The organism is Nocardia sp. NPDC020380 (genome assembly GCF_044386975.1).
Classification (GTDB): Bacteria; Actinomycetota; Actinomycetes; order Mycobacteriales; family Mycobacteriaceae; genus Nocardia.
The window spans coordinates 57,672-173,014 of the sequence record NZ_JBIRVQ010000001.1 but is presented as its reverse complement, the minus strand read 5'-3'; the positions used below and the strand labels follow the sequence as shown (position 1 = coordinate 173,014).

At 68.3% G+C, this 115,343-nt stretch carries 97 protein-coding genes and 1 riboswitch (2 of these 98 cut by a window edge); of the genes, 52 read left to right on the top strand and 45 right to left on the bottom strand.

Annotated features, from left to right (window positions below; translation table 11 throughout):
* From ACH438_RS00745 to ACH438_RS00730, 4 genes are all read left to right on the top strand, one after another.
* Positions 1-142, top strand: the final stretch of a protein-coding gene (locus ACH438_RS00745; protein WP_396999656.1) for an MFS transporter. Its footprint begins 1,271 nt before the window's first position; 142 of the gene's 1,413 nt are visible here — the last part of the coding sequence; its start codon lies beyond the left edge, outside the window; its stop codon occupies positions 140-142.
* Between the two features lie 26 nt (positions 143-168).
* Positions 169-630, top strand: a complete 462-nt coding sequence (locus tag ACH438_RS00740) for a VOC family protein (protein WP_396999654.1) — start codon at positions 169-171, stop codon at positions 628-630.
* A 54-nt stretch (positions 631-684) separates the two neighbouring features.
* Entirely contained in the window at positions 685-2,208 is a 1,524-nt protein-coding gene (locus ACH438_RS00735; RefSeq protein ID WP_396999652.1) for a molybdopterin-dependent oxidoreductase, read from the top strand.
* Positions 2,209-2,329: 121 nt separating this feature from the next.
* Complete coding sequence (locus ACH438_RS00730; protein ID WP_396999650.1) at positions 2,330-2,956, top strand: Uma2 family endonuclease; 627 nt, start codon at positions 2,330-2,332, stop codon at positions 2,954-2,956.
* Between the two features lie 134 nt (positions 2,957-3,090).
* Here ACH438_RS00730 and ACH438_RS00725 read toward each other — a convergent pair whose 3' ends face one another.
* Genes ACH438_RS00725 through ACH438_RS00715 form a run of 3 tightly spaced genes read right to left on the bottom strand, consistent with a single transcriptional unit; the run spans position 3,091 to position 6,733 of the window.
* Entirely contained in the window at positions 3,091-4,584 is a 1,494-nt protein-coding gene (locus tag ACH438_RS00725; protein WP_396999648.1) for a DHA2 family efflux MFS transporter permease subunit, read from the bottom strand.
* An 11-nt stretch (positions 4,585-4,595) separates the two neighbouring features.
* Positions 4,596-5,288 (bottom strand): PadR family transcriptional regulator, encoded by a 693-nt coding sequence (locus tag ACH438_RS00720; protein ID WP_396999646.1) that lies wholly within the window; start codon positions 5,286-5,288, stop codon positions 4,596-4,598.
* The gene (locus ACH438_RS00715; protein WP_396999644.1) at positions 5,285-6,733 is read right to left on the bottom strand and encodes an FUSC family protein; all 1,449 of its coding nucleotides are present in this window, start codon (positions 6,731-6,733) and stop codon (positions 5,285-5,287) included. Before ACH438_RS00715 ends, ACH438_RS00720 begins: the two co-directional genes overlap by 4 nt.
* Positions 6,734-6,838: 105 nt before the next feature.
* On the opposite strand from ACH438_RS00715, the gene ACH438_RS00710 reads away from it, so the two are divergent.
* Both ACH438_RS00710 and ACH438_RS00705 read left to right on the top strand, forming a co-directional pair.
* Complete coding sequence (locus tag ACH438_RS00710) at positions 6,839-7,714, top strand: GNAT family N-acetyltransferase (RefSeq protein WP_396999642.1); 876 nt, start codon at positions 6,839-6,841, stop codon at positions 7,712-7,714.
* Between the two features lie 40 nt (positions 7,715-7,754).
* The gene (locus ACH438_RS00705) at positions 7,755-8,381 is read left to right on the top strand and encodes a Uma2 family endonuclease (RefSeq protein WP_396999640.1); all 627 of its coding nucleotides are present in this window, start codon (positions 7,755-7,757) and stop codon (positions 8,379-8,381) included.
* A gap of 240 nt (positions 8,382-8,621) precedes the next feature.
* Here the strand turns inward: ACH438_RS00705 and ACH438_RS00700 are convergent, their stop codons facing one another.
* Positions 8,622-12,416: a multifunctional oxoglutarate decarboxylase/oxoglutarate dehydrogenase thiamine pyrophosphate-binding subunit/dihydrolipoyllysine-residue succinyltransferase subunit gene (locus tag ACH438_RS00700; RefSeq protein ID WP_396999638.1), complete on the bottom strand. Its 3,795-nt coding sequence runs from the start codon at positions 12,414-12,416 to the stop codon at positions 8,622-8,624.
* Positions 12,417-12,528: 112 nt separating this feature from the next.
* Entirely contained in the window at positions 12,529-16,329 is a 3,801-nt protein-coding gene (locus ACH438_RS00695) for an ABC transporter ATP-binding protein (protein ID WP_397000701.1), read from the bottom strand.
* Between the two features lie 226 nt (positions 16,330-16,555).
* Here ACH438_RS00695 and ACH438_RS00690 point away from each other — a divergent pair, with 226 nt between their 5' ends.
* Positions 16,556-17,092, top strand: coding sequence for a VOC family protein (locus ACH438_RS00690; protein WP_396999636.1), 537 nt, complete (start codon positions 16,556-16,558; stop codon positions 17,090-17,092).
* Positions 17,093-17,104: 12 nt separating this feature from the next.
* Here ACH438_RS00690 and ACH438_RS00685 read toward each other — a convergent pair whose 3' ends face one another.
* The 3 genes from ACH438_RS00685 to ACH438_RS00675 form a co-directional block, all read right to left on the bottom strand.
* Positions 17,105-17,887 carry an ABC transporter permease gene (locus tag ACH438_RS00685; RefSeq protein WP_396999634.1) on the bottom strand — a complete coding sequence of 261 codons (783 nt, stop codon included), beginning with the start codon at positions 17,885-17,887 and terminating at the stop codon, positions 17,105-17,107.
* A 172-nt stretch (positions 17,888-18,059) separates the two neighbouring features.
* Positions 18,060-19,256 (bottom strand): ATP-binding cassette domain-containing protein, encoded by a 1,197-nt coding sequence (locus ACH438_RS00680; RefSeq protein ID WP_396999632.1) that lies wholly within the window; start codon positions 19,254-19,256, stop codon positions 18,060-18,062.
* Positions 19,253-19,969: a hypothetical protein gene (locus ACH438_RS00675; protein WP_396999630.1), complete on the bottom strand. Its 717-nt coding sequence runs from the start codon at positions 19,967-19,969 to the stop codon at positions 19,253-19,255. The genes ACH438_RS00680 and ACH438_RS00675 overlap by 4 nt, the downstream gene beginning before the upstream one ends.
* 129 nt (positions 19,970-20,098) lie before the next feature.
* On the opposite strand from ACH438_RS00675, the gene ACH438_RS00670 reads away from it, so the two are divergent.
* Together ACH438_RS00670 and ACH438_RS00665 are read left to right on the top strand one after the other, a co-directional pair.
* Complete coding sequence (locus ACH438_RS00670) at positions 20,099-20,929, top strand: helix-turn-helix domain-containing protein (protein WP_396999628.1); 831 nt, start codon at positions 20,099-20,101, stop codon at positions 20,927-20,929.
* A 13-nt stretch (positions 20,930-20,942) separates the two neighbouring features.
* Positions 20,943-21,395, top strand: a complete 453-nt coding sequence (locus ACH438_RS00665; RefSeq protein ID WP_396999626.1) for a VOC family protein — start codon at positions 20,943-20,945, stop codon at positions 21,393-21,395.
* A gap of 2 nt (positions 21,396-21,397) precedes the next feature.
* Here ACH438_RS00665 and ACH438_RS00660 read toward each other — a convergent pair whose 3' ends face one another.
* A complete protein-coding gene (locus ACH438_RS00660; RefSeq protein WP_396999624.1) occupies positions 21,398-22,444 on the bottom strand; it encodes a glutathione S-transferase family protein in 1,047 nt (348 codons plus the stop codon).
* Between the two features lie 184 nt (positions 22,445-22,628).
* Between ACH438_RS00660 and ACH438_RS00655 the strand changes: the two genes are divergently transcribed.
* Positions 22,629-23,423 carry an enoyl-CoA hydratase/isomerase family protein gene (locus tag ACH438_RS00655; protein ID WP_396999622.1) on the top strand — a complete coding sequence of 265 codons (795 nt, stop codon included), beginning with the start codon at positions 22,629-22,631 and terminating at the stop codon, positions 23,421-23,423.
* A 371-nt stretch (positions 23,424-23,794) separates the two neighbouring features.
* Positions 23,795-25,030: a class I adenylate-forming enzyme family protein gene (locus ACH438_RS00650; protein ID WP_396999620.1), complete on the top strand. Its 1,236-nt coding sequence runs from the start codon at positions 23,795-23,797 to the stop codon at positions 25,028-25,030.
* An 18-nt stretch (positions 25,031-25,048) separates the two neighbouring features.
* Here ACH438_RS00650 and ACH438_RS00645 read toward each other — a convergent pair whose 3' ends face one another.
* Positions 25,049-25,783 carry a tyrosine-protein phosphatase gene (locus ACH438_RS00645; RefSeq protein WP_396999618.1) on the bottom strand — a complete coding sequence of 245 codons (735 nt, stop codon included), beginning with the start codon at positions 25,781-25,783 and terminating at the stop codon, positions 25,049-25,051.
* A 419-nt stretch (positions 25,784-26,202) separates the two neighbouring features.
* Here ACH438_RS00645 and ACH438_RS00640 point away from each other — a divergent pair, with 419 nt between their 5' ends.
* Both ACH438_RS00640 and ACH438_RS00635 read left to right on the top strand, forming a co-directional pair.
* Entirely contained in the window at positions 26,203-26,682 is a 480-nt protein-coding gene (locus tag ACH438_RS00640; protein ID WP_396999616.1) for a TetR family transcriptional regulator, read from the top strand.
* Between the two features lie 58 nt (positions 26,683-26,740).
* Positions 26,741-27,919: an amino acid deaminase/aldolase gene (locus ACH438_RS00635; RefSeq protein ID WP_396999614.1), complete on the top strand. Its 1,179-nt coding sequence runs from the start codon at positions 26,741-26,743 to the stop codon at positions 27,917-27,919.
* Between the two features lie 55 nt (positions 27,920-27,974).
* Here ACH438_RS00635 and ACH438_RS00630 read toward each other — a convergent pair whose 3' ends face one another.
* Positions 27,975-31,928 carry an AAA domain-containing protein gene (locus ACH438_RS00630; RefSeq protein ID WP_396999612.1) on the bottom strand — a complete coding sequence of 1,318 codons (3,954 nt, stop codon included), beginning with the start codon at positions 31,926-31,928 and terminating at the stop codon, positions 27,975-27,977.
* 307 nt (positions 31,929-32,235) lie between these two features.
* Here ACH438_RS00630 and ACH438_RS00625 point away from each other — a divergent pair, with 307 nt between their 5' ends.
* The 3 genes from ACH438_RS00625 to ACH438_RS00615 all read left to right on the top strand — a co-directional run bounded on the left by ACH438_RS00625 (position 32,236) and on the right by ACH438_RS00615 (position 34,589).
* Positions 32,236-33,096 (top strand): class I SAM-dependent methyltransferase, encoded by an 861-nt coding sequence (locus ACH438_RS00625; protein ID WP_396999610.1) that lies wholly within the window; start codon positions 32,236-32,238, stop codon positions 33,094-33,096.
* A gap of 157 nt (positions 33,097-33,253) precedes the next feature.
* The gene (locus ACH438_RS00620; RefSeq protein ID WP_396999608.1) at positions 33,254-34,000 is read left to right on the top strand and encodes an alpha/beta hydrolase; all 747 of its coding nucleotides are present in this window, start codon (positions 33,254-33,256) and stop codon (positions 33,998-34,000) included.
* Positions 34,001-34,061: 61 nt separating this feature from the next.
* A complete protein-coding gene (locus ACH438_RS00615) occupies positions 34,062-34,589 on the top strand; it encodes a gamma carbonic anhydrase family protein (protein ID WP_396999606.1) in 528 nt (175 codons plus the stop codon).
* On the opposite strand, the gene ACH438_RS00610 is transcribed toward ACH438_RS00615, so the two are convergent.
* A complete protein-coding gene (locus ACH438_RS00610; protein ID WP_396999604.1) occupies positions 34,573-35,217 on the bottom strand; it encodes a phosphoribosyltransferase in 645 nt (214 codons plus the stop codon). The two genes, ACH438_RS00615 and ACH438_RS00610, sit on opposite strands and share 17 nt — an antisense overlap.
* Positions 35,218-35,428: 211 nt before the next feature.
* Between ACH438_RS00610 and ACH438_RS00605 the strand changes: the two genes are divergently transcribed.
* Positions 35,429-35,626, top strand: coding sequence for a hypothetical protein (locus ACH438_RS00605; RefSeq protein WP_396999602.1), 198 nt, complete (start codon positions 35,429-35,431; stop codon positions 35,624-35,626).
* A gap of 3 nt (positions 35,627-35,629) precedes the next feature.
* Here the strand turns inward: ACH438_RS00605 and ACH438_RS00600 are convergent, their stop codons facing one another.
* Entirely contained in the window at positions 35,630-36,451 is an 822-nt protein-coding gene (locus ACH438_RS00600; protein ID WP_397000698.1) for a carbon-nitrogen hydrolase family protein, read from the bottom strand.
* Between the two features lie 256 nt (positions 36,452-36,707).
* Here ACH438_RS00600 and ACH438_RS00595 point away from each other — a divergent pair, with 256 nt between their 5' ends.
* Positions 36,708-38,504, top strand: a complete 1,797-nt coding sequence (locus ACH438_RS00595; RefSeq protein ID WP_396999600.1) for a DEAD/DEAH box helicase — start codon at positions 36,708-36,710, stop codon at positions 38,502-38,504.
* A 152-nt stretch (positions 38,505-38,656) separates the two neighbouring features.
* On the opposite strand, the gene ACH438_RS00590 is transcribed toward ACH438_RS00595, so the two are convergent.
* Positions 38,657-39,427 carry a hypothetical protein gene (locus tag ACH438_RS00590; RefSeq protein ID WP_396999598.1) on the bottom strand — a complete coding sequence of 257 codons (771 nt, stop codon included), beginning with the start codon at positions 39,425-39,427 and terminating at the stop codon, positions 38,657-38,659.
* Positions 39,428-39,597: 170 nt separating this feature from the next.
* Here ACH438_RS00590 and ACH438_RS00585 point away from each other — a divergent pair, with 170 nt between their 5' ends.
* Together ACH438_RS00585 and ACH438_RS00580 are read left to right on the top strand one after the other, a co-directional pair.
* Entirely contained in the window at positions 39,598-40,767 is a 1,170-nt protein-coding gene (locus ACH438_RS00585; RefSeq protein WP_396999596.1) for an acyl-CoA dehydrogenase family protein, read from the top strand.
* A 9-nt stretch (positions 40,768-40,776) separates the two neighbouring features.
* Entirely contained in the window at positions 40,777-41,901 is a 1,125-nt protein-coding gene (locus ACH438_RS00580) for an acyl-CoA dehydrogenase family protein (protein ID WP_396999594.1), read from the top strand.
* Positions 41,902-41,908: 7 nt separating this feature from the next.
* Here ACH438_RS00580 and ACH438_RS00575 read toward each other — a convergent pair whose 3' ends face one another.
* Together ACH438_RS00575 and ACH438_RS00570 are read right to left on the bottom strand one after the other, a co-directional pair.
* Entirely contained in the window at positions 41,909-42,301 is a 393-nt protein-coding gene (locus tag ACH438_RS00575; protein ID WP_396999592.1) for a nuclear transport factor 2 family protein, read from the bottom strand.
* Between the two features lie 116 nt (positions 42,302-42,417).
* Positions 42,418-42,942, bottom strand: coding sequence for a hypothetical protein (locus ACH438_RS00570; RefSeq protein WP_396999590.1), 525 nt, complete (start codon positions 42,940-42,942; stop codon positions 42,418-42,420).
* Positions 42,943-43,264: 322 nt separating this feature from the next.
* Between ACH438_RS00570 and ACH438_RS00565 the strand changes: the two genes are divergently transcribed.
* Positions 43,265-43,519, top strand: coding sequence for a hypothetical protein (locus ACH438_RS00565; protein WP_396999588.1), 255 nt, complete (start codon positions 43,265-43,267; stop codon positions 43,517-43,519).
* A 53-nt stretch (positions 43,520-43,572) separates the two neighbouring features.
* Here ACH438_RS00565 and ACH438_RS00560 read toward each other — a convergent pair whose 3' ends face one another.
* The 4 genes from ACH438_RS00560 to ACH438_RS00545 all read right to left on the bottom strand — a co-directional run bounded on the left by ACH438_RS00560 (position 43,573) and on the right by ACH438_RS00545 (position 47,893).
* Entirely contained in the window at positions 43,573-44,484 is a 912-nt protein-coding gene (locus tag ACH438_RS00560) for a hydroxymethylglutaryl-CoA lyase (protein ID WP_396999586.1), read from the bottom strand.
* Between the two features lie 92 nt (positions 44,485-44,576).
* Positions 44,577-45,794: a CaiB/BaiF CoA transferase family protein gene (locus ACH438_RS00555; RefSeq protein WP_396999584.1), complete on the bottom strand. Its 1,218-nt coding sequence runs from the start codon at positions 45,792-45,794 to the stop codon at positions 44,577-44,579.
* Between the two features lie 255 nt (positions 45,795-46,049).
* Positions 46,050-47,006 carry a TauD/TfdA dioxygenase family protein gene (locus ACH438_RS00550; protein ID WP_396999582.1) on the bottom strand — a complete coding sequence of 319 codons (957 nt, stop codon included), beginning with the start codon at positions 47,004-47,006 and terminating at the stop codon, positions 46,050-46,052.
* Positions 47,007-47,122: 116 nt separating this feature from the next.
* Positions 47,123-47,893, bottom strand: a complete 771-nt coding sequence (locus ACH438_RS00545; protein WP_396999580.1) for a deoxyribonuclease IV — start codon at positions 47,891-47,893, stop codon at positions 47,123-47,125.
* A 182-nt stretch (positions 47,894-48,075) separates the two neighbouring features.
* Between ACH438_RS00545 and ACH438_RS00540 the strand changes: the two genes are divergently transcribed.
* From ACH438_RS00540 to ACH438_RS00525, 4 genes are all read left to right on the top strand, one after another.
* The gene (locus ACH438_RS00540; protein ID WP_396999578.1) at positions 48,076-50,394 is read left to right on the top strand and encodes a protein kinase; all 2,319 of its coding nucleotides are present in this window, start codon (positions 48,076-48,078) and stop codon (positions 50,392-50,394) included.
* A gap of 197 nt (positions 50,395-50,591) precedes the next feature.
* Positions 50,592-52,277, top strand: coding sequence for a serine/threonine-protein kinase (locus ACH438_RS00535; RefSeq protein WP_396999576.1), 1,686 nt, complete (start codon positions 50,592-50,594; stop codon positions 52,275-52,277).
* A gap of 61 nt (positions 52,278-52,338) precedes the next feature.
* A complete protein-coding gene (locus ACH438_RS00530; protein ID WP_396999575.1) occupies positions 52,339-53,112 on the top strand; it encodes an ABC transporter ATP-binding protein in 774 nt (257 codons plus the stop codon).
* Positions 53,112-55,637: an ABC transporter permease gene (locus ACH438_RS00525; protein WP_396999573.1), complete on the top strand. Its 2,526-nt coding sequence runs from the start codon at positions 53,112-53,114 to the stop codon at positions 55,635-55,637. The genes ACH438_RS00530 and ACH438_RS00525 overlap by 1 nt, the downstream gene beginning before the upstream one ends.
* Before the next feature lie 60 nt (positions 55,638-55,697).
* On the opposite strand, the gene ACH438_RS00520 is transcribed toward ACH438_RS00525, so the two are convergent.
* From ACH438_RS00520 to ACH438_RS00500, 5 genes are all read right to left on the bottom strand, one after another.
* A complete protein-coding gene (locus tag ACH438_RS00520) occupies positions 55,698-57,041 on the bottom strand; it encodes a protein kinase (RefSeq protein WP_396999571.1) in 1,344 nt (447 codons plus the stop codon).
* A 186-nt stretch (positions 57,042-57,227) separates the two neighbouring features.
* Positions 57,228-58,412: a VWA domain-containing protein gene (locus ACH438_RS00515; RefSeq protein WP_396999569.1), complete on the bottom strand. Its 1,185-nt coding sequence runs from the start codon at positions 58,410-58,412 to the stop codon at positions 57,228-57,230.
* The gene (locus tag ACH438_RS00510; RefSeq protein WP_396999567.1) at positions 58,409-60,709 is read right to left on the bottom strand and encodes a DUF5682 family protein; all 2,301 of its coding nucleotides are present in this window, start codon (positions 60,707-60,709) and stop codon (positions 58,409-58,411) included. The genes ACH438_RS00515 and ACH438_RS00510 overlap by 4 nt, the downstream gene beginning before the upstream one ends.
* Positions 60,706-61,806 (bottom strand): AAA family ATPase, encoded by a 1,101-nt coding sequence (locus ACH438_RS00505; RefSeq protein WP_396999565.1) that lies wholly within the window; start codon positions 61,804-61,806, stop codon positions 60,706-60,708. The genes ACH438_RS00510 and ACH438_RS00505 overlap by 4 nt, the downstream gene beginning before the upstream one ends.
* Entirely contained in the window at positions 61,803-65,165 is a 3,363-nt protein-coding gene (locus tag ACH438_RS00500; protein ID WP_396999563.1) for a DUF5691 domain-containing protein, read from the bottom strand. Before ACH438_RS00500 ends, ACH438_RS00505 begins: the two co-directional genes overlap by 4 nt.
* Positions 65,166-65,527: 362 nt before the next feature.
* On the opposite strand from ACH438_RS00500, the gene ACH438_RS00495 reads away from it, so the two are divergent.
* From ACH438_RS00495 to ACH438_RS00480, 4 genes are all read left to right on the top strand, one after another.
* Entirely contained in the window at positions 65,528-65,833 is a 306-nt protein-coding gene (locus ACH438_RS00495; protein ID WP_396999561.1) for a SelT/SelW/SelH family protein, read from the top strand.
* A gap of 98 nt (positions 65,834-65,931) precedes the next feature.
* Positions 65,932-67,470, top strand: coding sequence for a carboxylesterase/lipase family protein (locus ACH438_RS00490; protein WP_397000696.1), 1,539 nt, complete (start codon positions 65,932-65,934; stop codon positions 67,468-67,470).
* Positions 67,471-67,795: 325 nt separating this feature from the next.
* Positions 67,796-68,293 carry a hypothetical protein gene (locus ACH438_RS00485; RefSeq protein ID WP_396999559.1) on the top strand — a complete coding sequence of 166 codons (498 nt, stop codon included), beginning with the start codon at positions 67,796-67,798 and terminating at the stop codon, positions 68,291-68,293.
* Between the two features lie 91 nt (positions 68,294-68,384).
* Positions 68,385-68,693 carry a DUF3467 domain-containing protein gene (locus tag ACH438_RS00480; RefSeq protein ID WP_396999557.1) on the top strand — a complete coding sequence of 103 codons (309 nt, stop codon included), beginning with the start codon at positions 68,385-68,387 and terminating at the stop codon, positions 68,691-68,693.
* A 126-nt stretch (positions 68,694-68,819) separates the two neighbouring features.
* Here the strand turns inward: ACH438_RS00480 and ACH438_RS00475 are convergent, their stop codons facing one another.
* The 3 genes from ACH438_RS00475 to ACH438_RS00465 form a co-directional block, all read right to left on the bottom strand.
* The gene (locus ACH438_RS00475) at positions 68,820-70,142 is read right to left on the bottom strand and encodes a cytochrome P450 (protein WP_396999555.1); all 1,323 of its coding nucleotides are present in this window, start codon (positions 70,140-70,142) and stop codon (positions 68,820-68,822) included.
* Positions 70,143-70,284: 142 nt separating this feature from the next.
* Positions 70,285-71,004, bottom strand: coding sequence for a TIGR03089 family protein (locus tag ACH438_RS00470; RefSeq protein ID WP_396999553.1), 720 nt, complete (start codon positions 71,002-71,004; stop codon positions 70,285-70,287).
* Positions 70,992-72,386 carry an LCP family protein gene (locus ACH438_RS00465; RefSeq protein WP_397000694.1) on the bottom strand — a complete coding sequence of 465 codons (1,395 nt, stop codon included), beginning with the start codon at positions 72,384-72,386 and terminating at the stop codon, positions 70,992-70,994. The genes ACH438_RS00470 and ACH438_RS00465 overlap by 13 nt, the downstream gene beginning before the upstream one ends.
* Positions 72,387-72,696: 310 nt before the next feature.
* Here ACH438_RS00465 and rfbD point away from each other — a divergent pair, with 310 nt between their 5' ends.
* The 3 genes from rfbD (at position 72,697) to ACH438_RS00450 (ending at position 75,635) form a co-directional block, all read left to right on the top strand.
* The gene (rfbD, locus tag ACH438_RS00460) at positions 72,697-73,572 is read left to right on the top strand and encodes a dTDP-4-dehydrorhamnose reductase (protein WP_396999551.1); all 876 of its coding nucleotides are present in this window, start codon (positions 72,697-72,699) and stop codon (positions 73,570-73,572) included.
* A gap of 11 nt (positions 73,573-73,583) precedes the next feature.
* The gene (locus tag ACH438_RS00455; RefSeq protein WP_396999549.1) at positions 73,584-74,480 is read left to right on the top strand and encodes a glycosyltransferase family 2 protein; all 897 of its coding nucleotides are present in this window, start codon (positions 73,584-73,586) and stop codon (positions 74,478-74,480) included.
* 63 nt (positions 74,481-74,543) lie between these two features.
* Positions 74,544-75,635 (top strand): sugar phosphate nucleotidyltransferase, encoded by a 1,092-nt coding sequence (locus tag ACH438_RS00450; RefSeq protein WP_396999547.1) that lies wholly within the window; start codon positions 74,544-74,546, stop codon positions 75,633-75,635.
* A gap of 226 nt (positions 75,636-75,861) precedes the next feature.
* Here the strand turns inward: ACH438_RS00450 and ACH438_RS00445 are convergent, their stop codons facing one another.
* Positions 75,862-76,290, bottom strand: coding sequence for a DUF4267 domain-containing protein (locus ACH438_RS00445; RefSeq protein WP_396999545.1), 429 nt, complete (start codon positions 76,288-76,290; stop codon positions 75,862-75,864).
* 89 nt (positions 76,291-76,379) lie between these two features.
* Here ACH438_RS00445 and ACH438_RS00440 point away from each other — a divergent pair, with 89 nt between their 5' ends.
* Positions 76,380-76,964: a TetR/AcrR family transcriptional regulator gene (locus tag ACH438_RS00440; protein ID WP_396999543.1), complete on the top strand. Its 585-nt coding sequence runs from the start codon at positions 76,380-76,382 to the stop codon at positions 76,962-76,964.
* A 61-nt stretch (positions 76,965-77,025) separates the two neighbouring features.
* Here the strand turns inward: ACH438_RS00440 and ACH438_RS00435 are convergent, their stop codons facing one another.
* Positions 77,026-77,844 (bottom strand): SDR family oxidoreductase, encoded by an 819-nt coding sequence (locus ACH438_RS00435; protein ID WP_396999541.1) that lies wholly within the window; start codon positions 77,842-77,844, stop codon positions 77,026-77,028.
* Between the two features lie 154 nt (positions 77,845-77,998).
* Here ACH438_RS00435 and ACH438_RS00430 point away from each other — a divergent pair, with 154 nt between their 5' ends.
* Positions 77,999-79,480 carry a phytoene desaturase family protein gene (locus tag ACH438_RS00430; RefSeq protein WP_396999539.1) on the top strand — a complete coding sequence of 494 codons (1,482 nt, stop codon included), beginning with the start codon at positions 77,999-78,001 and terminating at the stop codon, positions 79,478-79,480.
* 453 nt (positions 79,481-79,933) lie between these two features.
* On the opposite strand, the gene ACH438_RS00425 is transcribed toward ACH438_RS00430, so the two are convergent.
* From ACH438_RS00425 to ACH438_RS00405, 5 genes are all read right to left on the bottom strand, one after another.
* Positions 79,934-80,863, bottom strand: a complete 930-nt coding sequence (locus ACH438_RS00425; protein ID WP_396999537.1) for a cation diffusion facilitator family transporter — start codon at positions 80,861-80,863, stop codon at positions 79,934-79,936.
* A 67-nt stretch (positions 80,864-80,930) separates the two neighbouring features.
* Positions 80,931-82,178 carry a mannose-6-phosphate isomerase, class I gene (gene manA, locus ACH438_RS00420; protein ID WP_396999535.1) on the bottom strand — a complete coding sequence of 416 codons (1,248 nt, stop codon included), beginning with the start codon at positions 82,176-82,178 and terminating at the stop codon, positions 80,931-80,933.
* The gene (locus ACH438_RS00415) at positions 82,178-83,377 is read right to left on the bottom strand and encodes a tobH protein (protein ID WP_396999533.1); all 1,200 of its coding nucleotides are present in this window, start codon (positions 83,375-83,377) and stop codon (positions 82,178-82,180) included. Before ACH438_RS00415 ends, manA begins: the two co-directional genes overlap by 1 nt.
* Before the next feature lie 73 nt (positions 83,378-83,450).
* The gene (locus ACH438_RS00410; RefSeq protein ID WP_396999531.1) at positions 83,451-84,827 is read right to left on the bottom strand and encodes a phosphomannomutase/phosphoglucomutase; all 1,377 of its coding nucleotides are present in this window, start codon (positions 84,825-84,827) and stop codon (positions 83,451-83,453) included.
* 130 nt (positions 84,828-84,957) lie between these two features.
* Positions 84,958-85,347, bottom strand: coding sequence for a DUF3499 domain-containing protein (locus tag ACH438_RS00405; RefSeq protein WP_397000692.1), 390 nt, complete (start codon positions 85,345-85,347; stop codon positions 84,958-84,960).
* A gap of 240 nt (positions 85,348-85,587) precedes the next feature.
* Between ACH438_RS00405 and ACH438_RS00400 the strand changes: the two genes are divergently transcribed.
* Positions 85,588-86,070, top strand: a complete 483-nt coding sequence (locus ACH438_RS00400) for a metallopeptidase family protein (protein WP_396999528.1) — start codon at positions 85,588-85,590, stop codon at positions 86,068-86,070.
* A gap of 49 nt (positions 86,071-86,119) precedes the next feature.
* Here the strand turns inward: ACH438_RS00400 and ACH438_RS00395 are convergent, their stop codons facing one another.
* A complete protein-coding gene (locus tag ACH438_RS00395) occupies positions 86,120-86,377 on the bottom strand; it encodes a WhiB family transcriptional regulator (RefSeq protein WP_397000690.1) in 258 nt (85 codons plus the stop codon).
* Between the two features lie 556 nt (positions 86,378-86,933).
* On the opposite strand from ACH438_RS00395, the gene cofD reads away from it, so the two are divergent.
* The 4 genes from cofD to ACH438_RS00375 all read left to right on the top strand — a co-directional run bounded on the left by cofD (position 86,934) and on the right by ACH438_RS00375 (position 90,619).
* On the top strand, positions 86,934-87,932 hold the full coding sequence (cofD, locus tag ACH438_RS00390; protein ID WP_396999526.1) for a 2-phospho-L-lactate transferase: 999 nt from the start codon (positions 86,934-86,936) through the stop codon (positions 87,930-87,932).
* Positions 87,929-89,287 carry a coenzyme F420-0:L-glutamate ligase gene (locus tag ACH438_RS00385; RefSeq protein WP_396999524.1) on the top strand — a complete coding sequence of 453 codons (1,359 nt, stop codon included), beginning with the start codon at positions 87,929-87,931 and terminating at the stop codon, positions 89,285-89,287. Before cofD ends, ACH438_RS00385 begins: the two co-directional genes overlap by 4 nt.
* 52 nt (positions 89,288-89,339) lie before the next feature.
* On the top strand, positions 89,340-89,858 hold the full coding sequence (locus tag ACH438_RS00380; RefSeq protein WP_396999522.1) for an NUDIX hydrolase: 519 nt from the start codon (positions 89,340-89,342) through the stop codon (positions 89,856-89,858).
* Positions 89,859-89,908: 50 nt separating this feature from the next.
* A riboswitch (FMN riboswitch) is annotated at positions 89,909-90,096 on the top strand.
* A gap of 76 nt (positions 90,097-90,172) precedes the next feature.
* On the top strand, positions 90,173-90,619 hold the full coding sequence (locus ACH438_RS00375; RefSeq protein WP_396999520.1) for a 6,7-dimethyl-8-ribityllumazine synthase: 447 nt from the start codon (positions 90,173-90,175) through the stop codon (positions 90,617-90,619).
* A gap of 132 nt (positions 90,620-90,751) precedes the next feature.
* Here the strand turns inward: ACH438_RS00375 and ACH438_RS00370 are convergent, their stop codons facing one another.
* Complete coding sequence (locus tag ACH438_RS00370; RefSeq protein ID WP_396999518.1) at positions 90,752-92,125, bottom strand: cation:dicarboxylate symporter family transporter; 1,374 nt, start codon at positions 92,123-92,125, stop codon at positions 90,752-90,754.
* A 97-nt stretch (positions 92,126-92,222) separates the two neighbouring features.
* On the opposite strand from ACH438_RS00370, the gene ACH438_RS00365 reads away from it, so the two are divergent.
* From ACH438_RS00365 to ahcY, 4 genes are all read left to right on the top strand, one after another.
* On the top strand, positions 92,223-93,794 hold the full coding sequence (locus ACH438_RS00365) for an ATP-binding protein (RefSeq protein WP_396999516.1): 1,572 nt from the start codon (positions 92,223-92,225) through the stop codon (positions 93,792-93,794).
* Positions 93,791-94,483: a response regulator gene (locus ACH438_RS00360; protein ID WP_396999514.1), complete on the top strand. Its 693-nt coding sequence runs from the start codon at positions 93,791-93,793 to the stop codon at positions 94,481-94,483. The genes ACH438_RS00365 and ACH438_RS00360 overlap by 4 nt, the downstream gene beginning before the upstream one ends.
* Before the next feature lie 240 nt (positions 94,484-94,723).
* Positions 94,724-95,836 (top strand): alkane 1-monooxygenase, encoded by a 1,113-nt coding sequence (locus ACH438_RS00355; RefSeq protein WP_396999512.1) that lies wholly within the window; start codon positions 94,724-94,726, stop codon positions 95,834-95,836.
* A 130-nt stretch (positions 95,837-95,966) separates the two neighbouring features.
* The gene (gene ahcY / locus ACH438_RS00350; RefSeq protein WP_396999510.1) at positions 95,967-97,442 is read left to right on the top strand and encodes an adenosylhomocysteinase; all 1,476 of its coding nucleotides are present in this window, start codon (positions 95,967-95,969) and stop codon (positions 97,440-97,442) included.
* A 72-nt stretch (positions 97,443-97,514) separates the two neighbouring features.
* Here ahcY and ACH438_RS00345 read toward each other — a convergent pair whose 3' ends face one another.
* Together ACH438_RS00345 and ACH438_RS00340 are read right to left on the bottom strand one after the other, a co-directional pair.
* Complete coding sequence (locus ACH438_RS00345) at positions 97,515-97,772, bottom strand: hypothetical protein (RefSeq protein WP_396999508.1); 258 nt, start codon at positions 97,770-97,772, stop codon at positions 97,515-97,517.
* A gap of 88 nt (positions 97,773-97,860) precedes the next feature.
* The gene (locus ACH438_RS00340; protein WP_396999506.1) at positions 97,861-98,961 is read right to left on the bottom strand and encodes a glycerophosphodiester phosphodiesterase; all 1,101 of its coding nucleotides are present in this window, start codon (positions 98,959-98,961) and stop codon (positions 97,861-97,863) included.
* 101 nt (positions 98,962-99,062) lie between these two features.
* Between ACH438_RS00340 and ACH438_RS00335 the strand changes: the two genes are divergently transcribed.
* From ACH438_RS00335 to ACH438_RS00300, 8 genes are all read left to right on the top strand, one after another.
* Positions 99,063-99,752, top strand: a complete 690-nt coding sequence (locus tag ACH438_RS00335; protein ID WP_396999504.1) for a dTMP kinase — start codon at positions 99,063-99,065, stop codon at positions 99,750-99,752.
* Between the two features lie 78 nt (positions 99,753-99,830).
* Positions 99,831-100,508 (top strand): MtrAB system response regulator MtrA, encoded by a 678-nt coding sequence (gene mtrA / locus ACH438_RS00330; protein WP_033090495.1) that lies wholly within the window; start codon positions 99,831-99,833, stop codon positions 100,506-100,508.
* Entirely contained in the window at positions 100,505-102,529 is a 2,025-nt protein-coding gene (mtrB, locus tag ACH438_RS00325) for an MtrAB system histidine kinase MtrB (RefSeq protein WP_396999501.1), read from the top strand. Before mtrA ends, mtrB begins: the two co-directional genes overlap by 4 nt.
* Positions 102,526-104,322 (top strand): MtrAB system accessory lipoprotein LpqB, encoded by a 1,797-nt coding sequence (gene lpqB, locus ACH438_RS00320; RefSeq protein ID WP_396999499.1) that lies wholly within the window; start codon positions 102,526-102,528, stop codon positions 104,320-104,322. The genes mtrB and lpqB overlap by 4 nt, the downstream gene beginning before the upstream one ends.
* Before the next feature lie 120 nt (positions 104,323-104,442).
* Positions 104,443-105,132 carry a ComF family protein gene (locus tag ACH438_RS00315; protein WP_396999497.1) on the top strand — a complete coding sequence of 230 codons (690 nt, stop codon included), beginning with the start codon at positions 104,443-104,445 and terminating at the stop codon, positions 105,130-105,132.
* 232 nt (positions 105,133-105,364) lie between these two features.
* On the top strand, positions 105,365-106,036 hold the full coding sequence (gene hpf, locus ACH438_RS00310) for a ribosome hibernation-promoting factor, HPF/YfiA family (RefSeq protein ID WP_397000688.1): 672 nt from the start codon (positions 105,365-105,367) through the stop codon (positions 106,034-106,036).
* Positions 106,037-106,227: 191 nt separating this feature from the next.
* Positions 106,228-107,508, top strand: coding sequence for an acetyl-CoA C-acyltransferase (locus ACH438_RS00305; RefSeq protein WP_396999495.1), 1,281 nt, complete (start codon positions 106,228-106,230; stop codon positions 107,506-107,508).
* Between the two features lie 117 nt (positions 107,509-107,625).
* Positions 107,626-107,853, top strand: coding sequence for a hypothetical protein (locus tag ACH438_RS00300; RefSeq protein WP_396999493.1), 228 nt, complete (start codon positions 107,626-107,628; stop codon positions 107,851-107,853).
* Between the two features lie 24 nt (positions 107,854-107,877).
* On the opposite strand, the gene bluB is transcribed toward ACH438_RS00300, so the two are convergent.
* From bluB to ACH438_RS00270, 6 genes are all read right to left on the bottom strand, one after another.
* Entirely contained in the window at positions 107,878-108,561 is a 684-nt protein-coding gene (bluB, locus tag ACH438_RS00295) for a 5,6-dimethylbenzimidazole synthase (protein ID WP_396999491.1), read from the bottom strand.
* A gap of 80 nt (positions 108,562-108,641) precedes the next feature.
* Positions 108,642-109,895, bottom strand: a complete 1,254-nt coding sequence (locus ACH438_RS00290; protein WP_396999489.1) for a fatty acid desaturase family protein — start codon at positions 109,893-109,895, stop codon at positions 108,642-108,644.
* A 95-nt stretch (positions 109,896-109,990) separates the two neighbouring features.
* Positions 109,991-111,436 carry a fatty acid desaturase family protein gene (locus tag ACH438_RS00285; protein WP_396999487.1) on the bottom strand — a complete coding sequence of 482 codons (1,446 nt, stop codon included), beginning with the start codon at positions 111,434-111,436 and terminating at the stop codon, positions 109,991-109,993.
* Positions 111,437-111,595: 159 nt separating this feature from the next.
* Entirely contained in the window at positions 111,596-112,756 is a 1,161-nt protein-coding gene (locus tag ACH438_RS00280; protein ID WP_396999485.1) for a ferredoxin reductase, read from the bottom strand.
* A 130-nt stretch (positions 112,757-112,886) separates the two neighbouring features.
* The gene (locus ACH438_RS00275) at positions 112,887-113,390 is read right to left on the bottom strand and encodes a DUF6912 family protein (RefSeq protein WP_397000686.1); all 504 of its coding nucleotides are present in this window, start codon (positions 113,388-113,390) and stop codon (positions 112,887-112,889) included.
* Positions 113,391-113,412: 22 nt separating this feature from the next.
* Complete coding sequence (locus ACH438_RS00270; protein ID WP_396999483.1) at positions 113,413-114,834, bottom strand: wax ester/triacylglycerol synthase family O-acyltransferase; 1,422 nt, start codon at positions 114,832-114,834, stop codon at positions 113,413-113,415.
* Positions 114,835-115,306: 472 nt separating this feature from the next.
* Here ACH438_RS00270 and secA point away from each other — a divergent pair, with 472 nt between their 5' ends.
* A protein-coding gene (secA, locus tag ACH438_RS00265) for a preprotein translocase subunit SecA (protein ID WP_396999481.1) crosses the window boundary here: on the top strand, positions 115,307-115,343 show its beginning. 2,801 nt of this gene lie beyond the right edge of the window; the window shows 37 of its 2,838 coding nt (coding positions 1-37); its start codon is at positions 115,307-115,309; the stop codon falls past the right edge of the window.

The following is a 115,343-nucleotide window of genomic DNA, read 5'->3' as shown; positions in this document are numbered from 1 at the left end:
GCTCGCCTATTCGGGTCCGGCGCTGGGTATCGGCGGCCTGCACCATGCGTTCCTGGTGGCCGGGTGCAGTCTGCTGGTGATGGCGGTCGTGGCGCTGGTGGCCCTGCGCGGCGATCATTCTCCGGCGCGGGCCTCGTCCTAGTCTGTGGGTGGCGCGCTTGTTCACCCATGACTTCGATCGAGGAGGAACCCATGCCGGTCGTCAACCCGTACCTGCTCTTCAACGGCAACTGCGAGGAGGCGTTCGTCTTCTACCAGTCCGTACTGGGTGGTGAGCTGGTGCTCATCCGCTTCGGCGATATGCCCGGCGACCCGGGCGATATGCCCGCCGATGTCGCGAAACGCATCGCGCACGCGGCCATGCCCTTCAGCGAGACCAACCTCCTCATGGCGTCGGACTGCCCGCCGGACCGCGAGGTCAATACCGTGAACCAGGGCTTCCACGTGCAGCTCGAACTGGACTCGGCCGCCGAGGCCGACCGCGTCTTCCACGCGCTGACCTCGGGCGGCGAGATCGATATGGCCTTCGGGCCGGTCCCGTGGGCCGAGGCGTACGGGCTCGGCACCGACAAGTTCGGCGTCTCCTGGATGGTCAACTACACCGGAAATGTGACCATGCGGTCGTCATAATTCCGTCACTCTTCGATCGGGTCCACGGGACGATTCCGGCAGTAGGGTCGGTTCGTGGCCGATCGTGGAGTGCGGGTTGCGAGTGGCATCGCCGCGGGTGTCGTCGTCATCGGCGTCGCCGAGATAGTGTCCGTGCTGATCAGCCCGGACAGCACCCCATTGCAGGCGGTCGGCGGGTGGATCATCGATCACACGCCCACCGGTTTCCGGGAATGGGTCATCGGGCTGGTCGGCACCGACGACAAGCTGCTGTTGTTCGTCTGCATGGGCGTGGGCGCGTTCCTGCTGTCCGCGCTCGCGGGTGTGCTGGAGCAGGTGCGCCGGCCCATCGGATCGGCCTTGTTCGTGGTGTTCGGCGTGCTGTCGACGATTGCCGCGCTGGGCCGCCCGGAAGCCACCTGGACGTGGGCGATCCCCTCGATCCTGGGTGTGATCGCGGGAATCCTGCTGCTGCGCAGCCTGATCGAACGGGCGGAACGCTCGGCGGACGTCACCGAGTTCGCCATCGAACGCCGGCAACTCATGCGCGGCATAGCCATTGCGATCGTCGCCGGCGGCGCGGTGGGCCTGGTCGGCCGGGTGATCGGCCTGCGCTCCCGGTCGGTGGCCAATGAGCGCGCCGAGGTCACCCTGCCGCCGCCCGCCACCCCGGCCCCGCCGGTGCCCGCGGGCGCCGATATGCAGATCCCCGGTATCTCTTCGTATCTCACGCCGAACTCCGATTTCTACCGGATCGATACCGAGCTGACCGTCCCGCAGGTCAGCAAGGACGATTGGTCACTGCGCATCTACGGCATGGTGGATCGCGAAATCCATTTGAAGTACGGCGATCTCGCCGCCCGCCCGGCGCTCGAACGGCTGGTCACGCTGACCTGCGTATCGAATCCGGTCGGCGGCGATCTGATCGGCAATGCCAGCTGGCTCGGTTATCGGCTGGACGATCTGCTGAAAGAGGCGGGCCCGCACCCGGATGCGGACATGGTGCTGTCACGCAGCGTGGACGGTTTCACCGCGGGCAGTCCGCTGGCGGTACTGCTGGACGGCCGCGACGCCATGCTGGCGGTCGGGATGAACGGCCAGCCCCTGCCCACCGAGCACGGCTATCCCGCCCGCCTGGTGGTGCCCGGACTCTACGGCTACGTGTCCGCCACCAAGTGGGTGACCGAACTGGAGGTCACCAGATTCGATCGCGCCCAGTCGTATTGGACCGAGCGCGGCTGGTCCCCGCAGGGCCCGATCAAGACCGAATGCCGCATCGACACGCCCCGCGCGCACGGCACCTACCCGGCCGGCACCAAGCTCACCATCGCCGGTGTGGCGTGGGCGCAGCATCGCGGCATCAATGCCGTCGAGGTGCGGATCGATCAGGGGGAGTGGCAGCCCGCGCGGCTGGCCGCCGAACCGTCGATCGACACCTGGCGGCAGTGGGCATTCGACTGGGAGGCCGCCGGATCCGGTGTGCACACGGTCTGGGTGCGGGCCACCGACGGCACCGGCGCGGTGCAGACGGCGGATGTCGCGGACCCGGTTCCGGATGGCGCGTCGGGCTATCCGTCACTGACCGTTCGTGTCAGTTGAGCCGGATCGGCTGACACGCCGGGCGGGCAGCGGTAGAAGCAGTAAAAGTGCCGAACGGCCGTTTTGCCGACGGTCCCGGTCTACTATCGGCGCGGCAGTCGCCCACTCAGAGGGAGCGCGCATGTCCGGAGTACTCGAATGGGCGCGGGCGGAAAACCTGCAGCCCGAACCGATCACGCTCGACGTCTGGAAGAAGCTGCCCCGCGACTTCTGCCGTCTCGTCGAGGTGGTGAACGGTGACGTGGTGCGCGCCGAAGCGCCCGCGCAACAGCATCGCACCGCGGCCCAGCGCATTGCCTCCATGCTCGAGGCGGGCGCCGGGGCGCATATGGAGCGGTACAACGACGGCTGGCTGTATGTCGGCCTGGATCAGGACATTCTGTTGTGGGACGGACCGCGGGTCACCGTGCGGCGTCCCGATATCGCGCTGTTCTCCTGCGCGCCCGCGGATGTCGGCCCCATCCCCGCCGCGCGGGTGAAGATCGCCATCGAAGTGGTGTCGCCCGTGACCGAACGCGTGGACACCACCGACAAACAGGCCGAATACGCCAAGGCCGGAATCCCTTGGTACTGGCTGATCTACCTCGATCGGGACCGCGTCAGCGCGATCCAAACCCACGTCCTCGTGCTCGATCGCTACCGCCCCCACCGCAAACTCACCCCGGTAGGCGCCGAAACCGTCATGGACATGCCCATCGAACTCCGCATCGACTGGACCCGCCTCTGGGGCCTCGGCGTCGCCCACTGACACGGGCGACCGCCGCCGCGACACCGGTGCCTGTGCGGGCAGGCCACCCACTACCCGATCGCGAAACGCCCGCCCGGGTGTAAACCCGGGCGGGCGCCTTCTTCACAGCGGGATCGGTTGCCGCGCAACCGGACTCAGTGCAGGGCGTTGGCCTTCGCCAGGGCGGCGTCCTGTTTGGCGGCCGACTTGGCGTGACCCACGAACATGGCCGAGGCCGCCACGCCGATGATCAGGATCAGGGCGGGCAGGTACATGGACTGGCTCAGCGCGGTGCTGATCTTCTCCAGGATGCCCGCCTTCACCTCCGGCGGCAGATGGCTCAGCCCACCGGAACCGGTGCCCTCGCCGATCGGCCCGCTCGGCAGGCCTTGTGCCGCAATGCGAGACGACATCAGCGCGCTGATCGCCGCCGAACCCAGCACCGAACCCACCTGCCGCGTCGTGTTGTACACGCCCGCGCCCGCACCGGCCTGCTGCACCGGCAGGTTGTGGGTGGCCGTGGTGGCCAGCGGCGCCCAGATGCACGCGTTCGCGATACCCGCGATACCGCCGATGATCAGGAACAGCGCGATCGACCCGTCCGGCTTCATCAGCTGCGCGAAACCGAACAGCGTCGCCGAGAACACCGCGAAACCGATGGTCGGCAGCACCCGCGGCGGCATCCGATCCGAGATCTTGCCGATGAACGGCGCGAACACACCGGTCAGGATGGCCATCGGCGCGAACACCAGCGCCGACCGCGTCGGCGACAGGTCCCGCACCTGCTGCAGGTAGAAGTAGGCGGGCACGAACACGCCGGTCACCGCCGCGCCCATGGCCGCGATGGCCAGGTTGGAGGCCGCGAAGTTACGGTCCTTGAACAGGCTCAGCGGCACCAGCGGCTCACCCTTGTTGCGCGCCTGATTGACCACGAACAGGCCCAGCACCACCACGCCGGCCGCGATCATGCCCCAGATCCAGGCATCCCAGTGATGGGTATTGCCCTCCTGGATGCCGAACACCAGCAGGAACATGCCGATACCCGAGAGCGCCACGCCCACGAAGTCGAACTTGTGCTGATGCGTCGGCAGCGACGGCACCAGCCAGGCCGCCAGACCGAACGCGATGATGCCGATCGGCACGTTCACGTAGAAGATCCACTGCCAGCCCTTCCAGTCCACCAGCACGCCGCCCAGGATCGGGCCGACGAGGGTGGCCAGACCGGCCACGCCGCCCCACAGGCCCATGGCCGCGCCGCGCTTGTCCGGCGGGAAGGTGCGGGTGATGACGGCCATGGTCTGCGGCGTCATCAGCGCCGCGCCCAGGCCCTGCACGGCGCGGGCCGCGATCAGCATGTTGATGCTGGTCGATTCCGCACACCACAGCGAGGCCAGGGTGAAGACGATCAGGCCGCCCAGGTAGATGTTCTTGGGGCCGAAACGGTCGCCGAGGCGGCCGGTGACCAGCAGCGGGACCGCGTAGGCCAGCAGGTAGGCGGAGGTCACCCAGATGACCTGGGAGACGTCCGCGTGCAGATCCTTCATGATCGCCGGGTTGGCCACCGCGACGATGGTCATGTCCAGCAGGATCATGAAGAATCCGACGACCAGCGCGTACAGCGCCAGCCATGGATTGCGTTGTGTGGACATGGAATGTGTTCCTATCTCGGGTGGTCGGTGCGGACCCGGGCGAGGTCCTCGTCGGTGAGCGCCGCGCCCCAGTCGTGGCCCATGCCTTCTTCGGGGCTGCAGACGCGGTCACCGGTGTGTGGATCGATGTCTTCCCACTCCAGCTCGCCGGACTCCAGTTCGGCGATGAAGCCGCGCAGCCAGGCGGCTTCGGCATCGGTGGTGTGGTGAATGAAGTCGATGGTCGTCCAGTACCTGCGCGGTACCTGTCGGCTCGCCGCCCACTCGTGCAGTGCCGAGAGTTCGGTGAGCCGGCCCTCCAGCCAGGTGATGCGCTCGGTCAGCAGCGCGATCACTTCGTCTCTGGGCAGATTGTGCGCTTCGGCCAAAGCGACCGGGAAGATCGGGTACTCGTTTACCGGCTCTCGCAGGATCTCTGCCACCCTGGCGCGCAATGCCCGGCTACCAGCGGTTTCGATCCGGTATGTGGTGCGTTCCGGCCGGTTGCCGGCCCGATCGGTGCCCTCGGCCACGACCAGTTCCTGCTCTGCCAGCCGGGTGACGGTGTGGTAGAGCGAGCCGGGTCTGATCTTGATGATCTCGTCTTCGTGGCGGCTCGAGAGCAGTTGATACATCTCGTACGGATGCATGGGGCGTTCCTCCAGCAGAGCGAGTACCGCGATCGCCAGAGACGTCAACGCCGGTACCGCCTGCTTACGGGTCACTGTGAACCTCCATCATCCGCACCAAATATTCCACGTGGAATATACGACGTGGAACTCTCGGAGGGCAAGGGTTGCCCGTCGCGCTCCGGAGCGATCGCCGTCACACCCATGGGCACCGCCTCCGCGGCCGTGAGCAGGGTGTGGCCGTCGTGCAGTAGCTGCGCGTGCGCCGCCCAGCGCGAGCGCACCCAGCGGGCATCGTCGTGGGCGCAATCGATGCCCGCGTTCTCGCAACCCTTCAGATCGAAACGCAGCTTGTCGCAGAGGAGCCGGCCCCGCGCGTCCATCGGCTCGTGCAGGGCCGCCAGCAACTCCCCGGCGGTCGCCCGCATCCGCCCCTGCTCCGAATACAGGGTGCGCCGATGTGCGCGCGGCACAACGACACTCAGCACGACGACGGCCACGAGCACGCCGATCATGGTCTCCAGGAAGCGATCCCGGATCATCGGGCCGGCGGCCTTACCGGCGCCCGCCCCACCCGCGAAAAGCGCTGTCGGCGTGATGAAGAAGACCGCGATCGCGTAGTTCGAGCCGACGAACAACTCGATCGCGAACATGAGCGCGGCCACCAGCGCGACCAGCCAATACCCGGACGGCGACAGCTGATACAGGCCCGCGAAGAACACCAGTCCGGCCGCCGTGCCCGCGAAGCGGTGAATCGCCCGCGCCCGCCCGCCGGTTCGATGCGGGCCCTGCGCCAGCACCACCAGCGCGGTCAGCATCGCCCAATACGGATGCAGCCAGTGCAGGGACACCGCGATCCCGCCCGCTACCGCGCAGGCGATGCCCACCCGCAGCATGGTCGTCACCGCATGCGATCGCGCCGACCACGACCGCCGCAATCGCCGCCACACCGCCGGCACCCGCGGCCCTGCCGTCCGATCACCCCGCGAGTAGTCGATGCCCGCGCTGATCAGCGTCACCACGGCCGCCCCCGTCACGCCGAGGGCCGCGCACCCCACGATCGTCGCGGGCGCGACCCCGGCCTTCGCCGCGGCCATCCCGCCGCCGCAGGTCATCATGAAGAACAGCGCCCCCGGAGGTCCCGGCCGCGTCGCATTGATCCCGTACACCGCGGCCATCGCCACCAGCGTCAGCACGACGACCGTGACCACCCCGTCCCCGGGCCGCCCGCCAATCACCTTCCCGAGCAGCGCACCCGTCCCGGTGCAGGCGAGCAATCCGATCCCGGCCGCCACCACCGACCCCGTGCGGGTCCGCACCGGCCGCCCGTCCCCGTACATCACCGCGAACGCTCCGAAGGCCGCGAACATGGCGTACCGCGAATGCCCCGCCGCCACCAGCGTTCCCGCCGGAATCGCGAACGCCGCCGCCGACCGCACCCCGGACCGCCACCGATGCCGCACCGGCCCCAGCGTGAACAGGAGTGAACGCAGACGGGTAGGCGGCGGAGCCTGGCGCGGCGCTAGTGGAACGGAAGTCATCCCACCATTTCAGCACTCACCCGGCAACCACCTCCCGCGGGGCAAGCCTGAGCAAGCCACTGCGGCGCATGCTCGAAACAGAGCAGGCCACGCCATGATGGACGAATGTCGTGGACTGTCACCTCCGAGCTGCCGCACTATGACCGTGCCGCAGGCGAATTCGTGCACTCGGATCCCGTGCGCAACACCGTGATGCTGACGGTGGCCGCACGCGTACGCCATCAGGGAGCGACCGCATTCGACGACAGCCCACCGCAATTCGGCTGGTGGACCGGCCCCGACGGCCGAGTCGCCGCCGTCTTCCTCCGCACCCCGCCCTACGGCATCCTGCTCACCGCCCTACCCGGAACCGCCGCGGCGGACCTGGCCCGCACCTACGCCGCCATCGATCCCGCCCTGCCCTACGCCTCGGGCCCCGAATCCGCTGTCCACGCCTTCGCCGCCGCCTGGCAGCACGAAACCGGCGCGCCCACCATCCCCGTCCGAGCCGAATCCCTCTACCGCTTGGGCGATCTGGCGGACCCCGAACCCACCACCCCCGGCGCCGCCCGCCTCGCCATCCGCCCGGACCGCCCCCTGCTGATCGAATGGCTGGAAGAATTCTCCCGCCAGATAAACGGCCCCCAACCCTCCCACTCCGACCGCCAAACCGATGACCGCCTCACCCACGGCGGCCTCTCCCTCTGGCACATAGACGGCCACCCGGTCTCCCTCGCAGGCACCACCCGCCGAATCTCCGGCACCGTCCGCATAGGCCCCGTCTACACCCCGAAACCCTTCCGCGGCAAAGGCTTCGCCGCCGCCATAACCACCTACGTCTGCCAATCCGAACTAGCCGCCGGCACCAAGGAAATCCTCCTCTTCGCCGACCGGTCCAACCCCACCGCCAACGCCCTCTACCAGCGCATAGGCTTCCACCCCATAGACACTCAAACCACCGTCCGCTTCGACACCCCGGCTATGCCCCACCTCGGCATATAGGATCAGGGCCGACCGCGGCGGCGATACAGAGGAGCGCATCATGTCCGAAGTGCTCGACTGGGCGCGAGAAGAGAATCTGCAGCCCGAGCCGATCACCGTGGAGATCTGGAAGAAGCTGCCCGAAGATTTCTGCAAGCTGGTCGAAGTCGTGAACGGTGAAGCTGTCCGCGCAGAAGCTCCGATACGACCGCATCAAAAAGCGGGCCGCCGGATCGCCGACATGGTCGAGGCGGCGGCAGATCTGCACATGAACCGCTTCAACGACGGCTGTCTCGATGTCGACACCGATTTCGACGTGTTGCTGTGGGAGCTGCCTCGCGTGACCATCCGGCGTCCCGATGTCGCATTGATCGAATGCGCGCCCCCGGAACTGCGACCATTTCCGGCGTCGAAGGTCAAGTTGATCATCGAGATCGTCTCACCGGGCACGGAACGTGTCGACACCGCTGACAAGCTGGCCGAATACGCGCTCGCGGGGATCCCTTGGTACTGGATCGTCCACATCGCGGACAATGCCGTCGCTGCGATCCAAACGTACGTACTCGACCACGTACTGAATCAGTATCGGCCGCATGAGAAGTTCGAGTGGACCGAAGGAATCACCGCGATCGATGTGCCGATCGCCATCAAGCTGGATTGGACTCGGCTGACCCATCTCGCACGCTGAGAGCACTTGTGTCGCAAAGTTCCGCGGCGGTGAGCATCGGATTGTGGTCCAGGGCCGCCCAATGGCGCAGGGCTGCGAACTGGTGCTCGATGTGGGCGTGATCTGCGATGGTCGGCTCGGGCATCTGCCTACGGTAAGTCCCGGGAAACGCAGTGCGGGAGTGTTTTCAGCGGGCGCGGCCGGAAACGGCGCGAGGCCGGAACTCGGGAGAGTTCCGGCCTCGCGGGGTCTCGGGGGAGCCTAGGCGGTGGGGGCGAAGGCTTCCTCGATGATCTCGGCCTGCTCGACGGCGTGCACCTTGGAGGAACCCGAGGACGGGGCCGACATGGCGCGACGCGAGATGCGGCGCAGCTTGCCGAACCGGGCCGGGAGGATCTCCGGGAGGTTCAGGCCGAAGAACGGCCAGGCGCCCTGGTTGGCGGGCTCTTCCTGGACCCAGACGAGGTCGGTGGCGTTGGCGTAGCCCTCCAGCGCCTCGTTCAGGCGGAACTTCGGAATCGGGTACAGCTGCTCGACGCGGACGATGGCCACGTCGTCGCGGTTGTTCTTGTTCTTCTCGGCGACCAGCTCGTAGTAGATCTTGCCGGACGTGAGGAGCACCCGCTTGACCTTGGACCGGTCACCGTTGCCCGACTCGTAGGTCGGCTCTTCCAGGACCGTACGGAACTTGTTGTCCGTGAAGTCCTCCACCTCCGACACCACGGCCTTGTTGCGCAGCATGGACTTCGGCGTGAAGACCACCAGCGGGCGGCGGATGCCGTCCAGCGCGTGCCGGCGCAGCAGGTGGAAGTAGTTCGACGGGGTGGACGGAACCGCCACCGTCATCGAACCCTCGGCACACAGCTGCAGGAACCGCTCGATACGACCCGAGGTGTGGTCCGGGCCCTGACCCTCGTGACCGTGCGGCAGCAGCAGCACGACCTCGGAGAGCTGACCCCACTTGGCCTCACCGGAGGAGATGAACTCGTCGATGATGGACTGCGCGCCGTTGACGAAGTCACCGAACTGCGCCTCCCACAACACGAGTGCGTCCGGGTTGCCCAGCGAGTAGCCGTATTCGAAACCGACAGCGGCGTATTCGGACAGCGCCGAATCGTGCACCGCGAACCAGCCGGGGCTCTTGGACCCGATGTTGTGCAGCGGCGTGTACTCGTCACCGGTCTTGCGGTCGATGATGACCGAGTGCCGCTGCGAGAAGGTGCCGCGGCGCGAGTCCTGACCTGTCAGGCGGACGGCCTTGCCCTCGTCGATGAGCGTGCCGAAGGCCAGCAACTCGGCCATGGCCCAGTCGACCTTGCCCTCGTACGCCATCTCGCGGCGCCGCTCCATGACCGGCTTGACGCGCGGGTGCACGGTGAAGTGCTCGGGCACGTTCACGAACGCGTCACCGATGCGCTGCAGCACCGTCTTGTCCACGGAGGTAACGAGATTGGCGGGCAGCTGCTGCTCGTCCTCGACCGACTCCGACGGCTCCGGCGGGAACTTCTCCAGCTCGCGCACCTCGTTGAAGATCCGCTCCAGCTGACCCTGGTAGTCGCGCAGGGCGTCTTCGGCTTCCTTCAGCGAGATATCGCCACGGCCGATCAGGCTCTCGGTGTACGCCTTGCGGACCGAGCGCTTGGTGTCGATGACGTCGTACATGTACGGCTGGGTCATCGACGGGTCGTCGCCCTCGTTGTGGCCGCGGCGGCGGTAGCAGATCATGTCGATCACCACGTCGCGGTGGAACCGCTGGCGGTAGTCGACGGCGATCTTCGCCACCCACACACAGGCTTCCGGGTCGTCGCCGTTCACGTGGAAGATCGGCGCGCCGATGAACTTCGCGATATCCGTGGAGTATTCGGTGGAACGCGAGTACTCCGGCGCGGTGGTGAAGCCGATCTGGTTGTTCACCACGATGTGCACGGTGCCGCCGGTGCGGTAGCCGCGCAGACCCGACAGGTTCAGCGTCTCCGCGACGACACCCTGACCGGCGAACGCCGCGTCACCGTGCATCATCAGCGGCACGACCGAGAAGTTGCGCGCCTCTTCACCCTTGGTGACGATGTCTTCCTTGGTGAGCAGGTCCTGCTTGGCGCGAACCAGACCCTCCAGCACCGGGTCGACGGCTTCCAGGTGCGAGGGGTTGGCGGTCAGCGAGACCTCGATCTCGTTGTCGCCGAACATCTGCAGGTAGGTGCCGCGCGCACCGAGGTGGTACTTCACGTCGCCGGAGCCATGGGTGGCCGCCGGGTTCATGTTGCCCTCGAACTCGGTGAAGATCTTCGAGTACGGCTTGCCGACGATGTTCGCCAGCACGTTCAGGCGACCGCGGTGCGGCATGCCGATGACGACCTCGTCCAGCGCGTACTCGGCGCACTGGTCGATGACGCCGTCCATCATCGGGATGACGGCTTCCGCGCCTTCGAGCGAGAACCGCTTCTGGCCGACGTACTTGGTGGCCAGGAAGGTCTCGAACGCCTCGGCCGCATTGAGCCGGGACATGATGTACTTCTGCTCGGCGACAGTGGGTTTCGCGTGCTTCTGCTCCACGCGATCCTGAATCCACTTGAGCTGCTCGGTATCCAGGATGTGGGTGTACTCCACACCGACGTGCCGGCAGTACGCGTCGCGCAGCACGGACAGCACGTCGCGCAGCTTCATGCGCTCCTGGCCGTGGAAGCCCGCGACATTGAATTCGCGGTCCAGGTCCCACAGGGTCAGGCCGTGCTGGGTGACATCCAGGTCCGGGTGCGAGCGGAACTTGTCCTTCACCAGCCGCAGCGGGTCGGTGTCGGCCATCAGGTGACCGCGGTTGCGGTACGCCGCGATGAGTTCCTGGACGCGGACGCTCTTGTCGACGCCGCGCTCCTTGATGTCCTTGCGCCAGCGGACCGGCTCGTAGGGGACACCCATGCCGTGGAAGATCTCGTCGAAGAACTCGTCGGAGATCAGCAGGTTGTGGATGGTGCGCAGGAAGTCACCGGACTCCGCACCCTGAATGATGCGGTGGTCGTAGGTGGAGGTGAGCGTCATCAGCTTGCCGATGCCGATATTGGCCAGCTGCTCGTCGCTCATGCCCTGGAACTCGGCCGGGTACTCCATCGCGCCCGCGCCGATGATGGCGCCCTGTCCCGGCATGAGGCGCGGCACCGAGTGATTGGTGCCGATGGTGCCGGGGTTGGTCAGCGAGATGGTGACGCCCGCGAAATCGTCATTGGTGAGCTTGCCGTTGCGGGCGCGGCGCACGACGTCCTCGTACGCAGTGTGGAACTGCGCGAAGGTCATGTCCTCGGTGTTCTTGATGGCCGCGACCGCGAGCGCACGGCTGCCGTCCTTGCCCGGAAGGTCGATGGCCAGACCGAGATTGGTGTGCGCCGGGGTCACCGAGTTCGGCTTGCCGTCGATCTCGGCGAAGTGCCGGTTCATGTTCGGGAACGACTTGATCGCCTGCACGATGGCGTAGCCGAGCAGGTGGGTGAAGGAGATCTTGCCACCGCGGGTACGGGCCAGATGGTTGTTGATGACCAGCCGGTTGTCGATCATCAGCTTGGCCGGGATGGCGCGCACCGAGGTGGCGGTGGGGACGGCCAGCGACGCCGACATGTTCTTCACGACGGCGGCGGCGGGCCCGCGGAGCACCTTGGTCTCGTCCTCGGCGGCCGGCTTCGGGCCACCCGAGGTGGGGGCGGCGTTCGAGGCGGGAGCCGGGGTCGTCTGCGGGGCACGCACCTGCGCGGGGGCCGGAGCCGGTGCCGGGGCGGGCGCGGCGGCGACGGGTGCGGGCTGGACGACCGGGGCGGGAGCGGGGGCGGGGGTGGGGGCTTGGTTCGTTGTGGAGACAGAAGACCCGGCGGCAGCAGCGGGAGCAGCGGCGGACTGGCTGTTGTTGCCAGTCGCGTCGGAGTTCTCCGGCGTGTAGTCGGCGAGGAACTCGTGCCAGCTCTCATCGACAGACGAGGGGTCTTGCTTGTACTTCTGGTACATCTCGTCAACGAGCCACTGGTTCTGTCCGAACTGGGATGTTGAGCTGCTCACAGCAGGTGTTCGCCTCATTTCGTTCTTCGCGCTGCGACGTTTGTGACGTGCCCGGCACGGGTAATCGGCGGATGCGCGCCGATGCGCCCCCTCTGAGGATATGCCCACCCCTGTTCACCTATGGGCATGGCTACCACCGAGCGGACACATTCTCTCGTGACGACTCGTCCTCGGCCGAGAATATTCCTTCCGTTGCCCGCGCCGCAGCCCACAGCCGGTCATAGGCGCCGCGCGCCGATAGCAGTTCTTCATGAGTGCCGATTTCGGTGATCCTGCCGTGTTCCACCACGGCGATCCGGTCGGCCTGCGCGGCCGTGGCCAGGCGATGCGCGACGATCACCGAGGTCCGGCCGCGTGTCACCGATTCGCTCGCGACCAGGACCGATGCCTCGGCGGCCGGATCCAGCACGGCCGTGGCCTCGTCGAGCAGCAGCAGATCCGGGTGCACGAGTTCGGCGCGGGCCAGTGCAATGAGCTGCCGCTGCCCGGCGGACAGTCCGCGGCCGCGTTCACCCACGGGTTGCCGCATTCCCAGTGGTAGCGCCTGGATTGTCGGCAGCGCGCCGACCGCGGCGGCGGCCGCTTCGATCTCCGCCGGGGTGGCAAATGGTTTGCCGAATGCAATGTTGCTCGCGATGTCGCCTGTGAACAGGTGAGCTTCCTGAGGTACGACGCCCAGCCGGGAACGGAACTCGGTCAGCCGGTAGTCGCGAATATCGACGCCGTCGACGGTGATTGTCCCGGTATATGCCGGGGTGTGGGCGGATTCATGTGATTCCGCTATTGGGAGCAGTTCGACATTGTCCGGTTTTTCGTGATTCCCGTCACGTGCAACAGGTTCCTGTCGCGGCATGTCGTACAAGCGGGCCAGCAGCTTCACGATGGTCGACTTGCCGGCGCCGGTCGCACCGACCAGCGCCAGGCTCGACCCGGCCGGAATGCGCAGGCTCACGCCGTCCAGGGCGGGTTCGATCGCGCCTTGGTATCGGAAGCGCACATTGTCGAAGGCCACGTCACCCTGCAGCCGCCCGTCGATGACGGCGGGCTGTTCCGGGTCGGGGGAGATGGACGACGGCGTGCGCAGCAGTTCCCCGATGCGCCGCAGGCCGACGCGCGCCTGCTGATATCCGTCGAACAACTGCGACAACTGCTGGATGGGCCCGAACAGCAGTTGCAGGTACAGCACGAAGGCGACCAGGGTGCCCGGAGTGGTGCTGTGGTGCGCGACCGCCCACGCTCCGACGAACACGACCGCCGCCAGCGACAGATCGGCCCAGACGCCCACCGAGGCGAAGAACAGCGCGATGGCCCGCTGCGCCCGCATGCGGCTGACCCGGTATCGATCGGAGAACTCCGCGAACCGCCGCGCGGCGCGCCCCTCGTGCCGATTGGCCTGCACCACACGCAGTCCCGCCACGTTCTCGGCGAAGTCGGCGTTCACGGTGGCCGCGCGCTCGCGTGCCTGGCTGTAGGCGGAATCCGACACTTTGCTGAACCACCAGGTGCCCACCGTGAGCAGCGGCAGCGAAACCAGCACCACCAGCGCCAGTTTGGCGTCGATCACCAGCAGCGCGACCGCGATGCCGGACACGGTGATGAGGCTGACCAGGGCGTCGGGCACACCGGTCTGCAGGAAGGTGGAGAGCGCGTCGATGTCCGTGGTCATCCGCGTCATGATCTTGCCGGACAGTTCGCGCTCGTAGAAGTCGAGCCCGAGCCGCTGCAGATGCGAATAGCTGCGCACCCGCAGCCCGTACAGGATGCGCTCGCCGGCCCGGTTGCTCCACAGCACCGAGACCGCCGACACCAGCCAGCCCAGCACCACCACGACCGCGCCGATCACGGTCGCCTCGGCGAGCGCCCAGCCGTCGTGCCGGGTCACACCGGCGTCGATGGCGTATCGCACGATGGTCGGGAACACCACGCCCGCAACGGCGCTCAGCGCCAGCAGCAACATGGTGCCCGCCACCAGCCACTTCACCATGCCGAGCGCCCGCCGCAGGCGGAATCCCGGATCCGGTTGCCGCAGTTCGGCGTAGTCCAGCCCGGGCCGTTCGGCGGCCGGTGGCAGATCACCCAGGACCCGCCGGACCTCTTCCGGCGTATCCCGATCCGGCTCCTCGATCTCGTCCCGTGCCGCCGCGGGCAGCGATCGTGCCGCGTCCGCCGCCAGGGCGGCATCTTCGGTGGCGAGTGCGCTGTCTCCCAGCGTGACCGCTCGCTCACCGGGCCCGGCAGCCGGTGCGGGGAGCCGGATCACGCGGTCGGCGTGGGCGAGGGTGGATTCGCGGTGGGCGAGGATGAGGGTGGTGCGGCCGGTGTCGGCGGGGAGGGCGCGGAAGATGGCGGCCTCGGTGACGGCGTCCACGGCGGAGGTGGCGTCGTCGAGGATGAGGATGCGGGGGTCGGCCAGCAGTGCCCGGGCCAGGGCGATGCGCTGGCGCTGACCACCCGAAAGGGTCAGTCCGCGTTCGCCGACCACGGTGTCGTAGCCGTCGGGCAGGGCCTTGATGAAGTCGTCGGCGGCGGCCTGTTCGGCGGCGGCGCGGATCTCGGCCTCGGTGGATTCCGGGCGGGCCAGCGCGATATTGGCGGAGATGGTGTCCGACAACAGGAATGCCTCGTCGAAGACCACGCTGATGGCCGCGCGCAGATCCGCGGCGCGCAGGTCGGCGATATCGGTGTGGGAACCGTTGCCGTACAGCGCGATCCGGCCCGCATCGGGGGTGTAGAAGCGGGGGAGCAGCAGCGACAGCGTCGACTTGCCGGACCCGGCGGGGCCGATGATGGCGACCGTCTCGCCCGGGGCGATGTTCAGGTCGAAGTCGTGCAATACCGGGCGGTCGGGCTCGAATCCGAAGGTGAGCGAATCGATATCGATGCCGAGCGGCCCGGCGGGCAGTTCCACCGGCTGCTCGGGATCGGTGCGTTCGGGCGCGCTGTCGATGACCTGGTGCACGCGTTCCGCGGCGGCGCGGGTCAGCTGCGCCATGACCACCACGTAGGAGACGATGCGGGTGGAGTTGGTCATGGTGCTGACGTAGGCGGTGAAGGCCAGGAAGGTGCCCAGCCCGATGGCGCCGTGCAGGGCCAGCAGGCCGCCCGCCGCGATGACGGCGACCAGTCCGGCCTGCGGCACGGTGGCCAGGGTGGGGCTGAAGCGGGCGTCGATGCGGGCCGCGCGCATGCGCTCGGCGAAGAGCTTGCGGCCGTGCCGTTCCAGCACGTCGACCATGCGGGCTTCCTGCCCGAAGCCCTTCACCACGCGCACGCCGGTGACGGTCTCCTCGACGTGCTGGGCCAGATCGGCGGCCCGCTGCTGGGCGGACCAGGTGGCCGCGTACAGCCGCGGCCGCACCCGGTAGACGACGATCGCCAGCACCGGCACCACGAGCAACGCGGCCAGCGCCAAAGGCGGTGAGAGCCACAGCATCACGCCGGCGGCCAGCACGAATTGCAGTGCGGCGACCAGGGACCAGGGGCCCATGGACAGCAGTCCCTGCACGAGGGTCAGATCGCTGATGGAGCGCGAGATCACCTGCCCGGTGCGCAGGGCGTCCTGGCCGGGTCCGTCGAGGCGTTGCAGCGCGCCGAGCAGATCGATGCGGAGTTCGTGCTGCACGTCCAGGGCGAGCCGCCCGGCGATCATGCGGCGGGCGAAGGAGGCGAGGAAGCGGCCGGCCGCGAGCAGGATCAGCAGCACGGCCATGGCGGCGATGATTCCGGTGTCGCCGGCGGTGGCGCCGTCGAGAGCGCGCTTGGCCAGCAGCGGGCCGGTCACCTCGACGAGGGCGCCCAGCACCACGGCGCCGGCGATGCCCGCCAGCATCCACGGGTGTTCCCTGCAGCGCTCCCACAATCGGCGAAGCCAGCCGGACCCCTCTTTTTCCGGCACCCGGACCCTCATCTCCCCACCCACCTCAATCGACATCATCCAAGCTGGTTACAACCGTTCCGACCCCAGTTTGTTCCCTGGGTACGACAACCGGGAAGGCGTGCGGCCGGTCACGCAACCCTTCGGCGCGGTGTGAACACAACTCTTGCAGGCCTGGTGGGGGTGCGAAGTATGCGCGCTGAGCGGGTGCCGCCTTGTGCCCCGGGTGGCTGTCGTGGTCCGCTGAAGTGGGATCACCATCGTCTGGAAGGGAGTCGCGCACATGCCGATTCAGCGCCTCAATCACGCCGTCCTGTTCGTTTCGGATGTGGAGCGCTCGGCCGCCTTCTACGGCGAGGTGCTCGGGTTCCGGCGGCTGCCGGGCGGTTTTCCCGGGGCGGTCTTCCTACAGGCCGCGGGTTCGGCCAACGATCATGATCTGGGCCTGTTCGAGTCGCCCGATCCGTCGGCCGGGCATCGGACGGGCCGGATCGGGCTCTACCACCTGGCCTGGGAAGTGGACACGCTCGCCGAACTGCAGCGCATCCGGGAGGCGTTGACCGCGGCCGATGCGCTCGGCGGAGCCTCCGATCACGGCTCGACGAAGGCGCTGTACGCGGCCGACCCGGACGGGATCGAGTTCGAGGTGTGCTGGCTGGTGCCGGATTCCGCCGTCGAGGACGAACTGCGCAATCTCACCGCGCCCTCGCTGCCGCTGGACCTACCCGCGCTCATCGCGAAGTACGGCGCGGACACCCCGGGCGGCCCGCGCACCGATCACGAGGTGTGGCGTCGCCTGTTCGCCGGGCGCACCGAGTGATTCGCGGGGCTGTCAGATGTCCCGGCGGGTGAAATACCACCAGGCGCCGCCACCGGCGGCCGCGGTCCACACCACCAGCAGCACCATGGCGGCCGGGGTCGGTGCGATGAACTCGTTGCCGGCGAACTTGCCGCCACTGATGGCGCCGATCGTGGCCGACACCGGCAGGATGGTCGCGAAGCCACCGAATCCGATGGCGCGGGCCGTGATCCACACCAGTGGTTCCACAATGGTCCAGCCGAGCACGGCGGCCACCGCGAGTATCGGTGAGCGCAACAGGAATCCGGCCGACGCGCCGATCACCGCCCAGCACAAGACCGCCAGCGCCACCCCGAGCAGCACCAGGAAGAACCCGCCGTCGACGGGTTGCTTACTGCGCCCGGCCAGCAGCATGGCCGCCCCGCCGAAGATTTCCATCACGACGATGGTGGCCAGTGAAATCCCGCCCGTGACAGCCAGTTTCGCGCCCAGCAGCAGATTCCGGTCCGGTGTGAACAGCGCACTCAGCGCCAGCGACCCGTCCCGGTACTCCTGTCCGGAGGCCACCGCCCCGAACACCCCGGCCCCCACCACGGCCAGTACCAGCAGCACCGACACCAGCCACGACGACCATCCGATCGCATGCGCGAACCCGGGCTTCCCGCCCGGCTCGTAACCCAGCCCGAACGCCCCGAACACCACCACCGCCACCAGCACGGCCGCGAGCCCCACCACCCGATTCACCCGCACCGAAGTAACCTTCCGCACTTCGGAATTCCCGGCCCGAGCCACCACCGGCGGCACCGTGACGATCATCGAGCATCCTTTCGTCGAACACCGAGTCCTGCCGATCGGCCGCGGCCGGTCGGCCAGGTGCGCGCCGCGGCACCGGGTGCGGCCGCGATCTGCCGCGGCCTGCTCACCTCGGCGGCGATCGAGACGAGTCCGGCAGCCGGGCCGGCACCGTCGTGATGGTCGAGGATCGTCCTCAACGTGGCGCCCCGTAGATCGCGGGGGTGCGGACGGCGGAGCCGGTGGGGCGGGTGAGGGCGGCCAGGACCTGGTCGGGGTGGATGTGTTCGGAGGTGACCTCGGTGAGCTGGACGCGGACCGCGGCGGCGGCCGATTCCAGTTCGGCGAGGGAGGTTTCGGCGATGGCGAGGCGGCCGTCGGGGCGCATGACGGCATCGGTGAAACCGCGGGCGGCGAGCATGGTGGCCAGGGCGATGGGGCTGGAGGCCTTGACCAGCAGGCGGTCCGGGTGGCTGCGGCGCAGGCGGGCCGGGCTGCCCTGGTAGACGATGCGGCCGGTGTCGAGGACGATGAGCTCGTCGGCGACGGGGATGACGCTGCTCAGGGTGCGGGAAGTGAGCAGGACCGTGCCGCCGCGGCGGGCGTGCGCGTTCAGATACTCGTAGAGCCAGGCGGTTTCGGCGGCGTCGAGGCCCGCGGTGGGGTCGTCGAGAAGCAGCAGCTGCGGGTCACCGAGCAGGGCGATGGCCAGCGCCAGCCGGGTGCGCACGCCTTCCGTCACGCGGTCGATGCGCTGTTCCGCGACCTCGTCCAGCCGGGTCTGCGTGAGCAGTCCGTCCACCCGGGCGTCGGAAACGCCTGCGGCAGCGGCATATACGCGCAGCTGGTCGCGCACCTTCCGGCGCGAATGCAGTCCGCGCGGAGTCAGCACCGCCCCCACCGCATCGGCTCCCGGCGTATCGCTCACCCCGAGCCCACCGCTCGCCGCGACATTCGAGGTGTTCGAGATGCTGCGCGCATAGATCGGATTGACGCCGATCCCGCCGCCATGGCCACCGGTCCCGGTGCCATTGTTGCCCGAGGCGCCGTTGCTGCCGCCGAGGGTGGCAGGGCCGTTGCCGGGCGCGCCTCCGCCTCGGCTGTCTCCGTCGTTGCCCCCGGCCGTCCAGCCGGATGCGTTGTCGCCGACCGTGGTTTCGGCACTCGCGGGAGCGGTGTTGGCGAATGTGCCCATGGTCGCGCTGCCCGCGGTGGGGGTCAGTTGGCCGAGGAGGAGGCGGAGCACGGTGGTCTTGCCCGCGCCGGGCGGGCCGACCAGGGCGGCCACCGTGCGGGTGGGGACGACGAAGCTGATGTCGTCGACCGCGGTGCGGGTTTCGAAGGTCTTGCTCAGCCCGGTGGCGGCGAAGGCGAGCGGCCGGGGGCCCGTCACGGGCGGCTCGTCCGGGGCGCGGGTTCCACGGCGGGCAGCGGATCGGCGTCGATGATCAGCGGCCGCGGCCAGCCGGGCGGTGGTGGGCCGAAGGCGCGGCGGGCATTGTCGACCACCTGGTGGCCGAGGGCCCGGTTGCCGAATCCGCCGATGGCCGCGCCGATTCCGGCCGGAATCACGCTGCCGATCATGACGGCGCTGCGCTTGGCGAGGAACTGCACCAGGAACCGTTTGAGCAGCGTGTCGTTCATGCTGCTGATGCCGGGGATCTTGCTGCTGAGCAGCGTTCCCCAGTTCTTGGCGGAGTGGCCGACGCTCTTCTCCACGATGTCCATGCCGCTCTCGCCGAGCACCACGGCGAGTACGAGGGCGCGCCGGCGTTCCTTGTCCTCGGGGGTGACGCCGTGCACGGCCGCGACGGCGAGCGTGAACACGGCCGAGGCCTCCAGCACGAACGCGGTTTCCGCGCTCATGGCGGCCAGCGAGGTGATGGTGCCGACGCCGGGTACGGCCGCGGTGGCGCCGACGGCGGTGCCGCTGCCGGTGACGGCATTGAGGTAGAGCTTCTCGATGCGCGTGAGGATCTGCGCGGGTGTCTCGTCCGGATGCGCGTCCCGCAGCTTGCCCACGTACCTGGTGACCGCGGGCCCTTGGACCTGGGCACCGTTGTCGAGCAGCGAGACGACCGTCTTCTCGAGCCCGGCCTTGAACATCGCGACACCCCTTACTCAGTGCGGTCCTCCGACCGGAACTCTATGGCACTCGGTCAACGATCCGCGACAGACCGCGGTTCCGGACCACCAGGTTCCCTCCGGATGCCCGATCGGCCTACGGTGAAACCCGTGGCTGGTGTGTCCGAGGGCGCGTCGGGTCTCCCGCATCCGCGCTTGCGGCCTTTCGTACAGGGGTACGAGGGCTATCGCTTGCACGGTTTCGAACCGGGCACGCATATCGGCATGCCCGCGTCGACGCTGACCGTGATCATCACCATCGACGAGCCCATCCACGTGCCGGTGTCCTCACAGCCCGGTCAGCCCGGCGGACATTGGGACATGCTGGCGAGCGGTCTGACCGTGCACCCCGCGACGATCGCGCACAACGGTTTCCAGCACGGCATCCAGTTGAGCCTGACGCCGGCGGGCTGCCGGGCCCTGTTCGGCATGCCGTCCGCCGCGCTCGGTTCGTGGATCGTGGAGTTGCCGGACGTGCTGGGCGCCCGGGCCCGCGAACTGCGGGAGCGGCTCTCGGTGACGCCGCAGTGGCGCCGTCGCTTCACGATTCTCGACGAGATCCTGTTGCGTGAGCTGCATCCGGTGCCCTGGGACGATGAGCTGACCCAGGCCTGGGAGCTGTTGTCGGGCCCGGATCCGGCGGTGCGGGTGGCCGCCGTCGCGGACGAGATCGGCTGGAGCCGAAGGCATCTCGGCAATCGTTTCGCCGCCGAGTTCGGTGTCACTCCCAAGGACGCGGCGCGTATCGCCCGTTTCGAGCGTTCGCATCGCATGCTGCGCACGCCGGTGCTGCCGCCGCTGTCCGAGATCGCGGTGCGGTCCGGCTATTACGACCAGGCGCATATGGCCCGCGAGTGGCGGGAGCTGGCCGGTATGCCGCCGTCGGTGTGGCGGGAGCGCGAGGAGTTCCCATTCGTCCAAGCCCTGGAGCCCGCCGAATAGCGAGGGTGGAGGCATGACCGAAACAACCTCAGTACAGACCGGCCCTTCGGTACCGTCGGGCCGCTTCACGCAACAGGGCGCCGTGATCTGGCCGACTCTGGTCTATCGCGATGCGCGCGCCATCATCGCCTTCCTCGAGCAGGCGTTCGGTTTCACCACCGCCGCCTGCTACGCCGAGGGTGACACCGTGGTGCATGCCGAACTGTCCTGGCCGGGCGGCGGCGGCATCATGCTCGGCGAATACCGGGAGGATATGGCCCTGTCGTGCCAGCCGCCCGGCGCCGGTTCCATCTATATCGTGGTCGCCGATCCGGATGCGGCGTATGCCCGCGCGCAGGCCGCGGGCGCGAACATCACCAGGGAGCTGCGTGACGAAACCGATTACGAATCAAGGGGTTTCGTCTGCCGCGACCCCGAAGGCGTCTATTGGAGCTTCGGCACCTACGGGGGCGCGCGGGCGGAGTGATCTCAGTCGGCGTGCTCGGGTGCGCTGAGCGCCGAGTGCGAGGCGGGGACGATCTCGGCGGGCACCGGCGGCGGGGGCGGGGTCCCGTCGCCGAAGGGCCTGCCGCCCAAGGCTTCCCGGCCGTGCGGGGTGAGCCAGTTCGACAGTTCGGGCCCCTTGGGCACGATCCGCGTCGGGTTTATATCGGTGTGCACGATGTAGTAGTGCTGTTTGATCTGGGTGAAGTCGATGGTGTCGCCGAAGCCCGGGGTCTGGTAGAGATCGCGGGCGTAGGCCCACAGCACCGGGAACTCGATGAGCTTCTGCCGGTTGCACTTGAAGTGCCCGTGATAGACGGGATCGAAGCGGGCCAGCGTGGTGAACAGCCGGACATCGGCCTCGGTGAGGGTGTCGCCGACCAGGTAGCGCTGGGTGCGGAGTCGTTCCTCCAGCCAGTCCAGGGCGGTGAAGAGCCGGTCGTAGGCGGCGTCGTAGGCCTGCTGGTCGCCGGCGAAGCCGCAGCGGTAGACACCGTTGTTGACCTCGGTGTAGACGCGGCGGTTCACCGAATCGATCTCGGGCCGAAGGTCTTCCGGGTAGAGCCTGGGTGCGCCGGGCCGGTGGTACGCCACCCATTCGGTGGAGAAGTCGAGGGTCATCTGGGCGTAATCATTGGTGACGACCTGACCGGTCGGCACGTCCACGATGGCGGGCACGGTGATGCCGCGCGGATAGTCGGGGTACCGCTTGAAGTAGGCGTCCTGCAGGAAGTGGATTCCCAGTACCGGATCCACCTCGCCGGGATCCAGATCGAAGGTCCAGCTGCGCTTGTCGTGCGTGGGCCCGCACAGTCCGAGCGACAGTACCGATTCCAGCCCGAGCAGCCGCCGCACGATGAGCGTCCGATTCGCCCAGGGGCAGGCCCGCGCCGCGACCAGCCGATATCGCCCGGCCTCGACGGGATACCCGTCGTGCCCGTCCGCGGTGATCCGCGTGGTGATGTAGTTCGTGTCCCGCTTGAATTCCCCTGGCTCCACGTAGCTGCCAGGTTGCGATTGCGCAGTGGTCACCCGCCCAGTCTGTCAGACCTGGCAAGGTTCGCGGCCGTCTCGGTCTGGACTGCGGCTTGATAGACCTCCGCCTTGGAGCGGGGGAGCGAAGCGGAGGAGCGGAGGGAGGGAAGACCGAGACTTCGGGGCCGCGAACCCACCCGGCGCGAAGCGGCGGGAGAGGGCAGAGCCTAGATTCGGGCTTATGACTGACTCGAAGCCCACGCGGCTGGAACGCGCCGTCACCGCTGGTGGCGCGGATACGGCGATCCTCACCATTGCGCATCCGCCCTTGAATCTCTTCGACAAGGCCCTGCTGGAGGCGCTCGCGGTAGATATCGAGGAGCTGTCGGCGCGCCCGCCGCGCGCGTTGCTGATCCGCGCGGACGGCAAGGTCGTGTCGGGCGGCGTGGACGTGCACGTGTTCGACGGGTTGTCCATCGACGAGGGCGCCGAGCTGTGGCGGACCCTGTTCGCCCGCATCATTCATCCGCTGGAGGCGCTGCCCTGCCCGGTGCTCTTCGCGGCGCACGGCCTGACCCTGACCGCGGCCTTCGAGATCTCGCTGGCCTGCGACATCATCCTGGCGGCGCCCAAGGCCAAGTTCGGTCTGGTGGAGACGGTGGTCGGCCTGACCCCGTCCATGGGCGGCCCGCAGCGGCTGGCCGAGCGCGCCGGATCCGGTCGCGCCCGGGAATTCGTCATGACCGGCGACCTGTACGACGCCGCCACCCTGGCCGAGTGGGGTGTGGTGAACGCCGTGCACGAGGATGTCGAGACCGCCGCCCGGGACCTGCTGGCGCGGCTGGCCGATGGCCCGACGCGAGCGCACGCCGCCACCAAGCAGATCATCGGCGCGTGGCGTTCGGGTGGTGTGGCGCATGCGGATTCGGTGACTCCGGAGGTCTCCGGCCAACTCTTCGCTACCGAAGATCTGAAAGGCGCGGTCCGCAGTTTCCTCGAAGTAGGCCCCGGAAAAGCCACTTACACGGGAAAGTAAGCGACAGTACGACTGTGACGCTCGAGGCGCGCTAATTCCCCTGCGGCACCGCAATTTCGCTCTTATTGCCGCAGCGGAATTGGTGCGCCGACGTGTTTTCGGGAGTGTCGGGCTTCGTGTCGGCTAACGCGTTATCGACCCCCTACGGCGTGTCGCGGATAGGGGCGGGGGTTAGGGGAGAGAAGCGACGGTGAACCACTTCTACGTGCGGCTTTACCGGAATTCGGTCCGACCGTAGGGGTATGCACCGGGCCGTGTTGTGTTTCGAAGGGGTGAACCCGGGCATCGGTTTGCCGACAATCCGCCCATGGCTGTGATCTGCATCATATAGTCACTGGTGCCTGGAGGCAGCGAGGCACTCGGAGGGACGAATGTCGCAGTTACTGGTGGAGTATCCGCACTCGCGAAATGCCTGGTGCGGCAACCCGCTTGCGCGCGGTGCCGACGGCATCCTGCGCTATGGCAACCTGACGCCCGCGCTGACCGAGCTATTGGACATTCAGGTGCACACCTTCGCCGGCCGGGAGGCCGTGGTCGAGATCGGCGGCCCGCGCCTGACCTACCGCGAACTCTGGTATTCCGCGTCCCGCATCGCCGGCGGCCTGCAGGAGCACGGCATCGGCTACGGCGACCGGGTGGCGGTCCGCATGCCGGTGGGCGCGCGCTGGGTGCAGGCCTTCCTGGGCGCCCTGCTGTCCGGCGCGGTGCCGGTGCTGGTGCACGACGGGCTGCCGGATGCGCTGGCGGCACAGGTGATTCGCGATGCCTGCGCCGACTACGTGCTGGACGGCGGCGGCAGCGCGGCCGGCTACCGCGAGGCGCTGCCGGACGCCGCGGCGTTCATCGACGACGGCGCGTCGCTGGGCGAGCTGGCACTGCTCTGCTACACGAGTCCCGGCGCCGATCCCGGCCCGCGCGGCGTGGAGCTCACCAACGAGAACCTGTTGTCGGCCATCAGTTCCGTGGTCGGCGCGCTGGAACTGCCGACCGAGGGCCTGCGCAATCTGGTGCTGCTGCCGCTCGCGCACGCGAGCGGGTGTGTGGATCAGCTGCTGCCGACCTTCGCGGTCGGCGGGACCGTGGTGCTCACCCCGGATCCGGCGGCGGTGCCGGAAACCCTGGTGGCGGAACGAATAGACATGGTGTCGGCGACACCTCGCATCTTCGCCGGACTGCTGCCCGGGCTCGCCGGGTTGCGGGTCGAGCAGGTCCGGCAGGTCTGCAGCGCCGGGCACCGCGCCGAACTCGCCGTCACCGATCCGGCCACCTCCGAATCGGTCGCCGACACGCTCCGGGAGGTGTTCCCCGCGGCCCGGCAGTGGTCGGTGTGGGGCGCCACCGAGACCAGCGGCATCGGCCTGGCCCGGGAGGACGGCGCCGCCCGGGACGCGCTCGGATTTGCCTTCGGTGGTACCGAATTGGCCCTGTGGGGCCCGGAAGCCGCGGCAGGGCAGGGTGAACTGCTCTGCCGCGGCCCGAATGTGACCCGCCGGTACTGGAACGATCCGCTGACCACCGAATCCCGTTTCACGGGAGCCTGGTTCCACACCGGTAATCAGGTGAGCATCGATCCGGACGGCCTGGTCCGCCGCGCCCTGGCGGAGTGATCCGCCCGCCCGCGGGATTCAGTCGACGAGGCGGGTGCGGAGGCGCTCGCGGGTTTCCGGGGTGATGCCGACCTCGGCGAGGTAGCCGTCCAGGCCGCCGTACATGGCCTGCATGGATTCGGTTGCGGCGGCCAGGTATTCGGGCTTCACGCCGAGCAGGTCCTCGGAGAGTTCCTCGTTGGTCTCGTCGCTCATGAAGGAGCGCAGGACGGGGACGGCGTCATTGCTGAGCAGGTAGTCGGCGTAGATGTCCTCTTCGGTGACGTCGACGGCGCGCAGCAGGGTGGCGACGGCCCAGCCGGTGCGGTCTTTGCCGGCGGCGCAGTGCACCAGGGCGGTGCCGGCGAGTACGGATTCGGCGAGGGCGCGGATGGCGTCGTGGGCTTCGGGGAGGGCGGGGAAGGTCCGGTAGACCTCGAGCATGTGCCCGAGGGCGGTGGCGGCATTGCGGGCCTCGTGCGGCGGGGCTTCGCCCATGCTGAGGTCGAAGGGCGTCACGTGCAGCCGGGCGGATTCGGGGAGCTGGTCGGCGCCGATGAAGTCGATCTCGGCGTGGCCGCGCAGGTCGTGCACGTCGGTGACGCCGAGCCGGACGAGGGTGGCGAGGCCATCGTCGTCGAGTCGGCTGAGCTGTGCCGATCGCAGCAGGACGCCGTGGCGGATGGTGGCTCCGGTGCTGGTGCGGGCGCCGCCCACATCACGGAAATTGAAGGTGCCGGAGATCAGGAATTGGTCCGGTCGCGCTGCAGTCACCCGCTCAGGCTATCGGTGGGACGGTATCGCGTGGGTGACGGAGGACCGATGACCGGGCGAATTGTGGTGGGGTGACAGATGCGTAATGGGGCCTTGCCCTGTGCGCTCGGGCACAGTCGCTATGTTTGCGCGATCTCGCTTCGTAAAATACCGAACGGTCCTAATGCGGTGTTTACCAGGCAAACGATCTATTCTGACGATTCCCATTCGATCGCGGGCCTGTTCCGATTAGGTAACAAAACAATCCTTAGGTACGGAAACGGCTATCAAAGCTGGTTACCAACCCAGAAAAGGTCGTATCGTGGATACCCGTTGAACGGGTACGCCGGGTCCTGCTCGGGGATCAGTGCCGATCTGCAACCCGTTGAGCGAGCCGCGCAAGCGAGGTGCGCGAGTTCTTTCGCCAAAGGGAGTCGTCGTTGAGCGCAAGTGGAGAAATCATCCAGGTCGGAGTGCGTCCGGCCATGACCGAGGCCATCGAGAAGACGGCGTCGGCGCTGGACTTCACCGGCAATCGTGCGTTGCGAATCCTGCTGCACGCGGGAGTGAGCACGCTGTGGCCGATCTTGAAGTCCACTCCGGACCGGCAGATCCGGGCTTATGAGCAGACGCTGAGCATGCTGCGCCGGCGTTGGGAGAACGAGGCTGTGTGTGTGCCGGACCCGGCGGCTGCCGCCGGATTCCGGGGCCTGGACGCGGAGGTGACCGCGTTCCTGGAGTTGTGTGCCCAGCGGTCGGCCACGCAGTGGCTGGAGCCGGTGGATGCCATCGCGGCGTATCTGGTCGCGGTCATTCAGGGCATGGTGTTGCGGTGGCTGGCCGATTGCGATGACGAGATCTCACTCGTCGTCATGGACGACCTGGTGTCGTATCTGTCCACGAAAGCGGTTGATCTTTAGGGCGGGGATCTGCGCGGAAATACTGGACGACTGACCAAGTTCGTGGTCGAATGAACTGGTGACCGACTCGTCGTCAATCGCGGTGCTGAATACGGCCACCGCCGATCTCGACCCGCCCCTGGCCGCGGTCGACCTGACCGCCCTGCGCGCGAACGCCGCCGATCTGGTGCGGCGGGCCCGTAACGTGCCGATCCGGGTGGCCAGCAAGTCGGTGCGCTGCCGCGCCGTCCTGGAAGAAGTACTGGGGGACAAGCTCACCGCCTCCGGCGGCTTCGCCGGCATCATGGGATATTCGCTCGCGGAAGCCATCTGGCTGGTGCGCGAGGGCGCCCGCGACATCCTGCTCGGCTACCCGACCGCCGACCGCGCGGCCCTCGCGGAACTCGCGAGCGATCAGGTCCTGCTCGACTCCATCACCCTCATGATCGACGACGTCGATCAGCTCGACTTCATCCGCGCCGCCGTCGGCAGCGAAAACATCGCTCCCCGTGTATGTCTCGACGTGGACGCCTCCCTGCGCATCGGACCGCTGCACCTCGGCGTGCGCCGCTCGCCCATCCGCACCCCCGAACAGGCGGCGCAGCTCGCGGCCGAAACACAAAGGCGCGGGTTCAAGGTCGTCGGCGTCATGACCTACGAGGCGCAGATCGCCGGGCTGCCCGATACGAATCCGGCTGTGCGCCTGGTGAAGAAGGCGTCCGCCATGGAAATCCTGAAGCGCCGCCGCCGGGTGGTGGATGCCGTGCGCAGCACGATCGGCGAACTGGAGATCGTGAACAGCGGCGGCACCGGCTCCATCGAGGTCAGCATCGCCGATCCGGACGTCACCGAGGTGACCGCCGGATCCGGGCTCTACCTGCCGACACTATTCGACGGCTACCGCAATCTGGCGCATCGGCCGGCCATGTACTTCGCACTGCCGGTACTGCGCCGGCCCGCGACGGGCATCGCCACGGTGTTCTCCGGCGGCTACATCGCCTCCGGGCCCACCGGCGCCGCCCGCGTACCGAAACCGGTGTGGCCCTTGGGTTTGAAGCTCATCGGCACCGAGGGCGCGGGCGAGGTGCAGACCCCGCTCACCGGCGCGGACGGACTGCGCATCGGCGACCGCGTCTGGTTCCGGCACGCCAAGGCGGGCGAACTCTGCGAACGGTTCACGCGGGTGCACCTGGTCGACGGCGACGGCAGCCGCACCACCGTTCCCACCTACCGTGGCGAAGGGCAGTGCTTCGGCTAGCAGCCGATCGGCCGGGGTCCGGCCGGCGATGGCCGCCCGCGCCATCCGGTTGCCGCTAGACGCGGTCCAGTTGTAAGACGGCGGCCAAGTCCGAGAGCTCGGCGGTCGTGGCCGGGAGATATTCGGTCAGCAATGGCGAGCGGACGATGACCGCCGACCACATGGCCCGGGAAATGGCGCTGGTCAGCCAGTGCCGCGACAGTAGCGGCGCGATGCCGTGCGGCGCGTCCTTGGGCGCGGAGGTGGTCATGGAGACCAGCACCACCGCGGCCTCCCGGCCCTGGAAATGATCGGGCGTGCCGACCAGCACATCCTCGATCCGGGCCCGCGACAACAGGGTTCGGATGCGCGCCACCTGCGCGTGATACGGCGCGACCACCAGAATGTCGTGCGGATGCAGCCGGCGGGTCACCGCGCCCGTGTGCCACGGCAGGCCCAGCAGGGTCCGCACCTGGCGGACGATCTCCCGGGCCTCCTCGGCGGATTCGGTGCTGTTGCCGTGGTGTTCGACGGTCACCGTCCGCACGCCCGGCGGAATACCGTCGAGTTCCCGTGCCAGGGTGACGGTTTCATTGGAGCGCAGCCGATTGTCGTATCGCAGCCGGGAGACCGGGCCGCTCATGCGCGGATGCATGCGCCAGGTGCGATCCAGGAAATAGCCGTAGCCGGCGGGCAGGGTGCGATGCGCGCCCACCACCCGGCCCAGCACCGATTCGTCGACCGCCTCCGGATGCACGCCGTACCCGTCCAGCGGGGCGGGATCGCCGACCAGCAGCAGGTTCCGGGCGCACACCGCCACCGCGGCCGCGTCGGCCAGCGGGAACTTCCCGGCATCCACGACCACGAGCAGGTCCAGGCTGTCGCGGGGCACGCGGTCGGAATCGGTGAAATCGCGTGGCAGGCCGCCGACCACGCAGCCGTTCACCGCATTGTCGAGGAACCGCGCGTACCGGGCCGGTTCGATGGGCAGCCATTCCGGCGCGACCGCACGCGCGTCCGCCTTGGCCACGAGTTCGGGCAGCACGCCCACCTCGACCACCGCGTCCAGCACGTGCTCGACCACGGCGTGTGCGCGGGCCACCACGCCCACCCGCCACTTGTAGCGGGTGACCAGGCGTTCCACCACGCGGGCCGTGGTGTCGGTCTTGCCGGTGCCGGGCGGGCCCTGCACCGCCACATAGGAATCGGCGAGATCCAGCACGGCCGCGGTGACGGCGGCGGCGTGATCGCCGAACACCTCGGGCAGCGCCTCACCGGCCAGCAGCCGGGGCGGGCGGCGGCAGAGGATGTCGAAGACCGCCGTCTCCGGCACCTGCGGCAGGGTCACCAGCAGGTGATGCGCCGTATCCTCCAGCGCCTCTTCGAGATACACGTCCGTGCCCGGCGGGCAGGGGGCGATGGCGGTCGGCAATTCGTCATAGGGTTGGCAGCCGTCGGGCAGGAACTCCACCAGTCGCACGGCGTCGGCGAAGCTGCCGTCCAGGGTGCAGCCGAGCACGGTGGCGTAGGCGGTGGCGCGATGACCGGGGGCGGCGGACATGCCGGGTGCGGGACGGTCGTAGAGGGTGAGCACGGGAGTGCCCGGCGCCGGGGCGTTTCCGGTGCCGAGGCGGCCCGTCAGGGTGAGATAGCGGCGCATGCCGCGGCTGGTGCTGTGCCAGCCGGTGTCGACGGTGCTCCAGTCGGCCACGAGTACGCCCGGCGTATCCGCCCATTCGTCCACCGGATGATCCAGGCGGTCGTCGTGCGCCCAGCGCAGTGGCCGCCGCTCCCGCCGGTGGTAGCCGAGCGCCGCGGCCGTGAAGGCCGCCGCCACCTGCGCCTCGCAGGGTTCCGGCTCGCTCTCCGCGAATTCGCGTAGCGCCGCCTCGATTTCCTCGGGCCCGGTCTCGGCGTAGTCGTATGCCCATCGCCGCACCGGCTGCACGCCGTGCTCGGCGCCCTGGCTGAGCAGCCAATCCCGCAGCCGCAGTACGGCTTCCGCGCCCTGTTCGGATTCCCCTTGATTGGGTGGCAGCTGATGCAGGTCGTAGGACCGCTCACCCACGATCAGCGCGGCCCGCACGATCGGATACAGGTCGACCAGCGCGGGCAGCAGCTCCGCCACCAGATCCTCACCGTCGGAACGCCGTTCGCCCAGCAGGCTCAACAGCCACCGCACCGCCCCGCGATAATGATGAATCCGCAGCTCCGGCCGCTCCCGCTGCCGCTGCACCAGAAACTCCAGCAGCGCGTCCCCGTCATCCCCGGCCCCCGGACCCACCCCGCCGCCGTCCGCCTCCGCCCGCCCCTCGGTCCGGATCACGAACCGCCGCACCGTCACCGCCCACTCCGCCGCGGGCGCGGGCTCGAAACCCAATGTCCGAGTCTGCAACTCGGATCCGAACACCGGTAGCTCGGCGGTCGTGACCGCCGCCGATCCCCAATCGGCCGCCTCCGCTCGCTGCCCCGTCGCACCCTCGGGCGGGATGGCGGTCGATCCGGATGGCTGTGCGGCCGGGTCGACTGCACCGATCGGCTCGGCCGGGATTCCCGCTGCGCCCGGACCGGAATATGCCCTCGCAGTGGATGGTCCGGCGCCTTCCGCCGCTTCGCCCGGGAGCTGATCCGGTGTGCCCATGTGTGCTTGCCTGCCGGATCCGTGGTAGATGCCGGCGGGCGAATCGGCGTTTCGCGCAGCGGTTTCCAGGTGGCGGACCGAGGCTTTGGCGGATCGGATGGTGATGATCAGATCGCCCGGGAGCTCACCGAGGTCCGTGGTCGGCGGGCCGGTCAGCGGGCGGACGCTCAGGAAGAGGTCGGCCGTCGTGGGGCGTGGTAGCGCGGCCAGGGCGGTGGCGTCGGCGAGGGTGTGCGTGGGGTGGCCGGTGCGTTCGCGCTGGAGCTGTAGCTCGGCCTGGCGGCGCAGCGTGGCGAAGGCGGGCGCCGGAACGCCCGCGACCGTGAGTTCGGCGGCGGCCAGGCGGTCGACGGTGGTGATGCCCGCATCGCGCAGCTGGGCGCGGGTGGCGGGCCGCATTCCGGCGACCAGCAGCAGGTCGCGGCGGGTCAGCAGTTCGGCATTGCAAACGGGACAATTACCGCAGGCGAGGAAGCGGCGATCGCCCCACTGCACGGGCAGCAGCTCACCGAGTTTGGTGTCGACGATCAGGTCCAAGCGTGCCCGCCGCGCCTGATGCACGACCGCGATATCGGACAGCAGATAGGTCCGCGGCCTGCCGTCCACCCACAACCGGGCATGCGGCGCGGGCCGGAAATCGCTGTGCCGCAGCGCCTCCGCCATGGCGGCGAGGCCGAGCAGCGCGGTGATCTTCGTGGCTCGCGTAGCCACGGCCGCGGGCAGGTAGTCGTGCGTCTCGGGCGTGTGATCACGCAGCAGGAAATCGCAGCGCGCGGCGAAGCCGCCGTCCAGCACCACGGCGCCCGCCACCGCGTCGGCGCCCGCCCCGAGCGCCGCGAGCGTCTGCTCGTGCGCCACCCGCAGCGCCGCGATGGCCGTCGCCGCATCCGGAGTGCCCGGTGCCGCGCCCGCGGTGACGACCGGTCCCGCGCCGACAGCGGCAGCTGTGGCGCCGGCCGTCACCGCCACATCGATCGCTTGCGCTGCCGCGGCATCCGCGATGAGAGTTGCCGCCGGATCCCTTGTGCTGGCCGCTGCGGCACCTGTGGTGCGAGCGGTTGCCGTGTTCGTGATGTGGTGGGCTGCGCTCGCGTGCGTGGCGCGGGCTGCTGCCGCGTCGGTGGCGCGGGCCGCTGCCGTCTCGGCTGCGGTATCCCGCACGCGGATTCGGACAGTGCCGGTGCCGTACCGGTCGCGTAGGTCCGCGAGTCGTCGCTCGGCCGCGGTGTCCGATTCGGGCGCGGGTTCCGGGTGGGGGGTGGCCTCGAATTCGACCGGCGGCACCAGTCCCAATTCGGCGTCGAGGGCGCGCAGCAGCGCGAACTCGCAGCGCGCTGCCGCGACCAGGTCACCGGTGCTGCACACGACACGATCACCGAACAGAATCAACCGCGGCCCTCCTGTGTCTCTCCGCGTGACACCCGCCCCCGGCCGGAGCATCGTTGCGTGGCCGAGTCGCGCAACAGCGTAATGACTGCGGGCCGCGGGATGTGGCGCCGGGGAGGATCCGCGCGGGCGCCGGTGCGGGTCGGTGCAGCCGCACGTCAGGGCGGGTTTTGCGGGCGATGTTGGGGCACAAGGCGACTCGTGGGCGCGGCGCGGCGGCGGCGGGCCCGCGCGGCCGGTCGCGGGCGGGAAACGACATCGACCATTTCGGCGTGTCGCCGTAGTGTGGTGGCGACGAGAGGGATTGATCATGCAGAACGGTGGACCCAGCCGCACCGCCTTGGGCGCTGCCCGCTATCGCGCCGAGCATCAGGTACTGGACGCCGCGAGCGTCTTCCGGGATCCGCTCGCCGTCGCGGTGGCGGAGCCGGGCAGCGGGCATGCGGGATTCGCGCCGGGGCATGTCGACCAGGACGCGGCGGTGGCGGCGCGCATGCGAATGTTCATCGTCTCCCGCTCCCGCTTCGCGGAGGACGCACTCGCCGACGCATACCGCGCGGGCGTCCGGCAGGTGGTTTTCCTGGGTGCGGGCCTGGACACCTTCGCCTACCGCAATCCGCATCCCGAGCTGCGGGTCTTCGAGGTGGATCACCCGGACACCCAGGCGTGGAAGCAGCAGCGGCTGGCCGAGGCGCAGATCCCGATCCCGGAATCGGTGACCTATGTGGGGGTCGACTTCGAACGGCAGCGGCTCGAAGACGTGCTGCCCGCAACGGGTTTCGATCCGGCGGCGCCCGCGTTCTTCATCTGGCTCGGCGTCACCGTGTATCTCACCCGCCCGGCCATCGCCACCACGCTGCGCACCATCGCCGGGTTCGCGCCCGGCACCGGACTCGTCTTCGACTACGGCCTGCCGTGGACACCGGGGACTCCGGAAGAGCGCGCCCGGGCCGAGGCGCGCATGCGGCGCCTGGCGGCGATCGGCGAGGAATGGGTCAGCTTCTTCACGCCCGAGGATATTGCGGCGGAACTACGCGAGGCGGGCCTGGAACTGGTCGAGGATCTCGCCCCCGACGTCGTGCTCGCGCGTTATCTGGAGGACCTCGAGCCCGCCGCACAGCGTCCCGGCCCGCATCTCGTGCGGGCCGTGGTCGCGACGCCTGCGGGCTGATCCGGCCGGCCGGAATCCGGATCCGGCCGTTCCACATTCCGGCCCCGGCCGCGTCACGAATCTGACGGGGCCGAGGGCACCTGCGGATTCGCGTACTACTCACCGGTCGCCCGACGAAGGGTCCCAATCTGACGCGGCGATTTGCCACAATCTCCGGATGCCTTATCTCGATGGCGCCCGCGGACGGCTCCACCACCGCAGGTGGCCGGTCGAACATCCGGTGGCCGCACTGGCCCTCCTGCCTGGGATCGGCCAGCACAGCGCCCACTACCACCGCTTCGCCCGCGCCCTGAATGCCGAACGCATCGAACTGTGGACCCTGGACACGTCCGGCCACGGTCTCAGCGAGGGCGACCCGGATCGTCCGGGCACGCTCGCCGAACTCACCGCCGACGCGCACACCTTCCTCGATCCCATCCGGCCCGGGGTGCCGCTGATCCTCATGGGTCATTCGCTGGGCGCGGCCACCGCGCTGGCGGTGATCGCGTCGCATCCGGAGCCGCGCTATGCGGGACTGATCCTGTCCGGTACGCCGAAGGCGGCGCTGGAGGGCCGCGAACCGAAGTCGGCCCGCGGCGCGAATCCCGTTCGCGCGGGGCGGCTTTCGCCCGCGGGCGCGCTGGCTCCGGCCGGTGTCGGCGCGGCGCGCATCCGGGCGCTGGGCGCGGAGGTCGGTGAATCCGGTTGGACGGGACCGATTCTGCCCGAACGCTTCCCGCTGCTGATCCTGCACGGCTGCGACGACCGGCGCGCCCCGCTGGACCCGGTGCGCGACTGGTCCCGCGAGGTGTCGGCGGAATTCCACGATTACCCCGATACCGGGCACGACATCCTGCACGAGCCGGCGCACGCCCGGGCCACCGCGGATGTCACGGCGTGGGTGCGCGACCTGGTGATCGGCTGAATCGCGTGTGACACGGATTCGGCACGGTGCGGGCCGTGCCGGATGTGGCACGGTGGAGGGCGTGCCACTCTACGAATTCGAAGGCAAGCGGCCCACCGTCGATCCGACCGCGTTCATCGCGCCCACGGCCGTCCTCATCGGGGATGTGCGGGTCGAGGCGCGGGCCTCGGTCTGGTACGGCGCGGTGCTGCGCGCCGACCTGGCGCCCATCATCATTCGCGCGGGCGCCAATGTGCAGGACAACTCGGTGATCCACGGGCCGGAGGACGTGCCCGTGGAGATCGGCCCCGGCGCCACCATCGCGCATTCGGTGGTGTTCCACGGCGCCACGCTGGGGGCGGAATCCATTGTGGGCAACGGCTCCACGGTGCTGGATGGCGCGAAGATCGGCAGCGGCACCATGATCGCCGCGCATTCCCTGGTCGCGCCGGGCGCCGACATCCCGGACGGCGTGCTGGCGGCGGGCTCGCCGGCGGTCGTGAAGAAGTCCCTGGCCGGTACGCAGGCGGAGGTGTGGGTGCGGACCAATCCCACCTACTACGCCGAGCTGGCGCAGCGGCATCTGAAGGGCCTCAACGAGATTCGCTGATCCCGCCGGGCCGCAGGTAGGCGACGACCTCTTCGTCGGTGAGCTGATGGAAGTCCTGGTACACGGCGCCGACGCCGCCCATGGACCGCGGCACCAGCGGGCAGACCACCTGGTCGGCCAGGGCCCGGATGCGATGCAGCGCCTCGATCGAGGACACCGGCACCGCGACCACCACGCGCCGCGGTTCGTGCAGCCTCGCGATCTCGACCCCTGCCGCCATGGTGGCGCCGGTCGCCATGCCGTCATCGGCGATCACGACCGTGCGGTCCTTCAGCGGGATCGGCGCGCCCTCCCGCAGCACGCCGCGCCGCCGTTCGAGTTCGGTGCGTTCGAGCGCCTCGACCTCGGCGAGCTGTTCGACGGTAACCCCGGTGTGCCGCATGACATCCACGTTCAGCACCCGCACGCCGTCCTCGCCGATGGCGCCCATGGCGAGTTCGGGCTGCCACGGCACGCCGAGCTTGCGCACCAGCAGCACATCGAGATCGCCGCCTATGACATTTCGTATCGCCGCGGCCACCGGAACCCCGCCGCGGGGCAGTCCCAGCAGCAGCGGATCCGCCGCGCGCAGGTGCCCCAGAACCCCACCCAGCGCGCGCCCGGCGACCCCCCGGTCCGGATAGATCACTGCAGTTCAGTCTAGTTGCCGCGGGCGTCCGGCGGGGTGTCGCGGCGGGTTCGGGGCGGGCGGGTCCGGGAGCGGCCGGATCGGCGCGGCGAGCGTGGGGCGCGCCGGGTCGCTATGTTGGTGGAACCAGTTCGTGCCTGCTTGTCCGGAGTTCTTACCTGATCACCGGGCATCGTCGTAAGGTGTGGTTGCGGAGCGGGAGGAGACACGTGTGGCGAGCGGTGAATCCCGTTCGTGGGAAACGTGGTTGAAGGAGCTGACCGCGCAGGCCGAGGCGGCCGGTCTGGTGCTCCGCCGCAAGCACGAGGCGCCCTACGGCTGGGAACTGGTCCGGGACGGCGAAACGGTCGAGTGGGGATCCCTCGTGGACGTCGAACGGTATCTGCAGTCCGACAACCCGCAGGACTGACCCTTATTCGCCGCGGATCGTGTAGCGCCGCAGGGCCAGGCTCGGATTCGTGGCCCGCACCTCGTCCAGATGCTCGAGATCCAGATGCGCGGTGGCGATACCCGGCGCATCGCCCAGCTCCGCCAGCACCGCACCGGTCGGCGCCACGATCATCGACGCACCGCAGCCGCGCGGCTCGGCATGATCCGCGGCCGCCACGTACATGGTGTTCTCGATGGCCCGCGCGCGCAGCAGCGTCGTCCACTGATCGACCTTGCCGGGCCCCGGAATCCACTGCGCGGGCAGCAGCAGCACATGCGCGCCCGCCGCGGCCAGCCGCCGAATTCCTTCCGGGAAGCGCAGATCGAAGCAGGTCTGCATGCCGAACACCACACCGTCCACGCTGAACACCGGTGTCTGGTCGAGCGGACCGGGGACCACGAAATCGGATTCCTTGAAGCCGAAGGCGTCGTAGCAGTGCACCTTCCGGTACACGGCCGCGAACTCCGCGGCCGGCGACGCGGCCACCAGGGTGTTGAAGATGCGTCCCGGCGGTTCGTCGCCGCCCGGCTGCTCCACCACACCGGCCACCACATGCACCCCGAATTCGGCTGCGATACCGCGCAATCCGGTGACGAACGGCCCGGTCAGCGGCTCGGCGGCGGCCACCACCCGCTCGTCCAGCCGTTTGGTCGCGAACATGGAGTACTCGGGTGCGACCGCCACTTTCGCCCCCAGTTCGCTGGCGGCCTTGACCTCCGCCCGCAGTGCGGTGAGATTGGCCACGGTATCGGTGTAGGGATCGAACTGCACCACCGCCACGTCCACCGCCCCGGCGGGCGCGATCCCGGCGGCCACCACTTCCTGTGGCGCGGATTCGTGGATCGCCGTCGTGACCGCGCCCGAGCTGCCGGGTTCGGCGGTGCTGACGGTGCCGGTGACGTAATTGCGGACGGGAACTGGTTCGGTACGGCCCAGGCCGGAAGCCGAACCGACGGGCGTCGCGGAAGGGGACGCGGGCGGGTTGTCCGGTTGCACGACCTCCAGGGTATTGGCCCGATGGTCGGTGCGACACCTAGCAGGCAGTAAACTCCTGGTCAATATGAGTACCTCACCGGCCGACAGCGTTCCCAGCGACGACGAGAGGGACGTTTCCGGCCCGTCCTTCGCAGATCTCGGCATCGATGACCGCATCCTGCGGGCCATCGCCGATGTCGGCTACGAGTCGCCGTCGCCGATTCAGGCGGCCACGATTCCGCCGTTGCTCGCGGGCAACGACGTGGTGGGTCTCGCACAGACCGGTACCGGTAAGACGGCCGCGTTCGCCATCCCGGTGCTGCAGGGCATGCACGACACCGGCAAGGCGCCGAAGGCCCTGGTGCTGGCGCCGACCCGCGAACTCGCCATCCAGGTGGCCGAGGCGTTCGGCCGCTACGCCACGCACATGCCCGGCGTGCACGTGCTGCCCATCTACGGCGGGCAGAACTACGCGGTGCAGCTGTCGGGTCTGCGGCGTGGCGCCCAGGTGGTGGTCGGCACCCCGGGCCGCGTCATCGATCACCTGGAACGCGGCACGCTGGATCTGACGCAGCTGCAGTACCTCGTGCTGGACGAGGCCGACGAGATGCTCAAGATGGGCTTCCAGGAGGACGTGGAACGCATCCTGCGCGACACGCCCGCCGAGAAGCAGGTCGCGCTGTTCTCGGCCACCATGCCGACGGCGATCCGCAAGATCTCCAAGCAGTACCTGAAGGACCCGGTCGAGATCACCGTCAAGACCAAGACGTCGACCAACACCAACATCACCCAGCGCTGGGTGCAGGTGTCGCATCAGCGCAAGCTGGACGCGCTGACCCGCATCCTCGAGGTGGAGCCCTTCGAGGCCATCATCATGTTCGTGCGCACCAAGCAGGCCACCGAGGAACTGGCCGAAAAGCTGCGCGCGCGTGGGTATTCCGCGGCCGCCATCAACGGCGATATCGCGCAGGCGCAGCGTGAGCGCACCATCGGGCAGCTGAAGTCGGGTGTGCTGGACATCCTGGTCGCCACCGATGTCGCGGCGCGCGGCCTGGACGTGGAACGCATCTCGCACGTCGTGAACTACGACATCCCGCACGACACCGAGTCCTACGTGCACCGCATCGGCCGTACCGGCCGCGCGGGCCGCTCGGGTGACGCGCTGCTGTTCGTGGCGCCGCGCGAGCGCCGGCTGCTGGACGCCATCGAGCGGGCCACCCGCCAGTCGGTCACCCAGATGCAGCTGCCCAGCGTGGAGGACGTGAACGCGCAGCGCGTGCAGAAGTTCGGCGATGCCATCACCGAGAACCTGCAGTCGTCGAACCTGGCGTTGTTCCGCAAGCTCATCGAGGACTACGAGCAGGAACACGACATCCCGCTGGTGGACATCGCGGCCGCGCTGGCCGTCGGGTCCTACGACGGCGACAACTTCTTCATGGAGCCGGATCCGGAACCCGTTCGCCGCGAACGCGGTTCGCGCGAGTACGACGATCGCGATCGTGATCGTGCGCCGCGCGAGCGCCGCGAGGGACCCTCGCAGCACCGGCAGACCGGTGCGGAGATGGCCACCTATCGGATCGCGGTCGGCAAGCGGCACAAGGTCGCGCCCGGCGCGATCGTCGGCGCCATCGCCAACGAGGGCGGCCTGCGCCGCAGCGACTTCGGGCATATCAGCATCCGCCCGGACCACAGCCTGGTGGAGCTGCCCGCCGACCTGTCGCAGGAAACGCTGAACGCGTTGAGCCGCACCCGGATCAGCGGTCAGCTGATTCAGCTGCAGCTGGATTCCGGCCCGCCCGGACAGCGCCCGCTGACCCGCACGCCGCGCCGGGAGTTCCGGGGCGAGAACAAGCGATTCGATCGCCGCAAGCCGCGTTCCTGAGCCGATAGCGCTCGGCTCCCAGCCAATGGCAAAGGCCCGCACCGACTTCCACTGGAAGGGTGCGGGCCTTGCTCGTTCCGTGGTCCGCGACCGGAAGCGGTCCAGGGCCGACGGTGGCCGGTAACCGGAGGTGGCTCGCGACGGCCGGTCGGCTAGCTGCCGGGGACGATCAGCGGGGGCTGGTCCGTGGTGGTCGGGGCCGCCGGCACATTCGGGCCGCCCGGATCGACCGGCGGGGTGGTCTGGATCGGGCCGCCGGGGTTCACCGGATTGCCCTGGTCCGGTCCGCCCGGGTTCACGGGGGCGGCCGGGGCGTCGGGCACGGTGAACAGGCCGACGGTCGGGAGCACGACGCAGCGGGCGGCCGGGTAGTCGATGGTGCCCCAGAGCGAGGCGACGACGGTGCCGGGCCCGGTGTCGATGGTCTTCGACAGCGAGGGCAGGTTGTAGTCGGTGCGGTCGTCCAGGGCGTTGATGCCGCTGCGGCCGTTGTTCACGTTCAGCCAGGCGACACTGAGGCCCGAGGCGAGCGGAAAACCGTTCTGCTGCACGGTGGCCTGGACGATCATGGTTCCGGGCGGGCCCGCGATCGCGCCGTCCGGGCCGCCGGCGGTGATGGCATTGGCGGCGGCCAGGCTGAACGGCATGCTGTAGCCGCAGCCGAGGGTGGGCGCCATATAGGAGAAGGGCGTGAACCCGATGTCCTGCAGCTTGGCCGCGGCGATCAGCTGGGCGCTCTTGGCGGTGGCCTGCACGGCCGCCTGCGCGTCCGGATTGTCGCCCGCCGCCTGGGTGAGCTGTTCGAGGCCGGTTTCGGTGGGCGTCTTGGGCGCGTCGGCGCCGGCGGTGGCGACACCGACGAGGGCGGCGGCGGTGATGGCGGCGATCGATGCGGCGCGCCGGGTAAGGGTCCTGCCGTTCACTAGTACAGCTCCTGCGAACTCGGATACCGGGGTTGGGCTTCCCGGCAACGTACCAGCTCTGCTCGAGAGCCGGGAGGGCGAGCCGTCCGGTCGGTGTGATCCGGCCGACAACCCGGGCATTACCGGGGGGTAAGTTTGTAGGCGACACCACAGCAACGCTGGGAGATGCAATGAAGCTTGCCCTGTCACCCGATGAGGTGAAATTCCGCGACGAGCTGCGCGATTTCTACCGCACCAAGATCCCGGCGGAGATCCGCGACCGCGTGAAATACGGCCTCGAACTCTCGCGCGGCGACATCGTCACCACCCACCGCATCCTCAACGAGAACGGTTACGCCGTCCCGAAATGGCCCGTGCAGTGGGGCGGCCGCGACTGGACCCCCATGCAGCGCCACCTCTGGGAAGACCAAATGCAGCTGGCCTCCGTACCGGAGCCGCTCACCTTCAACGCCCAGATGATCGGCCCCGTGATCGCCCAGTTCGGCTCCGAGGAACTCAAGCAGCGCTTCCTGCCGCCCACCGCCAATCTCGACATCTGGTGGTGCCAGGGCTTTTCCGAGCCCGACGCCGGCTCCGACCTGGCCTCGCTGCGCACCACCGCGGTGCGTGACGGCGACTCCTACATCGTCAACGGCCAGAAGATCTGGACCACGCTGGCGCAGTACGCCGACTGGATCTTCTGCCTGGTGCGCACCGACCCCACCGTCAAGAAGCAGGCGGGCATCTCGCTGCTGCTCTTCGATGTGAAGACGCCCGGCGTCACCATCCGCCCGATCAAGCTCATCGACGGGCACCACGAGGTCAACGAGGTGTTCTTCGAGAACGTGCGGGTCCCCGCCGACCAGCTGGTGGGCGAGGAGAACATGGGCTGGACCTACGCCAAGTTCCTGCTCGGCAACGAGCGCACCGGCATCACCGGCGTCGGCCGCACCAAGGTGAAGCTGGGCGTCGCCAAAGAGTATGCGGCGCAGATCAAGTCGGGTTCCGGCACGCTGCTGGCGGATCCGGTGTTCGCGTCCCGCATCGCCGAACTGGAGAACGAGCTGCTCGCGCTGGAACTCACGCTCATGCGCGTGGTGTCGAATTCCAGTGACGGCAAGCCGAATCCGGCCTCCTCGGTGCTGAAGCTGCGCGGCTCCGAACTGCAGCAGGCCGCCACCGAACTGCTCCTCGACATCGCGGGACCGGACGCACTGCCGGTGAACACGGAGGGCATCGCCTCGCCCGGCTGGGCGCAGCGCAGCGGACCCTCGTACCTCAACTACCGCAAGACAACCATCTACGGAGGTTCCAGCGAGGTGCAGCGCACCATCATCGCCTCCACCATCCTCGGATTGTGAGCTGCCGCCATGGATTTCGAACTCACCGATGAACAGGTCATGCTGCGCGATACGGTCCGGGACCTGCTGGGCCGGGCGTACGCCCCCGAGAGCCTGCTGAAGACCGTCGACACCGACCTCGGCTGGAAGCGTGACGTCTGGCGTCAGCTCGCCGAACTCGGCGTGCTCGGACTCGCCTTCAGTGAGGAGGACGGCGGCGTCGGCGCCGGGCCCGTGGAGACCATGGTCGTGCTCGAGGAGGTCGGCCGGCGGCTCGCGCCGGAACCGATCCTGGACGCGGTGCTGGTGCCCGGACTGCTCGTGGCCGGAGCCGGGACCGCCGAGCAGCGGCAGCGGGTACTGCCCGAGGTGATCGGCGGCGAGAAACTGCTGGCCTTCGCCGATGAGGAGCCCGGAACCCGCGGGCCCGCAATCGAACTCGCCACCACGGCGACTGCGAAGGGTGACGGCTACACGCTCACCGGCGTGAAGAACCCCGTGCCGCACGGCGATTGCGCCGACCGGTTCGTGGTGAGCGCCGCCCTGCCCGACGGCGGTCTCGGCCTCTTCCTGGTCGACGCCGATGCCGCGGGCGTCACCCGCACCCCCTTCCGCACCTTCGACGAGCGCCGCGGCGCCCAGCTCGAATTCGCCGGCGCCCCGGCCGAACTCCTCTCCGGCGGAGACGCGCGGGCGGCGCTCGCCACGGCGACCGCGCAGGCGCAGGCGAGCCTGTGCGCCGAATCGCTCGGCGCCATGGAGGAGGCCCTCCGCCTCACCACCGAATACCTGAAGACGCGCAAGCAGTTCGGCGTCACCCTGTCCAAGTTCCAGACCCTCACCCAGCGGGCCGCGAACATGTACGTGTCCCTCGAACTGGCCCGCAGCATGAGCCTCTACGCCTCCGCCGCACTGGCCGACGACGTCACCGACCCGGTGGTCGCCGCCCGCGCCCGCCTCCAGGTCGGCCGCTCCGCCCGCCACATCGGCCAGGAGGCGATCCAGATGCACGGCGGCATCGGCATCACCGCCGAATACCCGGTGAGCCACTACGTCGCCCGCCTCACGGCCATCGGCCGCACCCTCGGCGGCGACCTCGAACACCTGCGCGTACTCAGCTCTCGCGTAGGCGATTACACACTGGTCGAGTTCTAGCGGATCGTCAGTCCTGGGCGGCGGCTGTCAGGTGGGTGACCACACACCGCCAGACACCGTCGTCCAGGACGAAGACATCGGTGGTCCACTCGTCCTGTTCGATCGTCCGATCCCGGTAGTGCACGGTGTTGACGACCCGGGAGTTCAACACGGCGGTATCGCCGTAGCGGCGGACGCGCGGTTCGCCTACCGCGGTCATGACGGAGTGTGTGAGCGCGCCGGTGCGCACCAGGTCCAGGAAGCCGGATCCCGGGGTGATCCCGCGCGAGCTGATGAAAACCCAGTCGGCAGTGACGAATTCGGCTATGGCGTCGGCATCGTTGCCGGCGACCGCGGCCAGGAAATCGGTGTGGACCCGCTCGATCGTCGCGTCCCGGCCGGTGGTGGCTGCTGTGGTCATGAGCCGACGGTAGGCCCGGAAACGGGGCCGGGGCTTGGACGAATGGGAACCCGCGGGTCCGCGCAGCGGGGGCGGGGCGGGTTGCCGCGCTGTCTCGTTCCAGTCGGCGCTCGGCGTCAGCCGCCGTGGGCGTCGTCGCCGGCGGGCTGGTCGGTGGTGCTGGTCGGGGGCGCGGAGGTGGTGCCGGCGCCGTCGTCCGACGGGGTGAACGGGTATGTGGGGTAGGTGCTTTCGGGGCGCGAGGTGGTGCGCGGGGCCGTGGGGCGCGTCCAGGTGGTGCGCGGGGCCGTCGTCAGCAGGGGGTCGTCGGCGCCGGGGTCGCCGGGGAGTGCGGTGGTGCTGCTGAAGGGGGTGTAGCTGTGGCGGGGCGGCTGATCGACGGCCACGCGCCAGGTGGGGGAGGGCGGGATGACGACGCCGGGGGTGCTGCTCGGCTTCGAAGTCTCCGGCGCCGCTTGCAGATCCGCGTTCATGGGTGGCGGTGCCACGTAGGTGTCCTGATGGCCCAGCCCGCACGCGCCGATGAGCACGAGGCCGAGCGACACCGCGCCGATCGCACCCATGACACCGACCACGGGCTTGGGTAGGCGGCGCAGCGGGGTGGCGCCGCGCTCATCCGCGGCGGCGTTGCTGCCGTCCATTGGGGGCACTCCTGTTTCGTGTCGAGTGGGCTCACCCTAACGGAGGCTGCGGTGTGGGGCCAGACGGATGCTCGGTTCGATAATCACGTCCGCACAAGGGGTTCTCGCAAGCCTCGAAAATATCTCAAACAGCGCTGATTCAGATATCGAATCAGTAAAGTCGGCGCGTTTTGCCCACGTGTTGTATGGACTTTTCGTTGCCGAGCCGTAATGTGTGTCCAAAGTTACACGGGAGACGCTCGAAAATAGCCGAGGGACGCGCCGCGATTCGCGGCCACGCTGCCGATTTGGTGCTTCGCAGAGCGTCATCGAGGAGTGGATGATGGGTGCATTCTCGACATCTCCGTTGCGCGCAGCGACGCGCAGGGGAGACACCGCGGCCGCACAGCCGTCGCGGGTGTCGGCAATCCTGGCCCGCATTGTCGCCTGGGTGATCTTCCTCGGAGGACTCACCGGCGCCGTCCTCGGCATCGCCGGCCTACGTGTCGAAATCACGGTGGCGGGGTTGATTCTCGCGTGCACGGCCGGCCTGGTGCTGTTGAAGTTGCGAGCCGACGCCGCTGCCTCCGGCCAATAACGTTCCGGTTGCCCGAATTGCTTCAGGCAACCGGTTGGCAAATAACGGATGAATTACGTGCCTGCCGGGATAACCCACTCGAAAGCTGCCGCTTTCGACCGGCTTCCCTCCGCGGCACGTGACCGATTGGGCTCCCCGAGTTCCGGCAGCAATCGCTCCGACATGCGCACCAGAGCCGCCAGCTTCGCGGGCGTGAACCACTCCGGACGCGTGGCGAACAGCAGATCCTCACTCGACGTGTTCCCGGACGCACCCGGCGCGAACGGGCAGCCGCCCAGCCCGCCCAGCGACCCGTCCACCACACCCGCGCCCGCCGCAATGGCCGCAAGGGAATTCGCCACACCCATACCCCAGGTGTCGTGGCCGTGGAACACGATCCGATGCTCCGGCGTACCCCAATGCCCTTCCGCCACCACGGCGGACAGCAACGCCCCCACCTGACCCGGGTACGCCTGGCCGAGCGTATCCGCGAGCACGATGTCCGCCGCACTCGCCGCCCGCGGATCGTGCGCGATGGCCAGCACCCGCTCCGGATCCACCGGACCGTCGAACGGGCAGGTGAAAGCCGTTGCCAGGCAGAGCTGAATGCGGCCGCCGACCTCCTGCGAGAAACGCACGGCCTCCGGTATGGCGGCCAGGCTGTCCTCGGTGGTGCGGCCGATATTCGCCTTGTTGTGGGCGTCCGACACCGAGAAGCAGTACTGGAAGTTGCGCACACCGGCCGCGGCGGCCTTCTCCACATGCCGTGGCGTGGCCACCCACAGCCAGCAGCGCTCCAGTTCTTCGGGAGTCAGCTCCGCGACCAGCTCGAGCGTATTGGCCATGGGCGGAACGAGATCGGGCCGCGCCATCGACCCGATCTCCAGTTCGGGCACACCCAGCGCGAGCAGCTCGCGCACGATCTCCACCTTGCGCGCGGTCGGCAGCACCTTCCCGGTGAGCTGCAACCCGTCCCGCAGCGTCACATCCCGCAGAATTGCCGAACTCTCCGGACTCGCGGCTCCACCTCTCTGCGCCGGGGCTTCGCCCCCGAACCCCCTTGGATGTGCGTCGGCCATCACTTCACCTCCAGCGCAGCGATATCGGACTCGGACATGCCGAGCAGGCCCGACAGCACCTCGTGGGTGTGCTCGCCCAGGTCCGGGCCGACATTGCGGATGTTCAGGGACTGGCCGCCGATGACCGGGACGATGCCGGGGAAGCCGACCTCCTTGGGTTCCGGCTCGCCCACGTCCACGCGGAAGGTCTGAATCATATTGCGTGCCTTGTACTGTTCGTCCGCGACGATATCGGCGGCGGTGTAGATGGGGCCGCAGGGGATGGCGGCCGCTTCCAGGATTTGCAGGGCCTCGTCGCGGGTGTGCGCGCGGGTCCATTCGGCGATGGCGGCATCGAGGCGTTCGCGGCGCAGCCAGCGGCCCGCATTGTCCTGGAGTTCCGGATCGGCCGCGAGGTCCGGGCGCTCGATGACCTGCATGTACCGCTGGAAGATGGCATCGCCGTTGCCGCCGATGATGATCGAGTAGCCGTCGCTGGTCGGGTACGCATTGCTCGGGGCGATGCCCTCCATACGCCCGCCGACCCGTTCCCGATTGATGCCGTAGGCCAGGTAGTCGGGTACCAGCGACTCCATCACGGAGAGAATGGATTCGTTCAGCGCCACGTCGATGATGCGCTGGTCCAATGGGACTCGGCCGTCGCGGCGCTCGCGCTGGAACAAGGCCATGACGGTGCCGAAGGCGGCGTAGATGCCGGCGATCGAATCGCCGATGGACACGCCTACCCGCACCGGCGGCCGATCCGGGTCGCCCACGAGTTCCCGCAGCCCGCCGACCGCCTCGGCCACCGCCGCGAATCCGGGCCGCTGCGAGAGCGGTCCGGTCTGCCCGTAGGCCGAGATGCGGGTGATCACCAGATCGGGATTGATCCCGTTCAGCACCTCGGGCCCGAGCCCCCACTTCTCCAGCATGCCGGGCCGGAAGTTCTCCAGCAGCACATCGCAGTGCCGCAGCAGATCCAGCACGATCTGCCGCCCGGCCTCGGTGCGCAGGTCCAGGGTGATCGACTTCTTGTTCCGGTTCACGGTCCGGTACAGCATCGAGGTATCACCGCCGTACAACCGCCAATTCCGCAGCTCGTCACCGGTTTTCGGACGCTCGACCTTGATCACCTCGGCGCCGAAATCCCCGAGTATCCGCCCCGCGGTCGGCGCCGCGACGTAATTACCCAGTTCCAGTACCCGCACACCGTCGAGCGGCCGAATCGCTGTGTTCAATCTGCCCTCCGCTTCGCTACGGGCGGGTTCGCGGCGCTGGAAGTCTCGATCTTCCCTCTCTCCGCTCCTCCGCTGCGCTCCCCCGCTCCGTTCAGTCCAGATCGAGACGCGCCGCGAACCACCATAGTGCGGTGGCGAAGGGCAATTGCACGAGTAGAGCCGGTGCGACGAGCGAGAGTGGCGGCGGGCCGTCGCACCGGCCGGGCCGCCGGGGCGTGACGCACGCAAGGACGTCGCGCCGCGGCGGGGTTCGGATCAGGCCGCCTGCGGGGTGACCTGCTCGATGATCGAGTAGTGCTCGGCATTGCCCTGGATGATGGTGCTGGCGTCACCGTGCACGCCGACCGGGACATCGCCGGCCAGGGTGATGCGGGTGAGGCGGCGCGGCTGGCCGTCGTAGTCGTCGACGGCGTAGTGCTGGGTGGCGCGGTTGTCCCAGATCGCGACATCGCCGAGTTGCCAGTTCCAGCGGGTGGTGTGCTCCAGGCGGGTGACTCGCGCCTGCAGCAGCTGGAACAGCGACTGCGACTCGGCGGGGGTGAGCCCGGTGAAACCCTTCACGAAATGGCCGAGCAGCAGGGCGCGTTCGCCGGTGACGGGGTGCACGCGCACCACCGGGTGCTCGGTCTCGTAGTAGGTGGACTGGAACTCCTCGCGATACGCCTTGATATTGGCGTTCAGCGCGGCATCGCGGGTGCGCTCGGTCTCGGTGCGGTCGGCCGCGTAGTCGTAGGAGTTGGTGTGGCGCGCACGCAGGTTCTCCACCAGCACCTTCAGCGGGGCGGGCAGTGCCTCGTAGGCGGCCACGGTGGAGGCCCAGGTGGTGGAGCCGCCGTAGGACGGCAGGTGCACCGCGCGCAGGATGGACGCCTTCGGAATGCGGTCCACGAAGGTCACATCCGTGTGCCAGCTGTTGGCGCGGCCGTACTCCGAATCGATGGGCAGCGTCTTGACGCCCTTCGAGGTGACGGTCGGGTGCGGGGTGGTCGGGGTGCCCAGCAGCTGCGCGAACTCGTACTGGGCATCCTCGGTCAGATGCTCCTGGCCACGGAAGAAGATGACCTTGTGCTCGTGCAGCGCATCCTGAATGGCCTGCACGGTGACCGAATCCAGGTCGCCGCCGAGACGGACGCCGTCGATTCGAGCGCCGATCTTGCTGCCGAGCTTGACGGCCGTGACGGTGGAGTTGGCGGATGCGTATTCGACGGACATACAAAACCTTTCGCTCGCCCCGTGCGGGTGCCGCTGCGCGCCCCTTCGGGTCCTATCGAGCACACCACTGCAGGCAGGCTGCAAAACAGGTTCAGGATCAGTCCGATCGAAAAGTGCTATCCCACATGCTCCCGTAGGTACTTGAGATCATCGGCTACACCCTCGGCGGGCGTCTCCAGGATGACCGGCGCATCAGCGGTCCGGCACACCTCGGCCAGCAGCTCCGGATCGATGGTGCCGTCGGCGAAATTGGCGTGCCGGTCGGCCCCGGAATCGAAGGCGTCCCGCGAGGAGTTCAGATGCACCAGATCGATGCGGCCGGTGATGGCCTTGATCCGCTCCACGATGCCGACCAGTTCCTCACCGCCCGCCCAGGCGTGGCAGGTGTCCAGGCAGAACCCGGCCCCGAACTCGCCGACCGCGTCCCAGAGCCGCCCGATATCGTCGAAATACCGTGCCATGGCGTGACTTCCGCCCGCGGTGTTCTCGATCAGGATCGGCACCGGGAAACCGCCCTTCTCCGCCTGCCGCTCGAACAGCTTGCGCCAGTTGACGAATCCCTCCACCATCTCGGCATCCGAGCGCACATGCCCGCCGTGCACCACCAGGCCGAACGCGCCCAGCTCCGCCGCGGCCTTCGCCTGCTGGGCCACCGCATTGCGGGACGGCATGCGCAGGCGGTTGTTCACCGACGCCACATTGATCTGATACGACGAATGCACCACCACATCGATGGGGCTGGCCTTGATCTCCGCCGCGCGCGGATGCGGTGCGGGCTTGTCCCACCCCTGCGGATCCACCACGAACAGCTGAATGACATCGGCGCCGAGCCGCTCGCCGAAGCCGATCGGGTCGCTGTCCAAACGGACATGGGCACCTACTTTCATGGCCACAGCCTATCGCCGACCCCCGACAGGTAAGCCCCGTAAGCAAACGTTCAGTGTTGCGCAAGCGCGGCCTGCGTAGATAGATCCATAGCGGGATACGTAGGAGAATTCGAGCTCGGACCCGGATCGTGGCCTGCTGCTATGGTTTCGGTGTTTTTCGAGGTGGGAAGTGGGAGCTGGTCATGCTGTCCGAGGGTGACGTCTTCGCCGGCTATGTCATCGAGCGGCAGCTCGGCCGCGGTGGCATGGGCTCGGTGTACCTGGCCAAACATCCACGCTTGCCGCGGTTGACGGCGCTCAAGCTGCTGAACCGGGAAATGGTCTTCGACAAGGAGGTCCGCGCCCGCTTCGAACGCGAGGCCGACCTGGTCGCGCAGCTGGATCACCACAACATCGTCACCGTCTACGACCGCGGGCTCGAGGACGGGCAGCTGTGGATCTCGATGCAGTACATCGACGGTATCGACGCCGCCAGCGTGAGCCCGCAGGCGCTGCCGCCGGAACGCGCCGTGCAGATCGTGGCCGAGACCGGCGAGGCGCTGGACTACGCGCACCGCAACGAGGTGCTGCACCGCGACGTCAAGCCCGCCAACATCCTGCTGGCCCGCTCCACCGGCGGTAAGGGCGAACGCGTCTATCTCACCGACTTCGGCATCGCCCGGCTGCGCGACGACAGCGGTCACCTCACCCAGACCGGCACCTTCACCGCCACCCTGGCCTACGCCTCGCCGGAACAGCTGACCGGTGCCGCCCTGGACGGCCGTTCCGACCAGTACTCGCTGGCCTGCACCCTGTTCTGGCTGTTCACCGGCGCGGGCCCGTTCCAGGCCACCAACCCCGCCGCCGTCATCCAGGGCCACCTGCAGCAGCCCCCGCCGCCGCTGAGCAGCGCGCGCCCCGGCCTGCCCCCGGCCATCGACATGGTGCTCGCCAAGGCCATGGCCAAGCGCCCCGAGGAGCGCTTCGCCACCTGCAGCGATTTCGCGGCCGCCGCCAAACAGGCCCTCACCGCCCCGAGCGCCCCCGCCCTGCCCTTGGTCGGCCGCCCGCCCACGACCCCGCCTACGCCGACCTACGGCCAGCCCTACACCGCCGGCCCCAACCCGACCGCCGGACCGTACACCGCCGGCCCGAATCCGACTGCCGGGCAGTACGTTGCGGGCCAGAACCCTGCGGCCGGGCAGTACTCGGCAGGCCAGAACGTGGCCGGAGGCCAGTACGCCGCGGGTCGGAACCCTGCTGCGGCGCAATACCCCGGCGGGCCGAATCCGACTGGGGGACAGTATGTCGCGGGCCAGAATCCCGCGGCCGGGCAGTACTCGGCGGGCCCGAATGCGGCAGGCGGGCAATACGCAGCCGGTCAGAACCCGGCTGCCGGACAGGTTTCCGGGGCGGGACAGTATCCGGCAGGAGCGAATCCGACTGCGGGACAATATGTTGCCGGTCAGAACCCTGCGGCGGGACAGAGTGCGGCGGGAGGGCGGCACGCCGCCGCGGATCCGACCCCGGCCGCGGGCCAGTACCCGCCGGGGGTGAATCCGGCTGCGGGGCAGTACACCCCCGGCCAGGCCCCCGTGGCCGGGCAGTATTCGTCGGGTCAGAATGTCGTCGGCGGGCAATATACCGCCGGTCAGCATCCAGCTGCCGGACAGGTTTCCGCCGGTGGGCAGTACGCTGCCGGATCCAATCCTGCTGCCGGGCAGTATGTTCCGGGGCAGAGTGGCGTGCAACCGTACAGTGCCGCCGCCAATCCGCAGGCGCGGCCGTACAGCGCGCCGGCGAGTCAGGCCGCGCCGTCGAATCAGTACGCGCAGCCCGCCTACAACTACGGCGGGGCGGGTGGGCGGCCGCCGGTGCCGCCGAAGAAGTCCAGGACCGGGCTGATCATCGGGATCATCGTCGCCGTGGTGGTGCTGGTGGTCGTGGCCGCCGTGGTGGTGGTCGCGGTGGGCGGGAGCAGCAGTAACTCGTCCAGCGGTACCTCCAGCACGACCAAGCCGGCGTCGACCACGGTTCCGGCGTCCGCGCCGCAGACCCCGACCACGGCGGTCGACTGGTCCTCGGTCAGCAAGTCCTTCCCGAATCTGGTCCCGCAGACCAAGGACGGCGACAAGGGCTACAACAGTGCCAGCTGCTGGCTGGTCGACCCGACCTCGCCGCCCGCCAAGACCGACGGTGAACCCGATTTCGGTGGCTGGACGGTGCAGTGGCGCTGCTTCGGCGGCAACAGCAACAGCGATCCCTTCTACCGCCTCTACGCCTATCCCTCGACGGCGAAACTGCAGTCGGTGGTGAGCGCCCTGCAGCCCACCACGAAGTCGCAGGACACCAATGGCGGCAAGACGTACACCAACTACCAGCTGACCGATCAGAACCGCCCCCGCATGGTGACCGTCTTCACCGGCGACGCCAGCCGCTCGCAATACCTGATGTACACCGACGGCGTGGTCGGCAGCATCGACGACGTCCTCAAATGGTGGCGTGCGGCCCCTCTGAACTGAGGAACTGGTCGATTCGCTCGTACTGGCATACATTTGCGGCGGCCCAACTCCCGAGGTTCGCGGCCCGTCTCGTTCTGGACTGAGCGGAGCGGGGGAGCGAAGCGGAGGAGCGGAGGGAAGGAAGAACGAGACCTCCTGGGCCGCGAACCCGCCCGGAGCGAAGCGGAGGGCAAATTGAACACAGAAGGGTTGGCTGCTTGCTGCGCGCCGGAGAGGTTTTCGCTGGTTATGAGATAGAGCGCGAACTCGGGCGCGGCGGGATGGGTTCCGTTTATCTCGCCCGCCATCCGCGGTTGCCGCGGCTCATCGCGCTCAAGCTGTTGAATCGGGATCTGTTCGGGGACATCGAGGTTCGCCGGCGGTTCGAGCGGGAGGCCGATGTGGTGGCCCGGCTCGAGCACCCGAACATCGTGCCCGTGTACGACCGGGGCATCGACGAGGACCAGCTGTGGATCGCCATGCGCTACATCGACGGCGTGGACGCGTCCGTGCTGGAGCCGTCGAATCTGCCGCCGCAGCACGCCATCCGGATCATCGGCGAGACCGCGCGGGCGCTGGATTTCGCGCATCGGCGCGGCGTGCTGCACCGGGATGTGAAGCCCGCGAACATCCTGCTGGAGCGGATGGACGGCGAGGAACGGGTGTTCCTGGCCGACTTCGGCATTGCGCGACTACGCGATGATCAGACCAAGCTCACCCAGACCGGGTCGTTCACCGCGACGCTGACCTATGCGTCGCCGGAGCAGCTCTCGGGCCAGCCACTGGATCCCAAGACTGACCAGTATTCGCTGGCCTGCACCCTGTTCCGCCTGCTCACCGGCACCGTGCCGTTCGCCGCCGAACATCCGGTGGGCATCATCCACGGCCACCTCAGCACGCCGCCACCCGCGGTCAGCGCGCTGCGCCCCGGCCTGCCGCCGGCCCTGGACCCGGTACTGGCGCGCGCCCTCGCCAAGCATCCCGACGACCGCTTCGCCAACTGCCTGGACTTCGCCACCGCCGCGCAACAGGCCTTGACGAATCCGGCGGCCGCCACCGCCGTCATGAGCCCCCGCCCGATCTCCGACCCGCGCCTGCAGCAGATGGCGCCAGGGGTATCCCGTTCCACGCCAACCCAGTTCGCGCAGCCGACCGCGCCCTTCCCGCCCGCGGGCCCGCCCACCCGCACCCGCCGCCGGCCTGTCCCGCCGCCGCGCCGCAAGCCCTCGAAACTGCGCGGCTGCCTGATGAGCCTGGCGATCATCCTGGCCGTCATGGTGATCGGCATCGGCGCGCTGATCGTGTACCTGGAACGCAACCAGAACTCGAATTCCGCGGCGCCCACCCCGCCGGTCGCCCCGGCCACCACGACGGAGGAAGCGGACACCACCACCGCCCCGCCCACGACCACCACCGCCGTGCCCGATCACCTCGGCGGCTACGCCCAGCGCCTCAGCCAGCGCTTCCCGGCCATGCTGCCGCTGGCCGATCCGGACAAGGACGTGAACACCGGAACCGGTTACCAGGGCGCGAACTGCACCACCTACGGCAAGAGCACGCCCCCGCCGACCACCGGCGCCGACGATCCCGACCTCGGCGACTGGACGCTGCTGTGGCAGTGCGCCGGCGGCGGCAATCGCGCCGCCTACCGTTTCGTGCTCTACGACTCGCCGGCCGACGTGCAGGCCGCCATCGCCGCGCTGCCCGCGAACACCAAGTCCTCGGTCACCGAGAACGGGCACGACTACACCAACTACGTGCTGCAGGGCAGTCAGCTGTTCCGGCCGCGCATGGTGACCGAGTTCGACGACGGCACGAATGTGCGCTATCTCATGTACAGCGCCGGCTTCATCGCCACCGACGACGATCTCGTCAACTGGTGGAAGGGCGCCCCAGTGAATTGAGGGCACCGGTCCGGGTATATCCGGATGGCGCGGCCTGCATGTTCTCGACACACTGGACACCATGACTTCGAACGTCTCGGAATCCGTCGTCCAGGAACAGGACGCCGGCGGCGTCGCCGCCCGCGCCACCGATCTGGTGAAGACCTACGGATCCGGCGATACGCAGGTCCGCGCACTGGCCGGGGTGACGGCCCAGTTCGCGAAGGGGGAGTTCACCGCGATCATGGGCCCGTCCGGCTCCGGCAAGTCCACCCTCATGCACTGCCTCGCCGGCCTCGACTCCGCCTCCGGCGGCAGCGTCCACATAGGTGATACCGATCTCACCCGGCTCTCCGACAAGGAGATGACCCAGCTGCGACGCGACCGCATCGGCTTCGTCTTCCAGGCGTTCAACCTGGTGCCGACGCTCACCGCGCTGGAGAACATCACGCTGCCGCTGGACATCGCGGGCCGCAAGCACGACGAGGAGTGGCTGTCCACGGTGGTGAAGCGGCTCGGCCTGGGGGACCGGCTGACCCACCGCCCCAGCGAACTCTCCGGCGGCCAGCAGCAGCGCGTGGCCTGCGCCCGTGCGCTGGCGGGCAAGCCGGACATCATCTTCGGCGACGAGCCGACCGGCAACCTGGATTCGCACTCCTCCGGTGAGGTGCTGTCCATCCTGCGCGCGGCCGTCAGCGAATTCGGGCAGACGGTGGTGATCGTGACGCACGATCCGCGCGCCGCCTCCTACGCCGACCGCGTGGTGTTCCTCGCCGACGGGTCCGTGGTCGACGAATTGCGCAACCCTACGGCCGATTCCGTGCTCGACAAGATGAAATCGCTGGAGACCATCTGATGGCCGCAAGCCCCATGCGCAAGGTCGCCTTGCGTAATCTTGCCGCGCACAAAGTGCGGTTGTTCCTGACAGTGCTGTCGGTGGTGCTCGGGACCGCCTTCATCTCCGGCTCGTTCATCTTCACCGACACCCTGCAGAACACCTTCAACGGCATCTTCGCCGATCAGGCCAAGGGCGTCGACGTCCGCGTCTCACCCAAAGAGATCCAGTCCCTGGGCATTCCGCAGGACGTGGTGAACAAGATCGTCGCCACGCCCGGCGTGCGGACCGCCGCACCGGCCGTCAACGGGCCCGTGGTGCTGCTGAAGGATGGGCACGCGGTCCAGACCGGCGGCGCGCCCACCATCGGCCAGTCCTATCTGCCGCCGGACAAGGCGGTCGCCCAGCCCGACAAGTTCCTGCTGGGCGGGCCACCCACCCAACCGGGTGAGATCGCCATCAACAAGGGCGGCGCGGACCGCGCCGGACTGCACGTCGGCGACAAGACCACCGTGCTGGTGCCGTCCAAGGGCAATATCGACGTCACCGTCAGCGGCATCTACGACATCTCCTCCAACACCGGCGGATTCATCGCACTCGAATTCGACGACACGCAGGCCCGCCAGCTGTTCACCGACGGCCAGCATGTCGCCTACGTCGACATCGCCGCGAAACCCGGTGTGCAGGCCGATGATCTGCGCGACACCCTGAAGAAGGCCCTACCCGACTACAAGGTGCAGGACGGCGATCAGGTCCGCGCGGACATGAAGGCGCAGCTCGGCAATGCACTGAAGTTCATCAACTACTTCCTGCTCGCGTTCGGATCCATTGCGCTGCTGGTGGGTACGTTCATCATCTACAACACCTTCTCCATGCTGGTGGCGCAGCGGCTGCGGGAACTCGCGCTGCTGCGTGCCATCGGCGCCAGCCGCGGGCAGATATCCCGCTCCGTGGTGGGCGAATCGCTGATCGTCGGATTGATCGGCAGCGCACTGGGTCTCGCGGCCGGCGTGGGCCTGGCCTTCGGATTGTCCGGGGTGCTCAATGCGTTCAAGCTGGGCCTGCCGACCGGCACCATGCAGCTGGAACCGCGCACCGTACTGGTGGCGCTGGGCGTCGGCGTGGTGGTGACGGTGGCGAGCGCCTACGCGCCGGCCCGGCGGGCGTCCCGGGTGCCGCCCGTGGAGGCCATGCGCGAGGAATTCGCCTCGGCCGGAGAGTCCTTGCGGTTGCGCACGATGATCGGCGCGGCGCTCGCGGTGGCGGGTGTGGCGCTGGTGGTGGTCGGTGCACGCGGCACCGGCGGCGGGGCCGCGACCGTGGTCGGAATCGGCGCTGCGGCACTGATCTTCGCGGTACTGCTCGCCTCGCCGGCGCTGTCCCGGCCGGTGCTGACCGGGCTCGGATTCCTGGTGCGGCCGTTCGGGCCGATCGGGCGGATGGCCAAGAACAATGCGATCCGCAATCCGCGGCGCACCGCCGCCACCGCCTTCGCGCTCACCCTCGGCCTCATGCTGGTGACCGCCATCGGCATGCTGGGGTCCTCGGCCAAGGCCAGCATCAGCGATCTGGTGGACAAGGGCGTCACCGCCGATTACATCCTGGCCGGGCCGCCCGGCCAGCTCATCGGTGTCCCGCTGGCCGCGACACCGGCGGTACAGCAGGTGCCCGGCGTGCAGGATGTAGTGGCGTTCCACGGCATCGCGTTGAAGGTCGGCGACAAGCAGGTGACCGGCACCGTGCCCGAGGGGCCGATGAAGGACGTGCTCAACTACGACGTCCGGCACGGCACCGATCAGCTCGGCGACAACGACATCATGGTGTCGGAAACCTATGCCGCCGACCATAATTGGAAGGTCGGGCAGCAGGTCGACGTGACCAGCCTGGACTTCAAGAAGTATCAGGTCACCGTCGCGGGCGTGTACAAGGACACCCAGCTGCTCGGTTCGCTGGTCGCGCCGATGGCCTTGTACGAGAAGACCGTTCCGCCCAGCTACCAGAGCAGTTTCCTGGTGCTGCTGAAGGCGAAGCCGGGCGCGAACCTGACCACCATGCGCAGTGACCTGGTCAAGGCCACCGAGAAGTACGTCATCGTGCAGGTGGAGGATCGCAACGACTTCAAGGGCGCGCAGGGCAAGCAGATCGACACCCTGCTGGCCATCCTCTACGGGCTGCTGGCGCTGGCGGTGGTGATCGCCATCCTCGGCATCGTCAACACCCTGGCGCTGTCGGTGGTGGAGCGGCGGCGCGAGATCGGCATGCTGCGCGCGGTCGGTATGCAACGACCACAGGTGCGGCGCAGTATCTATCTGGAATCCATGCTCATCGCGGTATTCGGCGCGTTGGTGGGTGTGCTGCTCGGTATCGGGCTGGGCGAGGGATTCCTGCGCACGCTCAAGGATCTCGGGATCGCCACCATCGCCGTGCCGTGGGGGCAGATCGTGATCATGGTGCTGGCGTCCGGCGTCGTGGGCGTGCTCGCGGCATTGTGGCCGGCGGTGCGGGCGGCGCGTACACCGCCGCTGGCGGCCATCGCTGATCTGTAGGAGCCCCGAGAAGGGGCCCCGCCGGAAAGGCGGGGCCCCTTCTGTTTTCGGAGCGTGTTGTCAGAGCGTGATGCGGAAGGGCTTGTCGCCCAATACGTTGTCGTGGTTCAGGTAGCTGTCGAACGACAGCGTCACCACGCTGGGCGCGGGCTGTCCGTCGGCCTTGGACTTGCCGGCCTTGACGATCACGGCCACCACGATGATCAGCACGATCAGCACCGCGACGATGCCGAAGACGATCCAGCCGACCGGCGCCCCCGACTTGCGCTGCGGCACCGGGTAACCCGGCGGCGTGGCGCGGGGCGGATAGTTCGGCGCCTGATACGACGGCATCTGATTCGCCGACGACATCTGATTGGTGGACGGCATCTGATTCGTATAGGCGGGCCCGTAACCCGGCCGCTGGGTGGGCGCCACCTGCGGCCGCGGCGTCACCGGGGTGGGCTGGCGCATCGGCTGCTGCTGGATCACCGGCTGCGGATGCACCGGAGTGGGCGGGCGCGGCGCCACCACCGGCTGCTGCGCCACGATCGGTTGCGGGCGTACCGGAGTCGGCGGGCGCGGCGGGACCTGCGGAGCCGACAGCGCGCGTTCCACCGCCGCGGCGAATTCGACGCAGGAGCGGTAGCGATCCGCCGGCCGCTTGGCCAGCGCACGGGCCAGCACACCGTCCAAGGCGCGCGGCAGGCCCTGCCGCAGCGGGCTGACCGGGGGCGGCGGCTGCTGCAGATGACCGCGGATCACCGCGGCCGGGCTGGTGCCCTCGAATGGGACCGCGCCCGTCAGCAATTGGAACAGCGTGCAGGCCAGCGAGTACTGGTCGGAGCGGCCGTCCAGGGTGGCGCCGGTGAGCTGTTCGGGGGAGGCGTAGGCGAGGGTCGCGGTGACCGTGCCGGTCTGGGTGAGGTGACCGGTGTCGTCGCGCAGCCGGGCGATGCCGAAGTCGGTGAGATAGACGCGCTCGCCGCCGGTCTTGCTGGACCGGGCCAGCAGGATATTGGCGGGCTTCACATCGCGGTGCAGGACATTGCGGCCGTGCGCGTAATCGAGGGCCTTGGCGGTCTCACCGATGATCTGCGCGGCCCGCTGCGGCGGCAGCGCGGTGGCGGGCACCGCCGAGGCGTTCACGCCGTCGATGTACTGCATGGAGATCCACAGCTGCTCGTCCTCGGTGCCGCGGTCGTACACCGTGACGATGTTCGGATGATCCAGCTGCGCGACCAGATCCGCCTCCCGGATGAACCGGGCGCGAATCTCGTCGTCGGAGAACATCTCCTGATTCAGCAGCTTCAGTGCCGTCATTCGAGGCAGCCTTGGGTGCTTGGCCAGGTAGACCGAGCCCATACCGCCACGACCTAGCTCACGTTCGATGACGTAACCAGCAAAAACATCACCAGAGCGCAAAACCGAGCCCCCGTTCTGTGTTAAATCTGCCCTCCGCTTCGCTTCGGGCCGGGTTCGCGGCGCTGGAGGTCTCGTTCTTCCCTCCCTCCGCTCCTCCGCTGCGCTCCCCCGCTCCACTCAGTCCAGAACGAGACGCGCCGCGAACCAGCAGAGTGGTAGCACCAGGGCCACATTCTGCCAGCTTTGTCAGGTGCGGCCAGCGTTCGCGTGAGCCCAGGCTTGGACGTCTCCCTTGTCGAGCGCGACGGCGAGCAGGTCTGGGAAGCGGTCGGGGGTGCAGGCGAAGGCGGGGACGCCGAGCGCCGTGAGCGCGGCGGCATTGTCGCGATCGTAGGCCGGGGCGCCGTCGTCGGAGAGTGCGAGCAGCACCACCACTTGGACGCCCGCCTCTTTCATCGCGCGCACGCGGCGCAGCATTTCGGCGCGCACGCCGCCTTCGTAGAGGTCCGAGATGAGGACGAAGAGGGTGTCGGCCGGGCGGGTGATGAGCGACTGCGAATAGGCGATGGCGCGATTGATATCGGTGCCGCCGCCCAACTGGGTGCCGAACAGCACGTCCACCGGATCGGACAGCTGCTCGGTGAGATCGACCACGGCGGTGTCGAATACGACCAGGGAGGTCTTCAGCGAGCGCATGGTGGCCAGCACCGCGCCGAAGACCGAGGCGTAAACCACGCTGGACGCCATGGATCCGGACTGGTCGATGGTGAGCACGACATCGCGGCGCACGGCCTGCGCCTTGCGGCCATAACCGACCAGTCGCTCCGGCACTACGGTGCGATGCTCGGGCAGATAGTTCGCCAGATTCTTGCGAATGGTCCGGTCCCAGTCGATGTCTCGCAGTTTCGGCCGCGAGACCCGCGCCGCCCGATTCAGCGCCCCGCCCACCGCCGCCACGGTCTGCGCCGCGATCCGCCGCTCGATCTCCCGCACCACCTTCTCCACCACCGTGCGCGCGGTGGCCTTGGTGGTCTCCGGCATCACCCGGTTCAGGCTCAGCAGCGTCCCCACCAGATGCACATCGGGTTCGACGGCCTCCAGCAGTTCCGGCTCCAGCAGCAGTTCGGTGAGATTCAGCCGCTCCACCGCATCCCGCTGCATCACCTCGACCACCGTGGACGGGAAGTAGTTCCGGATATCCCCGAGCCACCGCGCCACCGACGGCGCGGACCCGCCCAGCCCACCCGACCGCCGGCCGCTGTTGCCGCCCCGCCCCTCCGAGTCGTACAACGCCCCCAGCGCCCGATCCATCGCGATATCGTCCGCCGCCCCCAGCCCGCCGCCGTGCGCTCCCTCGGCCGGCGCCCCCAGCACCAACCGCCAACGCCGCGACCGACTCTCGTCGCTCTCGCTCGTGCCGTCGTCGTTCATGCTGTCACTCCCAGTATTTCGAGCGCGGCGGACAATGCGAGCTCGCCACGCGCGGTGTCGTATCCGGTGGTCGCCGCACCGGTGGCCGCGGGCGTGGCGCCGTGGCGGACGGATTGCGCGATGGCCTGGCGTTCGCCGGTGTCGAAGGCGCCGAAGGTGCGGCGCAACAGCGGCAGGATGGCGACGAACTGGTCTTCCGCCAGGCCGGAGAGCCAGGAATCGATGAGGCCCAGCAGGTTTCGGTCGTGGACCAGTAGCAGGCCGCGGCCGCCCAGGAAACCGTCGATCCAGCCCGCCTTGTCGGAGGCGGTGCGGCCGACCGACAAGGCGGCCGACAGTCGGCGCGCCGACTCCTCCGCATCGATGAGCTCGGCGTCGCACAGCAGGCGGACCGCCCGGCCGACCAGACCGCCGTGCACATCGTCACGGTCGGCGAGCGTGTGCAGGGCGGCCAGCCAGGTGGTGGTCGCCCACTCGTTGTCGCGGGCCGAAAGGGCCAGGTGCACAGCGTCCATCAGGGCGCGCAACTGGTTGGCGGAGTCGGCGTCCAGGCCGGTGACCGCGCTCGGGAGGCCCGCGCAGCTGCGCACCAGGAGACCGTCGGACACCCGGGTGAGGGCGGCGGTGTCGGTGCCGCGCACATCGCCGTAGCGCAGGGTGCGCAACAGGCCGGGTAGCGCCGACAGCAGGTGGGTGACGTCGTGGTCCAGGGCCGCAACGGATTCCAGGCGCGCGATGAGGCCGTCGGTCGCGCCGCCCAGATCGGCGAGCAGCGCCGACTCCAGGGCCGCGGACACGATGCTCACGGTGGCATCCGGATTCGCCACGGTGTCCAGGACTTTCGCCTCCGCCGCGGTCTGCAGGGTGGTGCCCCAGCGGGACGCCTCCACCACGGCGATGGCCAGTTCCGGGCGCCATTGCAGCGACCAGGTCTCGCGGAAGGTGCCGGTATTGCGCACCTGACTGTCGGTGAGCCGGCCCCAGCCGATACCGAGCAGCCGGAGCCGGTGCAGCAGGCGGGATCTCGCCATGCCGCCGTCGGTGCGCAGGTCCAGGTCCACGGTGCGTTCGAGGGCCTGCTGCTTCAGGCGCAGCGTCTTGATCTGCGCGCGCAGGTCCGCCTCCAGCGGGACCGTCGGCGTGCCGTCCGGCACCGTGCCCATGGCCTCCCCGACCACGAGCTCGGTGCTGACCAGCCGCAACATGGTCTCGTCACCGTCGCAGAGCACGGCCCGGGTGGCCTCGGTGACCTCCGACAGCCCGGCCAGCGGCCGGCCGCGCAGCACCGCGAGCGTGTCGGCCAGCCGTACGGCTTCGATGATGTGCGCGCTGGATACGGGCAGATCGTGGGTGCGCAGGGTGCCCGCCACCTTGGTGAGCCAGCGCGCGATCGGCTGCTCGGTTTCGGTGAACAGGTGGTGGTACCAGCCGGGCGAGGTGATGCCCGCGCCGTAGCCGGACGAGCTGGCCAGCCGGGAATGCGTCCACGGCACCCACGTGAGTGTGGCCTTCCCCTTCGGCAGGCCCTTCAGGATGCGGGCATCCGCGACGGCCGGGCCGAGCTTGCCCTCCAGCGCGGGCGCATGCCAGGCGCCGCACACCACGGCGAGCCGTTGTGCGCCTTCCTTCAACACCTTTCGCATGACCTGCCGCATATGCGCCTCGCGCCGCAGTGTGTGCGAGTCGACCACGATCCGCAGCCGCGCCAACTCCGGCTCCGAATCCTCCTGCGGCTCTGTCCCGGATTCCGATGCCGGCTCGGACTGGTGTTCGGCCTCCTCGCGGAGCGCGGTCATGGCCTCGTTCACCGCGGTGAAAATATCGGCGTCCGAAGTGGATTCGACAATGGCGTCCCACCAGCGCTCGGCATCGTCGTAACCGCCCGCGGCGGCCAGGATGCCCAGCGGATCGGTGCCGTCGCCCGGCTCGTTCTCCATGGCCAGGGTGGTGGCGGCGGGCAGATCGCAGAAGCCCACGCGCACATCGTTTTCCACCGCGTAGGAGAGTGCCTGCCACTCCGGCGAGAACACCGCGAACGGCCACATGGCCGCGTGCGAGGGCCGATCCGGCTGATAACCCAGCACCGCCACCGGCGGCTGCATGCCCTCGGCCGCCAGGTAGCCGATCAGCGGATCGGCATCCGCCGGTCCCTCGATGAGAATCGCGTCGGGCGAGAACTTTTCGAGCGCCAGGCGCAGTGAACGCGCCGAGCCGGGCCCGTGATGGCGGATGCCGAAGACCCGGGTCTCCGCCCCCACGACCGCACTCGCCTCCCGCGCCGCGGTCGGCACGGTCATCGGTGCACCTCACGGCAGGCGCGGTAGAAGTCGGCCCAGTCCGGGCGCTGCCGCACCACGGCCTCCAGGTATTCGGTCCACACCACCTGATCGGCCACCGGATCCTTGACGACCGCGCCCAGCACCGCGCCCGCGATATCCGGTGCGCGCAGCACGCCGTCGCCGAAATGCGCGGCCAGGGCGAGGCCATTGGTGATGACCGAAATGGCCTCGGCGGTGGAGAGCGTGCCGGAGGGCGACTTCAGCTTGGTGCGGCCGTCCTCGGTCATGCCCGACCGCAGTTCGCGGAACACCCGCACCACGCGGCGCACCTCCTCGGCGGCGGCCGGGACGGCGGGCAGTTCCAGTGCGGCGCCGAGCTGTTCGACGCGGCGGGTCACGATGGCGACCTCTTCGTCCTCGCCCGCCGGCAGCGGCAGCACCACGGTATTGAAGCGGCGGCGCAGCGCGGAGGAGAGTTCGTTGACGCCGCGGTCGCGGTCATTGGCGGTGGCGATCAGGTTGAAGCCCTTGACGGCCTGCACCTCGGAGCCGAGTTCCGGTACGGGCAGCGTCTTCTCGGACAGCACGGTGATCAGCGCGTCCTGCACATCCGACGGGATGCGGGTCAGTTCCTCCAGGCGGGCGATGGAGCCGCGCCGCATGGCGGTCATGATCGGCGACGCCACCAGGGCGGCCTCGCTCGGGCCCTCGGCCAGCAGGCGGGCGTAGTTCCAGCCGTAGCGGATGGCTTCCTCGGCGGTGCCCGAGGTGCCCTGCACCAGCAGAGTCGACTGGCCGGAGATGGCGGCCGCGAGGTGCTCGGACACCCACGTCTTGGCGGTGCCCGGCACACCGATGAGCAGCAGCGCGCGGTCGGTGGCGAGGGTGGCGACCGCGACCTCCATGAGGCGGCGCGGGCCCACGTACTTGGGGGTGATCACGGTGCCGTCCGGCAGGGCGCCGCCCAGCAGGTAGGTGACCACGGCCCACGGGGACAGCCGCCAGGACGGCGGGCGCGGGCGGTCGTCGGCGGCCGCGAGCGCGGCGAGTTCCTCGGCGAAGGCCTGTTCGGCGTGCGGGCGCAGCAGCGCGTCCTGCTCCTGAACGGTGGTCATTGCAGCTCCTCGAGCATCGTCTTGCGTTCGATAAGGTCATGGGCGAGCTGGTCGAAAGCCTGCTCCCAGTAGGGATCTCCGCATTTGCGGGCGATATTCGTGACGGTTCCGGCCACGCTCACCGGGAAGTGCGCGGACGCGGCGCGGAACAGGGTCCGGTACGAGCCGGGCACCAGGCTCGGCGCGCCGGGGCGGTCGGCGCACAGTTCGGCCCGCTCCAGCAGCAGTCGTAAAACGTGTTCGGCCATGGGAATCGGCCACGGCCGCGGCAGGGCGCGCAGCAGCGATTCGATCTCGGCGAGCCAGCTGGAGTCCAGGCGTTGCAGATGCCGGATCTGATCGTCCAGGGGCTGCATGGCGAAGAGCTCGCGCAGCTTCTCGCTGTCCGCCTCGCCCGCCTGCTGTGCGGCGTAGGCGTCGAACAGCGCCCGCGCCCACTCCGGATTCCGTTGTGCCAGCGCGGCATCCGACCAACCGGCGAACATGGGCCCGCGCACGCCCTCCGCCATGGCGGCCTGCACCGCCTTGTCCGCCGGGCCCAGCACCCGCTCCCAATGCGCCAGCGGCGTCGCGGCGGCCACCCGATGCAGCCATTCCCCCGACAGGTCCGGGGCGCCGTCGGCCCGATAAGCGGTGTACCCGAACGAATCTCCCACCCCGTCGCGCCGCGCGGCATCGTCGAGGACGCCCGGCCCGGTGGTGGTCAGCTCCAGCCGCGTCAACCGCCGCCCGAAGCTCACCCACGCTCCCGCCCGCTCGGCCATCCGCCCCGCGAAGGCCGAATCCGGCAGTCGCCCCAGCAGATCCGCGGCCGTCCGCCGCACCTCGGCCCGCCGATCGTCCAGCGCCGACTCCAGCAACGCCTCGTCCTCGAGCGAAAGCCCCGCCGCCAGCACCCCCAGCAGTTCGGCCTTCCCCGCCCCCGCCTCACTGCTCCACGAACTGCTCAACGCGAGCCGCGCCGCCCCCGGATTCCGCCGCCGCAACTGCGCCAGCCACATCCGCCGCTCGCCGGCTCGCCCGTGCGACCACACCGACTGATCCTCCACGGCGGCCCGCACCAGCGTCCGCCACCCCGGATGCTGCCCCGCAAGCCACCGCCCCCGGGCCCCCGCCAGCCGCAACAACGCCTCCCGATGCCCCGCCAGCGCCTTGGCCCGCTCCAGCAGAACACTCACCAGCCCATCCGGCGCCCGGAAATCCCGTCCCCCCGCCGCACCGAACCACTCATCCAAGAACGGCGAATTATCCGCCAGCAACGTCCCCAACCGCCCCGCCGCCGCGACGGGCAGCAACAACCGCCCATCATCCTCGGCCACCGCCACCAGCTCCGCCGTCCCGGCGAACATCCCGCCGCGAGTGAAACAGTCCTGCAACGCAACGGTTTCGAGCAGAACCGCCGCGGCATCCCGCCGATCTGCCCGCGCACCGTATCCCGGCTCGGCGGAATCGGCCGGTACCCGGTGATCACCGGGTACCGGCCGCAGCCCCTGCTCGAAGCCGGCTGCCTGTTCAGCCGCCTTGAGATCGGGCGCGCCCGGAACACCGTCGGGGCCGCTCGCACGGCCATCGGTCTCCACCGTTGCGCCGTCAGGCCCCGCCGCTGCGTGGTTCGGCGCGGCCGCGATGCGATCGGTCTCCACCGTTGCGCCGTCAGGCCCCGCCGCTGTGCGATTGGGCGCGGCCGCGATGTGATCGTGTTCGGCCGCTGCGCCGTTGGGTCGCGGCGAATTGTGGCGGGGCCCCGCCGCTGTGTTGTCGAGTCGTGCGGCCGCTACAGCGACCGGCGCGGGCAGTCCCGAGTAGTCGGGCGCACGCCGGCCGGTACCGATCAGGGCGGCCGAAACCAACTCGGCGCCGATGCCGGGCGGTCCGGCTGTCGCGGCAGGCAGACGGCCTGTAATGCCTTCCGCCGCAGTGATGTTCACGACGGCACCGTTTGCGAACGCCGCGACGGGCAGCAGTCCGTCCGCGCCCCACTCGCCGATCACGGTGACGGGATGCCCGCCCGAGAGTCCCAGCAGTCGCCAGGGTTCTCCGTCCGCCGCGCTGACCGGCAGGGCGGAACCATCGGATTCGACTACAAACCAACCACTTTCGGTCCGTACCGGCACCACGTCGGGCAGCAGCACCGGCCATGCTCGGCGGAACGGATCGGCCCCCATGGCAATCGCGTACTCGCGCAATGCGGCCTCGATACCGCTCGGCCGCTCAGGCTTGCTCCTCGGATCGACTTCGGCCGGGCCGGCATCGTCGAGTCGGATCCTGCTGGGGCTGGAGCCGGTCGTGCCGGTGCCGGACTCGAATCTCTCTGCGCTCGTGTGGTTGCGAACGGTGTCCGCGAGTGAGCGTCGGGGGATGGTGGTGAAAGGGTCCGGGAGGGTGTGGCGGGTGCCCCAGATGGCCCGCAGTGGAGAGGACGCCGGGTAGTAGTGGAGGTCGGCTTCGAGTTGGAAGCCCGCCGGTGGGGTGTCCATGGCGAAGGTGGGGCTGCCGTAGTGGTGGTCCACCAGGAGGGCCCAGCGGTGGGTGGTGCGGCCGTGGAGGTAGGTGCGGCGGGTGTAGAGGCTGTCTTCGGTGGTGATGCGGATGGCGAGGACTTGCCAGGTGTCGCGGAGCGCGGGTTCGGTGCGGACCGATTCGACCGGGGTCTGGTAGCCGAGGTGGGCGCGGACCGTGGATTGCAGGGCGGGGGAGAGGGAGTCGAGGCGGCGGTGGGCCGTGGCGAGCAGGTGCAGGCGGGCGTATTCGCGCAGCAGTAGCTGAGGCCAGTCGGAATGGTAGGCGACGCGCGACAATTGGCGCAGGGTGCCGGCCACGCCGGGCGCCTGCGCGTCGACCATGCGGGCGGCGACGGATTCGAAGGCGGTCAGCGAGCGGTCCGCCTGGGCGAGACCGGTGCGGATCTGATCGGTGAGCCAGGTGTCGAGATCGGCGAGTCCGGCGGCGACCCGCGCCCGGCGCTGATCGGCCGTCGCGCTCGCGGTCCGGCGCGGCGACTCCGGCTCGGGTGCGGCCTTTTTCGCGGCCCGGGTGACGCGCCCGTCCAGCCAGTCGGCGGCGAAGTCGGCGATCGCGTCCGCGGGCCCGATTTCACCGCTGGACCAGCACAGCAGGAGCGACAGCGCATGCTTGCACGGGAACTTGCGGCTCGGGCAGGAGCATTTGTACGCCGGGCCGGAGAGATCCACGATGGTTTGATACGGGCGGCTCCCACTGCCCTGGCACAGCCCCCACAGCGCCGTCTCGTGCTGCCCGCTCCCGCTCCACTTGCCGCGGAGTTTGCGTGCGGCGCTGAGCGCGGAGGCATCGGGTGCGAGGGCCGCGATCTGCTCGGCGGTCCAGGCGGTGATGGTCATCGGTTCCCCCTTCCTCGTTTCTCCTGAAGTTGTATCGGAGAGCACCGACAAGCGCGACCTGCTGCGATAGCGGGAAATTCACTGTGCCGTTATGTGAAACACGATCAATCGATGTGAAAAGGCTTATGCAACAAGGCGAATTTGACGAACCGGAAGGTTTCTCCAGCGCTACCGTTGACTCGGCACCACAGTCTCGGCCCCGACATCGCTCGATCGAAGGAGCTCGACCGTGAATTTTCTGAACATGCTGAACGCAATGAGCATTGGTTCGTCCGTCGTCTCCGATGCCTTCGGAGCGGTGGCGGGCGTGCTCGGTCTACTCACCTACTTCCAGTAGCAGCTCTCCGCGATAAGGTGCCGGCATGGCCCGCGTCGCGATCGAATACTGCACCCAGTGCCGTTGGCTGCTCCGGGCGAGCTGGATGGCCCAGGAGTTGCTGTCCACCTTCGCCACCGACCTTACGGAAGTGGCGCTGGTGCCCGGCGAGGGCGGCGTCTTCCGTATCACGGTCGGCGGCGAGCAGATCTGGGAACGCAAGGCGGACGGCGGTTTTCCCGAAATCGCCGTCCTGAAGCAACGGGTGCGCGACCGGGTGGCCCCCGGTCGCTCGCTCGGCCACGCCGACAAGCGGGACGGCGCGCCCGCCGGACCCGATACTGACCCGTAACGGCGCGCTGATCACGATCACAGTGCCGGAACCGATGAACTCGGTACTCTCGATTTACGGAGTACGAGGAGGTCGGCGTGAGCACTCGAGTCTTCGACATGTTGTCGGATCAGGACAGCGGGCCCGTCGCCCGGACGGAATACGGCGAGGTCCGCGGCCGTATCGAGGGCGCGGTCAGCGTCTGGAAGGGCATTCCCTACGGCGCGAGCACCGGCGGCCCGAACCGCTATCGGCGCCCCCGCCCGGCCACCCCCTGGGACGGCGTCCGCGACTGCCTGACCTTCGGTGATATCGCGCCGCAGAGCGCGGGCTTCGTACCCGTCGACTCCGGTCTGGTCATGGGCGAGGACTGCCTCTGGGTGAACGTCTGGGCCCCCACCGCCTCCGCCGACGAACCCCGCCCGGTCATGGTGTGGATCCACGGCGGCGCGTTCTGCCTCGGCACCGCCGCCCAGGCCATCTATGACGGCCGCCGGCTGGCCGAGACCGGCGACGTGATCGTGGTCGCGGTCAACTACCGGCTCGGTGCGCTCGGCTTCCTGGACCTGTCCGCGCTCGGCGCCGAATTCACCCCGAACCTCGGCCTGCACGATCAGATCGCCGCCCTGCACTGGGTGCGCGACAATATCGCCAACTTCGGCGGCGACCCGGACCAGGTCACCCTCTTCGGGGAGTCCTCCGGCGCCGGTTGCGTGACCGCACTGCTCACCTCGCCGCTGTCGGCGGGCCTGTTCCAGCAGGCCATCGCCCAATCCCCGCCCGCCACCACGGTTTTCGGCCCGGAACGCGCCGCGGGCGTGGCCAAGCGGTTCCTCGATCTGCTGGAACTGCCCCCGGAACGCGCGGCCGATCTGCTGGACATGCCGATCGAACGCATCGTGTCCGCGGCCGGCGTACTGCTCGACGAGGTACCCACCCGGGAGCCCGGCCGGCTGGCCGCCGCGCCCGTGGTGGACGGCGACCTGCTGCCCGCCTACCCGAGTGAGCGCTTCCAGCAGGGCCGTTCGCATCGCATGCCGCTCATCATCGGCACCAACAAGGACGAGGCGTCCCTGTTCCGGCTGTTCCGCTCGCCGATCATGCCGGTCACCCCGGACGCCGTGAACGCCATGCTGCGCGGCGTGGCGGCCGAACACCCCGGCCTGTCGCCCGAGCGGATCGCCGAAATCGCCTCCGCCTACGAGGTGAGCACACCGCGCGGCGCCCTCACCATGTCCACGGACGCCGCCTTCCGCATGCCCTCGCACTGGGTGGCGGACGCCCATTCCGCGCACTCGCCGACCTGGGTCTACCGCTTCGACCACGCCACCCCGATGCTCAAGGCCGCCCGGGTCGGCGCCGGCCACGCCACCGAATTGCCTTATGTCTTCGGCAATTTCGGCTCCTTCGACTACGACCCCAGCTTCTGGCTGGGCGGACGCAAAGCGGCACAGGACGTTTCGGGCCGCACGATGCGCCGCTGGCTGGCCTTCGCCCGCTACGGCGTGCCCGCCGCCATCGACGGCTCCAAGCACTGGCCGCCCTACTCCGCCACCGACCGCAAGACTCTTGTCATCGACAATGTCGACCGCGTGGAGGTGGATCCGGACCACGATCGCAACTCCGTCTGGGGAGATCAAATCGTCGGATTCTACTGAGCCACACCGATCGACGGAGGAAAATTTCCGGTCGATCCGGTCGGAATTGTGTCCGGCAGTTTCCCGGCGGTCCTGTGCCCGGGGGTTCGCTATGGGATTCCGGCTCTCGCGTCAGCGGCTGGTGTGGCGGCGATCCGCGCTGCCGTGAGTGTGCCGGACGGCAGCCGGAAAGAAATCCGCATTTCAAGATCTATGTCGCCATCCGAATTATTTCGCTGATGTTTCGCATACGTTGCTATCGGTCGCGCGTCGAGAGCAGGATTGACACCGTCCACTCCACCGATGCAGGGGATGTGAAATATTCAGCGAGAAAAGGGAATTCGAGATGGCACAAGAGAGCAACGAAACCACACGTGAGCAGGCTCCCACCTCGCGGGACATCGACGCGCTGCAGATGCAGATGAACGAAGCGCGCCAGGAATCACAGAGTGCGCGTCAGTTCGCCCAGCAGGCACAGAATCTCGCGCGCCAGGCCCAGCAGCAGTCTCGCCAGGTCCAGCATCAGGCGAATCTGGCGCAGAGCGAAGCCAATCAGGCCAACCAGCAGGCGCAACAGGCCCGCCAGCAGGCGCTGCAGGCGCAGAACCAGGCGCAGCAGGCGCAGAACGACGCCGACCGGGCGCAGAACCAGGCACAACAGGCCCAGACCGAGGCCAATTCCTCACAGCAGCGCGCACAGTCGGCGCAGGATCAGGCCGATCAGGCCGGTCAGCTGGCCCAGCAGGCCGAGGATCAGGCGACCCGTACCCAGGATCGCGTCGGTCAGTGGGAGCTGCAGCTGAACCAGCTCCGGCAGCAGACCCGGCATCTCCAGAACCGGTAGTCGACCGTAACGGTAGCGAAAGGGTCACTGGCGGTGACCCTTTCGGCCCGCGGCCACGGGAATGGCCGATGAGCGAAGCGACAATGTGCCGATGAGCGAAGAGCCGCCGCCTCCGGTGAATGTCGAAGTGATCGTTCCCGAGGCGATGAACACAGGCGTATATGCCAACGGATTCACCTGCTGGTACAACCGGACGGATTTCACCATCGATTTCGTCGTCTACCTGCCGACCGAACAATCGGCCGACGCGGGCGGGAAATCCGTGGTGCGTCAACCCGTGCAAGTCGTATCGCGGGTCAAGTTTCCGCCGTCCATGATCTTCCGGCTCATGCAGACCCTCAACGACAGCATGAGCAATTACGAGCAGCAATTCGGCTCGATCGTCCACCTGGGCGAATAGGAAAGCGAACAATGTTCATATCCAGCGCTGTCACAATGCCCGCCGGGACCCCCGCCGACTGGATCGTGGTGACCGACCCGGCCGTGCGCTATCGGCCGGTATCGATCAAGGGCCGCCGCTATACCGTCACACCAACGGCTCCGACAACCGATCGGTCCTGGCGTGCGCGCGGTCACCGAGATGCACCGGCATCGTGGCGTAACCGTGCAGAGTGAACAGACTGCGGCGCTGCGGTTCTCCCGCGAGGCGCAGATCCGGGAACTCGTCGAACAGTGAGCGCAGGGCGTAGGTGCCCTCCATGCGGGCCAGGGCCGCGCCGAGGCAGACGTGGATGCCGCTCGAGAAACTCGAGTGGTCCTTGGCATTCGGGCGGGTGATGTCGAATCGGTTCGGGTCCTCGAAGACCTTCGGGTCGCGGTTCGCGCCGGCCAGCGACATCAGGACGACGGTGCCCTTGCGCATGCGCCGGCCATCGAGTTCGGTGTCGCGCAAGGCCATTCGCGCGGTGGTCTGCACCGGCGAGTCGAAGCGGAGCACCTCCTCGACGGCCTGCGGCCACAGGTCTGGGTCGGCGCGCAGCAGGTCCAGCTGTTCCGGATGGGACAGCAGCTGCACCACGCCGTTGCCGATGAGATTGACCGTGGTCTCGAATCCCGCGCCCATCAACAGGACCGCGGTGGCCTTCAGCTCCTGATCGTTCATCTCGCCCGCCGACACCAGGGCGCTGAGGATGTCCTCGCCGGGTTCGCGGCGCAGCTCGTCGATGTGCCGATCGGCGTAGCCGTCCATGGCCTGCATGGACCGCACCGCCTCCCGCCACACCCGCCAGCTGATGCCGATGTCCAGCATCGGGCTGATGGCGTCACCCCAGGCCAGGAACTCGTCCCGGGTCTCGTACGGGAAGCCGAGCATTTCGGAGATGATGGCGATCGGCACCTGCGCCGCGAAATCCTCGACCAGATCGATGGATCCGCCCGACGGCATCCCGTCCAGTAGTTCGGTGGTCACCGATTCCACCCGATCCCGCAGCCGCCCGATGGCGCGCGGCGTGAAGGCCGCCGACACCGACTTGCGCAGCCGCGTGTGCTCCGGCGGATCGCTCACCAGCATGGACGGCTTCTCCACCGGATTGGCCGGCAACGGCGCGGCCTCGAAGACCCGGCGCACCGGACTGCGCTCGGCGAAACCACTGATCCCGTACGAACCCCAGGTGGTATCGCGGAGCACGGCCCGGGTCAGCTCGTAATCGGCGGTCGCCCAGCCGAGCGGACTGCGGAACAACCGTCCCCGCCCGCGCAGGTCCTCTATATGCGGGTACGGGTTCTGCAGGCCGGCGGAGCTGCCGATGAGCGCCGCGAACGGGTCGCCGCGGCGGGCTTGGAGTCGCAGGACGTATCGGGGCGCGCCCTGTTCGGCAAGCCATCGCAACCAGTATCGCGGGCTCATCATCGCTGACTCCCTCGTCGTCGGATACCTCCACGGTACGGAAAGTCATTGGGGTAAAAAACATCCCGTGGCGGGAAACAGGGCTCCTACCTGGGTAGGTGCCCGGAACGGCTCAGCGGGTTCTCAGGAGCTTCGTAAACGAACCTCAGCCCTGCCGCCGCGCGGTGATCCGTTCGGTGCCGATGCGACGCTCCTCGGCGGCGGGGTCCGGGTTGGCGACCTGGACCAGGGACGCACCCGAGACCAGGACCGCCACGAAGCCGTCGATCACCTCGGCGGGCGTCTGCCACGAACTCGACGACAGCACCCGATCGCCGGCGGTGAAGCCCTGCCGCGCGGCCGATTTGCGAGCCTTGTCCAGTACCTCGGACACCGACTCACCGTCCAGCGCGCACCCCACGCCGCCCGGATGGAACTGATCGCCGTGCACCCGCACCGACGACGCGTAGTCGGTGACGCCGATCGGCAGATCCCGCACCGGCATGCCCATCGGATCCAGTGACAGCGCCGCCACCTCCGGAATATCCCCGGCCTCCGCGATGCGATCCGCGGTGACCAGCGCCAGTTCGGCGTCCGGATCGGCGTGCAACACCACCTCCACCCCGGCCCACCAGCAGCCGAGCAGGACGGCCGCGGTCTGCCAGTGCGCGGGCAGCAGCACCGCCACCCGGCTGCCCGAGGACAGCCCGAACTCGTCGCGAATCATATTGGCGGTCTTGGCCGCCCAGTTGGCCAGCGTCAGCGCGGACAGTTCGATCCGGGCGCCGGCGGCGTCGTCGTAATAGGTGATGCGCGGGCCCGCCGGATCGCGGGCGAGGATGGGGTCGAGCACCGCGTCGGTGAGGGTCTCTGTCAGTTGACGCATTTCGGTCCGTTCTGGCCGGCATCGATGGGTGCGGCGGGCGCTACGGGGATCGCGGTCGCGGTGCCCCCGGAGAAATCGAAGGTACCGGCGCCCGTCGCCGAACCCGGCCCAGAATAGTCACTCGCGAGAACCACCCGGATCGACCCCTCCGCCAGGCCCGATTCCGAGATCACCGGGAGCCCGCCCAGCGCCTGCGCCACCGCGCGCGCCTTGGGGTCGCCGCTGGACCCGGCCAGCACCCGGCTGGTCTGGATCGGGCCGCCGATCCAATTGTCCACCGTGCCGGTGCGGAAACCCTTGGCCGCCAGCGCCGTCGCCGCCTGCCCGGCCAGGCCGCCGGTGCCGCTGGCGTTGTAGACGTCCACCGCGAAGCTGGTGGTGTCGACGCCGGAATCCTCGCCCACCGCCTTCGCCACGAACTTGTGCACATCGGCCGGATCGACCTTCACCACCGATTCGCCGTTGTCGGTCCAGCCGGCCAGATCCTTGACCGGGATGGTCTCGAACTTCACCAGCCCGCCGGACAGATCCTTCAGCTCGTTCAGGAAACTGAGCACATCCCAGCCGTCGTCCAGCACCACCGTGCGGCCGAGCGCGTCACTGAGGTCGCGCAACCGGCCCGGACTGGTCAGCATCTTGGCGCTGAGCGCCTGATGCACCAGCTGCGCCATGTAAACCTGCTGCCGCACAATACGATCCAGGTCGCCGCGCGGCAGCTCGTGCCGCTGCCGCACGAAACTCAGTGCCTGCGCGCCGTTCAGCTGCTGCTGACCGGCCGGGAAGTCCGCGCCCGAAAGCGGTTCGTCCACCGCATTGTTCAGGCACACCTCCACCCCGCCGACGGCATCGGTGAGCAGCACGAAGCCGAGCAATCCGACCTCGGCGTAGTGGTCCACGGTGATGCCGGTCAGATTGCCGACGGTCTTGATGAGCGCCTGCCGCCCCGCCAGCGTGGACCGGCGGTCGGCCTCGGCGGGGGCGACGCCCTGATCGATGAGCTTCTGCTGCTGGGTCGCCTTGGTCACGCCGTAGGCCGAATTGATCTTGCCCATGCCGATTCCCGGAATGTCCACATAGGAGTCGCGCGGAATCGAGATGGCCATCGCCGACTGCCCGTCATTGGGCACCCGGATGAGGATGATGGTGTCGGTATTGAGGCCGCCCTCGTCATCGTCACCGGCGTGCAGCATGGCCAATTCGTCTGCGGTCAGCGGATTGCCGTGCGCGTCGGCGCGCGCGTCGATGCCGACCATCAGAATGTCGGTCGCACCGTCGGAATTGCCACCCAGCCCCAGATTGCCGATCCGCTCGATCCCCGAGATCAGCTGATCCACGCTGTGCCAGCCCAATCCGGTGAGCACCAGCACCAGCACGGCGAGCATCGCCGCCAGCGTGCGCTGCGGATACTTGCGATGCCAGGGCGTGCGCGAGTTGCCGAAGGCCGGGCGGCGCCCGCCGAAGGACATGCGGGAGCGACCGGAGGCGGGTAGGCGCGACGGTAGCGGCACCGATGCCCTCGTGCTCTCTGGCAACTCCACTGTCCTTTCCCGGTGTGCCCCGAAGACCGTACTCGGCTGGTCGAGGTGCTGTCCGCGAGTGGAATACCCCCTTGTGTGCAGGCTAGACGCGGTAGCCAGAATGTCGCTGTAGCCCGCGCTCCGTGAGTCGCGGAGTCGTGCCAGACTGTCGGCCGTGACTTCCGCTTCCCCCGTGACTCCCATCACCGCACCGCTCGTGGTGACCGGAGCCCACGGACAGCTCGGCCGCGCACTGCTGCGGCTCGCACCCGGCGCCCGGGGCCTGGGCCGCGCCGAACTCGACATCACCGATGCCGACGCCGTGCGTGACGTGGTGAAACCCGGTGCCGTCGTGATCAATTGCGCGGCCTACACCGCCGTCGATCAGGCGGAGACGGATGCCGACGCGGCCTTCGCCGTCAATGCCACCGGACCCGGGGTGCTGGCGGGCGCGTGCGCGGCGGCCGGGGCGCGATTGATTCACGTATCGACCGACTATGTGTTTCCCGGCACGGCGGACCATCCGTATGAGCCCGGCGACCCGACGGGACCTGCGACCGTCTACGGCCGTTCCAAACTCGAGGGGGAGCAAGCGGTGCTGCGCATCGCACCCGCGGCGCACATAGTGCGGACCGCCTGGGTGTACACGGGACAGGGCTCGGACTTCGTCGCCACCATGCGGCGGCTGGAGGGTGAACGCGACACCGTGCGCGTGGTGAACGACCAAATCGGTTCGCCCACTTACACCCTCGATCTGGCGGCCGGCCTGCTGGAATTGGCGGCCCGCCCGGAGCTGCCGGGCGCGCACCGGATCCTGCACGCCACCAATGCCGGGCAGGGCAGCTGGTTCGATCTCGCCCGCGCGGTCTTCGCCGGCCTCGGCGCCGATCCGGAGCGCGTACTGCCCTGTGGCACCGCGGATTTCCCGAGACCCGCTCCGCGCCCGGCATATTCGGTCCTTTCGGGCAAATCCTGGGTTGCCGCCGGACTTGCCCCGCTGCGTGATTGGCGACTCGGACTGAGTGACGCACTGCACGGCATCTCCGACTAGGCTGGCCCCCCGTGAGCCCCTCGGATCAAGTCGGACGGCCGACCATCGCCGTCGTCACGGTGACCTACTCGCCCGGTGAGCACCTCGAGCACTTCATCAGCACCCTGGCCACCGCAACCAGCGAGAAACCACAGGTCATCCTCGCCGACAACGGCTCGGTGGACGGTTCACCCGAACTGGCCGCCGAGGCCAACGCCCATGTCCGGCTGCTGCGCACCGGCGGCAATATCGGGTACGGCGGCGCCATCAACCGCGCGGTCGCCGAGATCGACCCCGATATCGAATTCGTCATCATCGCCAACCCGGACGTGCGCTGGGGCACCGATTCCATCGACACCCTGCTGGCGGCCGCGCGCCGCTGGCCGCGCGCCGGCGCGCTCGGCCCGATGGTCCTGGAACCGGACGGCAGCATGTACCCGTCCGCGCGTTCGGTGCCCGGTATCGCCGACGGCGCCGGGCACGCCATCCTCGGCTCGGTCTGGCCCGGCAACCCCTGGACCCAGCGCTACCGGCAGGACAGTGCCGAACCCTCCGAGCGCCCGGTCGGCTGGCTGTCCGGTTCCTGCCTGCTGGTACGCCGCGCCGCCTTCGACTCCATCGACGGATTCGACTCCCGCTACTTCATGTATATGGAAGATGTGGACTTCGGTGACCGCATGGGCAAGGCGGGCTGGCACAATGTGTTCGTACCATCGGCCGAGGTCACGCACGCCAAGGGACACGCCGCGGGACGCCACCCCGAGACGATGCTCCCCGCACACCACGCGAGCGCGTACCGCTTCCAGGCCGACCGGCACCCGCACTGGTGGCAGGCTCCGCTGCGGCTCGCGCTCAAGGCTGGACTTGCGATCCGCTGCAGGCTTGCGGTTCGATCTGCGCTGCGTGAACGCGACAAGGCTGTCAGCTGAGCCGCGGGAACGCGACCGATTAGTCTCTTTGAGGCTCACCGACACCTGACCACAGGGGAGAAGATGGCGAACAGCGGTAGTACCGCCGGGTCTACGGACGCGGTGATCCTGGTCGGAGGCCAGGGCACCCGACTGCGTCCACTGACCCTGTCCGCCCCCAAGCCGATGCTGCCCACGGCCGGACTGCCGTTCCTGCAACACCTGCTGGCCCGCATCGCGGACGCCGGCATCACCCACGTCGTCCTCGGCACCTCGTACAAGGCCGAGGTCTTCGAGGACCACTTCGGCGACGGGTCCGACCTCGGGCTCGAACTCGAATACGTCACCGAGGCCCAGGCCCTGGGCACCGGCGGCGGCATCCGCAATGTGCTGCCCAAACTGCGCGCCGACACCGTCATGGTGTTCAACGGCGACGTGCTCGGCGGCACCGACCTCAACGCGGTCCTGGAAACGCACCACACCTCCAATGCCGACGTCACCCTGCATCTGGTGCGGGTCAGTGATCCGCGGTCCTTCGGCTGCGTGCCCACCGACGAGACCGGCCGGGTCACCGACTTCCTGGAGAAGACCCAGGATCCGCCGACCGACCAGATCAATGCCGGCTGCTACGTCTTCCGGCGCGAGTACATCGAGAAGATCCCCGCGGGCCGCCCGGTCTCGGTGGAACGCGAGGTCTTCCCGTCGCTGCTCGCCGAGGGCGCCCACATCCAGGGCCACGTCGACATGTCGTACTGGCGGGACATGGGCACGCCCGAGGACTTCGTCCGAGGCTCCGCCGACCTGGTCCGCGGCATCGCGCCCTCCCCGGCCCTGCCCGGCCAGCGCGGTGAATCCCTCGTCCACCCGGGCGCGGGCGTGGCGCCGGGCGCACTGCTCATCGGCGGCACGGTCGTCGGCCGCGGCGCCGAGGTCGGTGCGGGCGCACGGCTCGACGGCGCCATCCTCTTCGACGGCGCCTGCGTGGAAGCCGGTGCCACCGTGGAACGTTCGATCATCGGCTTCGGCGCCAAGATCGGCCCCCGCGCCCTGGTCCGCGACGCGGTCATCGGCGACGGCGCGATCGTCGGCGCCCGGTGCGAACTACTACGCGGCGCACGCGTGTGGCCGGGAGTGGACATCCCGGACGGCGGCATCCGCTTCTCCACCGACGTGTAGCAGCAGACGCACTGCGAACGGGCCGCTCCTGCACAGGAGCGGCCCGATTCGTGTGCGGAGCGGCCGGATCCAGCCGCTGCGGGCCGTGGGTGCGGCATCCGTCTCCGGTGGTAGCGGCCGCGATCTGCCCGCGGGCCTTACGAAACAGGCCGCTCCCAGTGGGGGAGCGGCCCATTTCGTTTGCGGGGCTGTGCTTTTCGCGCTCAGCGTTCCCGGTCGGTGAAACTCATCCCACTGCGATGGAGGTCACGGCCGGGGATTCGGCTGCGGCCGTGCGGCGTTCGCTGAGCACCAGCGCTCCGGTGACCGCGACCAGCGCCGCGGTCAGGCCGTGCACCCCGAAAGCCGTTGCGGTGGAACCGTCGTGGCGCAGGACGGAGAGCATATCGCCGGTCGGGATGAGGGCCTCCACCAGCAGCAGGCTGCCGAGGGCGCGGCGCTCGCGGGCCGCGAGCAGGGCGACGATGGCGAGGCCGGAGACCACGTCGCGGACGCCCTTCACATTCAGGAAGTCGGCGGCCTGCCCGGTCGGGTAGGTCTTGAAGCCGAAGGTGGGGGCCATGCCCTGCGGGTCGGCGAGGTAGCGGACGCCGATGTAGGTGATGAAACCGGCGCCGGCGAGCGCGAGGGCATTGGCGATGCGCGAGGTCTTCATTGCTGTGCTCCAGAATCTAGCGATGCTAACTGATGAAGCAACGCTAACTGATGCATAGATAGCTTGTCTAGCGGTGCTAGAGTTTTCTCATGAAAGTCACCCAGACCCGCAAGGAACGCGAGCGCTCCGAACGCCAGCAACGCATCATCGACACCGCCCGCGAGATCGCCGAGACCGATGGCTGGGACGCGGTAACCGTGCGCAAACTCGCCGAACGCATCGAATACAGCCAGCCCGTGCTGTACAGCCACTTCGCCGGCAAGGACGCCATCGTGTCCGCCGTCGCGGAGCAGGGCTGCGCCGAACTGGCCGCGGCCCTGGGTGACCTCGTCGACACGGCCGGCACACCCGAAGCCGCGCTGGCCGTCGTGGTGGACGCCTACCTCGCCTTCGCGCGCGACAGCGCCGCCCTCTACGACGCCATCTTCGTGCTACCCACCGAACTGAGATTCGGCCCGGACGCCCCGCAGGCGCTCAAGGACGCCTTCGCCGTCCTGGCGCGGGCCTTCGCGCCTTTCGCCCCGCCCGACGACGCGGAGACTTTCACCGAGGTCGCCTGGAGCACCCTGCACGGCCTCGCCACCCTCGACCGGGGAGGTCGGCTGCGGCCCGACTTTCGCGCCCAGCGCGCCGACATACTTGTGCGCGGCTGGACGGCCCGCGCCGGCCGCTGAAAACAACGATGCGGCGCAGTGACAAGCACTGCGCCGCACCATGATTCGTCCTCGAATACGGCTACTCGCCCTGCGCTGCCTGGGCGATCGCATCCCATTCGCGCCATGTGGCCAGGCGCGATTCGTAATCCGCGGTCGCGATCTGCAGCGGCAGCGCGCCCAGGAAGACACGCAGCGGCGGCTTCGGCGCGTCGACCACGGCCAGGATGGCCGTGCGGGTGGCGGTCGGCTCGCCACGGCGCTGGCTGATCCGGCCCTGCGCCCGGGCTTCGCGAATCGAGTCGTAGGCCGGATTCGGGGCGCTGTGCACGGCCGACGGACCGGACCAGTCGGTGCTGAAACCGCCCGGCTCGACCAGCGTCACATGAATCCCGAACGGCGCCACCTCCGCGGCGAGCGACTGCGAGAATCCTTCCAGCGCCCACTTCGAGGCGTGGTACGCGCCCAGCGTCGGGAAGGCGCTGATGCCGCCGATGCTGGACACCTGGATGATGTGCCCGCTGCCCCGCGCGCGCAGGATCGGCAGCGCGGCCTGGGTGACCCACAGGGCGCCGAACACATTGGTCTCGAGCTGGGCCCGGACCTCCGCCTCGGTCAACTCCTCGATGGCGCCGAAATGCCCGTAGCCCGCATTGTTGATCACCACGTCGAGCCGCCCGAAATGCTGGGCCGCCTGCTCGACCGCCGCGAAATCGGCGGCGCGATCGGTGACATCCAGCCGCAGCGGCAGGAAAGTATCCGGATACTTCGCAACCAGATCATCCACGGTGGCGGTATCGCGGGCCGTTCCCGCCACGCGATCACCCCGCTCCAGCGCGGCGAGCGCCCACTCCCGTCCGAATCCCCGCGACACACCGGTAATGAACCAGACCTTGCTCATAAGGCCCTTCCTCAGAGTCTGATCGGTAACGGCCCGGTTGGACCATGCACGTCGACCACGCTAGCCACCTGGAGTGCACTCCAAGCAAGACTTCCACGCACCCCGCCCGCAATCATCCGGGCGCCCCACCCGGAACTCCGCATACCCTGGGCTCATGGCGGACGCGGTGGTGGTCGGATCGGGGCCCAATGGGCTTGCGGCGGCGGTGATCCTGGCGCGGGCCGGGCTCGAGGTCGAAGTGTACGAGGCCGAGGAGCAGATCGGCGGCGGTTGCCGCACCGCCGAGGTGACCCTCCCGGGCTTCCGGCACGACCTCTGCGCCGGCGCCCACCCGATGGCGGTGGCCTCGCCCTTCTTCCGGGCCTTCGATCTGCAGGCGCACGGGGTGGAACTGCTTGCGCCGCAGGTGTCGTACGCGCATCCGCTGGACGGCGGCCGGGCCGGGCTGGCCTGGCGGGACCTGCAGGACACCGCGGACGGGCTGGGCCGCGACGGCCGCTCCTGGCAACGCCTGTTCGGACCGCTGGTGCGCAGGTGGGAGGACCTGGTCGGACTGATCATGTCGGATCTGCGGCATCCGCCCATCGATCCCGCCGGTCTGCTGCGCCCGGACCAGGGCGTCGAAATACGAGTACTGCGCCGCATCCTGGAACAGGCGACGCCGCTGTGGAATCTGCGCTTCCGCGAGGACATCGCGCCCGCCCTGCTGACCGGCGTTGCCGCCCACGCCATCCGGCCGCCGCGCAGTTTCCCGGGCGCCGGGGTGTCCATGCTGCTCGGCACGCTCGCGCACGCGCGCGGCTGGCCGATTCCGCGCGGCGGCAGTCAGAGCATCATCGACGCGCTGGTCGACGATCTGAAAACCCATGGCGGACGCGTCATCACCGGCCACCGGGTGGATTCGCTCGGCGAATTCGACGATGTGCGAGCCGTTCTCCTCGATATCGCGCCCGCCGAATTCCAGCGCATCGCCACCCTGCCCACCCGGTACAACTTCATGCTCGATCGCTTCCGCTACGGCGGCGCGGCCTGCAAGGTCGATTTCGCGCTCTCCGGACCGGTGCCCTGGCAGGCGCGCGGCTGTGACCGCGCGGGCACGCTGCACCTGATCGGCTCGCGCGCCGAGGCCGTGGCCGCCGAAAAGGCCGTGGCCGCGGGCCGGCACGCGGACCGCCCCTATGTGCTGGCCATCCAGCCCGGCGTGGTCGACGGCTCCCGCGCGCCCGAAGGCAAGCACACGCTCTACACCTACGCGCACGTCCCCAACGGTTCGGCGCAGGACATGACCGAGGCGATCACCGCCCAGGTCGAACGTTTCGCCCCGGGCTTCCGGGACCTGATCCTCGCCACGCATGTGCGCACCGCCGCCACCATGCCGCTGCACAATGCCAACTATGTGGGCGGCGATATCTCCGCCGGCGCGATGACCCTGCGCCAGACCGTCTTCCGTCCCGCCCCGCGCTGGAACCCGTACAGCACCCCGCTGCCCGGCGTCTACCTCTGTTCCGCGGCCACCCCGCCCGGCCCCGGCGTGCACGGCATGAACGGCTACCACGCCGCCCGGCACGTCCTGCGCCACGAATTCGACGTCCGCACCGACCCACTGGAACTGCTCACCGACCACTGGCGAATCTGACGACCCGTCCCCGAATCCGCTTGTTACGCTGCGCGTATGGCCGGATACTCGGGTACGCCGCTGCCCCGCAAGCTCGGCATCGAGGAGGGCAGCCTGGTGCTGTTGTCCGGTGCGCCCGCCGATTTCGACCTCGGCACCCTGCCGCCCGGCGTGATCCTGCACCGCCGCGCGGGCGCGGGTCCGTACGACGTGATCCTCGGCTTCTGCCCGGACCACGCCACCTTGTCGCGCAAGTTCGCGGATTGGCGTGCCCGCATGGCCGTCGACGCCGGACTCTGGCTGGCCTGGCCCAAGAAGGCGAGCGGGGTGCCCACCGATCTGAGCGATACCGCGGTGCGCGAATACGGGCTGGCGCAGGGCCTGGTAGACAACAAAACCGCCGCCGTGGACGAGGTCTGGTCGGGTCTGCGCTTCGTCGTCCGTCTCGCTGATCGTTGCCCCGGACGCGCGAGCCTACGGGGTCGGCGCGGCGGGTGTGCGGTACAGATCCGGCTCGATGTAGATCACGCGAGCCGCGGGTACCGCTTGTCGCACTCGGGCTTCCGCGTCGTCGATGGCGGTCGCGATATCCGCGATCTGCAGCCCGGGCACGATCGACACCTTGGCGCCGACCAGCATCTCCTCCGGGCCCAGGTACTGGGTGCGCAGGTGGATGACGCGGTCGATGCGGGTGTCGTCCACCAGTTGTTCGCGAATTGCCTTGTCCTCCTCGGGCGTCGCGCCCTCGCCGATGAGCAGGCTCTGCATCTCGACGATCAGGATGACCGCGATGCAGCCGAGCAGGATGCCGATGGACAGCGTGCCGATGCCGTCCCACACCGGATCACCGGTCGCCATGGTCAGCGCGATGGCGGCGAAGGCCAGGATGAGGCCGATGAGCGCGCCCGAATCCTCCAGCAGCACCACCGGCAGTTCCGGATTGCGCGAATTGCGGATGAACCGCCACCAGCTCGCATTCCCGCGCAGCGGCGCGGATTCCCGCATGGCCGTGGTGAAGCTGTAGCCCTCCAGGCAGATGGCGATACCGAGGATGACGATCGCCACGATGGGATTGGACAAATGCTCCGGATGCTCGATCTTGTGGATGCCCTCCCAGATCGCGTACAGCGAGCCGAGCGCGAAGATCACCAGCGCGACCACGAACGAGTAGAAGTAGCGATTGCGCCCATACCCGAACGGGTGCAGCTGATCCGCCTCCTGCGCCGCCCGCCGCTGACCGAGCAGCAGTAGTCCCTGATTCGCGGTATCGGCCACCGAGTGCACCGCCTCGGCCAGCATGGACGCCGAACCGGTGATCGCCGCGCCGGCGAACTTCGCCACCGCGATCCCGGCATTCGCGCTGAGTGCCGCCAAGATCGCTTTCTTACCGCCACTCGCAGACAAATGCCGCTCCTTCACCCATCACTGTCCGTTTTGTCCGAACTATTCAGGCGGGAAGCCTAGCGGAATACTAGTTGCCGACCATCGCCGTGAAGAGCTGAGCCGCGCCGCCGACGGCCTGCGCGCGAATCCCGGTGTCGGCGGCCGAGATCCAGCCGGCGTGGCCGCACTCCACCCGGAGCGGGCGGCCGCCCTGGAACAACCGCACCGTGCCGTGCGTGACCAGTGCGATGCCGGGTCCGTTGTCCAGCACCGGGATCGGGTCGGCGTTCTCGGCCAGTTCGAAACGGGTCAGGACGAATTCGGGGGCCGGGGTGCGGTAACGGAAGACGCCGTCGCCCAGGGCTTCCGGCTGGATCACCGGAAGGTCCAGGGGTTCGAAGTCCAGGACTCGCAGGAGTTCCGGGACATCCACGTGCTTGGGGGTGAGCCCGCCGCGGAGCACATTGTCGGAGTTCGCCATGATCTCCACGCCTACCCCGCGCAGGTAAGCGTGCAGGTTTCCGGCTGCGAGGAACAGGCCCTCACCGGGTTCCAGCGTGATGCGGTTGAGCAGTAGCGCGGCCAGCACACCCGCATCGCCCGGATAGGCCTCGGCAAGTTCCAGTGCGGTCCGCACCTCGGCGATGAATTCTTTGCGCGTGCCGTCGCATTTCTTGCGGGCGCCGTCGGCGTCCTTCTCCGACAGGTAGCGCACGCAGCCGTCCAGCACCTTGGGCAGCAGGATGCTCAGGGTGTTCTGCGGCAGCGCGATCCACGTGGTGAAGAGGGTGCGCAGGCCGGCCGAATCCGGCTGGGCGGCCAGTAGTTCCGCATACGAGCCGAGCTCCGGGACTTCCAGCGCGTTCAGCAGGCGGACGGTCTGGCGGGGATCGCGGAAGCCGGCGAGGGCCTCGAAACGATCCAGGGCCACCACCAGTTCGGGTTTGTGGTTCTCGTCGCGGTAATTGCGCATGGGGGAGTCGATGGCGACTCCGGTCTGGTTCTCCCGCGCGAAACCGGCCCGCGCCTGTTCGATGCTGGGATGCGCCTGCAGCGAGAGCGGTTCCTCGGCCGCCAGGATCTTCAACAGGAACGGGAGCCGTCCGCCGAATTCGCCCGCGACCGAGCCGAGTTCGTGCTGCGGATCGGCATTGACCACGTCCAGCAGGGACTTGGCGTGGCCGTTGATCCGTAGCTGGGCCGGGTCGGCGGGGTGAGCGCCGAACCAGAGCTCGGCCTCCGGATGCGCGGAGGGGACCGGTCGCCCGCACAGCTGAGCGAGCGCGGTGCGCGAACCCCATGCATAGGAACGCAGCGCACCAACGAGTTCGTGCACTAGTAATGTCCCCCGTCGAATCGTCCCGGCGTCGTCGCCGGGCGGGAACCGAGTAGTCGTAGATAGGCCGCGGCCATCTCCAGCCGAAGCGTCAGCACCGCAAGCTGTTCCAGCTCGGTGCCCCGGACCGGCGCGGTCACCCGGCCCTCTTCACCCGGTTGCGCGGCGCCCGACAAGGCCGCCGTACCGGCGACCTCCGCGTCCACGTTCACCAGATCGGCGTCCACCATGCCGGCGTCCGCCCCGAACACGGCGAGCCGGCGATGCGCCGCCATCTCGTCCGGATCGGAGCTCACCACGAAGATCCGTACCTGTTCCACCGGCGCGGGGCCGTCCAGCTGTTCGTCATGGAACAGTGGGTCGAAGCCCGGCGCCGCCACTCCCGCGGCCTCCACCAGACGAGCATGCGCCGCAATGGTTTCCGCGAGGTTGGCGGCCGTCACGATCTGACCGGTCGCGGCCAGCAGCACCTCGGCGGCATGCGCCGCCACCTGCGCGGCAGCCGGTGAATCACCGGCCAGCACCAGCCGCTTGCGCTGCTGCATGCGGGTGGCGAGGGTCTTGGCGGGATTGTGGAACGCCTCGTTCTGCGGTCCGTCCCGGAGCGCCTCGGCATCGAGCAGGTCTGCCAGCGCACTCAATTCGGGCACCAGCGGACCCATGCGATGCGGATCCAGCGCCGCCAGTACGGCAATGCCGACGGCCACATAGCGCAGCAGGCGATTGTGATCGAGGACCGGCACGCGCGGCGGCAGCATGATCGCCCGCCCCGCACCGGCGGCCCGCATCGGACCCTCGTCCGGCGCGGCCACCACCACCTCGGCGCCGCGGCGCAGCGCGCTGTCGACGGCCTCCGCCAGGCGCGGATCGCCGGAGTCGTCCCCGGCCACCAGCACCACGTCCAGCGGTCCCACCCACGGCGGGATCGACGTGGCCGGCACCACCGGCATGCTGGTGCGATCGCCGAGCGCGGCGATCAGCAGGGCGGCCGCGCGCGCGGCGCGGCCGCTCCCGGAGACGAGGACCAGACTGCGCGGGCGCAGATCGGTCAATCGGCTCAACGCGTTCTCGGCCACGGCCGCGGCGGTCGCCCGTACCAGGGCGCCGCCGGACGCGGCGGAGCGCAAAATACCCCCGGCGTCCGCCGCCTCCAGCGAGGCGACGTCATCGAGGTCGAGTACCGGTGTCCCAGCGATCATCGGGCGTTGCCACCTCCCCTCATCGGGTCACCAGGCGCTGGCGAATCCAAGCTCTGTGATTCCACTATTCCAGTCAGGCGCGGACGATGCTCAGGATCTCGGTCACGAGTGCGTCTACTTCGTCCTGCGATCGTGCTTCGACGTTGAGTCGCAGCAGCGGTTCGGTATTCGAGGCACGCAGATTGAACCAGGCGCCCTCGGGCAGTTGCACAGTCACGCCGTCGAGCCGATCCACCGAGACCGCTCGCTTGTTGAACGCTTCGAGCACCGCCATGGTTCGCTCCTTCGCATCCGGCACTGTCGAGTTGATCTCTCCGGAGGACGCGTACGTGACATACGCGGACGCGAGCTCGGACATCGGGCGGTCCTTCTCACCCAGTGCGGCCAGCACGTGCAGAGCCGCGAGCATGCCCGAATCGGCGCCCCAGAAATCGCGGAAGTAGTAGTGCGCGGAATGCTCGCCACCGAAGATCGCGCCGGTCGCGGCCATCTCCTGCTTGATGAACGAATGACCCACCCGGGTGCGCACCGGGGTGCCGCCCAGTGCGGTCACCAGCTCCGGCACCGCCTTCGAGGTGATCAGGTTGTGGATGACCGTCGCGCCCGGCTCCTTGACCAGCTCGCGCTCGGCCACCAGCGCGGTCACCGCGGACGGCGACACCGGGTCGCCCTTCTCGTCCACCACGAAGCAGCGGTCCGCGTCGCCGTCGAAGGCCAGGCCGATATCGGCGCCGGTCTTGCGGACGAAGTCCTGCAGATCCACCAGGTTCTTCGGATCCAGTGGATTCGCTTCGTGATTGGGGAAGGTGCCGTCGAGTTCGAAGAACAGCGGTTCGATCGTGTACTGCGGCAGCGTGCCGAGCACGGCGGGCACCGTGAAGCCGCCCATGCCGTTGCCGGCGTCCACCGCGATGCGCAGCGGGCGGGAGGCGCTCAGGTCCACCAGCTTGTGCAGGAAGGCCGCGTAGGCCGACAGCAGGTCCTCTTCGGTCTCCGAGCCCTGCGGGCCGTCGAAGGCCGGGACGCCGGCGATGACCTCGTCGCTGATGGTGCCCAGGCCGGTGTCCTGACCGACCGGCAGCGCCTTCGCCCGGCACAGCTTGATGCCGTTGTACTCGGCCGGATTGTGGGAGGCGGTGAACATCGCGCCGGGGCAGTCCAAATGACCCGAGGCGAAGTACAACTCGTCGGTGGAGGCCAGGCCGATGTGCACCACATCCAGGCCCTGCGCGGTGACGCCCTCGGCGAAGGCGGCGGCCAGCTCGGGAGAGGAATCGCGCATGTCGTGACCGATGACGATCCGCTGCGCACCCTCGCCACGCATCAACCGTGCGAAGGAACCCGCGACATCGCGCACGAACCCGGCATCGATCTGCTCGCCCACCACCCCACGAACGTCGTACGCCTTGATAACTGCATGGACCGACTCGGCAGACCGGGCGACTGTCATGGCCACCACCCTAGTAGCTGGCCTCGGGCCATCGCATGCCGTCCCGCCTCTCCGTGTCTTCGGCGCCGGGCAGAGAGCCGTCGCGGCTCCGGGGAAACGTATCCACGGTGGCTGTCCGACCTGCGGCCGGTCAGTTCGGGGGATCGGGGAGGACCCGTAGGTGGCCGCGTCTTCCGGTGCGTCCCGGCCGGGCCGGGCGCTGGGGGGCGGGGTTGTAGTCGGTGTAGCCGCGCGGGTCGGGTTCCGGTGGGCGGCGGCGTAATCCGGCCTCGCGGACGGCCTCGGCGAGGGCGGTGAGATCGTCGTCGTCCGGGGTGGAGGTGGAAAACCCGCCCTCGTGCCGGACCATCTCCCAACCCTTCGGCGCAGTGATCCTGGAAGCGTGCGTTTCACACAAATCCCAGGAATGGGGTTCCGCGACCGTGGCGAGCGGACCGACGACGGCGGTCGACTCGGCGTAGACGTAGGTCAGCGTCGCAACGGCCGGGTTCTTGCAGCCTGGACGGCAGCAACGACGCATGGGAATCACGCCATGCAGGGTAACCCCACGGACGCCCCCGAGGTAGCGGGACACGCTCTAAAAGGCCCGCGAGACGCACGCGATTCCACGCTCCGAGCGGCCGGGAGTCCGGCTCCGGCGCCCCGCCCGGAGCGCCGGAGCGACGTGGAGGCACCCCGCCGGAACGAGCGCTGCCGTTCGGTGACCGGGCTGCAACCCTGGGTTCGCACACCCTCCAGGGGTAACGGTTAGATTCAAGGTATGACCCGTTCACGTAAGAGGCGGCCGCCGACAGCGCGGTCTGTGATCCGCCGCGGGCGGGGTGTGCGCGGGCCGATGCTGCCTCCGACAGTGCCGGCTCGCCGCACCCGCGGCCAGCAGTTCGACCGGCTGGTGCTGGAGGCCTTCGCACCCCTCGAACAGCGCTGGCACGATCAGCTCACGAAGCTGGACATCGCGGTCGACGACGTGCCGAAAATCCGTCCGCTGCACCTGGATTCGGTGTCCTGGCCGGAAGAGGTCGTCGCGGACGGGCCGGTGCCGCTGTCCCGCCTCATCCCGGCCGGAGTGGACCGCTACGGGATGGCGACTCGTGCCCGAGTTGTGTTGTTCCGCAAGCCATTGGAGTTGCGCGCCGGCGATCCGGACGATCTCGTGGATCTGCTGCGCGAGGTACTCGTCCAGCAGATCGCGACATACCTCGGCGTCGACCCCGACGTGATCGACCCCGAGCCCGAAGAATAAGTGCCCGTTGGTGTTCCAGCTTGCTGCGCGGTGTGCGCAGCAAGCCGCATCAGATGATGCCGCGCTTCAGGCGGCGGCGCTCACGTTCGGACAGGCCGCCCCAGATGCCGAAGCGTTCGTCGTTCGCGAGTGCGTATTCGAGGCATTCGTCGCGGACCTCGCAACCGAGGCAGATCCGCTTGGCCTCGCGGGTGGAGCCGCCCTTCTCAGGGAAGAACGCCTCCGGGTCGGTCTGGGCGCAGAGCGCCCGCTCTTGCCACTGCTCGGCTTCGGTCATGGCCTTGCCGCGCGAAAATCCATCGAACATTTCATCCTGACCGGTGACGATCAAGCTCAGCCGCGGTGGTTCGGGCTGGTACTGGGCGCGTGCCCACTGCCCACCCCCCGGTCGCGCTGTCGTCATCGGTTCACCCCCCTCGAATCCGTTTCCATCGGCGCAGAAGCCAGGTGCTGCGCCAGCTGTGGAATCGGTTTGCGATACACCGCCCGGAATGCCTGACGGGGCCAGCTCATCGGCCATCGCTCCGCCTCCTCACTGTGTGTTAGCGCAGAATGATTACTCCGTCGGAGCCGATCCCACCGACGGCCCAACACCGCGATGTAGTCCCGCGGACATCCCCGAACACGTCACCCGGAGATGCGAACGCGTGTTCGAAAACCCGTCCGCGCCTTGCACTCTCACGCGGACCCGGAATGACATGCCTGTGATTAGACACGCCGGGAGCTGTGATGGTCAAGCTGCCGAAGCTATTCCGTTACCATCTCCGGCCCCTGTTGAGAGTGTTGTCGCAGATCAAACAGCAAATTTGCAGCAAATAACGCACCGGGCATCTCCCGGCATGAACCGCATAGGCTGTGCGGATGTGACTCGAGAACAAGCGGACACCGCACCCGGAACCGGACTCCGGATCGCGGTACTGGTCGGTGGAGTAGGTGGCGCGCGGTTCCTGCTGGGCGTGCGCGAACTTCTCCCCGGCGCCGACACCACGGCCATCGTGAACGTGGGCGACGACGTCTGGATGCACGGGCTGCGTATCTGCCCTGACCTGGACACCTGCATGTACACCCTGGGTGGTGGCATCGATCCGGAACGCGGCTGGGGACACGCGAACGAGACCTGGAATGCCAAGGAAGAACTGGCCGCTTATCAGGCTCAGCCCGACTGGTTCGGACTCGGTGATCGTGATATCGCCACCCATCTCATCCGCACCGAAATGCTGCGTCAGGGATACCCGCTCTCCCAGGTCACCGAGGCGCTCTGCAATCGGTGGCAACCGGGCGTGAAACTGCTTCCGGCAACCGACGACAGGTGCGAAACGCATGTCGTAATCGGAGACCCGGAGAACCCTGGCGAACGTCGCGCGATCCATTTCCAGGAGTGGTGGGTTCGCTACCGCGCGAACGTCGAGACCCATGGATTCGTGACTATTGGGGCAGAAGCTGCGAAACCGGGCCCTGGTGTGACCGAAATCATAGAGTCCGCGGACGTCGTTCTGCTCGCCCCTTCCAACCCCGTCGTGAGCGTCGGATCCATCCTCTCCGTACCCGGAATTCGCGGCGCCCTGCGCACCACCGACGCCAAGGTGATCGGCCTGTCCCCGGTGATCGGCGGAAAACCCTTGCGCGGCATGGCCGATGAATGCCTGTCGGTGATCGGCGTGGAAACCACCGCCGAGGCCGTCGGAAATCACTTCGGCGCCCGGTCGGGCACCGGTATCCTCGACGGCTGGCTCATCCACACCGGTGACACCGCCGAGATCCCCGGCGTCGAGGTGCGGGCCGTGCCACTGCTCATGACCGACCCGGCCACCACCGCCGAGATGGTGCGCGCCGCGCTCGATATCGCAGGAGTGAAACCGTGAGCGAGACAACGACACTGGGCGATCACGCGTCCCCCGGCGAGTTGCGGATTCTGCCCGTGCCCGGCTTGCCGGAATTCCGGCCCGGCGACGACCTCGCCGAAGCCCTTGCGACACAGGCGCCCTGGCTCCAGGACGGCGACATCCTCGTGGTGACCAGCAAGATCGTCAGCAAGGTCGAGGGCCGCATCGTCACCGCGCCCACCGACCCGGACGAACGCGACGCGGCCCGCCGCGAACTCGTGCTGCAGGAATCGGTGCGCGTGCTCGCGCGCAAGAACCGCACCCTCATCACCGAGAACCGGCTCGGCATCGTGCAAGCCGCGTCCGGCGTGGACGGCTCCAATGTGGAGCAGGGCGAACTCGTGCTGCTGCCGGAGGATCCGGACGCCTCCGCCAAGACACTGCGGCTCGCGCTGGCCGACCGGCTCGGCGTGAACGTCGCCGTCGTCATCACCGACACCATGGGCCGCGCCTGGCGCAACGGCCAGATCGACGCCGCCATCGGCTCGTCCGGCCTGCGCGCCATGCACGACTACAACGGCGCGATCGACGCCCAGGGCAACGAACTGCACGTCACCCTGGTCGCCGTCGCAGACGAACTCGCCGCCGCCGCGGACCTGGTGAAGGGCAAGCTGGGCGGGGTCCCGGTCGCGGTGGTGCGCGGCCTGGAATACACCGACGACGGCTCGACCGCCGCGGACCTGCTGCGCGGCGGCGAGGACGACCTGTTCTGGCTGGGCACCGAGGAGGCGATCGACCTCGGCCGGAAACAGGCGCTGCTGGTGCGACGTTCGGTGCGCCGGTTCGCGGATACCCCGGTCGAACCCGGGCTGATCCGGGACTCGGTCGCCGCCGCCCTCACCGCGCCGGCCCCGCACCACACCCGCCCGGTCCGGTTCGTCTGGGTGCGCGACCGTGCATTGCGCGACCGGCTGCTCGAAGCCATGGCGGACAAGTGGCGCACGGACCTCACCGGTGACGGCCGCACTCCGGAGAGTGTGGAACGCCGGATCACCCGCGGCCGGATCCTCTTCGACGCCCCCGAGGTGATCATCCCGTTCTGCGTCCCCGACGGCGCGCACGACTATCCGGACGAGCGCCGCCAGGCCGCGGAGAAGACCATGTTCACCGTCGCGGTCGGCGCCGCCGTGCAGGGCCTGCTGGTCTCCCTCGCGGTGCGCGGCGTCGGCAGTTGCTGGATCGGCTCCACCATCTTCGCCCCGGAGGTCACCCGCGAGGTCCTGGGTCTCGAAGCCGACTGGAACCCCTTGGGCGCCATAGCGATCGGCTACCCGCTCGAAGAGCTGGCCCCGCGTGAACCGCGTGACTCCAGCTTCGGGCTGGTCGAGCTGTGAGCCGCGCCGTCGTCGGAGCTCTGCGGCTCACCGGTCGGGCGGAGGTTCGGCGGTGAGCGCGGAGTCGCTGCACAAGTCGGCCACGGAGTTGCTCGAAACGTGGGATCCGGCAATGGGTTTCGAGCAGTCGATCCGGGAGGCCATGCTGGCGTTCCTGGGGTCGGCGCCGCGTGGATGCCTGCGGGAGAACGCCGCCGGGCACATCACCGCGTCGGCGATCGTGTTGTCGCACGACGAGTCGGAGGTGCTGCTGACGCTGCATCCCCGGGTCGGGCGGTGGATCCAGCTGGGCGGGCACTGCGAGGAATCGGATGATTCCGTTGCGGCGGCGGCCTTCCGGGAGGCGACCGAGGAGTCCGGGATCGCGGGGCTCACGCTGGAGCCGGGTTTGTACGGGGCGCAGGCGCATCCCATCACCTGCTCGCTCGGGGTGGCGACCCGGCACCTGGATCTGCTGTTCAAGATCAAGGCGCCGGAAGGTGCTGTGCCGGTGCGCAGTTCGGAGTCCACCGACCTGCGGTGGTGGCCGGTCGACGGGTTGCCCGCCGACTCCGACGTGCTGCTGCGCTGACTCCGGCGCGGGTTCCGCGGCTCTGCTCGACGGTGTAAAGTCCGGCCTGTACACGTTCTCAGGGCGGGGTGGAATTCCCCACCGGCGGTAATGGCGCCCGGACCGATTCCGGGAGCACGAGCCCGCGAGCGCCACGGTACGCACGGTTGTCGCGAGACGACCGTGCCCGCCGTGGGTCGAGCAGATTCCGGTGTGATCCCGGAGCCGACGGTCACAGTCCGGATGAAAGAGAATGCGGCACCGGTGCACCCACCACGGTGAGGTGCACCCTGTTCGCGTTGCCCTGGGTGACATAGCGAACAGGAGGAATTCCCATGTCACCCACGTCGAATCGCATCGCTCTCGTCGCCGCGCGCTGGCACTCCGACATCGTGGACAAGGCCGTCACGGCCTGCCGCGCGGAACTCGCGGAGCGCGGTTTCACCGAGGTCGATGTCATCGAGGTGCCCGGCGCCTTCGAAATCCCCTTGCGCGTCAAGCGATTGGCGACCAGCGGCGAGTACGCCGCCATCGCCGGCTGCGCGCTGGTGGTGGACGGCGGCATCTACCGGCACGACTTCGTGGCCTCGACGGTGGTCGACGCACTCATGCGGGTGCAGCTCGACACCGATGTGCCGGTGTTCTCGGCCGTGCTCACCCCGCATCACTTCCACGAGCACGGTGAGCATCTCGGCTACTTCTCCCGCCACTTCGAAGTGAAGGGGACGGAACTGGCGAATGCCATTGCCACCACACTGAATTACGACACCGTGGCCGTCTAGGCCGACACCTGCCCGGAGAAAAATGGAACCCCTGCTCGGCGCAGGGCCGAGCAGGGGTTCCTTCATCCACCGGCATGACGGGGGGAAACATGCCAGGGATCGGTCCCAGCCTGGGGGTGGTTTGTGCGGGTATCAGGCTGGAACCAAACTCTTGTCCGCCGCCTCCTTCGCGGGTTCGGCGGTAGCGGTCCCGGGTTCGGCGGCATGGTCGTCGACCATGCTGGTCTCGTCGAACGGGATCTTGCGATCGAGCACCGCGTGCACCCGTTCGGTGTCGATGGTCTTGGTCCAGGTGCCGATCAGCAGGGTCGCGACCGAGTTCCCGGCGAAGTTGGTGAGCGCGCGGGCCTCCGACATGAACCGGTCGATGCCCACGATCAGGCCGACGCCGTCCAGCAGGTCCGGCCGGTGGCTCTGCAAGCCGCCCGCCAGGGTGGCCAGGCCGGCACCCGTCACCCCGGCGGCGCCCTTGGACGCCACGATCATGAACAGCAGTAGTCCGATCTGCTCGGTCCATGCCAGCGGCTTGCCCATGGCGTCGGCGACGAACAGGGTCGCCATGGTCAGGTAGATGGCGGTGCCATCCAGGTTGAACGAATACCCGGTCGGCACAACGACACCCACGGTAGTGCGTTCCACGCCGGCGTGCTCCATCTTCGCAATGAGCCGCGGCAGTGCGGATTCCGAGGACGAGGTGGCCACGATGAGCAGGTACTCGCGGGCCAGGTACCGGGACAGCTTGAAGATCGAGAACCCGGTCACCGCCCGCAGCAGCGCGCCCAGCACTCCGAAGATGAACACGATGCAGGTCAGGTAGAAGGCCACCATGAGCAGGGCCAGCTGCTTGACCGCATCGAGTCCGGTGCGCGCCACCACATTCGCCATGGCGCCGAACGCGCCGATCGGGGCCAGCCACAGGATCATGGTGAGCACCCGGAACACCAGCTTCTGCACCAGCCCGATGCCGCGCAACAGCGGTTCGCCGGTCTTGCCCATGGCCTGGATGCCGAAACCGACCAGCAGCGCCACGAACAGGGTCTGCAGCACCTTGCCGGAGGTGAGCGCGGACAGCATGGAGGTCGGGACGATGTCCTGCAGGAACTGCCAGGTGCCGCCGGCCGCCTTGGCGTCGCCGGCGTACTTGCTGATCTCCTTGGCGTGCGCGGCCACGTTCAGGCCGGTGCCGGGATGCAGCAGATTGCCGACCACCAGGCCGATGCCCAGCGCCACCGTGGACATGATCAGGAAGTAGCCGATGGCGAGACCGCCGACCTTGCCGACCTTGGCGGCGGCGCGGACCGAACCGATGCCCAGCACGATGGTGCAGAAGATGACGGGTGAAATCATCATCTTGATCAGGTTCACGAACAGGGTGCCGAGATCGCCGACGGATTTACCGAACCCGGGAGCGAGCCAGCCGACCAGTACACCGGCTACCACGGCCACTATGACGGCCAGGTACAGCCAATGGGTACGGTCACGCCGCCGTTTGTTTACTTCGCTCATCGTGGGTTTGCCTCCGGAACTACTTGCTGTCCGGGAAATAATGTCTGGCAGGGTGACGCGGGTCACTGTTACGTAAGTTTTGTTCATGGAGGGTTAGTTGCTAGGTCGGAGAACGCGCGCCCGGCGGACCTTGGCAGGGCAGGTGTTCCTGGTGCAGGTCCTGGTGCTGGCGGTGGTGATCATCGCCGGGGCCGGCCTGGCGGTGTGGCAGACCCGCCGGGTGCAGGACGATGCCACCCGGGTATTGGTCACCGATGTCGCGCTGGCGGTCGCGCAGACGCCCGGCACGCTCGCGGGCGTGCAGAGCCCGAACCCGACCACCGCCCTGCAGCCGGTGACCGAGGCCATCCGCAAGGCGACCGATGTGGACTTCATCGTGGTGATGGCCCCGGACCGGACGCGCTACACGCACACCGACGTGGATCGCATCGGAAAGTCCTTCAGCGGCAATATCGATCGCGCGCTGGCGGGGCAGACCTTCACCGAAACCTACACCGGCACACTGGGTCCCTCCATTCGCGCCGTGACACCGGTGCGGGACGCGCACGGGAACATCGTGGCGCTGGTGTCGGCGGGTGTCACGCTGCCGCATATCGGCGATCAGGTGTGGCAGCAGCTGCCGGCCATTCTCATCGCCTCGATCATCGGCCTGGGGGTGGCGACATTGAGTTCGATGCTGCTGCGGCGCCGGCTGCTGCGGCAGACGCACGGGCTGGGCACCGCAGAACTGCGCGCGCTCTACGAGCATCACGACGCCGTCCTGCATTCCGTGCACGAGGGCCTGATCGTGTTCGACCGCAGCGGTGAGAAGGCGGAGCTGGTCAACGATCCGGCGCGGGTCCTGCTGGATCTGCCGGACGGCACGGTGACGCGCGCGGATCTGCCGGTCTCGTTGCAGGGCATGGGAACCGAGGTGGTGCGCGACGAGATGCATGTGACCGCGGACCGGGTGCTGGTGGTGAACCAGGACGTGGTGGAGCACGACGGCCGGCGTATCGGCACCGTGCTGACGCTGCGCGATCACACCGAATTGCGGGACGTGCTGGGCGAATTGGATTCGGTGCGCGGCTTCGCGGAGTCGCTGCGGGCGCAGGCGCACGAGGCCGCCAACCGGTTGCACACCGTGGTCACCATGGTGGAACTGGGCCGGCCGCGCGAGGCGGTGAACTTCGCGACCGCGGAACTCGAGCTCTCGCAGGCGCTCATCGACCGGCTCACCGGCGTGGTGGCGGAACCGGCGGTGGTGGCGTTGCTGCTGGGCAAGGTGGAGCAGGCGGCCGAGTACGGCGTGGAGCTGACCGTCACGGGGGACACCGTGGTGGATTCCACCGATCCGCTGACCCCGCACGAAATGGTCACGCTGCTGGGCAATCTCATCGACAACGCGCTGGACGCGGTCGGGCACGACGAGGACGCGTGGGTGGAGGTCACGGTGCGCCGCACCGAGGGCGCGAGCGGCGGCGTCGATCTGTACGTGCGGGTGGCCGACAGTGGTTCGGGCATGTCGCAGGAGGTGTTCACCCGGGCCACGGAGCGCGGTTATTCCACCAAGACCGACCATCACGGTCTGGGGCTGGCGCTGGTGCGCCGGCTGGTTGCCCGGCACGGTGGCGAACTGCTGGCACAGCGGGAACCGGAATCCGCGGTGATCGTGAGGTTTTCGCGATGATCCGAGTGCTGATCGTGGAGGACGAGCCGAAGATCGCCGCGGCGCACCGCTCCTACGTGAATCGACTGACCGGTTTCGAAGTGATCGGGGTGGTGCACACCGGGCGAGACGCGATCGCGGTCGCAAAAAGGTCACAATCTTCGGGTGCACCCGTCGATTTGGTGCTGATGGACATCGGCTTGCCGGATATGAGCGGTCTCGCGGTGGCGGCCGCGCTGGCGGGCCTGCGGCCCCGGCCGGATCTCATCGCGGTCACCTCCGCGCGGGATCTGGCCATGGTGCGTTCCGCCGTCGCGCACGGTGTGGTGCTGTATTTGCTGAAGCCGTTCACGTTTTCGGCGTTCCGCGACAAGCTGGAGCGCTATCTCGAGTATCGGACGGCGTTGCCGGCGGGGGAGACGGCGGTGTCACAGCAGGACATCGATCGCGCCTTCGGGATGCTGCGCACCCCGGACCCGCGCGTGACCTCGCCGAAAGGCATTGCGCCGCAGACGATGGAGGAGGTGTCGCGGGCGGTGCGCGCGGCGCCGGGCGGGTTGTCCGCCGGCGAGGCCGGGCGCGCCGTCGGCGTTTCGCGAGTAACTGCCTGGCGATACCTGGAACGTATGGCGGAAGACGGCGTGGTGGATCGCCGGACGGACTACGGTCGAACCGGGCGGCCGCAGGTGCGGTATGTGTGGTTGCGCTGAGTTGGGGTAAGCCACCGGTTTGCCTGTGAGGTGGGGTGATTGGGGCCACTCGGTCGGTTACGCAGGAACCGACCGCTCATCTTGTAACGGCCGCCACCTTGCTCGCTCAATCGGTGTTGTAACGACGATAAAGTCTGTACATATCTACCTGCGAAGTTGTAGTGGTTTCTAATTAGCGGGGCAAACGTGCAAAAGGTTGGCAAACGATCTGGTTCGCCGGATCCCAAACGTCACCTGTGGATGTTGGGTCTCATCGCTCCGGGCTGTGCGTTGCTGCCCTCACAGCTGGTGTTGCATACCCATTGCAAGGTGTTCTGGTGGATCGGTCCGATCATCGTCCTGATTGTCATTCCGGTGCTGGACTGGGTCGTCGGGGAAGACGGCACCAATCCGCGCGACGAGGATTACGAACAACTCACCAACGATCGGTATTACCGCTGGTGTACATACCTTTTCCTGCCGATCCAGTTGATCGGCCTGATCATCGCGGCCGTCATGTGGGCCGGCGATGACCTGTCCGTGCTCGACAAACTCGGGCTCGCGGCCACCCTCGGGTTCGTCAGCGGCATCGGCATCAACGCCGCCCACGAACTCGGCCACCGCGTCGAGAGCATGGAACGCTGGCTGTCGAAACTTGCACTGGCACAGTCGGCTTACGGGCATTTCTTCGTCGAGCACAACAAGGGGCACCACGCGCGGGTGGCCACGCCGGACGATCCGGCCAGCGCGCGCATGGGTGAGTCGCTGTGGGAGTTCCTGCCCCGCAGTGTGATCGGTGGCTTCCGGTCCGCTATCCATCTGGAGCACGACCGGCTGCGCCGGCGGGGCAAGGGCTGGTTCAGTGTCCAGAACCACATCCTGCAGGCGTGGTCTATGACAGTCGTGTTGTTCGGGGTACTGGTGGGCCTGTTCGGCGTGCGCATCCTGCCGTATCTGTTGCTGCAGGCCGTGATCGGTGCGGCGCTGCTGGAGACGGTCAATTACGTCGAGCATTACGGGTTGCTGCGACGTAAGCGGCCCAATGGCAATTGGGCGCGCTGCTCACCGCGGGACAGCTGGAACAGCGACCGGTTGGTCACCAATATCTTCCTGTTCCATCTACAGCGGCACAGCGACCATCACGCGAATCCGGGCCGTCGCTATCAGACGCTGCGGTCCTCGGAGGAGTCGCCGCAACTACCGGCGGGCTACGCGACCATGATTCTGCTGGCGTTGCTTCCGCCGCTGTGGCGGTACGTCATGGACGCGCGGCTGCTCGACCATTACCGCGGCGATCTCAGCCAGGCCAATATCCAGCCGCGCAAGCGGGAACGGATCCTGGCCGGCAGTGGAAATCTCGACGCCGCCGCTTGATCGGCGGGCGCCACTGCCTGATCGACAAATACCGTCCAACGTGCGTACGCTGTACGCACGTTAGACGTGCGTGCCCGAACCCGGGCGGCACCTACTAGCCTTACGGGCAAAAGCCGACCAGGAGAGGCAGATGACGACCGCTGTGTCCAGCAAGATGACCCCTGACGTCCGCAACGGGATCGATTTCAAGGTGGCGGACCTGTCACTGGCCGAGTTCGGCCGCAAGGAAATTCGGCTCGCCGAGCACGAGATGCCCGGTCTGATGGCCCTGCGCCGCGAGTACCACGAGGTGCAGCCGCTCAAGGGCGCGCGCATCTCCGGCTCGCTGCACATGACCGTGCAGACCGCGGTGCTCATCGAGACCCTGGTGGCGCTCGGCGCCGAAGTGCGCTGGGCCTCCTGCAATATCTTCTCCACCCAGGACCACGCCGCCGCCGCGATCGTGGTCGGCCCGCACGGCACCGAGGACGAGCCGCAGGGCACCCCGGTCTTCGCGTGGAAGGGTGAGACCCTCGAGGAGTACTGGTGGGCCGCCGAGCAGATGCTCACCTGGCCCGGCGAACCCGCCAACATGATCCTCGACGACGGCGGCGACGCCACCATGCTCGTGCTGCGCGGCGCGCAGTTCGAGAAGGCCGGCGTGGTCCCGCCGGACGACGAGCACAACTCGGCCGAGTACACCGTCTTCCTGAACCTGTTGCGCGCCAGCCTGGAAGCCGACAAGGGCAAGTGGACCAAGATCGCCGACTCGGTCCAGGGCGTCACCGAGGAGACCACCACCGGCGTGCTGCGGCTGTACCAGTTCGCCGCCGCGGGTGAGCTGGTGTTCCCGGCCATCAACGTCAACGACTCGGTCACCAAGTCGAAGTTCGACAACAAGTACGGCACCCGCCACTCCCTCATCGACGGCATCAACCGCGGCACCGATGTGCTCATCGGCGGCAAGAAGGTGCTGATCTGCGGCTACGGCGATGTCGGCAAGGGCTGCGCGGAATCCCTCGCGGGCCAGGGCGCGCGCGTGCAGGTCACCGAGATCGACCCGATCAACGCGCTGCAGGCGCTCATGGACGGCTACGACGTCGTCACCGTGGAGGACGCCATCGGCAACGCCGACATCGTCATCACCTCCACCGGCAACAAGGACATCATCCTTCTCGACCACATGAAGGCGATGAAGGACCAGGCCATCCTGGGCAATATCGGCCACTTCGACAACGAGATCGACATGGCCGCCCTGGAGCGTTCCGGCGCCTCGCGCCTGAACATCAAGCCGCAGGTGGACCTCTGGACCTTCAAGGAGTCCGGCAAGGCCATCATCGTGCTGTCCGAGGGCCGCCTGCTGAACCTGGGCAACGCCACCGGCCACCCCTCGTTCGTGATGTCGAACAGCTTCTCCAACCAGGTCATCGCGCAGATCGAGCTGTGGACCAAGCCCGACGAGTACGACAACGAGGTCTACCGCCTCCCGAAGCACCTGGACGAGAAGGTCGCCCGCATCCACGTGGAAGCGCTCGGCGGCAAGCTCACCAAGCTCACCAAGGACCAGGCCGAGTACATCGGCGTGGACGTGGAGGGCCCGTACAAGCCGGAGCACTACCGCTACTGAGCGGGAAACGCTTGTAGCACAGGAAGATTCGGCCGGTCACGGAAGTGACCGGCCGAATCTTTTTCCCGCGTACTACTTCAGGCAGATGTTGATGACCGGAACCCAGGTGCCGCCCTGGAACGTGCAGAGCGCGGCCGGGATCAGGCCGGCCAGGTCACTCGAGCCGGAGCTGAGGTTCGAGGAACCCGAACTCGGGGTCGAGGCGGCGACGGGCGCAGGATCCAGGGTGACCGGCGCCGCGTTGGCCGTACCGGCCACCGTCAGACCGGCCGCCACCGCGACGCCTGCCACTGCGACGCGGGGGAGATGATGCGCGAGAAGGTGTTTCATCAGGTGTTTCGCTCCTTGCAGGGGGAGTGGTGAACGCACCCTACAAGAAATGAACAGACTGTGTTTCAAATTTGGGAGACTTGTTCCGTCACTTGTGGAACGACTTCGGTAGCGGGTAACCCTTCTCTTGCATGACCTCCCGGGCCCGGTTCGGGTAGTCGGTGATGATCCCGTCCACGCCCTGATCGAGCACCAACCCGATGGTCTGCTTGTCGTTCACGGTCCAGGGAATCACCTGGATGCCCAGACCGTGCGCCTTCTTCACGTAATCCGTGGTCGTGGTGAGCTTGAAATCCTTGTCGCCCACCTTGGCTTCGCTGTCCCACGGATTCACATAGGACGGCGAGGAGATGTTCGCGCCCAGCGCCTTGATAGCGCCCAGCGGATCATCGGCGTGATCCTCGTAGCGGATCGGGCCGAGCCACGGACTGCCCGCCTTGAACGTCGAATCGTCGTACAGCGCCACGGTGGGGATGGCCGGGTTCTTCGCCTTCACCAGCGGCAGGCTGCTCCAGTCGAAGCTCTGGATCTCCACCTTGTCCGTCGCGCCGGCCTCGCTGATCGCGCCGAGGATGACGTCCACGAACTCCTGTGGGGCGGCGGACTGTTCCGGATGCGCGGCCTCGATCTTGGTCTCCACGTTGTAGCGGATCGTGTCGAAGGCGCCCGGGTAGGTCTTCACCAGATCGAAGAGCTCGGGCAGTTTCGCGATCTGGTTGCCCGGAAGTTCTTGCGCGTCAGGGAATCCCGTGAGCTTCTTGCCGCAGTCGAGGGTGTGCACCTGATCGTAGGTGAGGTCGTGCACCAGTTTGCCGACGTACGGGAACTGCGGATCGTCCGGCGTGGCCGCGGCGGTGTCGCTGCACTTCTCGGCCTGGATCTTGGGGTCGTGCCAGATGAGCGGCACATTGTCCTTGGTGAGGACGATATCCAGTTCGAGGGTCGACACGCCGAGCTCGACGGCCTTGGCGAAACCGGGGAGCGACTCTTCGATGGTCATGCCGCGGCCGCCGCGGTGCGCCTGCAGATCGAAGGGCCGGGCCGGATCGGCGGTGGTGCTGGAGGTCGGGGACGAGCTCTTGTCGTTCGAATTGCTGCTGCAGGCGGCCAATCCGACCACAGCTACTGCTGTTCCGAGTATCGCAAAAGCGCGCTTGAACTGCCGAGACTTAGCGCCTGTGGAAGTCATGGCCCGGACTATAGCAATCCGGAGGCAACGAAAAACCGGACGTATGTGACATACCGACTCCCGGCGCCGGGTACCGGGCATCGTTCGGTACCCTCGCGGGCATGGGTGTACTGGTTCCGGTGGAGGGCCTCGACGGCGCGGGCAAACGCACGCTCACCGAGGCCGTCGTCACCGCCCTGCGCACCCGCGGCCTGCGTGTGGCCACCCTGGCTTTCCCGCGCTACGGCGTATCGGTGCATGCCGATCTCGCCGCCGAAGCGCTCCGCGGCGGACACGGCGACGTGGCCGCCTCGGTCAACGGCATGGCATTGCTGTTCGCCCTCGACAGATATGATGCGCGCGATCACCTGTCGAAGTTGCTGGCGGACAACGACATCGTGCTGCTCGACCGCTACGTCGCCTCCAATGCCGCCTACTCCGCCGCCCGGCTGGAACAGGACGCGCACGGCGAAATAGTGTCCTGGGTCGGGGAATTGGAGTATGAACGTTTCGGGCTCCCCGTCCCGGATGTCCAGATTCTCCTGGATGTCCCGGTCGATGTGGCCGAAGAACGCGCGCGGCTACGCGGAGCAGCCGACACCGCACGCGCTTTGGACGCCTACGAAAAAGACGGGGGACTACAGCGACGGACCGGAAACGTCTACCGTGAACTCGCCGAAACGAACTGGCGGGGACCGTGGTGGATATATCGGTCCACTACGGATAAGGCAGCGTCCTCTGCAGAAAAGCAAATGGGCGGTGACGATCCGGCAACACTCGCGGCGCGGCTCGCGGAATTGGTTGCCGGATAGGGTTGGATGTGCGCCGACAGGTCACGACTGTTGGCGTGGCGGCCCGATCGGAGCGCGAGAGGTGACAACATAGTAGTTATGAAGCCGAAGATTCTGGTCGTCGACGACGATATGGCACTCGCTGAGATGCTCACGATCGTCTTGCGCGGTGAGGGTTTCGACCCCCACGTCGTCGGTGACGGCACGCAGGCGCTGACCGCGGTCCGGGAGCTGCGTCCGGATCTCGTGTTGCTGGACCTCATGCTGCCCGGCATGAACGGCATCGACGTATGCCGGGTGCTGCGAGCCGATTCGGGAGTACCCATCGTGATGCTGACGGCGAAGACCGACACGGTCGACGTCGTCCTGGGTTTGGAAAGTGGCGCCGACGATTACATCGTCAAGCCGTTCAAGCCGAAGGAACTCGTTGCTCGGGTGCGGGCCCGCCTGCGCCGCACCGAGGAGGAGCCACAGGAACTGCTGTCCATCGCGGACATCGTCATCGACGTGCCGGCGCACAAGGTGACCCGCGGCGGCGCGCAGATCTCGCTGACCCCGCTGGAATTCGATCTACTGGTGGCGCTGGCCCGCAAGCCACGCCAGGTGTTCACCCGCGAAGTGCTGCTCGAACAGGTCTGGGGCTACCGGCATGCCGCCGATACCCGCCTGGTCAACGTGCACGTGCAGCGGTTGCGCGCCAAGGTGGAGAAGGATCCCGAGAACCCTGAGATCGTGCTTACCGTACGAGGTGTTGGGTACAAGGCCGGACCGCCGTGATCGCTGGTTCCAGAAACCGCGTTCAGCGGTGGCTGGCGGTAGTGGTGGCCTGGTTCCGCAATGTCGGAGAACAACTGGGCCACGTCTGGCGGCGTTCGCTGCAATTGCGCGTCGTCGTGTCCACCCTCACCCTGTCGTTGATCGTGATCACGATTCTGGGCGTCGTGCTCACGAGTCAGATCACCGACAGGCTGCTGGATGGGAAGATCAACGCGGCCGTCGAGGAGATGGCGCGCGCCCGGAATACCGTCCAGAACAACCTCACCGGAGTCCACGACTCCGGCACCCAGCAGGGCCGACTGGAGGACGCCCGCCGTGCCCTCGCCGGCAACGGCGGGACCCAATCCGGCGGCGCCGCAGGCAGTTACGACTCCGCACTGGCCATGATCGGCGACAGCCAGCAGGAGATCACCGCCGGGCCCATCCAGGAAGTCCCGCCCGAACTGCGGCACTTCGTGAAGGAACGACAGGTCAGCTACCAGTTCGCGACGGTCTCCGATTCGGGCGGGTACCGCGGGCCCGCACTCATCATCGGCAGCCCGGCCACGGATGTAGACTCGCTGGAGATCTACCTGATCTTCCCGCTCACCAACGAGCAGCGCAGCCTCTCGCTCATGCGCGGCACCATGCTCATCGGCGGCATCGTGCTACTGGTGCTGCTCGCCGCCATCACCGCCCTGGTGACCCGGCAGGTCGTGCTGCCCATCCGATCCGCCGCCCGCATCGCGAGTCGCTTCGCCGACGGACGACTCAAAGAGCGCATGCTGGTGCGCGGCGAGGACGACATGGCCAGGCTGGCCATGTCTTTCAATGAGATGGCCGAAAGTCTTTCCAACCAGATCACCCAATTGGAGGAGTTCGGAAATCTGCAGCGCCGCTTCACCTCCGACGTCAGCCACGAACTGCGCACACCATTGACCACCGTGCGCATGGCGGCCGACCTCATCCACGGATCCAGCGACGACCTGGACCCCGCGCTGGCGCGCTCCGCCGAACTCCTCGTCAACGAACTCGACCGCTTCGAGGGCCTGCTCAACGACCTGCTCGAAATCTCCCGCCACGACGCGGGTGTCGCCGAACTCCAGGTCGAATCCCTCGACGTGCGCATGTGCGCGCGGGCCGCCGTCTCCACCGTGCGGCACCTCGCCAAGGAATCCAGCGTCGAACTCGTCGTCGACCTGCCCGAGGAACCCCTTGTCGCCGAGGTGGATCCGCGCCGCGTCGAACGGGTACTGCGCAACCTGCTCGCCAATGCCATCGACCACAGCGAAGGCAAACCCGTCCTCATGCGCATGCGCGGCGACGTGGACGCCAATGCCGTCGCCATCGTGGTCCGCGACCAGGGCGTGGGCCTGCGGCCCGGCGAAGAGAAACTCGTCTTCAACCGCTTCTGGCGCTCCGACCCTTCCCGCATGCGCCGCTCCGGCGGCACCGGACTCGGCCTGTCCATCAGCGTCGAGGACGCCAACCTGCACGAGGGCAAGCTCGAGGCCTGGGGCGAGATCGGGGTGGGCGCCAGCTTCCGGCTCACCCTGCCGCTGGTCCGCGGCCGCAAACTCGGACCCAGCCCGCTCTCCCTGGAACCGCCCAAGCAGCGCGGCGCGGTCGTCCCGGAACAGCTCGCCCTCGACATCGGCGGCGCCGACGCGCTCGCGGCCCTCGCCGCGGCGAACGAGCTGCCCGCCATCGAAGCCGGGCCCGCCGCCGAGAGCACGCTCGAACCGCCCCACGCCTTCGACCCGCCGACCCTCGGATTCATCTCCGGCACCGGCGTTTTCGCACCCGAGAACAACGGTGATCTCGGGGGTGAAGACCACGGCGGCCTGGCCGGCGAGAATCACGGCGGTCTCGTGGGCGAGAGCTATGGCGGGCTCGTCGGCGAAAGCAGCGGCGACAGCACCGAATCCGCGGCAGCGGATGAATCCGGCCATGCCACAACCGGGTCCGGCAACGGACCGGGGCCGGACGACGAATCTCCGGGCGAGAGTGTGCTCGCAGACACGGAGGACGGGAAGCCATGAGTCTTCCCGTATCGCGTCCGGTGCGGGCGCTGGCGGTGCTCTGCTGCCTGCTCGGGCTGACCGCCTGCGCGAGCCTGCCCGATTCGTCCGCTCCGCAGGCGCTCGGCACCATCGACCGGCAGCCCGCCAGCCTCGGACCTACCCCGCCCATCGCCGGGCGGGAACCCGAACAGCTGCTGCAGGACTTCTTCGCCGCCACCGCCGACCCCACCAACCGGCATCAGGCCGCGCGCCAATACCTCTCGCCCGCCGCCAACGTGCGCTGGGACGACGCGGCCGGCACCACCATCGTCGACACGCCCGACACCTTGCGCGAATCTCGCAGCTCCGACAACGCGACCTTCGTCATCCGCGCCCGCAAGATCGGCGAGCTCTCCGCCGACGGCTCCTACCGGGCCAGCGACGGCACCCTGGAGAACAAGGTCGAGATGGTGAAGGTCGACGGCCAGTGGCGGGTCGACGACCTGCCCGCCGGCGTGCTCATCGAACAGACCGCATTCGCCAAGTCCTACAAGCGGTTCTCGCTGTTCTTCCCCAACCTCAACAGCAATGCCATGGTCCCCGACCTGCGCTGGATCTCCGCGGGCAAGGAACAACTGACCGACAAACTGCTCGGCATGCTCGCCCAGGGGCCCAATGCGGCGCTCGCGCCCGCGGTGCGGAATCCCTTGTCCGGGGCCGTGTCCGTGCACGGGCCCATCACCAAGGCCAACGGTGAGACCGCCAATATCGGGGTGGGCGGCGGCGGGGTCGCCATCGACTTCGCCGGCGCCGCGGCCCTGGACCCGAAGACCCGGGAACTGCTCGCCACCCAGGTGGTGCTCACCCTCGCCGGGGCCGAGGTACTCGGGCCCTACGTGCTGCAGGGCGACGGCAAACCCCTCGACGACCGCTTCCCCGGCGGCATCAACCGCACCGACGTCGAGCAGATGGGGCCCGACGCCATCGCCAGCAACAAGGCCGGACTGCACGCCATCCGGGACGGGTCGCTGGTCGCCATCACCGATACCGGAATCACCGCCGCCCCCGGCTTCTTCGGCACCACCCACACGCTGCAGACGGTGGGGCTCTCCCCGGACGGGCAGCTGGTCGCCGCCGTCGCCCGCTCCGGCCGCCCGGATCCGGAACCCGAACGCACCCTGATCATCGGAACCTATGACGGGCAGGGTTTCCCGGTCGCCACCGGCGGCACCTTCACCCGCCCGTCCTGGCCCGCCGACGGCAGCTCGGCCTGGTCGGTGGTGGACGGCGACAAGGTGATCCGGGCCGTGCACGACCGCAGCACCGGGAACGTGTCCGTTCAGGACGTGGACATCTCCGATCTCACCGCGGCCGCCGCCAACAGCAGCACGCCGCGCGGGCCCATCACCGAGCTACGCATCTCACCGTCCGGCGCGCGAGTTGCCCTGGTGGCCAACGGCAAGGTGTACGTCGCCACCGTCGCGCCGCAGCCCAACGGCAAGTACTCGCTGACCTCGCCGGTGCCGCTCGCCATCGGGCTGAGCACGCCCGCGGTCTCCATCGACTGGCTCAGCGACGAACGCGTCATCATCGGCCGCGACGGCAATGTCGACCCGGTGGCCGGGGTGCTGGTGGACGGCTCCGAATTCCGATCGCAGACAACGCAGAACCTGACCCCGCCGATCCGTGTCGTCACCGCCTCGCCGGATGGCGAGTACGTGGCCGACTCACGAGCGGTCCTGGAGCTGACCCGCAATCCCGAAGGCGGCGAATACTACTGGCGCGAGGTCCCCGGCCTCGGCGCCAACGCCATCCCGGTGCTGCCGGGCTAGCGGCCGCTGTGGCCGGTTCGCCGGGCGTGTCCGGGAACTCGCTGGCCAGGGGGTGCGAGGTTGCGGCGTTGGGGCGCTTTGCCATTCCAACGGCCCGCAGGCGGGCGCACACTGAGTGGCATGGGGGATCGCATACCGAATGGGCCGGGGAGCCGCAGCGGGGCCGTGGGGGAGCTGCTGGATCTGATCTTGCCGCGCGCCTGCGGCGGGTGCGGGGCGGCGGGAACCGGGTGGTGTGCGGATTGCGCTCGGGCACTGGCGGGTCCGCCGCGGCGGGTGCGGCCGCGGGCCGATCCCGGGGTGCCGTGCTGGGCGCTGGCCGCCTACCGGGGTGCGCCGCGGCGCGCGGTGCTGGCCGCCAAGGAACAGTGGCGGCGCGATCTGGCCGGGCCACTGGGCGCCGCATTGGCCAGGGGGCTGGAAAGTTTGCGCGATACCGCGCGGCCGTTGATTCTGGTCCCGGCGCCGAGCCGGAAGGCGGCCGCGCGGCGGCGCGGCGGTGATCCGGTGGTGCGTGCGGCGAACGTCGCGGCGAGTTGGCTGGTGGATTGCCGACTGATACGTATGTTGCACATGCGACCAGGAGTGAGGGATTCGGTCGGCCTCGGAGCAGGCGACCGCCAGCACAATCTGCGCGGGCGGATCATCGTAGCCCCGCCCTGTCCGGATACCGCCGGGTTTTCGGCAAATGCCGAGGTAGTGCTCATTGATGACGTGTTGACCACCGGTGCCACGGTGAGCGAATCGGTGCGTGCGCTGGCTGGGGCGAATGTGACGGTTCGTGCCGTGCTGGTTACTTGTGTCGCTTGATTCTTCGAAATTTGCGTGAACACTGGCGGACAGATCGCTGGCGTACTAGCGTCGCGATCAGACACCCGAACCGCAAGTTTGGAGGTGGCGCCTCGGACCATCAGTGCCGAGCGAGTTCATCGATCGGCACACGTTTCAATCCCGCCGCACGAGCGGCTTGTGCGGCCAGATCCGGGAGGTACGCGTGACGACTTCTTCACGACCTTCAGCGAAGAACGCAGAGACTGCGGTGCTGCTGGATGACGAGTTCATCCAAGACGATTCCACTACGGACAACCACGCTGACGTCGTGGTCAAGGGGCGGACCCTGGGCGAGGGAGGTGTCCCCGACCATTTCCGAATCCACGTCGCGGACAAGCTTTCCCGCTTGGAACGCTTCGACCCCACCATCTACCTCTTCGACGTGGAACTCACGCACGAACGCAATCGTCGTCAACGCAAGAACTGCCAGCGGATAGAAATCACCGCACGCGGTAAGGGCCCTGTCGTCCGGGCCGAAGCGTGCGCCGACAGCTTCTACGCCGCCCTCGAGCAGGCGGTCGAGAAGCTGGAGAGCCGGTTGCGCCGGCTCAAGGATCGCCGTCGCGTACATCATGGGGACAAGACGCCGATCTCGGTGTCCGAAGCGACGGCCGGACTCATCGACGAAGCCCTGTTCGGTCCGAACGGAGCCGTCGCCGCCCACCAGCACTCGTCCGATGACCTGGACGGGGAGAATGCCGGTCCCGGCCACGTGGTGCGCACCAAGACCCATCCCGCGATCCCCATGACGGTCGATGACGCCCTCTACCAGATGGAGCTCGTCGGCCACGATTTCTTCATGTTCATGGACAAGGAGACCGACCGACCGTCGGTCGTCTATCGTCGCCACGCCTTCGACTACGGCCTCATCCGGCTGGCCTAGGCTGCCCCGCCTCCCCGTGACTTCGGCGCGCAACAAAGTGCCGTCGGAGTCGCGGATGCGTGCTGCGGTTGGGTGGGTGCCCGAATTCTGGACGTACCCGGTGAGTTACCCGGACCCGCACGAGATCAGTCGTCACGTTCCGATCCACCAGCCATCTTGCTGTGACGGGGTGTATCAGTTACAACTGACTCGTGAGTAAACGAGCCGTCATCGTCGCCGGAGCACGGACTCCGTTCGTGCGGGCATTCACCGACTACACCCGGATGGATTCCATCGACCTGGCCGATCGCGCGGTGAGCGGCCTGCTGGAACGCACCGGACTCCCCAAGACGGACGTGCAGGCCATCGTGTGGGGCGGGGTCATCCTGCCCAGCGCGGCGCCCAATATCGCCCGCGAAATCGCGCTCGACCTCCAGCTCGACCCGGGCTGCGAAGGCTATACCGTCACGCGCGCCTGCGCCTCCGGCCTGCAGGCCGTGGTGTCCGCGGCCGCCGCCATCGAACGCGGCGAGTACGACATCATGATCGCCGGCGGCAGCGACTCCACCTCCAATGCCGAGGTGAAGCTGCCGCAGAAGCTGGTGCACGTCGGCGCGCCGCTCGCCCTGGGCAAGCCCAAGGCCCGGGACTACCTCAGCGCCGCAAGCCAATTGGCGCCCTTCTACGACCTCATGCCGCGCCGCCCCAAGATCCAGGAGCGCACCACCGGCGAGGTCATGGGCGAATCCGCCGAGAAAATGGCTGCAATCCACAATGTTTCGCGCGTCGAACAGGATCGCTTCGCCGTCACCTCGCATCACCGCGCCGCCGACGCCATCGAATCCGGCCGCTTCGACGCCGAGGTACTGACCGTCACCACCCCCGACGGCGTGACCGTCAAGCGCGACGGCCTGGTCCGCCGCGACACCAGCATGGCCAAGATGTCCAAGCTGGCACCGGTTTTCGCCGAACACGGCACCGTCACCGCGGGCAATGCCAGCCCGCTCACCGACGGCGCCGCCGCCGTCCTCCTCATGAGCGAGGACAAGGCCCGCGAACTCGGCCTGCAACCCCTCGCCGCCTTCCGCTCCTGGAGCTTCGTCAGCGTGGACCCGCGCGACCAGGTCCTCATCGGCCCGGCCATCTCCATGCCCCGCGCCCTCGACAAGGCCGGAATGTCCCTGTCCGACATCGATTTCGTCGACATCCACGAGGCCTTCGCCGCTCAGACCCTCTCCGTGGTGTCGGCCCTGGCCTCCACCGATTGGGCAAAACAGCGCCTCGATCGCGATACCGCCGTCGGCGAAATCGATCCGGCGATCCTGAATGTGCACGGCGGATCGGTCTCCCTCGGCCACCCCTTCGGGGCCACCGGCGCCCGCATGGTCACCACCATGGCCAACGAATTGGCCCTCACCGGTAAGTCGGCCGCGCTGCTCGGTATCTGCGCCGCGGGCGGCATCGGCGCGTCGGCGGTGCTGGAAAGGGTCTGACCACCTCTTCCGCCCGGAATTCCTGCCTCGTCGATCACATGTGATCGACGAGGCATTTCCGTATGTCCACCCCCGTCTTCACCGGTGGATTCCTTCCGATTTCCGGCTGATTCTGTCGTGGCCGGCGGTGTCGTCGGCCTGTCCCTCGGCCTCGCCGGAGCAGCGGTCGGCGGTGCCGTCGGCACCGTGATCGGCGGCACCGTGGGCCCGGTCGTGGGCGGAACCGCCGGCGCTGGAGCAGGTGCGGCCGCCGGAGCCGGCGCAGGAGCCGTCCCGGGCGCCGCGGCAGGTGCCGCGGTAGGCGCGGGCATCGGCGCCGGCGTCGGCGCCGCACTCCAGCACTGAACTTCGCTCTATTTCGTGTTTCTGTCAGGCGCGGGGGATGAGGTCGTCGCTGCGGTCGGTGAAGCGGCCCCAGTGGATGGCGTCCTCGAGGGGGCGGCGGTTGCGCCAGCCGAAGCGTTCCAGGTCGGGGACGGACTGGAATTCGGTGACCGGGCCGACGCAGAGCCAGGCGACCGGCTTCACGTGGGCGGGGAGGTCGAGGAGGTCGGCGAGTACGGGCTCGTCGTAGAAGCTCACCCAGCCGACGCCGACACCCTCGGCGGTGGCGGCCAGCCACAGGTTCTGGATGGCGAGAATCGTGGAGTAGATGCCGGTCTCGGGGACCGAGGCGCGGCCCAGCACGTGCGTGCCGCCGCGGGACTGATTGTGGGTGACCACGATGCCGGTGCCGGACTCGACGATGCCCTCGATCTTGATCGGATTGAAGGTCTCGGAGCGGTCCGCGGGCAGGGAATCGTGGAATTCGCGGCGTTTGTCGGCGACGTGATCGGCGAATTTCTGCAGCATCGCCGCCTCGCGGATCACGACGAAATCCCAGGGCATGGAGTTACCCACGCTCGGCGCGCGATGCGCGGCCTCGAGAATCCGCATGAGCGTTGCATCGTCCACGACTTCCCCGGTGAATTCCGCGCGCACATCGCGGCGCAGGCGGATGGCGTCGTAGACGCTGAGACACTCGGTGGGTACAACGGGGCCTTCAGATAACACGTCCCATAGTGAACCAGGTACGGAAAAGGCTCCGCCGACCGGTCGGCGGAGCCTTTCGCAGAGTGTGCGGGTGTGGGCGGTCAGCCCGCCAGCGCCGGCTGCTTGCGGCGGGACAGGCGGCGGCCGCCCTCCTTGAGCGCGGTGCGCAGGCCCTTGTAGCGGCCGGTCACGGGGTCGATGTAGCCCTCGCCGCCGAATGCCTTCTCGGACTTGGTTTCCGGAGCGTCGTCGGTGCCGCGGCGCAGGTACTTGTTGGGCAGCGACAGCTTCATGATGGTGCGCCACGACTTCGCGTACTGCACGGGCAGCGAGCCGGTGGTGTACGGGAGGTCGTACTTGTCGCACATGGCGCGCACGCGAACGGCGATGGACGCCATGCGGTTCGACGGCAGATCCGGGAACAGGTGGTGCTCGATCTGGTGCGAGAGGTTACCGGTCATGAAGTGCATGAGCGGGCCGCCGGAGATATTGGCGGAGCCCAGCATCTGACGCAGGTACCACTCGTCGTGGGTCTCGCTCTCCACATCGCCCTTGGTGAACTTCTCGGCGCCGTCGGGGAAGTGGCCGCAGAAGATGACCGCATTGGTCCACACATTGCGCACGACATTCGCGGCCAGATTCGCGGTCAGCGTACCCAGGAAGGCCGGACCGGTGAGCAGCGGGAAGATCAGGTAGTCCTTGGCGGCCTGCTTGCCGATCTTCTTGAGGACCACATTGCGGTCCTTCTCGAACTGGACGCGCTCGGGCGAGCCCGGCGCCCACTTCTTCTTGGCGAGCTTGCCGAGTTCCAGATGCTGAATGGCCACACCGTATTCGAAGAACATCTGCAGCAGCAGGTTGTACACCGGCTGGCCCAGGTAGAACGGCGACCAGCGCTGGTCCCGGGTGACGCGCAGCAGGCCGTAGCCGATGTCGTCGTCCATGCCGAGCACATTGGTGTACTTGTGGTGCAGGAAGTTGTGCGTGATCTTCCAGTGCTCCGACGGCCCGGCGTTGTCCCACTCCCATTTGGTGGAGTGGATTTCGGGATCGTTCATCCAATCCCATTGGCCGTGCATGACATTGTGGCCGATCTCCATGTTCTCGATGATCTTGGCCGTGCCGAGCAGGGCGACGCCCGCGAGCCACGCCGGCGGGAACAGGCTGAAGAAAAGCACTCCACGACCACTGATTTCGAGCGCACGCTGCAAGCGGATCACATTGCGGATGTACTTTGCGTCGGATTCACCCCGGGAGGCTTCGATCTCGCGGCGGATGGCATCCAGCTCCGCGCCGATCGCTTCGACATCCTCCGGGGTGAGGTGTGCGTATTCCTTGACATCCGAGATCGCCATGGAGGTTACAGTACCGTAGGTTACGGCTCCGTAGGTTACGGGCGATCGAATCTCTAACGTGTCGAATACCGCATTGTTTTCGAGACTCGACTCTGCTAGCGCCTACGACGACGAAGAATACGCGAGGTTCGCCGCTCTCGCCCGGCTTTCGCCTGCAGCAGCGCCTTTTCCTGCCGCGCCTTTTCCTGCAACGCGATCTTGGCCTCGCGGAGCACCGCCTTCTCGTGCTGCGCCTTCTCCTTCAAAGCCACCTTGGCCTCCTGGAGTGCCGACCGCAGCCCGCGCCGCTGACCCGTCACCGGGTCCACGCCGTTCAGGTGATGCTCGGCCAGCCATTCATTGTTCTGCAGCCATTCGTTGTTCTGCAGCGACGGCAGCGACGGCAGGGTGATGCCCGCGAATTTCCGCTCCGAGGACGTCTCCGGCGCATCGTCCGAGGTCCGGCGCAGGAAACGGTCCGGCAGCGCCAGCTTGTGAATGGTCCGGAACGCCAGCAGGTATTGCTTGCCCAGCGAACCGGTGGTGTAGGGCAGGTCGTACTTGTCGCACAACTCCCGCACCTTCACCGACACTTCCGGATACCGGTTGCTGGGGATATCCGGGAACAGGTGATGCTCGATCTGATAGCTCAGATTGCCGCTCATGAACGCCATCGTCGGGCCCGCGTCGAAATTCGCGCTGCCCAGCATCTGCCGCAGGTACCACTCGCCCTGCGTCTCGTTCTCGAACTGCTCCTCGGTGAATTTCTCGGCGCCGTCCGGGAAATGGCCGCAGAAGATCACCGCGTATGCCCAGAGATTGCGGACGAGATTGGCGGTGGCATTCGCCTTGAGGGTCGACTTCCATGCCGGACCGGTGAGCGCCGGATAGATCACGAAATCCTTGACGACCTGCTTGCCGGCCTTACGCCAGAACGCCTTGTTCGGTTCGGTGAAGATGTGGCGCGGCGGGAAGAGCTGGCTCGGCGGTATCCCCATCTGTTCCTTGGTGGCGGCCAGATCGTGAATCGCGATGCCCCACTCGAACAGCGCCGCCAGAATCAGATTCGCGACCGGCTGCGCGAGATTGATCGGCTTCCACTCCTCGTCGCGCGTCATGCGCAGGATGCCGAAGCCCAGATCGTCATCCATGTCGAGGATGTTGGTGTACATGTGATGGGAGTAGTTGTGCGCGGCCTTCCACTGCGCCGACGTCCCCGTCATATCCCACTCCCAGGTGGTGGAGTGGATCTCCGGGTCGTTCATCCAATCCCATTGCCCGTGGCTGATGTTGTGCCCGAGCTCCATGTTCTCGATGATCTTCGCGACCGAGAGCAGCGCGGTACCGGTGAGCCAGGCCCAGCGCTTCTTGGAAGCGAAGAGTGTGGCGCGGCCCGCGGCTTCCAGAATGCGCTGCGCGGCAATGGTGTGCCGGATGTACTTGGCATCCTTGTCGCCCAGGGAGACCTCGACGTCGCGGCGAACAGTGTCGAGTTCGCGGCCCAGAGCCTCTATATCCGCCGCCGTGAGATGAGCGAACGTCTTGATGTCGGTGATGGCCACCGGAGGTCCTTCCGTGTTTCGCGGTAGCCCGACATTGGGCCGCGAGGTGAGAGCGCTGATGCCGCTTCCGGCGGGCTCGACTGCTATCGAGGGTATCCGGTCAACGACCGGTGCGCGTCACGTGGTTCCCGCGATCCCGCTGCCGGGCGGAGTCGCGTGTCACACGTCCAGGGTGCAATCGCCGGCGGCGGCGGAGATGCAGGTCTGCACCTTGTCGCCGGCCCGGTGTTCGTTGCCGTTGCGCAGATCTCGCACATGGCCGTCGGTGACGGTCAGCACGCAGGTCTGGCAGATGCCCATGCGGCAGCCGAACGGCATCTGGACACCCGCGCTCTCGCCCGCCTGCATGAGGGTGGTCGCGCCGTCCACCTCGATGCTGCGGCCGGTCTTCGCGAAGGTGACCTTACCGCCCTCGGCCGTGGCGGAGCGTTCGATCTCGAACCGCTCCACATGCAGCTGATGTTCCAGACCCGCTGCGGCCCAATGCTTCTCGAGCTCGTCGAGCATGCCCAGCGGACCGCAGGCCCAGGTCTCGCGTTCCCGCCAGTCCGGGCACACCTCGTCCAGGTCGGCGAGCGCGAACTTGCCGTTCTCGCCGGTCAGGTGCAGGTGTGCGGTGAAACTCGGGTGCTTGTCGTGCATTTCGCGCAACTCGTCACCGAACATCACATCGTCGGGCGTGCGCGCCGAATGAATGTGCAGCACATCGGTGACCGCGTCGCGGCGATCCATGGTGCGCAGCATGGCCATCACCGGGGTGATGCCCGAACCGGCCGTCACGAACAGCACCTTCGGCGGAATCGGCTGCGGCAGCACGAAACCGCCCTGCGGCGCCGCGAGACGCACGACCGCGCCCTCCGGCACACCGCTCACGATGTGGCTGGACAGGAAGCCCTCCGGCATCGCCTTCACGGCGATCGAGATGAGCCGCTTGCCCTTGTGCTCGGGGTCCGACCAATCGGGCGGGCAGGTCAGTGAATACGACCGCCAGTGCCAGCGGCCGTCCACCAGGATGCCGATGCCGATGTACTGCCCCGGCTCGAACTTGAAGTCGAATCCCCAGCCCGGCTTGATCACCAGGGTGGCGGAATCGGCGGTCTCCTTGCGCACCTCCACGATCCGCCCGCGCAGTTCGCGCGCCGACCAGAGGGGATTCACCAAATGCAGGTAATCGTCGGGCAGCAGGGGAGTGGTGATACGTGCCGCGGCTCCCCGCAGCGCGTCGAGGGGTGTACGCCCGGCGGTGGCGCCCTCGGCCACCGGAGCTTCCAGCCACTCGCGCAAGCCACGCACGGAGAACCCGCCACTCTTCGAAGCCATGATCCGGAAACCCGTTCCTATCGTCGTACCGCATCCTGTCACAGTCAGGTTACGGCATCGTAGGTTACGGCGCCGTCGGTAGCGGTTGGGTATGGCGCTCCGGAGGCCCGGAACCCGTTGTCGTCGCCGTTCAGAGCAGTTCGAGCAGGAACGGCAGTTCCTGCGCCGCATACCAGGCGAGCTGGTGATCCTCGGCATCGCCGAGTACGAACTCGGCATCCGGATCGCCCATATCGGCGGCGTCGATCACATCGGCGGCCTTGGCCACATCGGCCTCCGCCTCGGCCAGGTCCACGTGGATGGAGGCGATCCGGTCGTAGGGGATGGCAGCCGAGAGCCGCACCACCGCATCGTCCAGATCCGGGCGCAGGGTCACCCCGTCCACATCGGCGGCGATGACCGCGCGGCGGTAGATCGGCTTGTTGTCGGCGGCCTGATCCTCGGCCAGCAGCCGCAGCGAGGCGCGCGCGGCCTCCTGCATGGCGACCTCGGCCAGTTCCTCGTCGTCCCCGGAGGCGTAGGCCTCGCGCAGTGCCGGCGTCACCGCGAAGGCGGTGTCGTTGATCGCCCGGAGTTCCCGGTCGGCGACCAGTTCCCGCAGCATCGGCATGGTGGCAGGGACGTACACCCGCAGCTTCCTCGATACGGCGGACGACTCACTGGACGCAGGCACCGAGCATCTCCTCCATCGACTCGTGCACCGAAGCGGCGAGCACCGCGATATCCGCCATCGCCTCGCGATCGGCATTGAGCCCGTAGAAGACCCGCCCGTCATAGGACGTGAGCCCGATACTCAATGCCTGAAAGCGCAGCAGCGGCGATACCGGGTACATCTCCAGCATCCGCGCGCCGCCGATGTACATGGGCTGCTGCGGACCCGGCGCGTTGGTGATCACCAGATTGAACGTGTGCTCTGCAAAAGTACTCGCCGAGCGCACGCTCATGGCATGCAGGCTCGCCGGAGCGAATCCGGCCATGTGCACCAGGGTCCGGGCGCGCACGCCGCGCTGATGCCGGGCGTGCGCCTCGGTGGCGTGCTTGATGTGTTCCATGCGGATCGCCGGATTCGGTTCGCCCACCGGCAGATCCAGCAGCAGCGAGGTGACCTCGCCGGCCGGTTTCAGCTCACCGTGCGGGCCTTCCGCGTACACCGACATGGGGACGACGGCCCTGAGTGCGTCGGCCTCGGTGAGAACTTGCCCGCGGGACAGCAGCCAATTGCGCAGCGCGCCCGTGACCACGGCGAGGATCACATCGTTGATCGAGCAGTCGTAGCGCTTGCGGATCTTGCGGTAGTCCTCCAGATCGGTGCGCACCACCTCGAAGCGGCGATTGCGGGAGGTGTGGATGTTCAGGGGGCTGTCCGGCGCGCCGATGGCCGCGGTCCGCACCATGGACACCAGTTTGCGCACCGCCTTACCGGTGGCGTCGATCATGGAGAACGCCTCGGCCATATGGTGCTGGGCCACCTCGAGGCCCTCGCGCGGTTGCGCGGCCAGGTGCAGCACCGCGCCGATGAGCAGTTCCAGATCGGCGGGTTCGCGATGCGCGATCCAGGCGTCGTCGGCGACCTCGCGCGGCGCGGCGGACGTGTCCAGGATCACATGCCCGATCTCCAGTGCCGAATCGCCGTCGACCAGCGCCGAATGCGTCTTGGTGAAGATCGCGGACCGGCCCTCCGAGAGGCCCTCGACGAGATACATCTCCCACAGCGGGCGGGTGTGGTCGAGCGGGCGTGAGGCCAGCCGGGCGACCAGGTCCAGCAGGTGTTCGTCGGTGCCCGGTTCGGGCAGCGCGGACCGCCGGATGTGATAGGTGATGTCGAAGTGGCTGTCGTCCACCCACACCGGGCGGCCCAGCGCGAACGGGATCTCCCGCACCTTGCGCCGGTACAGCGGCACCAGCGGCAGCCGCGACTCCACCAGGTCGACGAGCCCGTCGTAGTCCAGGGGCGCGTGGCCCGAATTCCCGGCCGGTGCCGCATTGCGCAGAATCGCCAGGGAACCGATGTGCATGGGGTTGCTGCTCGACTCGAGCCGGTAGAACGACGCGTCCTGCGGCGTCAGTCTGGTGATCACGCTGCCCGCTACTCCCTAATCCTGCCTGCGCCCGCAGTCTGTCCCCCTGCCGAGGCGTCGGCGTTCCGGCGGTGTCCACCGGTCTGATGGCAAGCTATCGCAATCCGATCACCTGGGGGAATGGATGGGCGCCAGTGCCCGAGCCCTCGCGGCGCCCGCGGCGGCCGCTGGTTCCGGAGCGGCTTCGCGAGACGCCGCACCCCGGACCCCCTACATGGTACTTCAGTGGATCTGAAACGGCCTCTGACGCAACAGCATTCGCTGCATTGTCGCTGGGGCTCACAAAGTCGCGCGAGCAACCGTGCGGGGAACCCGGCTTCACAGGTTCCGCTCAGCGCCCGGAGCATCCCCCGCGCACTTCAGCACCTATGCTGGGCTCCGGATTACCATGGCAGTGAGTTGCGCGCTCGCGCGCACGCTCCCCGCCTTGGTGGGGGCTACCGAATAAACCGACCAGAGGACTACAAGACCCGTGCCTGCGCTGACGCTTTCGAGGTTGCTACGGATTG

What these genes read in the sequence shown, in the direction of transcription:
- ACH438_RS00700 (WP_396999638.1), bottom strand. Translation starts at nt 12,416, where the DNA reads ATGAGGCGAACACCTGCTGTGAGCAGCTCAACATCCCAGTTCGGACAG.
- ACH438_RS00585 (WP_396999596.1), top strand. Translation starts at nt 39,598, where the DNA reads ATGAAGCTTGCCCTGTCACCCGATGAGGTGAAATTCCGCGACGAGCTG.
- ACH438_RS00725 (WP_396999648.1), bottom strand. Translation starts at nt 4,584, where the DNA reads ATGTCCACACAACGCAATCCATGGCTGGCGCTGTACGCGCTGGTCGTC.
- ACH438_RS00490 (WP_397000696.1), top strand. Translation starts at nt 65,932, where the DNA reads ATGTTGTCGGATCAGGACAGCGGGCCCGTCGCCCGGACGGAATACGGC.
- ahcY (WP_396999510.1), top strand. Translation starts at nt 95,967, where the DNA reads ATGACGACCGCTGTGTCCAGCAAGATGACCCCTGACGTCCGCAACGGG.
- ACH438_RS00690 (WP_396999636.1), top strand. Translation starts at nt 16,556, where the DNA reads ATGCCGATTCAGCGCCTCAATCACGCCGTCCTGTTCGTTTCGGATGTG.
- ACH438_RS00575 (WP_396999592.1), bottom strand. Translation starts at nt 42,301, where the DNA reads ATGACCACAGCAGCCACCACCGGCCGGGACGCGACGATCGAGCGGGTC.
- ACH438_RS00395 (WP_397000690.1), bottom strand. Translation starts at nt 86,377, where the DNA reads ATGTTCGATGGATTTTCGCGCGGCAAGGCCATGACCGAAGCCGAGCAG.
- ACH438_RS00435 (WP_396999541.1), bottom strand. Translation starts at nt 77,844, where the DNA reads ATGAGCAAGGTCTGGTTCATTACCGGTGTGTCGCGGGGATTCGGACGG.
- ACH438_RS00540 (WP_396999578.1), top strand. Translation starts at nt 48,076, where the DNA reads ATGCTGTCCGAGGGTGACGTCTTCGCCGGCTATGTCATCGAGCGGCAG.
- ACH438_RS00280 (WP_396999485.1), bottom strand. Translation starts at nt 112,756, where the DNA reads ATGGCTTCGAAGAGTGGCGGGTTCTCCGTGCGTGGCTTGCGCGAGTGG.
- ACH438_RS00565 (WP_396999588.1), top strand. Translation starts at nt 43,265, where the DNA reads ATGGGTGCATTCTCGACATCTCCGTTGCGCGCAGCGACGCGCAGGGGA.
- ACH438_RS00500 (WP_396999563.1), bottom strand. Translation starts at nt 65,165, where the DNA reads ATGACCATCACCGCCTGGACCGCCGAGCAGATCGCGGCCCTCGCACCC.
- ACH438_RS00410 (WP_396999531.1), bottom strand. Translation starts at nt 84,827, where the DNA reads ATGACAGTCGCCCGGTCTGCCGAGTCGGTCCATGCAGTTATCAAGGCG.
- ACH438_RS00290 (WP_396999489.1), bottom strand. Translation starts at nt 109,895, where the DNA reads ATGGCGATCTCGGATGTCAAGGAATACGCACACCTCACCCCGGAGGAT.
- ACH438_RS00655 (WP_396999622.1), top strand. Translation starts at nt 22,629, where the DNA reads ATGACTGACTCGAAGCCCACGCGGCTGGAACGCGCCGTCACCGCTGGT.
- ACH438_RS00355 (WP_396999512.1), top strand. Translation starts at nt 94,724, where the DNA reads ATGTTGGGTCTCATCGCTCCGGGCTGTGCGTTGCTGCCCTCACAGCTG.
- ACH438_RS00440 (WP_396999543.1), top strand. Translation starts at nt 76,380, where the DNA reads ATGAAAGTCACCCAGACCCGCAAGGAACGCGAGCGCTCCGAACGCCAG.
- ACH438_RS00480 (WP_396999557.1), top strand. Translation starts at nt 68,385, where the DNA reads ATGAGCGAAGAGCCGCCGCCTCCGGTGAATGTCGAAGTGATCGTTCCC.
- ACH438_RS00685 (WP_396999634.1), bottom strand. Translation starts at nt 17,887, where the DNA reads ATGATCGTCACGGTGCCGCCGGTGGTGGCTCGGGCCGGGAATTCCGAA.
- ACH438_RS00430 (WP_396999539.1), top strand. Translation starts at nt 77,999, where the DNA reads ATGGCGGACGCGGTGGTGGTCGGATCGGGGCCCAATGGGCTTGCGGCG.
- ACH438_RS00450 (WP_396999547.1), top strand. Translation starts at nt 74,544, where the DNA reads ATGGCGAACAGCGGTAGTACCGCCGGGTCTACGGACGCGGTGATCCTG.
- ACH438_RS00485 (WP_396999559.1), top strand. Translation starts at nt 67,796, where the DNA reads ATGGCACAAGAGAGCAACGAAACCACACGTGAGCAGGCTCCCACCTCG.
- ACH438_RS00620 (WP_396999608.1), top strand. Translation starts at nt 33,254, where the DNA reads ATGCCTTATCTCGATGGCGCCCGCGGACGGCTCCACCACCGCAGGTGG.
- ACH438_RS00515 (WP_396999569.1), bottom strand. Translation starts at nt 58,412, where the DNA reads ATGAACGACGACGGCACGAGCGAGAGCGACGAGAGTCGGTCGCGGCGT.
- lpqB (WP_396999499.1), top strand. Translation starts at nt 102,526, where the DNA reads ATGAGTCTTCCCGTATCGCGTCCGGTGCGGGCGCTGGCGGTGCTCTGC.
- ACH438_RS00465 (WP_397000694.1), bottom strand. Translation starts at nt 72,386, where the DNA reads ATGCTCGCCGTGCTGGTGCTGGTGCTCACCGGATTGGGCTGGCACAGC.
- ACH438_RS00665 (WP_396999626.1), top strand. Translation starts at nt 20,943, where the DNA reads ATGACCGAAACAACCTCAGTACAGACCGGCCCTTCGGTACCGTCGGGC.
- ACH438_RS00705 (WP_396999640.1), top strand. Translation starts at nt 7,755, where the DNA reads ATGTCCGAAGTGCTCGACTGGGCGCGAGAAGAGAATCTGCAGCCCGAG.
- ACH438_RS00710 (WP_396999642.1), top strand. Translation starts at nt 6,839, where the DNA reads ATGTCGTGGACTGTCACCTCCGAGCTGCCGCACTATGACCGTGCCGCA.
- ACH438_RS00740 (WP_396999654.1), top strand. Translation starts at nt 169, where the DNA reads ATGACTTCGATCGAGGAGGAACCCATGCCGGTCGTCAACCCGTACCTG.
- ACH438_RS00530 (WP_396999575.1), top strand. Translation starts at nt 52,339, where the DNA reads ATGACTTCGAACGTCTCGGAATCCGTCGTCCAGGAACAGGACGCCGGC.
- ACH438_RS00400 (WP_396999528.1), top strand. Translation starts at nt 85,588, where the DNA reads ATGACCCGTTCACGTAAGAGGCGGCCGCCGACAGCGCGGTCTGTGATC.
- ACH438_RS00695 (WP_397000701.1), bottom strand. Translation starts at nt 16,329, where the DNA reads ATGTCGATTGAGGTGGGTGGGGAGATGAGGGTCCGGGTGCCGGAAAAA.
- ACH438_RS00335 (WP_396999504.1), top strand. Translation starts at nt 99,063, where the DNA reads ATGGGTGTACTGGTTCCGGTGGAGGGCCTCGACGGCGCGGGCAAACGC.
- ACH438_RS00525 (WP_396999573.1), top strand. Translation starts at nt 53,112, where the DNA reads ATGGCCGCAAGCCCCATGCGCAAGGTCGCCTTGCGTAATCTTGCCGCG.
- ACH438_RS00625 (WP_396999610.1), top strand. Translation starts at nt 32,236, where the DNA reads ATGCAGAACGGTGGACCCAGCCGCACCGCCTTGGGCGCTGCCCGCTAT.
- ACH438_RS00495 (WP_396999561.1), top strand. Translation starts at nt 65,528, where the DNA reads ATGGCCCGCGTCGCGATCGAATACTGCACCCAGTGCCGTTGGCTGCTC.
- ACH438_RS00715 (WP_396999644.1), bottom strand. Translation starts at nt 6,733, where the DNA reads ATGACTTCCGTTCCACTAGCGCCGCGCCAGGCTCCGCCGCCTACCCGT.
- ACH438_RS00370 (WP_396999518.1), bottom strand. Translation starts at nt 92,125, where the DNA reads ATGAGCGAAGTAAACAAACGGCGGCGTGACCGTACCCATTGGCTGTAC.
- ACH438_RS00675 (WP_396999630.1), bottom strand. Translation starts at nt 19,969, where the DNA reads ATGTTCAAGGCCGGGCTCGAGAAGACGGTCGTCTCGCTGCTCGACAAC.
- ACH438_RS00550 (WP_396999582.1), bottom strand. Translation starts at nt 47,006, where the DNA reads ATGTCCGTCGAATACGCATCCGCCAACTCCACCGTCACGGCCGTCAAG.
- ACH438_RS00315 (WP_396999497.1), top strand. Translation starts at nt 104,443, where the DNA reads ATGGGGGATCGCATACCGAATGGGCCGGGGAGCCGCAGCGGGGCCGTG.
- ACH438_RS00445 (WP_396999545.1), bottom strand. Translation starts at nt 76,290, where the DNA reads ATGAAGACCTCGCGCATCGCCAATGCCCTCGCGCTCGCCGGCGCCGGT.
- ACH438_RS00405 (WP_397000692.1), bottom strand. Translation starts at nt 85,347, where the DNA reads ATGCGTCGTTGCTGCCGTCCAGGCTGCAAGAACCCGGCCGTTGCGACG.
- mtrA (WP_033090495.1), top strand. Translation starts at nt 99,831, where the DNA reads ATGAAGCCGAAGATTCTGGTCGTCGACGACGATATGGCACTCGCTGAG.
- ACH438_RS00470 (WP_396999553.1), bottom strand. Translation starts at nt 71,004, where the DNA reads ATGCGTCAACTGACAGAGACCCTCACCGACGCGGTGCTCGACCCCATC.
- ACH438_RS00475 (WP_396999555.1), bottom strand. Translation starts at nt 70,142, where the DNA reads ATGATGAGCCCGCGATACTGGTTGCGATGGCTTGCCGAACAGGGCGCG.
- ACH438_RS00545 (WP_396999580.1), bottom strand. Translation starts at nt 47,893, where the DNA reads ATGAAAGTAGGTGCCCATGTCCGTTTGGACAGCGACCCGATCGGCTTC.
- ACH438_RS00505 (WP_396999565.1), bottom strand. Translation starts at nt 61,806, where the DNA reads ATGACCACCGTTCAGGAGCAGGACGCGCTGCTGCGCCCGCACGCCGAA.
- ACH438_RS00375 (WP_396999520.1), top strand. Translation starts at nt 90,173, where the DNA reads ATGTCACCCACGTCGAATCGCATCGCTCTCGTCGCCGCGCGCTGGCAC.
- ACH438_RS00580 (WP_396999594.1), top strand. Translation starts at nt 40,777, where the DNA reads ATGGATTTCGAACTCACCGATGAACAGGTCATGCTGCGCGATACGGTC.
- ACH438_RS00360 (WP_396999514.1), top strand. Translation starts at nt 93,791, where the DNA reads ATGATCCGAGTGCTGATCGTGGAGGACGAGCCGAAGATCGCCGCGGCG.
- ACH438_RS00595 (WP_396999600.1), top strand. Translation starts at nt 36,708, where the DNA reads ATGAGTACCTCACCGGCCGACAGCGTTCCCAGCGACGACGAGAGGGAC.
- ACH438_RS00415 (WP_396999533.1), bottom strand. Translation starts at nt 83,377, where the DNA reads ATGATCGCTGGGACACCGGTACTCGACCTCGATGACGTCGCCTCGCTG.
- ACH438_RS00730 (WP_396999650.1), top strand. Translation starts at nt 2,330, where the DNA reads ATGTCCGGAGTACTCGAATGGGCGCGGGCGGAAAACCTGCAGCCCGAA.
- ACH438_RS00570 (WP_396999590.1), bottom strand. Translation starts at nt 42,942, where the DNA reads ATGGACGGCAGCAACGCCGCCGCGGATGAGCGCGGCGCCACCCCGCTG.
- ACH438_RS00510 (WP_396999567.1), bottom strand. Translation starts at nt 60,709, where the DNA reads ATGACCGTGCCGACCGCGGCGCGGGAGGCGAGTGCGGTCGTGGGGGCG.
- ACH438_RS00650 (WP_396999620.1), top strand. Translation starts at nt 23,795, where the DNA reads ATGTCGCAGTTACTGGTGGAGTATCCGCACTCGCGAAATGCCTGGTGC.
- ACH438_RS00340 (WP_396999506.1), bottom strand. Translation starts at nt 98,961, where the DNA reads ATGACTTCCACAGGCGCTAAGTCTCGGCAGTTCAAGCGCGCTTTTGCG.
- ACH438_RS00345 (WP_396999508.1), bottom strand. Translation starts at nt 97,772, where the DNA reads ATGAAACACCTTCTCGCGCATCATCTCCCCCGCGTCGCAGTGGCAGGC.